This is a genomic window from Flavobacteriaceae bacterium GSB9 (genome assembly GCA_022749295.1).
In the GTDB taxonomy this organism is placed as follows: domain Bacteria; phylum Bacteroidota; class Bacteroidia; order Flavobacteriales; family Flavobacteriaceae; genus Flavisericum.
This window is the reverse complement of record CP062007.1, coordinates 2,018,503-2,133,845: the sequence shown is the minus strand read 5'-3', so window position 1 is coordinate 2,133,845 and position 115,343 is coordinate 2,018,503. Positions and strand designations below refer to the sequence as shown.

The window sequence follows — 115,343 nt, the reverse complement described above, 5'->3', positions numbered from 1 at the left end:
TAAATAGGAACTAAGTACTCTCCGTTGTTAAAATCGCCTTCAAATGTAAACCTAAATGTTTTTTCTGATTCTCCAAGGGCATTATCATAAGCAAATTTTGTAAGTGTCGTGGCATAGCCAATTCCAGGTTGCATTATAGTGTTTGCAGAAACCCATTGCCAATCATTATTATCATCGTCTACGTCGTCTTGTCCGTTTGCGGTTGAATTATTGTTATTGGTTTCAGCAGTAGCATCTAAAAAGTTTTGAGCATTAAAAAGGTATCTTCTTTTGGGTTCAGATTCACCTAAAACAACACCTATTTCAGCTCCAGAAACAGGAGCGCTCCAATACGTGTATTCATACCAGGCGTTCATTGGGGCTGTTTCTTTATCGACTTGTATTGTTCCATTATTGGTAATAGTGCCTAAATCATTATTTTGAATAAATGCACCTTGGGGTTGTACATTTATTGTTCCATCTGTATTAACAATTAAGTCGTTTTGAACCTCTACAAAAGTGTTATCTGCAATGGTTAATATAGCGTTGTTTAAGGTTAAAGTACAAGCGCTGAAACTTCCTCCATCTGTTGAAGTGTTGTAATCAGCATTAATAATTACTGAGGTATTAAGTGTTGGTGCGCCGTTAGACCATCCTGCTGCAGTCCATGTTGTTGAATATATACAGCAACTGGTAGTATGTGACCCTAAATCAGACCAATCATCTTGGTTGAGGACAATCCATTCACTATCATCAGAATTAGTCCCTGCCGAACTTATCCAATTGGTATTGGTGCTGCATACACTTGGTTTTCTGACTAGTGTGTGTTCTGAAGTAGCATCAATTATGCCAGAGATATCCCATCCCAATCCTGGGTCAGGGCCATCTGTTCCAATGGTATCTATTAAAAGATACGTGCCTGAGCCGTTATCTTTGGCTAAGCCTACGGCGTCATTGCCATTCCAGTTTACAGATCCGCTTATTAAGTCTGCAAAACTCAAAATGCTAGTGTTTGCAGCACCATTAGCCACTACATATGTGCTACCATTTGTTAATGTTCCTGTTAAGTTGATGGTAGCTTCAGTCCAAGTTCCTCCATTTGAAACTCGCCAAATTGCATAATCGGATAAGTTTATGTCAACACCTGTTCCATTAAAAATTTCTATATATTTATTGTTTGACGAGCCTTCGGCATATTCAGAAATAATTAAATCATTCATTTGCGCCCCTCCAAAATTAAAAGTAAACAAGGCAATAAGAGTAAATTTGATACTTTTCATAAAAAGTAAGTTTTAAAGTCTGCATTTTAAGGTCGGTTGATTGGGTTTTATATTTTTTCTTTATTGTTAATGGCAATTGTTATTTTTGGCATACTATGACATCCAAAAAAACATACACGCTACATGAGGCTACCAGAAAATTGGAGCGCTTTTGTGCGTACCAAGAAAGGTGCCACCAAGAAGTTAGGGGGAAATTGGAAGCGATGCACATGATACCCGAAGCTATCGATGCTATTATGCTCCATCTACTGGAACATAATTTTCTTAACGAGGCGCGTTACGCCAAGACGTTTGTAAGCGGTAAGTTTAAGATTAAGAAATGGGGGCGTCGCCGACTAATTTATGCATTAAAGCAAAAAGGCGTAAGCAAAGTTAATATAAATGAGGCGCTTACGGAAATTTCTGATACGCATTACATCGAGGTTTTTAACGGTTTAGCCGAAAAAAAGCTGAAGATGATAAAAGAAACAAACGTTTATAAAAAGCGAAAAAAATTAATTGATTATTTACTTTATAGAGGTTGGGAGTCGCATTTGGTATATGAAAAAGCAAATGAAATCATTAAATAATATGGTTCTAGAGCATAAAAAAAGCGGTTTTAACCGCTTTTTTTATTGAAAATTATTTTTGTCGACTTGAATGCCTTTAACCCTAAGAATGAATAGGACAAAAAGACAGCCTACAGGTTGAATGCTGCTCCTAAATTAATTGTAAATTGGTTGTGCAATTCTTCTGGTGCAGTAAGGTCTTCGGTTTTATACTTGGCAAATGGTACGTTAAGTTCTGTATAGATACCAAAGCCATCGGTAAAAAAGTAACGCGCGCCAAGATGTCCGCCAAAGTTTTTAAGGCCAAGGCTTAAGCCAGGGTACACATCAAAATTTTCATCAACCTTTATTACGTTCCCCAAATTCGCGTTAAAACGTGCGCGCACATCAAAACGGTTATCGAAATCGGCGTTTAAGGCCTCGTCGGGATTATCTTTTAAATCTTCATTTATACCTAAAAGGTATGTTGACGATATGCCTATGGAAATATTTTCGCCAATACCAAAATCGTAACTTAAGTTAAGGCCGGTACCATTTTTTTGAAAGTTGGCTCCCACTTGAAATTTGTTGTCGTTTTGACCAGTGTAAGCTTGCGAATTAACTAATGAAACACTTAATACTGCGATTAAAAAAAGAAATCTTTTCATTGATTTATGTTTTAAAAATGTCAGGCAAATATATTATAAGTTTTATAAAAGTAAGCATAAAACTATAAATGCTTATGTGTGTTTTTTATAGCTTGATCGTTTTTCCAGTCTATCCATTTTTGCTTTTTAATACGGCGCATCAAATTGTCGTAATTACGCATTATAAAGAGGTTGTAAACGGCTTTTCCAAAGTTTTTGGGGTTTCGGGCTATGGCACGTAAGCTCATTGAAAACCCTGGTGTGACATAGCGCATATAGTGCCAATAGCCTTCGGGCATGTATAGTATTTCGCCATGATTTAGTTCGGTTTTATAGCCTTTGGCTCTTTTTAGCATAGGCCATTTTTCAAAATCTGGGTTGCTAAAATCGATGTCTTCACGGGTAATGAGCGAGTGCGGGATTTTGTACAGGAATTTATTCTGCTTTTGGTCGAAAAGAATAATTTTCTTTTTACCTTCAAAGTGAAAATGGAAAATGTTGGCCAAATCAATATCGTAATGCATAAAGGTGTACGAGTCTTGCCCGCCGAAGAACAACATCGGGATGCCTTTCATGAGGCGTAACCCAAAATCAGGAAATTTAAAATCGCTTTGTAACTGTGGGATTTCCTTTAGGGCATTCCATAAAAAAATCCGGTATTTGGTAGGCTCGCGTTTTAGTAGGTCAATATAATCGGCCAATTTCATTTTGGCGTGCGGCTCGTTAAAACCATCTCGGTAATCAACAGGCCTATCGTCGTAAAGTGGAATGGTTATATCACCCCCAATCTGTTTAATGTAATCTAAATTCCATTTTGTATAAGCAGGCCAGTCGTCTATAAAACGCTCTATTACTACAGGCTTTTGTGGCTTGAAGTATTGCTCTAAAAAATCCGCTTTGGTAATGGTTTTTACACGCGGAATATCCTGTAAGTTTAACGCCAATGCTTAAGTTGTTTAGTGGATGCAAAGTTAAAAAACGTTATGTGACTTTTTATGTATAAAAAACTTAAATTTGAAAAGAATAAACAAACTAAACTAAATTTTATATGAATCTACTAAGCTTAAGGCCCTTTCTAATTTTTGTTTTGATTTGTACCATGGCAAAAGCGCAAACCCCTACTTTATTTTTAATTGGAGATTCTACATGTTCAGATTACAGTGCTGGTTATTACCCACTAACAGGATGGGGTACAACCATTAGCAATTATTTCGATAATAGCGTTGTGGCAGTTGATAATCGTGCTAAAAGTGGCCGTAGTTCAAAAAGTTTCTACGACGAAGGTTCTTGGGCGCCAGTACTAAACGACATGCAACCTGGAGATTTTTTAATCATCCAGTTTGGGCATAATGACGAAAAGGATAATGATCCTGCGAGGTACACTATGCCATACACGACTTACCAAGAGTATTTAAAAAAATATATTGATGAGGCCAGAGCAAAGGGTGCCTATCCTATTCTGGCAACTTCCATTTACCGAAACTATTGGAATAGCGATGGGGTAACTATGAAAGATTCTCATGGTGATTATCCGCCAGCCATGAGAGCATTGGCATCTGAAAAAAATGTACCGCTAGTCGATGCCCATCAATTATCTAAAACACTTTTTGAATCTTTAGGCAAAGATTATTGTACAAATCAAGTTTTCATGAATATAGCAATTGGAGAGTATCCTGAAAATTATCCTAATGGTAGATCTGATAATACCCATTTACGAGAAAATGGAGCCAATAAATTGAGTAAGGTAATTGCGGACGAGCTGAGCTTTCTCAGTAATTCTTATGATTATCTAGCTGTTTTTAGCAATGTTTTGGGAGTAAATGATTTGGCCATTGAAACTCCAGAAATTGATTTAAAAGTAATAGACAGAGACATTAAAATTACTAGTGATATGCTAATTGATTATTTTGAAATTTACGATTTGTCTGGACGAGTGTGTTATAAAAATAATCAATTACTTACTTCGATTATTAATACAGAAAGTTGGGCAACAGGAATTTATTTAGCAAAGTTTCATTCATCGGGTAGGGTTACTTCCAAGAAGTTTGCTTTGCCCAATTAAGAGCAACTTTAATTACAGCCAAAATACAAACAAAAGACCAGATATTGTTTCTGGTCTTTTGCAATTAAATAAGTGGTATTTAATAGTTATTTAAAATTATATCGTAACCCGAACAATACATTGCTTGGCGGCATAGGAACAAAACCAGCTTCAATATATTCTGTATTAAAAATATTGCTTGCCGTTAATGTGAATTCTAATTGGTTTAGGTTTACAGCTAGTGACGCATCCCAAACATTGTAACTGTCTCCTGTGGTACGCTCGGCATGTTTGTATACTATATTCTGACTTACATTTTTAAACCATTGGGTGCTTAGGCGAGTTGTGAAATGATGCTTAAGTGTGTTTAGGGAATAACGGGACAAATCTTTATTTTGGTTTAAAATATCGTCTTCCATAAAATTGTAACCTAAGGCTAAGGTTTGCTTGTAATTGACCAATTTAAAATGGTAAGCCGCATCAACCTCAAGGCCTTTAGTGTTTACTTCTGTAATATTTGTTGCCGTAAATATTGTTTCTGAAGTGTTTAAACGAACAAAATCAATTAAGTTTTGCGCATCGCGATTGAAAACGGCTAAAGAACCTGAAAACCTAGGAGTAAAATATTTTAAACCAATTTCTTGGGCAAAAGCTTCTTCTACCTCTAGGTTGGGATTTCCGGAAGTACTTGGGTCGTTATAATATAAATCGGTATATGTTGGTATGCGGTAGGTGTAGCCTATGTTTCCGTAGGCTTTAAGTTTGTCGGTAATTTTCAATCCAACATCTAGCCCAGGGAAGGCATAAAATTTAAAATCTGAAAAATATGTGACCGCAGCCCCCGGAGTAATATCTAAGGTTTCATTAAATAGTTTAAAGCGGTGTTCTAAAAACAGATTGGTCATAAAACGCTGCCTATTGCCTAAGTTGTTACTTCTAATGTAAACTTTAGATAAATCAACACCAAAGCCTGTAACACCCAGATTTGAAGTGAACGATGCATTGACCTCGGCTCCAATTTTGTCTGTAATATGAAGGTTTCTGTAAACGGTTGGGTCTTTTCTTAAATACACGTATTCATCTTGATTTCGTTTCCAATAAATACGTGGTTTGACTTTTAATTTTTCAGAATTAAAATGGGTTGAAAAGGCTAAAAGGCTATTTTGGGTTTCCTCATATTGATCGGTAGCGCTTGCTCTGGCATAAAATCCGTTAGCACCAAATTTACGTTCTTGAAATGTTGATATCATTTCTACAGCTCTTCCGTTTTTATTAAAAACACTTTTTAAAAAGTAATTGCTGTTGTCGTAATCTGAGTTGTATCGATAACCTTCTGAGCTCATTTTATCAATGTGAAGGATATGCGATGAGTTTTCTAAATCGGAACCAACCGTAACGCCTCCATTTAATTGTCCAAAAGACCCTGTTTCCAATTTTGCAGAAACCGTATTTTTTAGTTGGCTTTTAGTGACAATATTTATGGCACCGGTAAAAGCATTTTGTCCAAAAACTCTAGCCGCCGGTCCTTTTATAATTTCAATGCGCTCAATAACTTCAAGCGGTAATGCAGCATTCATGGTATGATGCCCCGTTTGCGCATCGTCCATTTTTATGCCATCAATTAGTAATAAGGTTTGGTCGAAACTACCGCCACGAATATATAAATCGGCTTGACTTCCAGCTGTTCCACGTCTTCTAATATCTACACCCGCAACTTGCTGAAGTAGGTCAGCTAAATTGTTGGCGGCGCTTTTTTTAATAGCTTCAGACGTTATAATGTTAATGGTTCTTGAGTTTTCCTTAAAAGGAAGGTCAATCCTGGTTGAGGTAATAACAACCTCTTGCAGTGAGTCCGTTTTTACGGTTTCTGTTTGTGCTTTTGTTTTTAAAACAGAAAGTCCTATTAATAGGAATAGAATAAGGTATTTTTTCATAATTAAGTTTACATTTTAAAACAGTGCAAAAGTCGTAACTTTGCGGACTATCTTAATAGGCCAGTTTTAAAACAATGAATAGTCCGGTTTTACATCTTTTTAAAAAGTTTATCGATTTTGATAAATCGAATACCAAACCGGTTTACTTACAGGTTTCGGAGCAAATAATAAATTTGATACAGCGCGGCTACTTGTTAAAAGGTATGGTGTTGCCTGGAACACGTGTATTAAGTCAGATATTAAAAATACATAGAAATACGGCCGTTGCAATTTATGATGAATTAGCAGCTCAGGGCTGGGTTGAGATTTTAGCAAACAGGGGAACCTTTGTTTTGGTACCAGAGCAACACACTGCTAAAATAACGGCACCATCGCAACATATTGCCCAAGCTTATTCTTATTCTAAAACAACAGGTTTTCCTTTCCAAAAGTCATTTCATCTCGCATCCACATTTGAGTTAACAAAGGCGGCTTACATCATTACCGATGGAAAGCCCGATTTACGATTACATCCAACACATCAATTTTCTAGATGGTACAGTGCTGCGATGAAGCGGAAAACCTTAATTTCTAAATGGAATAAAACCAGTAATACGGCGCATTCTGTTTTTGATAATCAACTTTGTAATTACTTAAATGCTACTCGAGGGTTTCGTATAAAACCAGATAACCTCATTAACACGCGTAGTACTGAAATGAGCCTCTACATTGTGTCGCAATTACTTATTAAGCAAAACGATGTGGTTCTGGTGGGCGGGTTGAGCAATTACGAATCGAATATGATTTTTCAGCAAGCTGGCGCTTCCATTAAAACCATTCCTGTTGATGAAAATGGATTGGATGTCACTTTTATAAAAAAACATTTTGTAAAAGGAAGTATTAGATGTGTTTATGTATGTGCTCACAGAGATTACCCAACAACTCGAACTTTAAGTGCAGAGCGGCGTTTGCAATTGTTGCAATTGGCCAAAGCATACGGTTTTGCTATTGTTGAAGATGATTACGATTACGATTTTCAGTACGATGGTTCTGCGATGTTGCCAATGGCGACTGCCGATGCCAATGGTATGGTTATTTATCTAGGGAAATTGGGGCAATCCTTGTTTCCTAGTTTTCAAACGGGGTTTGTAGTAGCGCCCGAAAATTTAATCTCAGAAGCAAAGAATTATTTGCAGCTATTGGATAAGCAAGGCGACCTGATTCAAGAACAAATGCTTTCCGAACTTATTTCGGAAGGTGAGGTATACCGCCTCATAAAAAAGAATATTATTGTTTATAAACAACGACGCGATTGCTTATGTGAACACCTTAAGACTTATTTTGGTAAAGCCATAACTTGGGTTGTGCCTTCTGGTGGTTTGGCCTTGTGGATAGAATTTCAGCCTAAAACACCTTTGGTGAAGCTTGCCGAAGAAGCTGAAAAGAACGATTTATTTTTACCAAAAACTATTTTGTACCAAAGTAAAACAACCTGTGCTATGCGGTTTGGTTTTGGCCATTTAAACAACGATGAAATACACATCGTGGTTAAAAAGTTAAAGCGGGCTTATGATGTGGTGTCGAATTCATGATGGCAACTTTCACACCTATATTTATCCTTGGCATAAAAAGGTAAGGTTCCCGATAAAAAGCCAATAATAAACGAAAAGAAGGATTTAAAATCTTTTATGGTAGAATATAATTGAACCTGCGTACTGTTGCAATTGGGGCAGTGAATGGGAATGCCGTCCTTGTCCAAAGAATATTTGGCAATACCATCTAAAATGTGCTGGGCTTTTAAGGCATCTTTAGATAATACCTTAAGCTTTACGCCGCCAATGGCGTTGCTTACCAAGGGGTCGGTATCAATGGTGAAGTTGTCGCTTAAAAAAACATCTATGCCTTCAGATTCCAATCGGCCTTTTATAATTTGGGCTTCACTGGAATACTGAAACTTCGCTATGGTTTTAAAAGTTGGTGCCATTTCATATCAAATATAGTTAAAACTTTTTGATTATTCTTACATAAAAATTATTGTTATTCAATAATTTTTGTATGTTTGTTGTTGTTAAACGATAATTTTTTAATAATGAAGAAGAATACACTTTTAAAAATTGCCATTTTACTATGTAAGATTTCAAAGGTCTTTTTTATACTTCTGTTTATTGGATTAACTACAGTATTCATCCATTTGCAACTTGATAGGAGTTTTTGTAGCTCTAAAGAATTGGATTTTCGAACGAAAACAGGCGATTACAACTACATGTACAAGTGGAAAGTAGATACTGATGAAGATTTTGACAACATCTTTAAGTTTGATGAAATAAAAACGAGTTCGTTATATATGGGGTATTTTCAGTTAAGCGTTATTTTGCTTGTTTTGTTCCTGTCAACACGAGAGTTTCAAAAGGTTATAACTTCCGTGAAGAAGTTCAAAACATTTGGTGTCACCAATGTAGCGTCTTTTAGACGCATAGGTAAGTATATTTTAATTTATGCTATTTTAACAAGTTATACATCCGTTAGTTTTCAGCATGGAGGTTTCAAAGGTGTTTCTATCTCTTTTACTACGCTGTTTTTAGCATTGGTTGCATTTATAATGGCCGAAATTTTTAAAGAGGGTATGTTGTTGAAGGAGGAAAACGACTTAACCATATAGCTATGGCCATTATCGTAACCTTAGATATAATGCTTGCCAAAAGTAATATGAAAAGCAAAGAATTGGCGGAAATAATCGGTATAACCGAAGCCAATTTGTCTATTTTAAAATCGGGAAAGGCCAAGGCGGTAAGGTTTTCAACGCTTGAAGCTATTTGCAAGGCCTTAGATTGCCAGCCCGCCGATATTTTAGAATATGTTGAAGATTAAAATTTGTACTTTTGATACATTCTAAATTTACCTGCTATGAAACTATATGTCCTGTTCTTATTATTAGTCATGTCGTTTATTGGGTTTTCCCAAAATAATTATATCGTAAAAACCGAAGATGGCCGCCGTGTTTTACTAAAGGCCGATTATACTTGGGAGTATATTGATGCCGAACCACAGAAAGTCTCAGGTAAAAATGTAGCTAAGGTTAAAAAGGAAGAAGATGCGTGTCATGTAGAAGAAGGATTTACAGAGCCCAAGCTAAATAGTAAAATTCAAAATCAATTAAAAAGAGGGCGTGCTACTATAGATGATATTAAGGAGAAAGTAGCGAAAGATTACGATTGTACGGTCGACGATGTGGTGTTACTATGGGCTTCCGAAAGAAAAACCACAGGCCGCTACACGTTTTGTGCCAACGGAAAGAAAGTAATGTACAAGCGTACGGGGCACGCTATAATGGAAAAAGGAAAATTATTTTAAATTAACAACCAGCCCAAACCGTAACTTATGGTACAACTGCATACAATTGATTATGTTTTAATCGCATTATTTTTTTCAATAACATTATTTATCGGGTTTTGGGTATCTAAAAAATCGGGCGAAAGTTCCTCAGAATATTTTCTTTCCGGCCGTTCTATGCCTTGGTGGCTTTTAGGACTTTCTATGGTGGCTACAACATTTTCAACCGATACGCCAAATTTGGTTACCGATATTGTAAGAACCAACGGTGTTTCTGGAAACTGGGTATGGTGGGCCTTTTTAATCACAGGGCTATTAACCGTTTTTGTTTACGCTAAACTATGGCGTAAATCTGAGGTTAATACCGATATTGAATTTTATGAATTACGCTATAGCGGAAAACCAGCCCGGTTTTTACGTGGTTTTAGAGCGGTGTACTTGGGTGTTGTCTTTAACATTTTAGCTATGGCGGCCGTAACTTTGGCGGCTATTAAAATAGGTGGTATTATGTTAGGTTTAGAACCTTGGCAAACGGTTATTATTGCAGGGTTGGTTACTGTAGTATTTAGTGCTATTGGTGGCTTTAAAGGTGTCGTTTACACCGATTTTTTATTGTTTTTTGTAGCCATGGTAGGGTCTATTGGAGCTGCGTATTATTTGGTAAACCTTCCAGAAGTTGGGGGAATTACCGCTTTAATTGAAAATCCGAAGGTGATAACTAAATTGTCGTTGCTGCCCGATTTTAATGATACAGAATCCTTGATTGTTTTATTGATTATCCCGTTGGCAGTGCAGTGGTGGAGCGCCTGGTACCCTGGTGCCGAACCTGGTGGCGGTGGATATATTGCCCAGCGGATGCTCGCTGCAAAAGACGAAAACCATGCCATTGGTGCCACATTCTTTTTTAATATTATGCACTATGCGTTACGCCCTTGGCCATGGATTATCGTTGCTTTGGCTTCATTGGTAATTTATCCCGATGTGGCCAGTATCCATCAAGCATTTCCCAATGTGGCCGAAAGCAAATTAGGTCATGATTTAGCATATTCAGCCATGTTAACCAAATTGCCCGCAGGCTTGTTAGGTTTAGTTTTGGCTTCTTTGTCGGCAGCCTACATGTCAACTATCTCAACACATTTAAACTGGGGCTCGTCTTATATTGTTAACGATTTTTATATTCAACAAATCAATAAAAATGCCTCCGAAAAACAAAAGGTTACTGTAGGTAAACTATCCACTGTGATTTTAATGGTTTGTAGTGCGCTATTGGCTTTGGTATTACAAAATGCCTTGCAATTGTTCGATATTATTTTAATGTTTGGAGCGGGAACAGGGCTTATTTTTATATTGCGTTGGTTTTGGTGGCGTATTAATGCTTGGAGTGAGATTGCAGCCATGTTCTCGTCGGGTGTCATTTCCATTGTATTAAACTTTACAGCTTTAGGTGCTTATTTTTTCGGTGAAGCAGACGGTATTTTTTCTAGTTGGGCTAAATTTCCTGTAATCGTTTTGGTAACAACTGTAATTTGGCTGGTGGTAACTTTTGCAACACAAGCCGAAAGTAAAGACATACTGCGGTCTTTTTACAAAAAAATACAACCTGGCGGTCCTGGATGGAAAAAAGTTGTTGAGGAGGCTAAAGCCGAAAATATTACTATCACAACCTCTAATGAAGGTTGGAGCGTACCCTCTGGAATTGTCGCTATGCTATTAGGTTGTGTGCTTATTTATAGTTGTCTGTTTGCAACAGGATATTGGGTTTATGGCGTTTATAGCTATGCTATATTATTAACTATTATTGCTGGAGTTTCAGGTTTTATGTTACTTAAAGTTTGGAAAAAAGTAAAGACCAACATTCTCTAAAACAAATTGTAAAGTAAAGTATACAATACTTCAAAATTTTACCTGAAGTGCTATTTCCTATTTCAGTTCGTTGAAAAATGATGTAAATTTACGCATGTTTGCTTTAGTTGATTGTAATAATTTTTATGCTTCATGCGAGCGGGTTTTTAATCCGAATTTGCAAGGTAAACCTATTGCTATTTTGAGTAATAACGATGGATGTGTTATTTCCAGAAGCGATGAAGCTAAAGCTATTGGACTTCCCATGGGTGCCCCTATTTTTAAGTGGGATGGTTTTTGTAAGGCTAACCATATACAAGTATTTTCCTCTAATTATCCGCTGTATGGTGATATGAGCAGCCGGGTAATGAAAATTTTAGAGCAATTTACACCCGATGTTGAGGTGTATAGTATCGACGAAGCTTTTCTTCTGTTTAAAGGTTTTGAAAATTATAATTTTAACGATTATGCGAGTCAGATAAGACAACGTATCTTGAGATGGACGGGTATTCCAACCTGTGTGGGCATAGCGCCTACAAAAGCCTTAAGTAAAGTGGCTAATAAAATTGCACGTAAATTTCCAGAGCAAACTAAAGGTGTCTATGTTATACAATCTGAAGAAAGTAGAGTTAAAGCTTTAAAATGGATTAAAATTGAGGATGTTTGGGGTATTGGGCGCAGGTTAAGCAAAAGGCTTCAGGCCAAAGGTTGTAAAACGGCGTACGATTTTACACAACTGCCAGATGAGTGGGTGCGTAAAACATTTTCAATTACCGAGTGGAAGCTTAAAAAAGACTTAGAAGGGAACTCAAAAATATTACTCGATGAGCCACAAAACAAACGGGCCATTGCGACTACGCGCAGTTTTGAGTACACGTATTCAGACATTGACAACATAAAAGAGCGTATTTCGACCTTTGCCACGGCTTGTGCCGAAAAGTTACGGAAACAAGGTTCTAGTTGCCACATGATTGTTGTAATGTTGAGTAGCGATAGGCATAAAAAAGAGTTACCACAACATCGAGCAAGTAAAAGTATTAGCTTATCTTATCCAACAAATTCCACTTTGATTATAAGTCGGTGTGCTGTACAAGCAGTAACTTCTATTTTTAAGGAAGGCATAAAGTATAAACGGGCGGGTGTTATCGTTACGGGTTTGGTGCCAACAAACAACCACCAGTTACAACTGTTCGATAAAGAAAACCCCAAGCATCAACCTTTAATGCAGTCTATAGACCGCTTAAACGCAAAGTATAAAAGCCATAAAATTAAATTGGGTAACCAAGATTTAAAACGTACTTGGAAAATGCGACAAGAACGATTGTCTCCAAGATATACCACAAACATTAACGATATTATTGTAGTAAGATGATAGCACACAAATCAGGAAGTTTAACATTTTTTACACCGCAAACTATAGATGGTGCTGCGGCACATTTTTTTGACACCGGTATTTCGGCAGGTTTTCCTTCTCCAGCAGAAGATTTTAAAGAACAGCGATTGTCTTTAGATGATGAGCTGGTTAAGAACAAAGAGGCTACCTTTTATGCTCGCGTAAGTGGTCAATCGATGATTGGAGCCGGTTTAGAAGATAATGATTTGTTGGTTATCGATAGAAGCTTAGAGCCTGCAAATAATAAAATAGCAGTTTGCTTTTTGGATGGGGAATTTACGGTAAAGCGCTTACGGGTCTCAAATGGTGAAGTGTGGTTACAACCCGAAAACCCAGATTACCCTATTATAAAAATAACGGAAGATAATAATTTTTTAATTTGGGGTATTGTTACTAATGTTATTAAGAAGGTTTAAAAAAACGATGAGTTTAATATAAACCAAAAACGCCAAACTTTTTAAGTTTGGCGTTTTTGGTTTATCAAGTAAATTGTTTTAATCAGCTAAAACAATTACTTTGTTATCTTTCATTTCAATCGTTCCAGAGTTTATTTTCAAAAGCGTGGTATTGTTGTCTCCTTTTGAAAAATTTTCTTCAACTTCTTTATCTATAGTAATGTCGCCTGAAATTTTAACAACGCCTTCTTTTAAAGTAGAAACTATAGGGGCGTGATTGTTCAACATTTGAAACTCACCATTTACACCTGGTACGGCAACGGACTCCACTTCGCCGCTAAATAAGGTTGCTTCTGGAGATACAATTTCTAAATACATATCTTTTTAATGCTTTAGGCTTTAAGCTTATTGCTTAAGGCTTGTTTTATGCTTCAGCTAACATTTTTTCACCAGCTTCAATAGCTTCTTCAATAGTACCTTTAAGGTTGAAAGCTGCTTCTGGTAGATGGTCTAATTCACCATCCATAATCATGTTAAAGCCTTTTATGGTTTCTTTAATATCAACCAATACTCCTGGAATACCTGTAAATTGCTCAGCTACGTGGAATGGTTGTGACAAGAAACGTTGTACACGTCTTGCACGACCTACGGCCAATTTATCTTCTTCAGATAGTTCTTCCATACCAAGGATGGCAATAATATCTTGTAATTCCTTATAACGTTGTAACAACTCTTTTACACGTTGTGCACAGTCGTAGTGTTCTTTTCCTAAAATTTCTTTAGTTAAGATACGAGAGGTAGAATCTAATGGGTCTACAGCTGGATAAATCCCAAGCTCGGCAATTTTACGAGATAATACAGTTGTTGCATCTAAGTGGGCAAACGTTGTTGCAGGAGCCGGATCAGTCAAGTCATCCGCAGGTACGTAAACCGCTTGTACTGATGTAATCGAACCTTTTTTAGTTGACGTAATACGCTCTTGCATCGCGCCCATCTCGGTTGCTAATGTTGGTTGGTAACCTACCGCAGAAGGCATACGACCTAAAAGTGCAGATACCTCAGAACCTGCTTGTGTAAAACGGAAGATGTTATCTACGAAGAAAAGTACGTCTTTTCCTTGTCCGTCGCCAGCACCATCACGGAAATACTCAGCAATAGTCAATCCAGAAAGGGCCACACGAGCACGTGCTCCAGGAGGTTCGTTCATTTGTCCGAATACGAATGTTGCTTTAGATTCTTTCATTTTAGATTTGTCAACTTTTGATAAATCCCATCCACCTTCTTCCATAGAGTGCATAAAGTCATCACCGTAACGGATAATTCCAGATTCTAACATCTCTCTTAAAAGGTCATTTCCTTCACGAGTTCTTTCGCCTACACCAGCAAACACTGACAAACCACCGTGACCTTTTGCAATATTGTTAATCAACTCTTGGATCAATACCGTTTTACCTACACCGGCACCACCAAACAATCCAATTTTACCACCTTTTGCGTAAGGCTCAATCAAATCGATGACTTTAATACCTGTAAATAAAACTTCAGTAGAAGTTGATAATTCATCAAACGCAGGTGCTTGACGGTGGATAGGCAAACCAGCCTCGCCAGCTTTTGGTAAATCACCTAATCCGTCAATAGCATCACCAATAACATTAAACAAACGTCCGTAAACATCATCGCCTATAGGCATTTGAATGGGAGCACCAGTAGCGATAACTTCTGTGCCTCTGCTTAGACCATCAGACGAATCCATTGCGATAGTACGTACGGTATCTTCTCCGATATGGGATTGTACTTCTAATACTAAAATAGAGCCATCAGGTCTTTTAATTTCTAATGAATCGTAAATTTTTGGAAGTTCAGAACCCGCACCGAATTCAACATCGATAACCGGACCAACTATTTGTGCAACTTTACCTGTAACTTTAGACATTACTTATGTGTTTAATATTATGCGATTTAATTGTGTGAAAACTGTTTTGGTTTTCGGCTGCAAAGATATACCTTTTAATTTAAAATGAAAGTTGTTTTTTTAGGTTTTTTGGAATAAAAAAACACCTCCAGAATGAAGGTGTTTTATAAAGGCTTTTAAATTTAAATTTATTGTAATGTAGGCGAATAGTTTGTTGGATAGTTTCCTATATCTAAAAAGTTGCCCGAAGCTTCAAAATTTGAACCATAAGTGGTATCAATAGCTTTTAAAAATTCGTTGGCTACTAAAGCATAGCCTCGTGCTGTAGGATGAACACCATCCAACGAAAAAGCCCCGCCAAATACCAAACTGGAATTTAAGTTAAAATTATTACTCGTAATACCGCCGTTAGCTAATTGGTTTAGTAGTGCATTGGCATCTACGAATGCTAAGCCTGCTTGGGTAGCTGCCGCTTTAATGGTTGCATTAAAGGTGTCAATAGCGGTTTTTATTTCAGCCTGTTCACTCGGTATTAGTACCCATTTGTCTGCCAAAGGAACTGCAACGCCGTTAACTGTTAAAGGGTTTCCTGAAACGGCTTCGGTACCAATAAACGATGCGGCCGGAAGTACAAATAAATCATTTGCTGTAGCTTGTCTTATACTAGGTAGGCCCAAACCAGACAGATTGGTTAAACTTTCATCTTCTATAACCACAGCATTATTTTGAGAAGCTGTAAAACTTATAGTTCTGGCAGTAGCCTCTTCAGCTGTAATCAAACTATTTGCCAACGCAAGTTGCAAACCGCCATTGTATTCGGCGTAAGCATGATTCACAGCACCTGCTGTAGCCGCATCCAGCGGAATTGGGTTATAAGGTACGGTGGTAAAATGCGGAATATCTGTTACATTTGGAATATTGACCACGGCACCTTGTGCTCCTTGGGAGGTTAGCGTAGCTATCAAGGCGCCATAAGTTTGGTTAAAACCAACACCAGGAGGGCCATCAACCGGCGTAATGGGGTTATAATCTTCAGATTCGGGGTTGCTTTCACCGCCTGAAGTGGCATAGCCTAGTACATCGTTATTTCCTATCCATAGAGTAAAAAATGTTGGGGCTTGTGCCATGGCATCCTCTATAACAGAGGCGTTTGGTGCTGATGCCATCCTAACAAAATAAGGATTAGCCAAACCTAAAGAAACGTTGTCAATATTTCCATAGCCGGGAGCTAATAAATGAAAACTTTTTGCGCCAGGCACACCCATATTATTAAAGGGACCGGACGGGTTGTTACTTACTAAATCGGTTGTAACGGTAACTGGGCCGATAACACTTTCTAAAGGCACGGGTCCGGCTCCTCCAAAAACAAGTCTAGGGTTAAAACCGGGCAGTCTGTTTCCTCCAATGGCAATACCACCAAAATTATCATTCATTAGTGGTTGCACAAAATCGCCACCACCAACCATGGTAAACTTTTGGGAAAGTAAATTAGGTATAGAATTTTCTTGAGAGGCCATAAACAGCGCCCCATCTGTAAACCCAGCCGTAAGCGAATTTCCTAGGGCTATGTAAGTTGAAAAGTTGGCGCTGCCGGCGGTAAGTTCTGGCAGTTGTTCTTCCGTTACCATACTGCTGTCGTCTTCTTCGCAAGAAGCCAACCCAATGAACAAAGTAGAAAGGAGTATATATTTGATGTATTTCATTTTTATTTTGATTAAATTTTTATAGGTTATTGATAGTCCAAGATACATAGTAAATAGATCCAATGTTTCCTGTTCCGAAGGCTGTTGCATATTCTTGTTGTAATAAGTTTGACGCCCCAATTTTGAAAGAAGATTTCATGCTGGGCACTCTGTAATTAAGTTGGGCATCAACAACGTGGAACGAATCAATTTGACCGTCGCCAAAAGAAGATTGCCATAAATAATTGTCGCTCCAACGCCACGCTACGTTAAAGCCAAAGTTTTTAAACAGTTCGGTATTTCCAAATGTTGCTTTTACTTTATGTTCGGGTGTGTTAAAACTAGGTCGGAAATTGGGGTTAGCCTTTTTATCAAAATCAAAATTGGCATAGGTGTAATTTGCGCCAAGGTCAAAATTGCCAAATACTTTGGTACTTATTGCAACTGCACCACCATACGAATTAACCTCGGTGTTTGAGTTTGTATAGGTTTGGTACCTAACAAAATCGTCGTTTTGGAGTGCCGCAAGAATGAATTGTGTATCTTGGTTTAAACCAGCCACCGATGCTGGATTATTTGGGTCATACCCCGTTAAGTCGAAATTTGCAACATTCCCGTAATAAGGTGCAGCAACCGTTTCGTTTGCTATAAAATCCTGATACGTATTGTAATAAGAACTTAAATCTATAGTAACGTTTTTAAGTTTCCCCCTGTAGCCTACCTCAAAAGAAGTAACTTGCTCCGGCTTTATATAATCGGAATTTCCAATGAATTGGCTTCCATTATCAGAAGGGTTGTGTGTGGCTAATCCGGTAGCCACGGTAGAGGACAAGGAGTTGTTGTAAGCTGCATAACCCGATTGCGTAATAGAAGACGGTTGCCCTAAGTTGTTTTGCGCGAACTGACTAACATTATAATCGCGTACAAAACGGTCGCCATTATCATTAGCCCCTCCAATAAGAACACCTAAGCCCGTTACTAAACCAATATATAAGTCTTGCGTGTTGGGGTTTCTAAAACCGGTTTGTACCGAAGCTCTTATGTTGTGGTTTTCTTCGGTGCCTAAAGTATATCCTGCTGAAATTCGAGGAGAAAAGAAACCGTCAAATAGCTCTGATTTATCATAACGGATAGAACCTGTTAATTTTAATCGCTCCATTAGCGTTTTTTGAATTTGGGTATAAACACCAACTTCAGAATAATTGATAGGGCCTTGCGCATCGGTGTAAATAGTTCCAAACGAATTCAATTTGTATCTTCTGTAAGAGCCTCCAACTTGTATTTCTGCAAAATCGGTTAAATGACTAAAATTATAGTTGGCATCGGCATGGTAAATTTTTGAATTGTCCTGAAATTTAGAGCCTGTTAAAAAATCAGTGTCATTTGTAACAGCATCAAATGCATTTTGGTATTGTTGCGTGCCAGGTTCAAACCTGCCCATTTCTGCAGTTTTTCTAGCTAGGACATGAGCCTGATCATTGGTTGCACCGCCAAGAGTTGATTGTACATATGCACCAACATATTCGCCAAACCAAGTTTCATGCGGTTTCCATTTCGCTAAAAGATTTGGACCAGCAACATCTAAAACATAAGAATCTCCTGCTTTGTCTGAGTTTATGTAGCCACGGAGGAAGAAGTTGTCATTTTTTACTTCTAATTTGTGCTGCTGCATAGAAAAATCATTAATCATATAGCGTTGGGCGCCTTGGAAAATAGTAGATCCTCGGCCTATTTTACCTATATATTGAATTTCGAAATCATTAGCCCAAGGACGGTAGTAAAGTCCCCAATCGGCTTTTATACTTTCCGCTTTATAATCGGTCATATCGCGTTCTTGATAACCTGTTCTACTAACGTTAACCGAAGGTACCAAGTTTTCGGCTCCTGAGGGTAGTATACCTAAGTTCACTAAGGCTAAAGCCACATCGTATATGTTGGTCGATACTTCATCACCATAAACATTCACTCCGTTATAATTAATATTGGAGGTTCTAGTGCCGCTAGTCATATTTTTGTCGCTCATATCGGTAGCCATCCAATCGGTACCTCTTAAGTATCCAAAATTTACTTTACCAGCAAACTTGTCGCTAAATTTGTAGGCAGCTCTGAGCGAAACGTCCGTATAAGCATTATCTCCCGCCGAATCTTGTGAAGTGATTCCGCGTTTAATAGTTGTACTTATTCCTGGAAAGTCAAAAGGATTTTTACTTTGCATGAATAAAATGCCATTAAAAGCATTTGCGCCGTACAAAGCAGATGCCGCTCCCGGGAGCAACTCAACATTTTGAATGTCTGGTTCAATCATACCAACTAAATTTCCGAGAGGAAAATTTAGGGCCGGAGCGGAATTATCCATGCCATCAATCAATTGCATAAATCGGTTGTTGCCAAAAGCCGCAAAGCCTCTTGTGTTAACCGATTTGAAGGTTAAACTATTTGTATTAATGTCAACCCCTTTAAGATTTTCCAATCCACCGTAAAAGTCGGCAGAAGCCGTATTTTTAATTTCTTTAAGTCCAAAGCGTTCAACAGTTACGGGCGATTCAAATATACGTTCTGGAGTTCTAGATGCTGAAATAACAACTTCATCCAGCGAAGTACCTTCTTTTAAGATGAAGTTTATCACTTGGTTGTTTGATGTTACTTCTTCTGTAACCGTTTCAAAACCAATGCTACTAGCCTGAACAGAAAAAGAGGGGGCTTGGTCGTAAGTTAAACTGAAATTACCATCAAAGTCAGTAACGGTACCAGTTGAGGTTCCAATAACTATAACGTTTGCACCGGGAATAGGTTGCCCGCTATCATCTACAACAGAACCTGAAAGGGTGGTTTGTCCATAAAGTGTACTACTAAGTAGGAGTAATAAATAATAGAGAATTGTTTTCATTAATTTGAGTTTAGTCAAGTTGTATAATGATATAACTTAATTATAAAAATATTTATTGCGGTTGAAAATATATAAAAAATTATGCACGCATAGTATTTTTTAGCAAAAAACATTACTTAAAAATAAGAAATATTTAAAAAATTTTGAATTAAAATAGGAAATATTGTGCTTTTAAAGCTGTAATTCTTGGAGGTTTATAAAAAATTGTTGAAAGCTTATTCTACAGTAACCGATTTTGCCAAGTTACGTGGTTGATCCACGTTTTTACCCAATAGTACAGCTATATGGTATGAGAGTAATTGTAATGGAATTGTGGTTAATAGAGGTGAAAGCGACTCTAGAGTTTCTGGCACTTCAATAACGTGGTCTGCCAATTCCCTAACTTGAACATCACCTTCGGTAACGATGGCTATAATTTTACCCTTTCTGGATTTTATTTCTTGAATATTGCTCACTACCTTTTCATAATGTCCTTTTTTAGTAGCAATAACCACAATGGGCATATTTTCGTCAATAAGAGCAATAGGGCCGTGTTTCATCTCTGCTGCCGGATAGCCTTCAGCATGGATGTATGATATTTCTTTTAGTTTTAATGCACCTTCAAGTGCTACAGGGAAATTATAACCCCTGCCCAAATACAAGCAATTGCGAGAATCTTTGTAAACATCGGCGATTTTTTTAATTATTACATCAGATTCCAGTGCTTTTTCTACTTTTTTAGGAATCATTTCTAATTCCAGTAAATGCTGACGGAAGTCTGAGCTGCTAATGGTTCCTTTAGCTCTTGACAGTCTTAAGGCCATTAAGGTTAATACAGTAATTTGTGTAGTGAATGCTTTGGTTGAAGCGACGCCAATTTCTGGTCCAGCATGTGTGTAAGCTCCAGCATGCGATTCACGTGCAATGGAAGACCCCACAACGTTGCATACGCCAAAAACAAAAGCCCCTCTAGACTTAGCCAATTTTATAGCGGCTAAGGTATCAGCAGTTTCACCAGATTGTGAAATGGCAATTAGTACATCGTCTTCTGTAATAACTGGGTTTCGATACCTGAATTCTGAGGCGTATTCTACTTCTACGGGTATTCTGGCCAAGTCTTCAAAAATATATTCGGCCACCAAGCCAGCATGCCAAGATGTACCACAAGCTACAATAATTATACGTTTGGCGTTGAGGAATTTTTTCATGTTATCCTCAACACCAGCCATTTTAATAATGGCTTCGTTTCTCAATAAACGTCCACGGTAAGTGTCTTGAATAGCCTTGGGCTGTTCGTGAATTTCTTTTAGCATGAAATGCTCGTAACCGCCTTTTTCAATTTGCTCTAAATTGATTTGAAGTTCTTGCACGTAAGTATCAACTAAAGAGTCGTCTTTTATTTTTCTGATTTTTATGCCTTTGTGAAAACGGATGACGGCCATTTCTTCATCTTCAAGATAAACTGCATTTTTTGTGAATTCTAGAAATGGAGAAGCATCGCTTGCTATGAAAAATTCATCTTCGTCTTTTCCAATACCTATAGCTAACGGGCTGCCCAATCGTGCTACCACAACTTCTTCGGGTTTGTTTTTGTCGAATACAGCAATGGCATACGCACCAATAACTTGGTTTAGGGCAACTTGAACGGCTTTACCCAATTTTACACCTTCTTGTTTTTTTACGTCTTCAATTAAATTGATTAAAACCTCGGTGTCTGTGTCTGATTTGAAGGTGTATCCTCGTGATTGTAATTCCTTTTTAAGGGCTTCGTAATTTTCAATAATTCCATTGTGGATAATTACCAAATCGCCCGAATTTGAAAGGTGTGGATGTGAATTTATATCGTTCGGCACACCGTGGGTGGCCCATCGTGTATGGCCAATGCCCACATTACCGTGAGTTGTTATTTCTGCTTTAGATTTATTTTCTAATTCGGCAACTTTTCCTTTGGTTTTACAAACCTTGAGGTCTGTACCATCAAATAGAGCTATTCCAGCACTATCGTAACCTCTGTATTCCAATCGTTTAAGACCTTCAATAACAATGGGGTAAGCTTCCCTTGGGCCTAAATATCCAACAATTCCACACATAGTTTTTTACTTTAGTTTGGGGTTAATGAATTCAAAGAAAATATGTTAAATAAAAACATACAAAAGCTATTTACTATAGGAATTTAACGTTTTACACGATAAAATTCACTCAGAGAAAATTTAAAGTTTACAACATTAATATTTCACTTTGGTTCTGTGTAAAATACTTTCAACTTCATTCTTTTTGGTTCGTTTTCAGCCAAGTTGCTTCCGTAAAGTACAGTGCCTCTAGGGCTTGTTAAAGTGGCTTTAGGTACATTGTTAACGTTATCGTTAGGGCTTAAAATCTTGGCATTAGATGTGTAATTTACGTTATTGGAAATCACTAAGCCTATTTTTGTGTTGGTTGAATCGCGTAACAGGATATTCTTTAAATGTTCTGTTATACGAATTCTATATTTTGCAGAGATTGTATCGCGCTGACTTAAACTTAAGAACTTAGAGTTGAAGGGCGTTTGTGTATTTTCGGTTTGGTCAAAATCGTAATCAATAAGAGGTCTGCTGTTTTTAATGTCGTACGCATAGATACGGTCATATTTATGGTAATCATCACCATAATTACCATTTACAGCTTTGCTCATATCTTCAAAAACTTCCAAATAGGCATCATTGATAAGCTTGATTGGGTTTCCGTTAGCATCGGTAAACTCATTTTTAAAATCTTCAAGGCTGCTATTGGGAAACAAATCTATAACGGCCATAGAGCCGGCAGTGCCTTTTAGATTTAATGTGGCATCCCCTTCAACGGCTTTGCCGTTTTCTAAGTTTGTGGTAAAATCGTTGATAAACGTGTTTAAAATGTTTCCCGAAAAATTTAATATGTAACTAGATTGCAAGCGCGAATCTGCGTCGCCGTATGTGTAATGAATAGTGATGTTGGCGTTGGCCGAAAGCAAGTTTAGTAACGCCATTTGGCCATTGTTGTTTATACTTTCTGCTTTAAGATATACACCCCTATAGTAGTTTTTGAAATTACTGGCATTACTTAAAACGGCATTATCTTCTTTGTTTATTATGGTGTTTTTCCAATAAAATTTTGCTTCGTCTGAAGTCAAACTAACCCTGTATGCGGGACCACTGATAGTTTCGGTGGTATCCGTTTCAGTACGTTTAACCAAAATGGTTGGTTTAGATGATGGCAATATAGTGTCGGTTAAAATTAATTCGCCAATATGTTCATCAAAATTAATGCTAGAACTTTCTGTAAGTGCTGAATTTATCTCACTGTTTGCATTAGAGTAATAATTTTGTGCGGAAGTTGCACTTCCGCCAGGATTAAAATCTCTTAGGAAATAATTATTCTCATAAATGGAGAGCTTGGTTTTTGCGCCAAGATTTCCGTAGATAGAGTCTAATCGATAAGTTGAGTTACCATTATCATCAACTCCAACAACCGTGCTAAAATATGGTATACTTATTACAACGGAATCTATTACAGGGTTTTCTCCAAAGCTAGGGTTGTATGCAGATGGTGTTACCTGTGCCACAATACTTGCTGTTGTGTTTCCAAAAGCCGGGTCGTAAAAATAACCTAATAGGTTTGACGCCATGCCATTAATTTGTACGCTGTCAATTTTTTTGTTGTAGGCTACAACAGGTAATACGGTGTCTTTTTTATTGAAATTGGCGTTACCATCTCCTAATACATCGCTTTCAATGTTTGTAAAATCTCTGTCACATGCTATAAACAAAGATAAAGTGAGTAGGATGAAAAAGGAGAATTTGAGGGCTTTAATAGGTTTTTCCATAGGTGCTGAAAGAATAAACGTTTAGCTTAAAACGGCGTCGTTAACAAAACTCGTGTAGGCTTCACCAAATTCATCTTTACTTTTATATTCTAAGATTGGTTTTTCAGAGGCTTCAATGTATGCAATTAAATCTTCCGGGATGTTTTCAGAGCCAACAATCAAGGCGTCCGAATAATCAACCGCCACTTTCATTAAATTATTATACGATGGTTCTTCTAAAGGCTTAATGGCTTCTTCGGCGATATCGTCAAATTTAATTTTGTTGGCCATATCTTTATTTAATGTATCGTCAAAGCTTTGATTGTAAACCGAGGTAACAATTTTACTTTCGCTGAACAACGGTTCGTCTTTATAATACTCTTTAAGGTAAAGCGGAAGCAATGATGCCAACCAACCATGAACGTGAATAATATCTGGAGCCCAGTTTAATTTTTTAACCGTTTCAATAACACCTTTGGCAAAGAAAATAGCACGCTCGTCGTTGTCTGGAAACAAATTGCCGTCTTCGTCGGTTAGTGTGGCTTTACGCTTAAAATATTCGTCGTTATCAATAAAATAAACTTGTATGCGCTCTTTGGGTATTGATGCTACTTTTATAATTAGCGGCATGTCTAAATCGTTAACCACTAAATTAATTCCTGATAGCCTAATTACTTCGTGAAGTTGATGTCTACGTTCGTTAATGTTGCCGTATCTTGGCATGAAGATTCTTATTTGTCCCCCTTGCTGATTTACCATACGTGGCGCTTCAAACGACATTGATGAGATTTCGGTTTCGGGTAAATAAGGAACTACTTCAGATGATACATACAATATCCTCTTATCTTTCATATGATTTGTTTTGTATACTTTATTTTAAATCAATAACAATCGCTATCAAGTTTTTTTTAAGGAGAAATTTTAAAGCGCCTCTAAAAAAAAGGAGGTTTACTTTTTAAATTTCAGAATAAAAAACACGCAAAAGTACAAAAATTTATGCAAATTGCCTGTAAAATCTTAAGTTTGCACGCGTTAATTTTATATTAAAAAGTGGAAATTTACACAGAAAGACAGCAAATTGAGTCTGCAATTGAAAAGTTGAAAGCCAAAAACTGCGGTATTGGTTTGGTCCCCACAATGGGTGCACTGCACGACGGCCATTTGCAGTTAGTAAAAAAAGCTCTGGAAGATAACGATACCGTTGTGGTAAGTATTTTTGTTAATCCAACTCAGTTCGATAACCCCAACGATTTAGAAAAATATCCCAGAACGCTTGATAATGACGTTGCGTTGCTGAAAAACCTGAGCGATACCCGTATTTTGGTTTATGCACCAACGGTTGATGATGTGTACGGTAAAAACCCTGTTTCGGAAACGTTTGATTACGATGGTTTGGAGCATGAAATGGAAGGTAAGTTTCGTGACGGGCATTTTAATGGCGTAGGAACAGTTGTTAAACGTTTTTTTGAAATTATAAAGCCGCACAGGGCCTACTTTGGTGAAAAGGACTTTCAGCAACTTCAAATTATAAGAAAACTGGTTGAAAAGCACAATATTCCTGTAAAAATAGTGGGTTGTAAAATCCAGCGTGAAAGTGATGGTTTGGCTATGAGTTCGCGGAATACCCGCTTAAAACCAGAGTACAGAGCGGCCGCTCCTTTTATCTACAAAACATTAAAAACCGCAAAAAAGCATTTTGGCACAAAAAGTGCAGGTAAAGTAACGCAATGGGTTGAAGAACAGTTCACTAAAAACGATTTGTTGGAGTTGGAGTATTTTATCATTTCTGAAACGGAAACCTTAAGACCCGTTAAACGGAAATCAAATAAAAAGAACTATAGGGCCTTTATTGCCGTATATGCCGACGATATTCGACTTATTGATAATATAGCATTAAATTAATTATCTTTGCAGCATGCAAATTCAAGTAGTAAAATCTAAAATTCACAGGGTTAAGTGCACAGGCGCTGAACTCAACTATATAGGTAGTATAACCATTGACGAAGATTTAATGGATGCTGCTAATATTATTCAGGGGGAAAAGGTTCAGATTGTAAATAACGACAATGGCGAACGTTTGGAAACTTATTGTATCCCTGGACCAAGAAACAGTGGCGAAATTACGCTTAATGGTGCTGCCGCCAGAAAAGTTTCGGTGGGCGATACCCTAATTCTAATCACCTATGCTTTTATGGATATTGAGGAAGCCAAGGTGTTTAAGCCCGCGTTGGTGTTTCCTGATGAAGCCACTAACCTGCTAAAATAAACCTTTGAAGGCCAACATAAAAAGAATACTGAAAATTTCACTCCCATTGCTTTTGGGAGTTTTTTTGGTCTGGTATTCGCTTTCAAAAGTATCGTTAGATGAATTGTTGGTGTATGCCAAAAATGCCGATTATACTTATATTCTAATAGGTGTGTTTTTGGGGCTTTTAAGTCATTTGTCACGAGCTTATCGTTGGCGGTTTCAATTAGAGCCTATGGGTTACAAAATAAAATTTGGCAATAGTGTAATGGCTGTTTTTGCAACCTATTTAATTAATTATACCATTCCCAGGGCGGGCGAAGTGGCCCGCGCATCCATTATAACAAATTACGAAGATGTGCCTTTCGAAAAAGGTTTTGGTACCATTGTGGCAGAGCGTATTGCAGATATGTTGGTTATGTTGGGCATTATTGTGGTTACCTTATTTCTTCAGTTCGATTTTATCTATAGTTTTTTGGTGGAGCGTTTCGATCCATTAAAAATAGGCTTGGTGCTTATGGTTGGTATTTTGCTCTTGCTCTGGTTTTTTAAAGTTCTTAAAAAAAGTAAATCTAAATTCGCTTTAAAAGTAAAGGGTTTTGTAAGTGGTTTGGTTGAAGGTGCTTTAAGTATTTTTAAAATGAAAAAGAAATGGGCATTTATTTTTCATACCCTTTTTATTTGGGTAATGTACATCCTCATGTTTTATGTAACCTCTTTTGCGTTCGATGAGCTGCACAACATAAGCTTTGCTGCTATTCTAATTGGTTTTATTTCGGCCAGTTTTAGTATTGCGGCCACCAATGGCGGCATTGGCTCGTATCCTTTGGCCGTTTATGCAGCGTTTTCAATTTTCTCAATTCCAGAACAGCCAAGTATTGCTTTTGGTTGGATTATGTGGGCATCACAAACCTTGATGATTGTGATCTTTGGTGGGCTTTCGCTTATTTATCTGCCTATTTTTAACAGAAAAAAGAAGCCACAAGCTTAAAATCTTCCTTTTAATCTCTGCCTTTATTTATTACCTTGCCCATGTTAACTCAAATCATTTTTTGAAAAATGAAGAAACTTGTCATTTTCTTATTGTTGCTCATGCTGGTTTCAGTACACATCGAAGCCCAAGTTAAATACGAAACGTTTCAATCTTCAAAATTAGGAGAGGAACGCCAAATAAAGATACAGCTGCCTCGTGGGTATAGTTCTAACGACGATAAATCCTATCCGCTATTTATTGTATTAGATGGCGATTACATGTTCGAGGCCGTTGCCGGAAATGTCGATTACTTTTCATATTGGGAAGATATGCCTGAAGCTATTGTAGTAGGGGTTAACCAATATGGTAAACGCTTTGATGACACTTTATATTCCGAACAGAACTCCCTACCTATTGAAACAGGTGCTACCTTTTTTGAATTTATAGGCATGGAATTGGTGCCTTATTTGGAAGAAAGCTTTAGGGTGGGCAACTTTAAAATTGCCGTAGGCCATGGCGAAAGTGCCAACTTTATTAATTATTTTTTGTTAAAATCGAAGCCCTTATTTCAAGCCTATGTTGTAATTAGCCCACAGTTGGCTCCTAATATGATAGAGTACGTTCCAGAGGTGTTGGGTAAAACAGAATCAAAAACATTCTACTATTTGGCTAATACAAAGAACAATTCAGAATCCATATTACAAATGACCAACGCTCTTAATACTGATATTGCTGCTTTGGAAAACGAAAACTTAGTTTACAATTTTGATAGTTTTGAAGGTACATCGCATTATGCGGTTCCAACACATGCCATACCAAGTGCTATTGAAGGTATTTTTCAGGTTTTTGGTCCTATTTCAAAAGAAGAGTATAACGATGTTATTCTAGAGTTGGAAATATCTCCCGTACTTTACCTTCAAGAAAAATATCAAGCTATTTCAGATTTATTTGGCATCGATAAAAAGATTTTGATTAACGATTTTAGGGCTGTTGCGGCAGCTATTGAAAAAAACGAATGGTATGAGTACTACGAAGAACTTGGCAAAATGGCTAGAAAAGCATATCCGGAAACTCTGTTGGGCGATTATTATCTAGGACGTTTTTACGAAGAAACCGGAGAGCCCAAAAAAGCTATGCGTACTTATCAGTCGGCCTACGCATTAGAGGAAATAGCTGGCATCACTAAAGATGAGGTGCTGGAGCGGGCCGATTTAATAAAATCAGACTTTGGGTATTAACCCTTAACATAGCAAACCGAATGGCAAAAGTTAAAACCACGTTTTTCTGCCAAAATTGTGGAACACAATTTTCAAAATGGCAAGGCCAGTGTAATGCTTGTAAAGAATGGAACACCATTGTAGAAGAGTTGGTGCAAAAACCCGAAAAATCGGACTGGAAATCGCCAACCACTACAGTAAAAAGAAAATCTGTTCCGTTACGAATCAATGAAATAGATACCTCAAAAGAGCCGCGTTTAAATACATTTGATGCCGAATTTAACCGTGTTTTAGGAGGCGGTATAGTGCCGGGCTCATTAACACTTTTGGGAGGTGAACCCGGCATAGGAAAAAGTACCTTGTTGCTTCAAATAGCGTTAAAGCTCCCATACAAAACACTTTACGTTTCGGGTGAAGAAAGCCAAAAGCAGATTAAAATGCGTGCCCAGCGCATTAATCCCGAAAACAGTAATTGCTATATCTTAACCGAAACCAAAACTCAAAATGTTTTTAAACAAATAGAGGTTTTAGAGCCAGAAATAGTGATTATCGATTCTATTCAAACTTTGCATAGCGATTATATCGAGTCGTCTTCGGGAAGTATATCGCAAATAAAAGAGTGTACTACAGAGCTCATAAAATTTGCTAAAGAAACAGCGACACCGGTTTTATTAATTGGCCACATAACCAAAGATGGGCATATTGCAGGACCAAAAATTTTGGAACATATGGTCGATACAGTTTTGCAATTTGAAGGCGACCGAAATTATGTGTTTAGAATTTTAAGGGCGCACAAAAACCGTTTTGGGTCAACCAACGAATTGGGCATTTACGAAATGCAAGGTTCTGGTTTGCGCGAAGTTTCTAATCCATCTGAAATATTAATCTCAAAAAAAGACGAAGAGCTCTCAGGTAACGCTATTGCGGCAACGTTAGAGGGAATGCGCCCGCTGATGATAGAAGTACAAGCTTTGGTAAGTACCGCTGTTTATGGTACGCCACAGCGTAGCGCCACAGGTTTTAATGCTAAACGTTTAAATATGCTTTTGGCCGTTTTAGAAAAGCGAGCCGGCTTTCGGTTGGGTGCAAAAGATGTGTTTTTAAATATAACCGGAGGTATAACCGTTGATGATCCTGCTATAGATTTAGCCGTTGTGGCCGCTATTTTATCTTCAAACGAGGATGCATCGTTACAAAAAGATTTTTGTTTTGCGGCCGAAGTTGGACTTTCCGGCGAAGTTCGCCCTGTTCAACGCGTAGAGCAACGTATTTTGGAAGCCGAAAAACTCGGGTTTTCAACCATTTTTGTGTCTAAATACAATAAAATAGCTCTTAAAAACCCAACAATAAAAATCCAGTTGATTTCTAAAATTGAAGATTTGGTTCGTTTAATTGTTTGATTTTAGACGTTATTTAAAATTCAAAGAACTTAGCCTTGAAATTTTTTAGGGCTTTTTTCGTTTCTTTGGAGAATATCCTAATTTCCCAAATTACAAGGTTAACCTTGTTCTTGAATTCAAAAAACACAATGAAAAACCCTATAGAATACTATAAAAATTGTTTGGATACCTATCAACAGGAAGTAAAAAAACTATACAAAAAAATAACGCTTTTAAGCACGCTTCGTTTATTGGTTTTTGTGCTCACGGGCTTAGGTGTTTATCTTTTTTTTAGTACTTGGAAATTAGTCCTGGTTATCGCGATTTCAGGTCTTGCTGTTTTCGTGTATTTGCTGTTAAAATATACCGACTTAAAAAGACAAAGGGCGCTGAACAAAGCGCTCGTAGCTATCAATCAAAACGAAATTAAAATAGCCTCAGGTAATTTTTATGATAACGATCAGGGACTTCAATACCAAGATGCCAATCATTTTTATAGTTTGGATATTGATTTATTTGGGCGTGGGTCGTTTTATCAATTTATAAATCGAACAACTACTGCTGAGGGTGCTCTAAAATTAGCTAATGCTCTAAAAGCAAACAATACATATCATATAGTTTTAAGACAAGAGGCCATAAAAGAATTGGGCAAAAAAACAGATTGGCGACAAAAATATGCGGCAACATCAAGTTTGGTTCATGTTGAAACACCTGCATATCAAATAGCAGACTGGTTGAAAAACCATAAACCATTTTTGCCGAAAATTATGGTGTGGCTGCCAATGGTTTTTAGCATTTTGTCAATAATTGTTTTCGCACTTACATTTTCTGGGATTATAACCAATCAGGCAATAATAGGATATTGGCTTATAATTGGTCTTGGTATTACAGGGGCTTACCTTAAAAAGATAAACGCACTCGCATTAAATACCGATAAAGTTAGAGATACATTTCGTAAATATGCGACGCTGTTGAATTTAATAGAGAACGCTTCGTTTAATTCAGAATTGTTAATAGAAAAACAGGAGCAAATTCAGCTTAAAAATGAAAAAGCATCGACTATTTTTAAACAATTTTCAAAATCGTTGGATGCTTTGGATAACCGAAATAACCTTATCGGGGCCATTTTTGGTAACGGATGGTTTTTAACCGATTTGCGCAACGCTTATCGAATTGAAAAATGGATTGAGCGATATGGTGAAAAAGTGTCTGATTGGTTTGAAGTTGTGGCTTTTTTCGATGCATATAATTCACTGGGCAATTTTGTGTTCAACCACCCAGAGTTTGTGTTTCCTCAAATTACCAATGCAGGAACGACCATTAATGCCGAAGGATTGGGGCACCCGCTATTGAGCAAAGAAAAACGTGTTGTAAGTGATGTAATTATCGAAAACGAACAATTCTTTATTGTAACCGGAGCCAATATGGCTGGGAAAAGTACCTTCCTACGAACTGTTTCTCTGCATATTGTTATGGCCAATGTTGGGCTTCCCGTTTGTGCGAAATCAAGTCAGTATGTACCAGTAAAACTTATTACTAGCATGCGAACCACCGATTCGCTAACCGACGACAGTTCGTATTTCTTTTCAGAGCTCACCCGATTAAAATACATTGTCGATGCCATAAAAAAAGAACCCTACTTTATTATTTTGGATGAAATTTTAAAAGGCACCAATAGCACCGATAAAGCCATTGGCTCTCGTAAGTTTGTTGAAAAGTTGGTCGCTTCAAATGCGACTGGAATTATCGCTACACACGATTTAAGCTTATGTAAAATTGAAGATGAATTGGAAGCGGTAAAAAACTATTATTTTGATGCCGAAATTATCAACGATGAGCTTCACTTTGATTATGTTCTAAAAAAGGGTGTCTGTAAAAACATGAATGCTTCCTTTCTTTTAAAAAAGATGAATATTGTTTGATGCCGTTTCTTCTTGAAATTATTGGTATTTTCAAGGTTGAAAAATCAATCAACCATTGAAACCAGAAAACATGTATGATGTAACGATTGTTGGCGGCGGTATTGTTGGTGCAGCTACGGCTTATAAAATTCAGTTGAAATATCCTAAATTGAAACTGCTGCTTATAGAAAAGGAACCGTGTTTGGCAAATCACCAAACTGGAAATAATTCTGGAGTCATTCATTCGGGCTTGTACTATAAACCAGGTTCTGAAAAAGCGAAAAATTGTGTTGATGGCCGAAAGCAATTGGTAAAATTTGCCAGGCAGTACAATATTAAGCATGATGTTTGCGGGAAAGTTGTAGCAGCTGTTGAGGAGAGTGAACTGCCGTTTATGTATAAAATTTTTAGAAACGGGCTGGCCAACCAAACCGAAGGGATTGAAAAAATTAATGCTCATCAGTTAAAAGATATTGAACCCCATGTACAAAGTATTGGCGGTATTTGGGTGCCGTGCACGGGTATCATTGATTTTAGGGCGACCACTGAAAAATTGGCAATGCTGGTTTTAACCAAACAATCTGAAAGTAAATTGGTTTTGGGTGAAAAGGTTGAAGCTTGCGTGCATCAGGCCGAATACTCGTTGGTGGTCACTTCAAAAAATAAATATAAATCAAAACATATTATTTTTTGTGGTGGTTTACAAGCCGACCGATTGGCGAAAAAAGATAATGTAAAACTCAACGAAAAAGTAGTGGGCTTTAGGGGCGATTATTACAATTTAACCGAGCAGGCGAAAGAAAAAGTAAAGAATCTCATTTATCCAATTCCCAATCCGGCGTTTCCATTTTTGGGCGTTCACTTTACACGTATGGTTAACGGCGATGTGGAATGTGGCCCCAATGCTGTACTGACTTTTAAAAGGGAAGGTTATCGTAAGACCGATTTTAACTTAAACGATACAATAGATGCACTTTCATATTCTGGAACTTGGAATTTGTTGTTTAAGCATACAAAATTTGCTATTAACGAATACCATAGGGCTTTTTCAAAACAATTGTTTTTGAAAACCTTACAGCGTTTGATTCCATCGTTGTGTATGGGTGATATCGAGCCTGGTCGTGCAGGTGTTCGGGCTATGTTACTCAAGGAAGATGGTACTATGCAAGACGATTTTAGGATTGAATTTAATGGTAAAAGCATTCACGTGCTTAATGCGCCGTCGCCTGCAGCAACGGCTTGCTTGGCCATTGGAGACCAGATTTGTGAAATGGCCGCAACGCATTTCAAATTAGATTGAATATCTTTATAAATATGCAACATTCATCAAAACTGCCCCATGTGGGTACAACTATATTTTCCGTAATGAGTGCCTTGGCCGAAAAGCACCATGCCATTAATTTGTCGCAAGGTTTTCCAGATTTTAAGAGTGACCAAAAGTTAATCGATTTGGTAAGTAAGGCCATGAATTCGGGACACAATCAGTATGCGCCTATGCGTGGGCACAAGGGCTTACGTAAGGCCATTGTCAAAAAAACAGAACGGGTTTATGGCGAAAGTTACCACCCTGAAACTGAAATCACGGTTACAGCTGGGGCTACTCAAGCTATTTTTACCATCATTTCAACCTTTGTTAAGCCAAAAGACGAGGTCATTATTTTCAAACCAGCATACGATAGTTATGAGCCTAATGTGGAACTGAATGGAGGTGTGCCTGTACTCATTCAATTGGAAGCTTCAAATGGTTTTAAGGTCGATTGGAATGCCGTAAAGCAAAAAATTAACCGAAAAACTAAAATGATTATTATTAATTCGCCACATAATCCTACAGGTACAGTTTTTTCTGAAGACGATATGTTGCAATTGCAAAAACTTACAGAAAACACCAATATTTTGGTATTGAGCGATGAGGTTTACGAACATATGATTTATGATGGAGAACAACACCAAAGTGCTTGCTTGTTTCCAGGGTTAAAGGCACGTAGTTTTGTGGTGTCGTCTTTTTGTAAAACCTTTTATAATACGGGCTGGCGCGTGGGGTATTGCTGTGCGCCAAAAGATTTGATGGACGAGTTTTTAAAAGTGCATCAGTTTGCCGTGTTTTGCATTCACCACCCTACACAAAAAGGAATAGCTGATTATATGCAAAACCCCAAGCATTATCTGAAGCTTTCTGAATTTTATCAAAAAAAGAGGGATTTGTTTTTAGATTTAATAAAAGATTCTAAATTTCAATTCACACCTTCAAAAGGCACCTATTTTCAAGTGCTGGGCTATTCAAAAATTTCAGACGAGTACGACGTAGATTTTGCAAAACACCTCACCATAGATAAGGGAATCGCCTCCATTCCGCTTTCAGTTTTTAATGTTAACAATCTGGACAATAAAGTACTTCGCTTATGTTTCGCAAAAACCAACGATACCCTTAAAAAAGCTGCCGATATTCTATGCAGTATCTAAATGTTAAAAGTCCGTTAACTGTGTGACTAGTTCGCGATTTTGTGTCTAAATTAACAGAGAACCTTCAAAATAAAATCATGAAATTTATAAAATTAATAGCCATATTTTCAATTGTAATTTTCGTGTCTTGCGGAAGTAGCGAACGCGTTATTATGGGCGATGGTACGGTTTACAAGGTTAAGAACAACAGCTTCTACCAAAACGGAAGCGATATTTCTGAAACACTATCTGAAGCTGAAAAACAAGCTATAAAAAGCACTTTAAACGAACGGCTTGAAGCGGAGCGTTTTGCTGAAAAACAACAAAAGGAATTAGAAAAAGACCAAGCTGATGTTGAGGAAGCTATCGAAGAAGCCAAAGAAAAGCAGGAGGAGCTTGAAGCACAACAAGAGCAGTTGGAGGAAAAAATGGGAGCGCGTGAAGAAGCGCGTGAAGAAGTCTTGAAAATACAAGAAAAACTGCAGGATAAAAAAGAACGATTCAACAAACTTAAAGAAAAGGGCAAGCTATCACCCCGTGATGAAGAAAAATGGCAAGCTAGATTTGCAGATTTGGAAGAAGAACTCAATAAAGCCAACGAAATTTATAAGAACCTAAAATGAAACCTAAATTAATATTAATTTCGCATTAATCATAACGACTGTTTTAGCGGCAAACGCCCAAGAAGTACGTGTAGATGGTGTAAATTATGAGGTTAAGGGTGAGCGTATTTTAAAAAATGGTGTTGATGCTACAGATAATATTTCGGAAACATTAGAAGAACGGATTAAACAGGCTACCATTGAAAAAAGCGCTGCTATTAAAGCAGCCAACAAAGTTGAAAAAGACTTAAAAAAAGCTAAAAGTAGAAGAAAAGAAGCGTAAAAAGTAAAAAGGCCAAAAAAGCATTAAAACAAAAGGAAAAGGCACAATCGAAATTTGAAAAATCGACCAAAAAGTACGATAAGTTAAAAAAGAAAGGTAAATTGTCTCCTCAAGACGAAGAAAAATGGCTTTCAAAAATTGATAAGCTAAAAATGAAAGCTGAAATAGCCCAACGGAAACTCAAATAAATCAACCTTGCAAAATGAATTAAAAATAGCGTTGCTGCAATCTGATTTGGCTTGGGAGGATGCTGCCCAAAACCGAAAAAACCTTGGTGTAGCGCTAAGAGGTATTGCGCAAACCATTGATGTTATTGTGCTGCCCGAAATGTTTGCAACAGGTTTTACCATGAATGCAGAAAAAGTGGCCGAACCTATGGACGGCGATACCGTGGCGTGGATGAAACAAATGGCTACTAAAACAAATGCTGCTATAGCCGGGAGTTTAGTGATTTCGGAAGAAAGGAAATTCTATAATCGGTTTTTGTTTGTAGAGCCCTCGGGAAAAATTTCGATATATAATAAACGGCACACCTTCACTTTAGCGGGTGAAAATAAAGTGTACACGGCAGGTTCTAAGCAAGTCATTATCGATTACAAAGGCTGGAAGATTTGCCCGCAGGTATGCTACGATTTGCGTTTTCCCGTTTGGTCCAGAAATGTTGAAGGTTACCATGTTTTAATCTATGTGGCCAACTGGCCTAAACCCCGAATTTCGGCATGGAACACTTTATTGCAAGCCCGTGCCATTGAAAATATGAGCTATTGTATTGGGGTAAACCGCGTAGGTGTTGATGGTACAAATATTGAGTATTCAGGCCACTCTGCAGCCTATGATGTTTTAGGAAATAAAATAACTACAATTGAGCCTAAGCAGGAACAAATAGAAACCATCACTTTAGAAAAAAGACATGTTGAGGCCTACAGAAATAAGTTTAAGTTTTTGGATGACCGAGATGCGTTTAAAATTATTTAAACTGAAGTGTTTCTTGAATGCCCCAATCGGCCCTGATTTCAACATCTTGAAAATAGCTTACTTTTTCAGGCTGAATCTTTTTTAAATAATTTCCAGTATCAAATTTTTGGTTTCCGTTGATGTCGTGAATGACTCTTATGGAATAAGTTCCTGGGGAGATATTCAAAAAGTCAATTGGCTCTTCTGTATTAGGATAAGCTTCATAAAGAACTTTGCCTTTGGCATCGGTTAACTGCACGATTAAAGGGAACTCGGCATTGACCATTGTAAACCTAACGTAGCCAAAGTCTGATGCTTTTTTGGTTTTCATCGACACATTTATGGTATCGTTTTTATGGTCGAAAAATCCTGTAAAGGCCTCCGGCAGGATTTGCATTTTATAACTGTTGTCTTCCGTTTTGTCAAATTGAAAGGCATAAGTGTTGGTTATACTATCAAAACGGGTAGAGAAATCCAAAAAGGTAGAGTCTTTATCCATTATTGATATTTTTGATTTGTCGAATTTGGTAAATGGTGTTGTACCCGAAACTTTAACTTCTTCATCAATAGCAATGGTGCCCGAGGGTATCACTTTTATGGTCAAAGAGTCGCGCTTTTGTTCACTAATACGCACCGTAAAATCTTTTTCAAACGAGGGGTGGGTAACTTTAAAATTCAATGAGTCAACGTCTAATCTTGGTTTGTACCAAAACATTAGCGAATCGGTTTTTTCATCTTTGGTTATGCGGTATTCAAATTCGGAAGGTGTTTCCGATAAAATATCAATATTCATGTTTTCGTAACTGCCTTCATAGCCAAAAGCAATTTTTTCACCTGTTAGTAATCTTGGTCTTGTGGCTCGAAAATCTAATTCTTCTTGAAAAATCTTGAGTGTGTACGACGTATCGGTAGGCACCTCAATAAAGCCTTCGTGAAATGCGATTTGATCCACTTTCTGTTGAAATTTATTGTCACCATTGTTATCCTTTAAGGCAATCAATTTATAGGTGCCTGGTTTAATGTTTTCAATGGTAAAAGTGGTTAAACTGTCGAGTGTGTTGGTGATGTATTTGGGTTTATCTTTATAGACAATAGAATCTGTGTAAGTTGAATCTACTTCGTAAAGCGCCACGTTAACAAAGGTTTCTGGTTGTTTTAAAAGGGCATCTACAATGTTGCCTTTTACTGTGAGCGAATCGATGTAATTGCCAGTTGAAAATACATAACGATAGTACGGGTATGGGTTGCCTTCGTTATTGTCGGTAATACTGTTTCCAAAGTTAAAAGCATACGTGGTATTGGGTTGCAGCGTATCGTAAATTTTAATAGTGATGTATTTGCTGGCACCGCCCAATGGGGTTACGTTGGGTGGGGTGTTCATGGGTGGTGAGATGATAAGCTGCTTTTGTAGGTCTTTAATCTTTATGAATTCATCAAAATAGATTTCAATTTCATCGCCTTTAAAATTGGTGGTATAATTTTCAGGAATAGATTTTACAATTTTTGGTGGTGTTACATCTTTAGGACCACCTTCTGGCCTGCCACGATTGGCACAATTGGCTAAGATAACACCAATAAAAATGGCCAAAAAAATGTTTAAAAGGGTCTTGTTCATCAACAATTTTAAATTTTTACAAACCTACGTAAAATTAAAGATATAACGAGCAAGTGATTAGGCTATTGCCATGGTAGCGATACTAATTTTAATATTTTCGGATTGGTTTAAAACGGAAATACAAGCTTCCATGGTGGCGCCCGTAGTAATAAGGTCATCTACCAATAAGATATGTTTGTTTTTTATGCTTTCTGGATTGTTTAGAGCAAACAGTTCGTTGCTGCTGCTCCAACGGGAAAAACGGCTTTTTATGGTTTGCGATTTGGTGTTGGTGATTTTTACCAAAACGTCGTCTTTATATGCAACGTTTAGGGCTTTAGCAATTTGTTGCCCAAATTTAGTTACTTGGTTGTAGCCTCTTTTTTTAAGCTTTTTGGGGTGCATGGGCACGGGGATAACAACATCAACCTGTTGGTAGGCTTCAATCGTTTTTAGCTCGCCGCCTAGCCAATTTCCAAGAAAAAGGCCAATGTTTTCGTGTCCGCGGTATTTTAAATTGTGAATAAGCTGCTGTACTTTGCCTTTCTTTTCAAACCTGAACAAAGCCGTGCCATTTTCAATTTTCGCTCTGCCGTACAGTACTTTTTTTACCACTTTGCTATCGTCAAAATGAAAATGGGTTACCGGTAAATCGTGCCGGCAATCCATACAAATGGTGTTTTCGTTATCGTCCAATAAATGTTGGCATGCTACACATACTTTAGGGAAAAATAGATTGACGATAGATTTTAGCATTAGTTTTAAGTTGCTGAACAGTAAACTTAAATAAAAAATTAACACCTACTTATTTTTTAATAAAAAGCCATTAGTTTAATGCGGTTTTTTATTTTTGCAGCATGGCAAATCAAGACGATCAATTTAAAAAGGTAATCTCTCACGCAAAGGAGTATGGTTACGTGTTCCAGAGTAGTGAAATCTACGATGGATTGAGTGCAGTTTACGACTACGCACAAAACGGTGCAGAATTAAAGAAAAACATCCGCGATTACTGGTGGCGTGCCATGGTGCAGATGAATGAAAATATAGTGGGTATCGATGCCGCTATTTTCATGCATCCTACCACATGGAAAGCCTCTGGCCACGTTGATGCGTTTAACGACCCGTTAATCGATAATAAAGATTCAAAAAAGCGTTATCGTGCCGATGTACTTATTGAAGATTATTGCGCCAAAATTGAAGCCAAAATCGATAAGGAAGTAACCAAGGCCGAAAAACGTTTTGGTGACACCTTTAACAAAGAAGAATTTGTTACTACAAACCCCCGTGTATTGCGTTATCAAGAAAAAATAGATACGACGCTTTCGCGGATGGCAAAATCGTTGGAAAATGAAGATTTGGCCGATGTAAAAGCCTTAATTGAAGAATTGGAAATTGCCGACCCGTTAACGGGAAGCAAAAATTGGACAGATGTAAAGCAGTTTAACTTGATGTTCGGAACGAAACTTGGTGCTTCGGCAGATAGTGCGATGGATTTGTATTTACGTCCGGAAACGGCTCAAGGTATTTTTGTTAACTTTTTAAATGTTCAAAAAACAAGCCGATTGAAAATTCCGTTCGGAATAGCACAAACTGGAAAAGCCTTTAGAAACGAGATTGTTGCCAGACAGTTTATCTTTAGAATGCGTGAGTTTGAACAAATGGAAATGCAATTCTTTATTAAACCAGGTACGCAACAGGAATGGTACGAACATTGGAAAGAGACCCGCTTAAAGTGGCACTTAAGTTTAGGTATGGGAGAAGATAACTACCGTTTCCACGACCATGAGAAGTTAGCGCACTATGCCGATGCCGCTGCCGATATCGAGTTTAAATTCCCATTCGGATTTAAAGAATTGGAAGGTATTCATTCCCGTACCGATTTCGATTTGAGTCAGCATGAGAAGTATTCGGGTAAAAAATTACAGTATTTCGATCCCGAAGAAAATAAAAGCTACGTGCCATACGTGTTGGAAACCTCTATTGGTTTAGACCGTATGTTCTTGGCCATATTTTCAAATTCGTTACAGGAAGAAGAATTAGATAACGGCACAACCAGAACCGTATTAAAATTACCAAGTGTATTGGCTCCTGTTAAAGCAGCTGTTTTACCATTGGTTAAAAAAGATGGTTTACCTGAAATTGCCCGACAAATTGTGGAAGACCTAAAATGGGATTTCAATATAATTTATGATGAAAAAGATGCCGTTGGAAGGCGCTACAGAAGGCAAGATGCCAACGGAACGCCATTTTGTATTACTGTTGACCATGATACTTTGGACGATAATACAGTTACCATCCGTCATAGGGACTCTATGGAGCAACAACGTGTAAAAATTGACGATTTACGCGACATCATCAAAAAAGAGGTGGATGTACGCAATTGGTTGATGAAAATGAAATAAAATTGCCATGCTGTCCCGATAGTTATCGGGATTGATTCAGCATCTCATAGATAAAAGTAACCCGAGTAGCAATATTCGGGTTTTCTATTTTAAATATGAATTTGCCTATCAATTTGTTGGTCCAGCGAAATAAGCGATTCGGTGCGTTGTACACCAGCAATGGTCAGTATGTTTTTATGGAGCAAATGCATCAAGTGGGCATTGTTTAAACTGATAAGTTTTATAAAAAGACTGTAATTGCCTGTAGTGTAGTGGCATTCTAAAACTTCGGGAATACGTTTTAAGGCACGGACTACATCGGTGGTAATGGCCGTTTTGTCGAGATAAATGCCAATAAACGCCATCGTGGAATACCCCAAAACTTTAGGATTGATAATAAATTTAGACCCCGAAATAAGTTTCGCCTTTTCCAATTTTCGTAAGCGTTGGTGAATGGCCGCTCCCGATATGCCCACATTTCGGGCAATTTCCAAAATAGGGGTTCGGGCGTCTTGCATCAAGGCGCGGAGTATTTTTTTGTCGATACCATCGATGGTTAAGGTTTTTTGTTTTTTGGCCATATTGTGTGTTTCAATCTAAAGCATAAAAGTATGGATTTGATTTTAAATTGAAGTTATAATTTGCGTTAGGGGTAACAGTAAAAAGCCCATAGCGAATTGTGAGCGCGGACTTGAAGTCTTTCGACTTAGTTCAAGACAGGTTGCTAGCCCGACTCTTGTGGTAACGCCATAAAACCTACTGGTGCAACGGATTGTACCCAAAATAAGGGACTTCTTTTTCATTAAAAGCAATCCCGTAGTTTTCCAGTTCTGCCAAAATAGGCTGGTAAACTTCTTTTATGATTGGGATTTGAACGCCAGGCGTCTTAATTTTTCCGTTTAATATCGCTAATGCCGCTATGGCAACGGGTAAACCGACAGTTTTAGCCATAGCAGTATAGGTTTGGTTTTCACCCAAAACCACCATATTGGCGTCTATTTGATGTTTTTTGCCATCCAATTGGAAACCAAATTTATGGTACATGACAATCATATCTTTGTCATTTGCTGAGAGCGTCCATTTGTCTTCGAGTATCTTTTGAAGTACTTGTGCTGGTGTAGCGTTTTTTAGTCCAACACGTTTTGTGTGGCTGAAAATATCGAGTTCAACAAGTTTGTCCCAAACCATATCATCTTGTTCAATTTTTAATTGGTGCCTTAATTTAAGTTCAACAGAATCGGAAGGGCTATAAGGCAAAAAGGCATTAACAAAATCACGATAGCTCATGTTTTCGCTGTCTTCAATAATATAGCTGTCATCAGTCATTCCTAAGGCAACAAAAATATTCCAAGCACGGCTAAAGCCTACACGTCTCATGGTGCCGCGGTAAAGGGTTTTTACATTTTCCAGCCCATAAGCGTCTTGATATTTCAACGAATCGCGATTGGCATAAGCCTCAAAGCGACCATAGCCTTCAACCTCTAAAAATTCGGTGCGCCTAAACAACCGGTTATACGGAATGTATTTGTATGCCCCTTCTTGTAAAAACTTAGCCACGCCACCTTGCCCAGCCACAACCACGTTTCTGGGGTTCCAGGTAAATTTATAGTTCCAAAGGTTATTGTCGCTTTCGGGTGCTACCAAGCCGCCCGTAAAGGATTCAAAAAGAATAATTTTTCCGCCTTTATCTCGAATGCGGTCTAAAACCTGCATGGCACTCATGTGATCAATACCGGGGTCTACGCCAATTTCGTTCATTAGTATGAGGCCTTTTTTTACGGCTTCTTTGTTTAAATCATGCATTTCAGGACTTACATAAGAGGCTGTTACCATGTTTTTGTTAAAAAGAATGCAATCTCTTGCAATCAAAATATGAAAGCGGGCTGGCAACATAGATATTACAATGTCAGCGCCCTGAATGGCATTTTTTCTGTCGGGTTTATTAAAGATGTCTAATGTAACAGTTTTAGCATTTTTATGGTTTCCAATTATATTTTTTGCCATATCGGTGTGCAAATCAGCTATAGTAATAAAGAGCTGCTCCTCGCTCGATTTATCCAATAAATACTTTAATAGATACGAGGTAGATTTTCCAGAACCAATAACCAAAATGTGTCGCATTTTAAAATCTTAAATTATTTTTATTTTAGTTTAACGCTAAAATAAGGATTAATTTTACGAAATTAGCAAACAAAAAAAGTATTTATTGAGAATAATATATTTATAATGGATAAAAAAATTTTATTAACAGGTGCGGTTGTAGGAGCCACAGGTGTGGTTTTTGGAGCATTTGGCGCCCACGCTTTAAAGGATTTGGTTTCGGTTGAGGCGCAACAATCCTTTGAAACAGGCGTAAGGTATCAGATATATCATGCCTTTTTTTTACTATTTGTTGGAAGTGTGGCGTTTATAGAGAAAAAGTTAAAGAACACTTTGTTTTATTTAACTTTAGCTGGCATTGTATTATTTTCTGGTTCTATTTACGGGTTGGCAACAAATAGCTTAACGGGCTTCGATTTTAAAACCATTGCTTGGGTTACACCAATTGGCGGTCTATTAATCATTATGTCTTGGTGCTTGCTCATTGTAAATTTTTTTAAAATGAAAACTGAGTGCTAAGTTGAGCACGTGTCGCTATTAAAATAACCTTCTTAAATTAAAGCTTATGGCAAAAAGTAATCCAACTTCAAAAACAATTTCATTAGATAATTACGGTATTAAAAATGCCAAAATAAGATATCAACTGTCTCCGGACGATTTACACAAAATCACTATTGAAAATGGGCAAGGTGTTGAAGCTGCTTCAGGAGCTTTGGCTGTTAATACGGGCGAGTTTACTGGCCGTTCGCCACAAGACCGCTTTATCGTTAAAGATGAGATTACTAAAGATAAAATCTGGTGGGGGAATATTAATATTCCGTTCGATTCTGATGCTTTTGATGCCTTGTACGACAAGGTAGCTAAGTATTTGTCTAATAAAGAAGTTTTTGTTAGGGATTGTTATGCCTGTGCCGACGAAAATTATAAAATGAACATTAGGGTAGTTAATGAGTACCCTTGGAGCAATCAGTTTGTCTATAACATGTTTTTGCGCCCCAATGAAGAAGATATTAAACGTTTTGAGCCCGAATGGGTTGTAATAAATGCACCGGGCTTTAGGGCAAACGCTGACGAAGATGGCACGCGACAGCACAATTTTGCCATCTTGAATTTTACCAAAAAGGTAGCGCTTATTGGTGGTACGGGCTACACTGGCGAAATTAAAAAAGGTATTTTTTCGGCATTAAATTTTATTTTGCCGGTTGAAAAGAACACCTTACCCATGCACTGTAGTTCCAATGTTGGTAAACAGGGCGATACAGCGATTTTCTTTGGGCTTTCCGGAACAGGAAAAACAACCTTGTCAACCGATGCTAATAGAAGTTTAATAGGTGATGATGAACATGGTTGGACCTCAGAAAACACAGTTTTTAATTTTGAAGGTGGCTGTTATGCCAAAGTTATTAATCTTTCAAAAGAGAACGAACCTGAAATTTATAATGCTATAAAAAAAGGTGCCATACTCGAAAATGTCATTTTAGGCAAAAAGGGCAATGTTGATTTTGCCGATACTTCCATAACGCAAAATACAAGGGTGAGTTATCCCATTCACCATATTGAAAATATTAAAATTCCTTCGATAGGAAAAAATCCTAAAAACATCTTTTTTTTAACAGCTGATGCCTTTGGAGTAATACCACCAATTTCTAAACTAACGCCCAGCCAAGCGGCTTATCATTTTATTTCGGGCTATACCGCAAAGGTGGCAGGAACCGAGGCGGGTGTTGTGGAGCCTATGCCATCGTTTTCGGCTTGCTTTGGAGCACCGTTTATGCCACTTCACCCTTCTAAATATGCCGAAATGTTGAGCAAAAAAATGATTGAAGCGGGCGTTAATGTTTGGTTGGTAAACACGGGGTGGACAGGCGGCCCTTACGGTGTTGGTACAAGAATGAAATTAAAATATACCCGAGCCATGATTAATGCGGTTTTAAACGGTGATTTGGGCTTGTATAATTACGACGATTACCACATACACTCCGTGTTTGGTGTCGCCCAGCCCAGAAGCTGCCCTGGTGTGCCAACAAGTGTTTTAAGTCCCAGAGCCACATGGAATGACGATGAGGCCTATTATACCACAGCCTTTAAACTAACCAATGCTTTTAGAAATAACTTTAAGAAATTTGAAGCCCATTGTAGTGAAGAAATTAGACGAGGAGGGCCACAGCGCTACGCGTTCTAAAACTGTTATGGTTTGGTTTTTAAATAATTAACGAAACCTTATAATATGTACTCATAGTTTTTGTGTAATTTAGGACATCTTTTTTTACGCTTGAAATTGCTGCTTGATTGTAAGCTATTAATCAATATCTAAAATTATGGTTATGAGTAGATTTTTTGTTGCCTTCCTATTGGCGATACCGTGTTTTATGGCCTCACAAAATGTGACAAAGCCAGAGTTGCTGCCCCAAAAAGTGGTTGTTGACAATTATCATGGTGTTAAGCTTGAAGACCCCTACCGGTACATAGAAAATTTAGACGACCCCCAGGTACTTTCGTGGATGCACGATAATGCCAACTATGCCAATTTTGTGCTCAACAGTATTTCAGGTAAGGAAGATATGTTCAATAAGATGAAGGAATTGGTTGAACGGCGTGCCGCTTCGGTATCTAATCTTCAAATTACAGATGACGACACATATTATTATTTAAAGCGTGTGCCTGGAGAAGAAATTGCTAAAATGTATAAGCGGAATGGTTTTAAAGGAACTGAAACCTTGTTTTTTGATCCAACAACATATCAAGTTGAAGGAGGGAAAACGTATACTGTCCAGTCTATTTCACCAAATATAGCAGGCGATAAAATAGCTGTTAGTGTGGCTCCAGATGGTTCTGAAAACCCAGAGTTACTTTTATTTCAAAGTACAGGGGAGCAGTTTGGAGAAGTATTAGAATTGACAAGGGGAGTTTCTTGGCGAGCTGATGGAGAATCGTTTTATTATACCAAGTTGAATTCGCCTAATGTTTCTGATATGAAGCGAAAAATTTATACATCGGTATTTGTTCATAAAATAGGAGATAAACAAACTGAAGACCAAGTTGTTTTTTCAAAAAACGATTATAAAGGTTTAGGTATCAAAGAACTGGAAATCCCTTATGTTTTTTATTCAAAGTATTCCGATGCTGATTACTTGTATGCCAATTCTGTCGATAAGGATGTGAAGTTATTTGTTAAAGCCTCTAATGATGAATCTAAAGAATGGAAATTGGTTTTAAGTAGGAATGATGATGTTATTGGCAGTTCTACTAGTCTAACACATGTCTATTACTTAACCTATAAAGATGCGCCTAATTACAAAATAGTTAAAGCGCCATTGGAATCACCAGAGTTTTCAAATGCAGAAACTGTAGTGGAAGAATCAGCTTCAGAAATTATCACAGGTCTTAGTGTTACCAAAGATGGCTTGTATTATACCACAGTTAAAAACGGTGTAGAGGCCAAAGTTTATTTTTTAGAGGAGGGACAAACCAAGGCAAAAGAGCTTGATCTACCTTTTGCTGCCGGACAAGCTTATGTGTCTAACAAAGGAAGTGAGTTTAGTCATGTTTGGATTTCTATTTCGGGATGGACTTCACCAAGCAAACGATTTTTGTACAACCCAAAGACAAACACGTTTACCCATCAACAATTATCATCGCCTGTAGAATATCCGGAGTTGGAAAACTTAATCGCTAAGGAAGTTGAAGTAAAATCCCATGATGGGGTTATGGTCCCCGTATCTTTAGTTTATAACAAGAATATAAAATTAGATGGAAATAATCCAGCAGTAATTTATAGTTACGGTTCATATGGAAATTCAACCTCTCCTTTTTTTAGCCCAATTACTTTAGCTTACACTTTGTATAATGGTATCTTGGTTGTGCCTCATGTAAGAGGTGGAGGTGAATTGGGTGATGCATGGCATAAAGCGGGACAAAAATTGAATAAACCCAATACATGGAAGGATGCCATAGTAACAGCAGAGTATTTGATTGAAGAAGGGTATTCCAACCCCAATAAAATATCAATTTTTGGAGGTAGTGCTGGAGGTATTTTAGTAGGGCGGTCTATTACAGAACGCCCCGACTTGTTCGTTGCAGCTGCGCCCCTAGTTGGAGCCATGAATACTGTTCGAATGGAAGAAACACCTAATGGCCCGATAAATATTCCCGAGTTTGGAACAGTTAAAGACATTGAAGAGTTTAAAGGGCTTCTGGCCATGGATTCTTATCACAGTTTAGTGCCTAATACAGATTATCCGGCAACATTAATTACGGCAGGAATAAATGACCCAAGAGTTAGCGCCTGGGAACCGGCCAAGTTTGCTGCCAAAATGCAACATGACAATAAAGGAGATTCCCCAGTTTTGTTTTTAACCAATTTTAAGGGGGGACATGGTGGCCGAACTACGTTAACACAAGCATTAAACAATTTTGCTAACGTTTTCGCATTTTTCTATTGGCAATCGGGACACCCAGATTTTAAGTTAAAAAAACCTGTAAAGGATTGAAAAACAAAAAAGAGCGATTTAAATCGCTCTTTTTTGTTTAAAGTATAATAATTAAAAGTAAAATAATAATAATGGCCCCACTAGAAATGTAAATGCCGTTTCCTGAACCTCGAACCGCTTTTTTTATGGTTCTCACTTCCTTGCGCAATTCTTTTCTTTCACTTCGGCTTAAATCAGATTTGTCCATGTCTTTTATTTCATGGATTCTGTCGATCATAATTTTTATTTCTTCAGGGATATCGTCTGTTTTTTCCCGAACATGGTTTACAGGAGGAGTTTCGTTTGCTGAAACCGTGCCAGGAACTAACACAAACAACATGGCCATAACCATCATGTAAAATGCTTTTTTTCTCATAATTTAAGTTTTTTATAACGTGTTATTTCTTTAAATATACGACTATTTTAGATTGGTTTTGCCAAATTCAGAATGGTTTAAACAAAAAAAGGGATGATTTAGCTTATAAATCATCCCTTTTCTATTTTTATAAAAAACCTATTTTCCTTTGTTAACTTTTTCGATATATTTTTCTAAAGCCATGGTCATCGAAGGCGTTTCTGGGGTAGGAGCAGAAATGTCTACACGCAACCCTTTTTCTTTTACCGCTTTAATAGTTGTGTTTCCAAACACAGCAATTCTCGTGTCGTTTTGTTTAAAATCCGGGAAGTTTTTAAATAACGATTCAATTCCAGAAGGGCTGAAAAATACCAAAACATCATAAGTTACGTGTTCTAGGTCCGATAAATCACTAACTACGGTTTTGTAAAACGTGGCTTGTTTCCAATCTACTCCTAAAGCATCCAGTGTATTTGGCACTTCTGGTTTAACCTTATCGGTATTTGGAAGCAAGAATTTTTCGTCTTTGTATTTTTTTATTAATGGAGAAAGTTCAGCAAATGTACGTTTACCTACATAAATCTTACGCTTTCTATAAACCACATATTTTTGTAGGTAGTAGGCCACAGCCTCAGACTGGCAAAAATATTTCATGGTATCTGGTACTTTAAAGCGCATTTCTTTAGCTACTCTAAAAAAGTGATCAACAGCATTTCTACTTGTAAGAATAATGGCTGTGTAATTGTTCAGATCAATTTTTTGGTGTCTGATTTCTTTTGCCGGCACACCTTCAACATGAATGAAGGGTCTGAAATCAATTTTTACGCGTTGCTTTTCTTGTAAGTCGAAATAGGGCGAGTTCTCAATTTTTGGTTCTGGTTGAGAAACTAAAATTGTTTTCACTTTCATAAGCGTAGGCTGTTTTTTCTTTTTATTTATCGATAAACACCTTGTATAAAATCACATAAGGTGCAAATTCGAGAGCGCAAAGATACAAAATAAAATAAAATATGTTGTGTTTTATTAAACTTTGATAAGATTTCAAGGAACTTAAAAGTCCGACGATATTCAAAATCAATAGTAATCCAATGATGCTAAAAATAATGGTTGTATTGGGTGTAAAACTGTAAAGCATCAGTGCGTTAATAGGTAACAAAATGAGCCCTAAATAATTTTTAAAGCTTATTTTGTGAAATATATATTGGTCAACCAGTTGATCTATTTCGAATAGGCTGCCTATTAAGCGTTCCACAAGTACTTTAATCAATATAAAAACGGCAATGGCCACAAACAATTTAAACATATCGTTTAAAGACAGGTTGTAGCTGTAGGAATTTGATACGTGCCGCAAGCTTATAAGGCAAAACACCAATATAGATAAAATTAGGTTTCCAAAAAGCAGGGCGTCAAACTTATCGAAAAACTTTTGGTCACGCGAATAAATTTTAAGGTACTTGTCGTTGCCCAAGACCAAAATAAAATCGTCAAAGCGTTTGGGTGACATTAATTTTGCGGCGGCAACCACTACCAAGCCCACCATGAGAAGGATGGTAAATAATTCGTTTGAAACTATATGGCGAAACATGGCATAAAATTATTATATTTTTCAATAATCGCTGGTATTATTAAGTAATATTTAAAAAAAATAAACGCTTATTGATGTACATTTGCCAAAACTTATTTACTGTATTTGTGAAAGTAAAATTATGGCCGAAATCATTGTAATTATTCCAACATATAATGAAATTGATAACATAGAAGCTATCATAAGGGCCGTGTTTTCACAATCGGAGAAAATAGATATTTTAATTGTTGATGACAATTCGCCAGATTTAACAGCTTTGAAGGTTGAAGCGCTTCAAAAAGAATTCGCAGGTCGCTTGTTTTTAGAAGTAAGAAAGAAAAAGGCTGGATTGGGAACGGCTTATATCCATGGTTTTAAATGGAGCCTAAAACAGGACTACAAGTATATCTTTGAGATGGATGCTGATTTTTCGCACAATCCAAGAGATGTTATGAAACTTTACCAAGCTTGTCATGACAATGAAGCCGATATGGCCATAGGCTCAAGGTATGTTACAGGCGTCAATGTGGTTAATTGGCCTATGGCAAGGGTGCTAATGTCGTACTTTGCATCAAAGTACGTACGTTTTGTTACGGGCATGAAAATTCATGATGCAACGGCAGGTTTTGTGTGCTATAAACGGCAGGTTTTAGAAACAATCGATCTCGAAGCCATAAAATTTATAGGCTATGCGTTTCAAATTGAAATGAAATTTAAAACCTACATTAAAAACTTTAAAATTGTTGAAGTGCCTGTTATCTTTACAGATAGAACCAAAGGTGAATCTAAGTTAAGTTCAGGAATTATATCAGAAGCTATTTTCGGCGTAATTTCAATGAAGCTGAAAAGTTTGTTTAAGAAATAGAATCTTTTTTTATGAAAAAAACTACTCTTATAAAAAATGCCAACATTGTAAACGAAGGGCGTGTTTTTAACGGTGATATTCTCATTGAAGGCGAATATATAAAAAAGATAGATGATTCTATCAGTGCAAAATCTTCAGAAGTTCATGTGCTTGATGCCGAAGGTAAATATGTTTTTCCTGGAGCTATAGACGACCAAGTGCATTTTAGGGAGCCAGGGCTTACGCACAAGGCGAATATTGAAACTGAAAGTAAGGCAGCCATTGCAGGGGGTATTACGTCATTTATTGAAATGCCCAACACTAATCCGCAGACCACCACTATAGAAAAGCTCGAAGAGAAATTTGAAATTGCCGCAAAAACATCTTTTGCCAATTATTCGTTCATGTTTGGAGGTACTAACGATAATTTGGATGAAGTTTTAAAGCTGGAGCCCAATCAAGTGGCCGGTTTAAAATTGTTTTTGGGCTCTTCAACAGGGAATATGCTGGTTGACGACCCAGAAGTGTTAGAAAAAATTTTCAAAAGTACTAACATGGTCATTTCCGTACATTGCGAAGATGAGACGACCATAAAGAAAAACTTTGCAGCGTACCATGAAAAATTTGGCGACGATATTCCTGTAAAGTATCATCCTAAAATTAGAAGTGAAGAAGCTTGCTACCTCTCATCCTCAAAAGCCATCGAATTAGCAAAAAAGACGGGGGCAAGATTACATATTTTTCATCTTTCAACTGGAAAGGAAACCCAGTTGTTTACCAATAAAATCCCTCTAAAGGATAAAAAAATTACGGCCGAGGTTTGTATACATCACCTTTGGTTTTCTGATGACGATTACGAGAAAAAGGGCACCTTGATAAAATGGAACCCTGCTGTAAAAACAGCGCAGGATAGAGAAAAGTTATGGGAAGCCTTGTTGGACGATAGAATTGATGTAATAGCAACAGACCACGCGCCACATACTATAGACGAGAAAAAAAACGTTTATACCAATGCGCCATCGGGAGGGCCACTGGTTCAGCATGCCCTGCCAGCTATGTTGGAAATGTTTCATAAAGGAAAAATATCATTGGAAAAAGTAGCTGAAAAAATGTGCCATAATCCAGCTATTTTATTTCAAGTTGATAGACGTGGCTATGTGCGTGAAGGCTATTTTGCAGATTTGGTTTTGGTAGATTTAAATAATCCGTGGACCGTAAAGAAAGAAAATATTTTATATAAATGCGGATGGTCTCCTTTTGAGGGAGCGACGTTTAGATCTAAAATAACACACACGTTTTTAAATGGTAATTTAGTATACCAAAATGCTACTTTTGGTAAGGTGAAATCTGCTAAACGACTAACATTTAACAGATGATTTTTAGAAAATTAATGTTATGCTTAGGGCTTGTTTTTGTAGTTGTAGGGTGCAATAACATAAAAAGTCCAGAAAAGCCCGAAAACCTGATTTCCAAAAAGGAAATGGTCAATATTTTAATTGATGCCAAGCTTATCACTGCAGCCAGTTCGGTTAACAAAAGAATGATGAGAGATAGCGGCGTGGTTGTGAGTAGTTATGTGTTTAAAAAGTACAATATAGACAGCTTACAGTTTGTTGAAAGTAACAATTACTATGCGTTTCACTTAAAGGATTATGAGGCTATTTATGCACAAGTATCTGATAGTTTGGAAAAACTCAAAGAAGCATTGAAAGAACAAGAGGCCGAAGAATGGAAAGTACAAACAAAACGTGAAGAAGATTCTTTAAAAGCTGTTAAAAAAGATTCTATTCGGCCATTAAAGGCAACAGATTCTTTAGTTAGGAGTGCAAAACGCGATTCGCTGACCGAACTTTTTCTTGAAAAGAAAGTTTCAAAAAAAGAAATGCTTCCTAGTCCTGTTTCAGATATTGTTTCCCCGTAGCAATAATGGTGTCTTCCATGTCTTGAAATTTATAATCCAAAGCATTCTTTATTTTACTGCAATCAAATTGGTTAACTGTATTTAAAGAATGTGCCAATTGTTTGGTTAGTTGTCTGCGTTTGCCTGTGAGTTTGTGGAATAGCCAATCCATACGCCAAGTAATGCCTAGAAGTAGTGGGCCAATCTTTTTTTGAGGAGGCTTCGCATTTACGGACTTGGCCATGGTCTGTAAAAATTTTTTATACGACCAATTTTCAGCAACTAAAACAAAACGTTCGTTGATTATGCTGCTCTCCATTAGTGATAACATCACCGATACTACGTCATCGACAGAAACTAGACCTATGCTGCCAGCAGGATAGTATTTGATGCCTTTGCTGGCTTTTTTAAAAATACTTCCAGAACCATAATCCCAAATTCCAGAACCTATAATTACACCGGGGTTAACTATAACAGTATCTAGGCCTTCCTGAGAACCACGCCAAACTTCCATTTCGGCACCATATTTTGTAATGGCATAAACACTATTGTCTTTTTCAGGGTTCCAAAACGTTTCCTCAGTAACGGGTTTCTGCCCAATGGTAGTTCCTAATGTGGCAACTGAACTAGCGTAACAAAGTTTTTTTATATTTTTTGAAATGGAAATGTTAACGATATTAGCGGTTCCCTCAATGTTAGTTTTTCTTAAAAGGTGGTATTTGTCAGGCTCAAACGAAACAAATGCCGCGCAATGATAAACCAAGCTAACACCATTGAAGGCTTCAGTTAAAGTGGGGATGTCTAAAATATCGGCTTCAACCCACTCAATGCGGTTAAAAACAGCGTCGTAATCGTCTGTGTAAGAAGAGAACACGCTTTTAGTTTTAGCTAGTTTTTGTTCGCTTCGGTAAATAGCTTTAACCTTTTTGTCTGTACTCGCTAGCCTAAAAAGCAAATGGGCACCTACTAAACCTGTTCCTCCTGTTACTAAAATCATAAAACGAAAGTAAAGAAATATTTAATAAGGCTAAGTAATTATACCCGTATTTTTATCTTTGCATAGTTTTTAAAAAAGTAACACTAAAATGAAGAATTTTGTTGAAGAATTAACGTGGCGTGGTATGATACAAGATAGTATGCCAGGAACTGAGGAGCATTTAATGGAAGCTATGCGTTTGGCGTATGTGGGTATTGATCCCACGGCTGATTCTTTACATATTGGTCATTTAGTAGGTGTTATGGGGCTTAAACATTTTCAATTGGCAGGGCATAAACCTGTTGCCTTGGTGGGAGGTGCTACCGGAATGATTGGCGATCCATCTGGAAAATCGGCTGAGCGAAATCTTTTAGATGAAAAAACGCTTAGACATAACCAAAACGCTATAAAAGAACAGTTGTCCAGATTTTTGGATTTCGATAGTGATGTCGAAAATGCGGCTATTATCGTGAACAATTACGATTGGATGAAGAATTTTTCATTTTTGGAGTTTATTCGTGATGTTGGCAAACACATAACCGTTAATTACATGATGGCTAAAGATTCGGTAAAAAAAAGATTGTCGTCTGATGCTACGACGGGGATGAGTTTTACAGAATTCACGTATCAGTTGGTTCAAGGTTACGATTTTTTACATCTGTACCGCGACAAGCATTGCACCTTGCAAATGGGCGGCAGCGATCAATGGGGTAACATTACGACTGGTACGGAGTTGATTAGAAGAATAGATTCTGGAAAAGGGTACGCTTTAACGTGGCCACTTATTACGAAAGCCGATGGGACAAAATTTGGAAAAACCGAAGGCGGTAATATTTGGTTGGATGCCGAGCGTACGTCGCCTTATAAATTCTACCAATATTGGCTAAATACCAGTGATGTTGATGCCGAAAAGTATGTTAAGATTTTTACCTTTTTAAGTAAATCTGAAATTGAAAAATTGGTAGAAACACATAAAGAAGCACCGCACATGCGGGCTTTGCAAAAGCGTTTGGCTGAAGAAATTACCGTAATGGTACACTCTAAAGAAGATTTAGATAATGCTATCAAGGCCAGTAATATTCTTTTTGGTAAATCTACTTCTGAAGATTTAAAGGAACTTAACGAACAAACCTTTTTAGATGTTTTTGATGGCGTGCCACAAACACAATTGTCAAGATCTGAGATTGATGGCGGTTTAGATATTATTGGAGCTTTGGCCGAAAAAGGTAGGTTTTTAAAATCGAACGGTGAGGCACGAAGAGCATTAAAGGAAAATTCTATTTCGGTAAATAAAGAAAAGGTAAAAGACAGTTACAGCATTACATCAAAAGATTTGATAAACAATAAGTTTGTATTGCTTCAAAGGGGTAAAAAGAATTATTTTGTTTTGCAATTCGATTAAATAAATAAGGCCCGAATTTAAATTCGGGCCTTATTGTTAACAAACCAAACTAATAGCTAAAATTTTCTTTTTCTTAGCTAAGTGTTTAGTCGAGCTTTTTAAAACTCCTTACACATGACCTCATTCTTTAAATTGTATTTTAACCCAGTTTTCATCAGCCTTCTTTTGTAGTTCTTTGGGGTTTTCTTTGTTCCATAATTTTAGGGTGTTGCTGCCCCAAGCCTTATAAAATAAATACAGTTTGCCTTCTTGAATTAAAAAGGCTTTCGGGTTGATTAATATTTTTTGGCCTTTTAGAGCTATTGCATAGGCGCAATATCCACCGTATTGCGGAATATATCTTTTGGGTTCTTTTAAAAAAAGGTTTAAATTTTCTTAGAATGAAACCTATACCAAACCCCATCAAATAAAGTTTTGTATTTGTCTGTGCCTTCAATGGCTTGATTGTTAAAATAGGCTACAACGTCATAACCCTTGGCCATATAACCACTTTTTAAATTGTGGTCTATTTGTTGGGCATATGCGACAGATGCAACCATTAAGGTTACGTACAGAAATAAACGTTTCATGAATTTGATTTACCGATTGAGTCTAAAAAAATAAAATTCCTTACAACAATTACAGCGCCATTAGGTTGCAACCCCGAATATCTGAGTTGTCAAAACGGCCAATAACCTCAAAAGTGTCATTTTCCAAAACCCTTCCTAAATCTTGAGTGGCTATAAAAGAACACGAATTGATGTTGGCTAAATCAATGATATTGATGCCGCCAGTTTTGTTCTTTGGGTTTAATGTCAAGGGGTCTTCGGTATCGCGGGTTAAAACTCTCATCCAAGGAGGGCATTCAAAAATACCGTTACCTTTAGAATAGGCCTGGCTCAAAAGCTCGGTCATGCCATATTCGCTATGTATTTTGTTTACACCAAAACCTTTTTTTAGTTTGTGGTGAAGTTCGGCGCGTATTATTTCTTTCCTTCGGCCTTTCATGCCTCCAGTTTCCATGACAATAGTGTTTTTCAGTTTGAATCGGTGGAGGTCTATTAAGTCCAATAATGCAAAAGAAACGCCAATGAGTAATATTTTTTTGGCGGACGCATCTAGTTTGGTCAAATGGTTTTGAAGGTCTCCCAGATTGTTGAGGTAAAATCCGCTTTCAGGTTGCTTTGAGGCTTTAATAAGCGCATCAACCATGTAGGTAAGAGAAGAGCCTTTGCGCTCTAAATAGGAGGGCAATAATGCCAGCACCACATAATCCTCAATATTACCATAAAAATGCTGAAAGCCTATTGAAAAGCTTTTCTCGTAAATTTTTAAATCTTTTACCAAGTGCTTGCTTGTGGTATTTCCCGTGGTTCCAGAGCTTGTAAAAGTGGTTTCGATGGGAAGATTTGAGCTTAAAACATTTCGGCTTTTAAAAAATTGAATAGGTAAAAACGGAATGTCTTTTATAGTTTTAACATCGCTGGGGTGTTTGTATAATAAGTCGCAAAACGACCGATAAACCTTATTGTTTTCAAACTGAAATTGAAAAACTTGTAATGCTGCATTTTCAAATTTCTGAGTGGTTTTAATATTGAAAATGTTGTTTTGGTCTATCATTAATAAACTGTAATTTTAATATAGTGTGCCTATCGATTTTACAAAAGTAGGTAAAATAAAAAAGCGTTACCAAGTAAGTAACGCTTTTAAAAACTTTAGGAGTTATAGATTTATTTGATTATTAATTTTTTCGTTGCCAAAGCATCATTTTGAAAAACTTCAACAATGTAAACACCGGGTTTTAACATCGAAATATCTAGTCTTTTGTTGGTAACCGATGCTTTAAATATGCTTTTGCCCAAAAGACCGTAAACGGTAACCTCCATAGTTTTTGTGTTATTGCTCAATAGGTTTACATGTCCTAAATGGCTTGGATTTGGAAACATTTTAAAATCGGCAATAGATCTTGGGGTGTTAGTGGTTAATGTGGCCTCAAAAGATTGTGAAATGATTATATTGTCAACTCGAACAGTTTCGTTCTCTGATGAATCAGATTGGCGAAGCGCAAAAGCTGTAATGGCATTTCCGGGGTCGTCTTGGTCGCTGCCTTGTATTGAGGTATCTTCTTCGCTCGAAGCGTTTATCCAGAGTTGGGTTTGGTTAGTGTCTTGGTCGTATTTTACTGTGGCACGATAGGTGGTTTCAAAAGACAGGTCCGTTGCCCATATCGCTTCGGCAGTACTACTAAGTGTGGCAATTCCAACTGAAAAGTCGCCATTAGAAGCCGGCGGTACAATATCAAGACGAGCAGTAAAGCTACTTGTGCCTACCATAAAATGGGCAAAATACTCGTTGTCCGACCCGCTGTAGGGGGCTCCCAAATCATCAACCGAAAAATCAAAGGCGTAATAAATACTTCCAGAAACCGCCGTAAATGATATGTTGGCATCTTCACTAGGTGAACCATGTTGCACAACAGCTTCACCTGATGAAATTAACAAATCGCCTTCGGTTCCGCTGTGGTTAGACCATGTACCGTTCCCTACGAGGCTGCCGTCAGTATAATCAAATGATTCGGTAAGGATAATTTGCCCGAACGAACAAAAAGAAATAAAAAAAGTAAGTGAAAAAAAGTAAAATTGTTTCATAGTAAAAAGATTTAATTAAAACACTAAAAGTAATGACTGTGATTTAATTAATTTTACTAAAAACCTAAATTTATTGATTTTTTTACTGTTAAATAACGATTTCTTTACTTTATCACTAATTTTCGGGTTTCGCTAATGTTGTTTTCGGTAACTTTTAAAATATAGATTCCTGGTTTGAGATTAGAAATATTCAATTGTTTGCCTCTTAAAAAAGTAGCAAAAATACGTTTCCCCAAAACATCATAAAACGCTATATTTTTGTTCGCGTTTAAGGAGGATTGTATTGTTAAAAAAGTATTGGTAGTGGTGTTTAAAGGGTTTGGGAAAACCGAAAGTCCTTTAATGCCTTTTTCTTGTGGCGGATTATTCCATATGCTTTGTGCTGTGACTTCCTGTGCAGAAAACAGTAAAAATGCAAAACACAACATGGTGAAGTAAAGCTTTTTCATAAAAGTCGATTTGGTCCTGTAAAGTTACTTTCATTAATCAAAATTGGTGCCAAAACAGTGTTAAAATTGCTGGTTTTCAGATGAAAAATCGACAAAAGGTTAATTTAGTGTAAGTTGTTTGTTATCTTAATGTTATTAATATGGTGTTTTAAAAGGAATTATGTTTTTAGTTTTATCTTTACCCTTGTATAACTAGTAGTTGACAAAATATGAAGAAGAAAGATATTAAAATTCTTTTAGTTGATGATGAGCCCGATATTTTAGAAATTGTAGGGTATAACCTAAGCAACGAAGGCTATCATGTCATTACAGCCGAAAACGGACAAGAAGGTGTGAAAAAGGCAAAAAAGGAAATTCCGCATTTAATTATTTTAGATGTGATGATGCCTGAAATGGACGGTATTGAAGCCTGTGAAATTATCCGTAAAAATCCAGATTTAAAAAACACTATCGTAACTTTTTTAACAGCGAGGGGTGAAGATTACTCGCAGGTTGCTGGGTTTGATGCAGGGGCTGATGATTACATCACCAAGCCCATTAAGCCAAAAGTATTGGTAAGTAAGGTTAAAGCGCTTCTAAGACGATTTAAGGAAGAAGATGTTGACGACACCGTTAAAGTGGGCAGCTTAGTGATTAATAGAGATGAATACAAAATCACATCAAAAGGAAAAGAGATAATATTGCCGCGAAAAGAATTTGAATTATTATCTTTATTGGCATCAAAGCCCGGTAAAGTTTTCAAGCGAGACGAAATACTCGATACCGTTTGGGGCAACGAGGTAGTTGTTGGCGGAAGAACCATTGATGTGCACATAAGAAAATTACGTGAAAAACTGGGTGATGATAGTTTTAAAACCATAAAAGGCGTCGGCTATAAGTTTGTAGATTAATGCAGACAAAATTTAAAAAATCATACCGGTTTGCGATAAAAACATCGCTATACATAACCATATACATAACACTCCTAATGAGTGTTTTTTTATATTACTTCTACGAGTTTAAATGGTATCAGGTTTTAGGTATATCAATTAGCCTTTTTGTGTTTTGCTTTTTAATTATTCAGTATAGTGTAGAGCGATTTATATACAAAAGGGTAAAAAAAATCTATGATGACTTAACGTTATTGGAGTCGGCTGATTTAAGCAAAGGCCCTATAACGACAGATATGCGCACCCTAACCCAAGAAATAGATAAGTTTGCCAAAGACAAAAAAATTGAAATTGAAACCTTAAAGGTGCGTGAAGAATACCGTAAGGAGTTTTTCGGTAATGTGTCGCACGAGTTAAAAACCCCCCTATTTACGGTTCAAGGTTATATATTAACCTTGTTAGACGGTGCTATTGAAGATAAGGCAATTCGGGAAAAATATTTAAAACGTGCTAGTAAAGGTATAGAAAGGCTGGGCTATATTGTTAAGGATTTGGATATGATAACCAAATTAGAGGTAGGCGACCTAAGGTTGAAAATAGAAACCTTTGATATTGTTGAGCTTACCAAAAGTGTATTCGATATGTTAGAGATGAAAGCCTCTAAAAAGAAGATTACACTAACATTCGACAGAGATTACCCAACCCCAATATTAGTAAACGCAGATAAAGACCGCATCCAACAAGTTTTGGTAAACTTGGTGGTAAACTCCTTAAAGTATGGGAACACAAAAGGAACCACAGAGATAAGCATAGAAAATCTTATAAAAAACAAAGTCATTGTTCGCGTAACCGATAATGGCGAGGGTATAGAAAAAGTACATGTGCCTAGGTTGTTCGAGCGTTTTTACCGTGTAGATAAAAGTGGATCCAGAAAAGAGGGCGGTTCGGGCTTAGGGCTTTCCATTGTAAAACATATTATTGAGGCCCACCAAGAAAAAATTTATGTTGAAAGCGAGTACGGCGTGGGTAGCGAATTTTCATTCACTTTAGAAAAGGCTGAATAGCTCTTTATAATCCAAATTAAAATTAAAAGCCTTAAGCCCAATAAAATTTGAGGTATTGTTCAGTTTTTCAATAGTAAACTCGTCTTGACTGCAACTGGGCACTAATTGCATTTCTGTTAATCGTTCCGCTAAATATTCCTGTTCAAATTGGCCGGGTGTTGGTATAAAAAAGGCCTTTTTGTTAAGTTTGGCTAAATCCATAACCGTTGTATATCCCGATCGCGAAAGTACCAAGGCGCTTTCATTTAATGTTTTTTCCAATAGGTCGGAGGTCATAAAATTGTAAATAGTCATGTTGCCAATAATTTGTATAGTTTGCTCCTGTTCCAGGATGCCTTTTACAAAAACCACTTTTCCTTTGTAGTTTTTAAGTTCTTCAAAAAGTTTTTGTTCAAGCATGGTGCGTTGTGGCTCCGGCCCAGAAAGTAATACCAGTAAGTCGTTTTTTATGTCGCATGGCTTGGTGTTAAACCTACTTAAAGGGCCAATATATTTTGTGGGGATGTCAAATGTTTTTGTATGTCCCAACTTTCCGCTTAAATTTAGTTCACCATCAGTATCAGGAACCCAGCAAGCATCAAACTTTTTAATAAACTTTTGGTGCATTTTGGTGCTCAGCCAAGTGGTAGTGCCACTTAAAACATTCAGCTGGTGCGTAATAAATACCGAGGGTGTGTTTTTGTTTCTAACGCCCAAGCGATTATCAGATATAATGCCCGCAATATCATTATGTTCTAAAATACCACTAATGGCTTTTTTTTCAGCTTTAATGGTCTTTAATAGTCTGGGCGAATCCTTTATCAATTTTAGCTTAAACATTTTGCCGTTTTTGGCATACGTAATATTGTACGAAGGCAGTTCAATAGACGATAAGTTTGGGAATTCCTTTCGCAACAGTGAAAGCGCATCCCCATCACTAGCAATAATGGGCACAAAGCCTTCCTGTACTAAAGCATTGATAATGGGGATGCACCGGGTGGCATGTCCGAGTCCCCAATTTAAAGGCGCAACTAAAATTCGTTTTTTCATTTTAATTATTGGGCGTTACCACAAGGGTCAGGCTTTCGGCAGTCGCTCTCTGCGAGGAGCTCCAACAAATGCCTCAATCCCTAACGCACTTTTTTAGAGAAAATCAAAAATAAGCGTATCGAGGCTGTTATATATTTCCTTAATTTTACCAAAATTATAATAATAATAAGAAATAGTTAACAAACCTTGGGAAGCAAAAACAAACTTAAACGATTTAAGGAAAACGAAACCTTTGCCAATGTATTCCAGCCAACACGCGATGAATTGGTGAATTCAAACTTTAGTTTAAAGGGCAATTGGCGAACCGATTTTTTTAAAAACGGTAATCCGTTGGTATTAGAACTGGGGTGCGGAAAAGGAGAATATTCGGTGGCTTTGGCGCAAAAGTACCCTGATAAAAATTTTATAGGAATTGATATTAAAGGCGCCCGTTTTTGGCGCGGTGCGAAAACGGCCGTTGAAGAAAACATATCCAATGTGGCTTTTCTTCGCATTCAAATCGAGCTTATCGAGTATGCCTTTGCTGAAAACGAAGTTGATGAAATCTGGATTACCTTTCCCGACCCGCAAATAAAATACAAGCGTACCAAACACCGCATGACCAACACTACGTTTTTGCAACGTTATAAAAAAGTGCTAAAACCAGAAGGCGTTGTAAACCTTAAAACAGATAGCGAGTTTATGCATGGCTATACTTTGGGCTTATTGCACGGAGAGGGGCACGAGGTGCTTTACGCCAACCACAATGTTTACAAACAGGAAGGAAGCCCTGAAGATGTAACAGCCATTCAAACGTTTTACGAATCGCAATATCTAGAACAGAACAAACCAATTACGTATATTCGGTTTAAAATTAAATAGAAGTGAACATCACGCTTGTCTTTTTTTTAGGAGTTGTTTTTGCGCTCTTGGGGGTAGTGCCTCCAGGACTTCTAAATATGACCGCAGCAAAAATCAGCCTAAAAGAAGGACATGTTAGGGGAATTGTGTTTTCAATTGGTGTTTGCGTTGTGGTTTTTGCACAAACCTATTTGGCATCAATTTTTGCGCGTTATTTAAGTAAGCATCCCGAAGTAATTAGTGTGCTTCGCGGTGTGGCCTTAGTTATTTTTATCTTAATAACCATTTATTTTTTATTTGTAGCCAAACCTGCTCCAAAGCAGCAAATTGAACCCAAAATGAAAAGTAAACACAGCCGATTTTTTCAGGGTATGTTGCTCTCCGCTATAAATGTCTTCCCAATACCTTATCAGGCTTATGTTACGATTACGCTCGCTTCAATTGGATGGTTAACGTTCGAGCAAATAAATATTATTTCGTATGTGGCCGGAGCTGGTACAGGTACGTTTGTTACGTTGTATATGTACATTTTCTTCTTCGATAAAATAAAGGGGAAAGCCTTTACGAGCCAAAAAAACATGAACCTTATTATTGGGGGCATTACTGGAATAATATCGGTGGTAACGCTTGTTAATATCATTCAGGAATTTTAGTGATGAAGGCAGAAACCTTAAGTTTTTTCGATAGAGTTTATGCCGTAGCCAAACAAATCCCGTTTGGGAGGACGACCAGTTACGGTGCCATTGCCAAATATTTGGGCGCTGCTAAAAGTGCAAGAATGGTGGGGTATGCCATGAATGGCTCAAAAGGAAAAGATGTGCCGGCACATAGAGTAGTGAACAGAAAAGGATTGCTTACCGGCAAACAACACTTTGAGGGAACATATTTAATGCAACAACTTTTGGAGAGTGAAGGTATTGTTGTGGTCGATAATCAAATAATGGATTTTGACAAGGTTTTTTGGGACCCTTCAAAGGAATTATGATACTTTAAAAAAATATGGAAAGGCCTAAGGTAGCATTCGAAAAATCTTGGTTTCCAATCTTAAGGTGTTCGTAGCCGCCAATAAATTTATATTGCTTATGGTGGTAATTCAAAAGGGCATTAAATTTATTAACGGTTTGGCTATTTATAAAGGTTTGATTAAAGTTTATTTCGACACTTAAAGGTCTGGAAAAAAACCATTCGGCACCTATACCGTATGTAAACCCGAATTCATCAACGGCGCCATCAACATACGAAGCGCCCAAGCCCCAAAAGGCATCAAATTTTTCAGAACGAACGCGGTAATATTTTCCAAGCATAGTATATAGCGCCAGGTTGTCGGTTCCGAAATTTGGATTGTTTTCCCAAAGCTGAAGGTAGCCGGTCTCAAGACTAACCCGTTTTAAAAACCGTGTTTCTAAATTAAGATGCATACCTTTTAGTCTTTTATTTTCAGAGAGATACCTGCCCGACAATTCAGTTCTTAAAAGTCTCGTGTCATCACTCAAAGTATAGCTGTAGTTTCCTTTGTTAGTTTTGTAATAAGGACGTTTTGTAATGGAAGCTTGGCTTGCTTTGCTTTCGGTTTCAAAAGGGCTTTCAATAGCCACGGCATAGGCGGTGTAACTAAAAAGCTGAACAAAAAAGCCACCAATTAATTCGGTTAAAAAACCAGTATTGCCATCGTTATTATCGCTGTAATGGTACCCTGAATTAGAACTTTCAGACTGCTCGTCGTCATCTTCAAGGCTCTGTTCTGCACGTCCAATTTTACTTTGCGAAAAACCAGAAGAACCAAACAAAATTATAACGGCAATAATAAAAGTTATTTGCTTCATAGCCTATGGCTTTAGTGTGGTTTAATTACATCATAAATTGTACCAATTTAACTTGTTCTAGGGTGTATTTTTGTAAAATCGATCATATAGCTAATAACAATGCTGTAATAGTTAAAACTTCTAACCGCAAGCTTCTGTCTTACAGGTTTATTGTATATATTTGCATTTAGATTGATTCTTAATAAAGAAAATGAAGTTAAAAAAACAAGATATATTAAAGGCGCTCGAAAACATTACGGTTCCCGGTGAAGGGCAAAATATGGTAGAAAGCGGAGCTGTAAAGAATGTGGTAACTTTTGGTGATGAGGTAATTGTGGATATTACCATTAAAAACCCAAGTTTACAAGCTAAAAAGCGTACTGAGGTTGATATTCTAAAAATCATCCATGAGAAAGTTTACGAAAAAGCCAAGATAAAAGTAAACGTAACGGTTGATGTGCCCGAAAAACCAAAAGCCAATGTTATAAAGGGAAAACCAATTCCTGGTATTCAAAATATTATTGCCGTGGCATCGGGTAAGGGTGGTGTTGGAAAATCTACTCTCACGGCCAACTTGGCGGTGTCTTTGTCTAAAATGGGTTTTAAGGTTGGTGTGTTGGATGCCGATATTTATGGTCCTTCAATTCCTATTATGTTTGATGTTGAGGCCGAAAAACCCTTAGCGGTAAACATTGAAGGTAAATCGAAAATGAAACCCATTGAGAATTATGGTGTAAAAGTGCTTTCCATAGGCTTTTTTACACAGCCCAATCAAGCAGTAGTTTGGCGTGGTCCTATGGCAGCAAAAGCTTTAAATCAAATGATTTTTGATGCCCATTGGGGCGAATTGGATTTCTTGCTCTTGGATTTGCCTCCTGGAACGGGCGATATTCATTTAAGTATCATGCAATCTTTGCCGATAACAGGTGCAGTGGTAGTGAGTACACCACAAAATGTGGCATTGGCCGATGCTAAGAAAGGTGTAGCCATGTTTCAGCAAGACAGCATTAGTGTTCCCGTTTTAGGAATTATTGAAAATATGGCTTACTTTACTCCTGCCGAATTACCAGATAATAAATACTATATTTTTGGTAAACAAGGCGCTAAAAACTTGGCAGAGGATTTAAATGTGCCATTTTTAGGAGAAATACCATTAGTGCAAAGTATTCGCGAGGCTGGTGATGTTGGGCGTCCAGCGGCTTTGCAAACCGCAACACCGTTAGAGCAGGCTTTTGAAAAGCTTACGCAAAACGTAGTTGAGGAAGTGGTTAGAAGAAATGATAATTTACCGCCAACCGAAGCCATAAAAATAACAACTATGGCAGGGTGCTCGGCTGTAAAAAAATAAATGTATTTTAGCCTTTTGTAATTAAGGTAAAATAATTACAACTAAACGAATATGACTTCAGAAGAATTAAGAGAAAAAGTAGAAATAGCCTTAGAAGAGATAAGGCCGTTTTTGCAAAGTGACGGTGGTGATATTTCACTATTGTCTATAGAGGATGATAAGCTTGTGAAAGTCCGGTTACAGGGTGCGTGCGTTGGTTGCAGTGTTAACCAAATGACACTTAAATCTGGTGTGGAAATGACCATAAAAAAGCATGCTCCACAAATAGAACAGGTTATAAATATAGATTAACACCTTTTTTTATTAAAAAAAGGTGTTGGCCTTATACATACAGTCTAAATAACTTTTTCTTCCCTTAAAAAATAGTGTAAGCTATCTGCTATTTTATGGCAGTTGCTAACTTTTGAAATGGCGTTACAGAATTTTGAGTCTGTGTTTTCTGTCTTGCAATTAAAGTCATTAAGGCTTATTTTAGAAAAGTTTTTGTTTATTTTTTTACATGCTTCGTAAAGGCTTTCAATAGTTTCAAATTGACTTGCCTCAACGTCATGTTTGAAAAGGTAGCCTCTTAAATAATTTTCAATAGCATGCTGTGCATTTTTGCAAACCAAATAAGACACTATGTCTTCCTCTGGCCTGTAAAGTTCTTTGCTAGCTTGATTCAGTCTTTTCTCAGCGCTTAAAAAAAAATAGGTGGGATCGGTTTCCATTATTAGAATATTAAAATTAGTTATTTATTGGATAATGAACTGCTCCATGCTACAATACTATAGTGTGGAGCAGTTCATACTTAATTTCAAACATTTAATTTTATACAAATGTTTTTTTAAAGGTGTTTATAGGTCTCTAAAAAGCTCTAATCGTTCCCATTTAGTATCCACTTCTTCTTGAGCTTGTTTAAGAAGTTGTTTGCCTAATTCGGCATTGTCCTTAACAACTCTTGAGAAGCGTGTTTCGGTATACATAAAGTCTTCTAGAGGTGCAGACGGAGCTTTTGAATCTAGTCTGAACTTCTTGCCTTTTGGTTTGGAAGGGTCAAATCTAAATAATGGCCAATAGCCCGTTTCTATTGCTTTTTCTTGATGAATAGCTGCATCCTTGAGGTCATAACCGTGATCTCCACAATGCGAGTACGCTATAATTATTGATGGACCTGGGTAAGCCTCCGCTTCTTCAATGGCTTTGAGGGTTTGTAGGTCTTTAGCTCCCATTGCCACTTGGGCAACATAAACATTGCCATAGGATATGGCTTGTAGAGCCAAACTTTTTTTGCCTGTTCGCTTACCAGACACCGAGAATTTTGCACTCGCTCCAAGGGGTGTAGATTTAGAGGTTTGCCCTCCGGTATTGGAGTATATTTCTGTATCTAATACCATGATATTGATGTCTTCTCCAGATGCCAGAACATGATCGACTCCACCATAACCAATATCGTAAGCCCAACCATCACCGCCAAGTATCCAAACAGATTTTCTGCGTAAGTATTCTGTTAATTCTGCTAATTTTTTGGCTTCGGGTTTATCAATTGAAGTCAGTTTTGCTTTCAGTTTGTCAAGATTTGAAAAATTTTCGGCTTTTTCGGCTTCAGTTCTCTCTTCATTTTTGAGAATCGCTTCTACTAAATCTGTACCTATTTCTCTCTCTAAAGATTTTAATAAACCAACAGCTATTTCTTGTTTTTTAGATAATGCTAATTTCATTCCAAATCCAAATTCGGCATTGTCTTCAAACAATGAGTTAGCCCAAGCTGGACCTCTACCAAATTTGTTGGCTTTATATGGTGTTGTTGGTAAATTACCACCGTAAATTGATGAACATCCTGTTGCATTGGCAATCATAATACTGTCACCATAAAGTTGGGTGAGCATTTTAATATAGGGTGTTTCACCACAACCGGAACAAGCACCAGAAAACTCGAATAAAGGTTCTAAGAATTGAGAGCCTTTAACATTGGTGATTTGCAATTCGGTTCGGTTATAATCAGGCAATTTTACAAAGTAGTCCCAGTTTTTGTCTTCAATGCTTTCAACATCCAATTTACTGTGCATGTTTATGGCTTTAAAGTCTGGGTCTTCTTTGCTTACAGCAGGACAAACGGCCACACACAAATCACACCCTGTACAATCTTGTGGAGATACTTGAAGCACGTAAGATTCTGTTTCTTTGTTAAAAGGTCTACCTTTTGCAGGTACTGCTTTTAAAGATGCCGGTTTGTTTGCCAATTCATCGTTAGAAACTACTTTAGCTCTAATGGCGGCGTGCGGACAAATGGCAACACATTTGTTACATTGTGTACAAAGATCTTCACCATCCCAAACAGGTACAAAATCTGCAATGCCCCGTTTTTCGAATTGTGTAGTTCCGGTTGGGAATGTACCATCAACAGGGAATGCGCTTACAGGTAATTCATCACCTTTACCAGCTAATATTTTACCTAAAACTTCTTTTACAAATGGGTCTTCAGCTCCAGTCATTGAAGCTTTCAGTTCAACATCACTTGTGATTTTATTGATATAGTCAACCTTTTGGAGATTTTCCAAAGATTTGTCCACGGCATTAAAGTTCATTTGAACCACCTTGTCTCCTTTTTTAGAGTAAGATTTTACAATGGCTTCCTTGATTTTTTGAATGGCTTCATCTTTTGGAAGTACACCAGAAATAGCAAAGAAACAAGTTTGAAGAACGGTATTGGTTCGCTTACCTAATTTTGCGTCGTGGGCTACTTTAGATGCATCTATGACGTAGAAATTCAATTCGTTTTTAATAATCTCGTCTTGCATGCGCATTGGAAGTTCGTCCCAAATGTCATCTTTGGAAAACGGTGCATTTAATAGGAACGTGCCTCCCTTTTTGATGTTTTTTAGGATATCATATTTTTCAACAAAGTTGAATTGGTGACATGCAATAAAATCAGCTTTGTGTATTAAGTAAGTTGAGTAAATAGGTTCTGGGCCAAAACGTAAGTGAGATACGGTTTGTGCACCCGCTTTTTTAGAGTCATAAACAAAATAGCCTTGTACATAATTATCGGTAGTTTCACCAATTATTTTAATGGAGTTCTTGTTGGCACCGACAGTACCATCAGAACCTAATCCATAGAACATGCAGTTAAAGGTATTCTTAACTGTTTTAAGCCTCTCACCTACCTCCAAGCTGGTGTGGGATACATCATCATGTATACCAATGGTAAAATGTTTTTTTGGTTTGTCCTTACTGAGCTCATCAAAAATAGCTTTTACCATTGCAGGGTCAAACTCTTTTGAAGAAAGACCATAACGGCCACCTATTATTTTTGGCATAATCCGTTCACTTTCTGTAAAAGCAGTAACCACGTCTTGATATAGCGGTTCGCCTAAACTTCCAGGTTCTTTTGTTCTATCTAAAACGGCTACTTTTTTAACAGTTTCTGGTAAAGCATCTACAAAATGACTAATAGAGAATGGTCTGAACAATCTCACAATAATAGCACCAACTTTTTCGCCATTTTTCACCATAGTGTCTACTGCTTCCATAACAGGGCCTTGACCAGAGCCCATAATAACGATTATTTTTTCTGCTTCAGGATGACCTACATAATCGAACAAACCATACTTTCTACCAGTATGGTTGTAGAACGCGTCCATCGTTTTTTCAACAATGCTCGGAACTTTTTCATAGTAAAGATTGGCCGCTTCTCGTGCTTGGAAAAAAACATCAGGATTTTGTGATGTACCTCTAACAACGGGATGATCTGGATCTAAAGAACGTTTTTTGTGATCCAAAATTTTGTCTTCGGGCATCATATCTTTAATGATGTCGTCCGTAATGCTGTCTATCTTAGAGATTTCATGAGATGTTCTAAATCCGTCAAAAATGTTCATGAAAGGCACTCTTGATTTTAATGTTGCTACTTGTGAGATAAGAGCAAAATCTTGCGCCTCCTGTACAGAACCACCAAATAGCATAGCAAAACCTGTTTGTCTAGCCGCCATAACATCAGAATGGTCACCAAATATAGATAAGGCATGTGTTGCAATTGTTCTGGCCGCTACATGGATAACAGAAGGAAGAAGTTCTCCTGCTATTTTGTACATGTTGGGTATCATGAGTAGCAGGCCCTGTGAGGCCGTAAATGTTGTGGTTAACGCACCTGCTTGTAACGAGCCATGTACTGCCCCTGAAGCACCGCCTTCGCTTTGCATTTCTACAATTCTTGGGATGTTTTCCCAAATATTTTTCTGTCCTTTTGAGCTATATACGTCTACGTGTTCACCCATGGGAGAAGCTGGTGTTATAGGGTATATGGCACAGACCTCATTGGTCTTGTGTGCAACCCTTGCTACCGCTTCGTTTGCATCGCAAATTAATTTTGGAAATTTTTTCATAATAATGTCTTATTTAAATAAATGGAAAACCGAATAAAAGTTTAAGCAAAAACTTTTGTACGAAATTTTAAAAATGTACAGACCTTCCAAGATTTTTATGATCCAAACTAAATCCCCTGAGGTCATAAAATAAATCTCTTAAAATTAAAAGTTGAATAGCGTACAGACTATGATATTTGTCATGTAATGGAAAAACAATAAAGCGGATTTAAAAAAAAATAAGGATATCTTATTCATAAGACATCCTCATTTTTAAAACGGATAATTTATTGAAATATTGAACGTAATAAATTTACCGCAATAGAAAAAAATCAAATATAGTTTAGTGTGGGTTACTCTGCGTGTAACCAAGCTTTTTTAGCTAATAAAACTTCCTCTGATTCAACATTGTTTTCATCTGGAACGCAACAATCTACTGGGCATACAGAAGCACATTGTGGTTCGTCGTGGAAACCTTTACATTCGGTGCATTTTTCGGGTACAATATAGTAAAACTCATCAGAAATGGGTTCATTCATTTCATCGGCATCTATCTCCTCACCACCAAGTGAAGTAACGCTGCCACTTAAAGCTGTTTCATCTGAATAAGCCCATTCTTGGTCGGGCTCATAAATTGCATTGTTTGGGCATTCTGCAATACAGGCATCACAGTTGATACATTCGTCTGTTATAATAATTGCCATAATTCATTGTGTTTAGAGAAGTAAAAGTAATTTCTATCTATAAATATTAATATGACATTTGTCACATTTAATTCGAAAAATGAAAATTATATTTGGTTAGAGTGCAAGTATTTAATTTTTTAAATTGAATTTGTTATGATAGCTAATAAAACGAGACAGAAGAAAAAGATACAGCACGAAGTTCTAGATGCCGTAGTAATAAGATTTGTTGGTGATTCTGGTGATGGGATGCAGCTTACCGGCACGCAATTTTCTGATACATCAGCTATGTTTGGAAATGATGTTGCAACATTTCCAAATTACCCTTCAGAAATACGCGCACCCCAAGGAAGTTTATATGGTGTTTCTGGGTTTCAGGTTCACATAGGTAGTGTTGAAATTAGTACACCGGGAGACGATGTAGATTTATTGGTAGCTATGAACCCAGCAGGTTTAAAAACCAATTTGTATGCGGTAAAACCTGGTTACACAATCATTGTGGATACAGATTCCTTTACAAAGAAGAATTTAGAAAAGGCTCAGTACTCAGGAAATCCGCTAAAGGATGGAAGCTTGACAAATTATAGAATTATAGAAGTACCAATGTCATCATTGACTAAAGAGGCTTTGAAGGACATTGAAGAGCTAGATAATAAAAGTATTGCCAGAAGTAAAAATATGTTTGCTTTAGGAGTTGTGTATTGGATGTATGATCGATCACCAGAACACACTATAGATTTTTTTAAGAAAAAATTTGCGTCTAAACCACATTTAATTGAAGCCAACACCAAAGTGCTGAATGCAGGTTTTTTCTATGCCGAAACCTTAGAGTTAATTCCTAATGCATATGCAATTTCGCCAGCTAAAATGGAGTCTGGTGTTTACCGGATTATAGCGGGTAATACGGCTACGGCGTGGGGCTTTCTTGCCGCTGCTGAAAAATCAGGGTTGGAATTATTTTTAGGTTCATACCCAATTACTCCGGCCACAGATATTTTACACGAACTTGTTAAGCACAAACACTTTGGTGTTAAAGCATTTCAGGCTGAAGATGAAATTGCAGGCGTAACATCTGCAATAGGGGCTTCGTTTGCTGGAGATTTAGCTATTACAACAACATCAGGTCCAGGTTTAGCACTAAAGAGTGAAGCTTTGGGTTTGGCCGTAATGTTAGAGCTGCCTTTGGTTGTGGTTAATGTACAACGTGGAGGCCCTTCCACTGGGTTGCCAACTAAAACTGAGCAGTCTGATTTATTGCAAGCCATGTATGGTAGAAATGGTGATAGTCCTGTAATAGTTTTGGCTGCCGATACACCTTCTGGCTGCTTTAATTATGCCTATCAAGCTGCTAAACTTGCTTTAGAGCATATGACGCCCGTTGTTCTGTTAACAGACGGATACATTGCCAATGGTTCAGAACCTTGGAGGATAAAACGTGTTGTAGAAATGCCTGAAATTAAAAACAATAAGGTAATCGAAGTCAATGAGAATTGGCACCCGTATGATAGAAATATTGAAACTCTAGCACGAAATTGGGCTGTTCCTGGGACATTTGGTTTAGAGCACAGAATAGGTGGTTTGGAAAAAGATCAAATTACAGGTAATGTGTCTCATGTTCCAGAAAACCATGAGGCTATGACTAAGATTAGAGCAGCTAAAATTAAGCGAGTACAAAATTACATTCCTGATTTAGTGCCTGAATTTGCTGAGTCTGGTGAATTGCTAGTTGTTGGCTGGGGCGGAACATATGGCAGCTTACATTCCGCTGTAAAACAATTAAATATGGAGGGGCATAAGAATATAGGTTTTGCCCATTTCAGCTATATAAACCCATTGCCGAAAAACACCGAAGAGGTGCTTAAAAGCTTTAGGAAGATTGTGGTTTGTGAATTAAACAATGGGCAATTTGTTAATATTCTGAGAATGAACTTTAACATCTTTGGGTTGTTGCAATATAACAAAGTACAAGGATTGCCTTTTGGCAACAGTGAGTTAATTGAAGAATTCAAAAAATTATTACGGTAATCATGGAAACAACTGCAGAAAGAAACTATACATTTAAGGATTTTGCTAGCGACCAGGAGGTAAGGTGGTGCCCTGGTTGTGATGATTATGTTGTTTTACGATCGGTGCAAAAAGCACTTCCAGAAATGGGGGTAAAAAAGGAAGATGTTGTTTTTATTTCTGGTATTGGGTGCTCATCACGTTTTCCATATTACATGGATACTTATGGTATGCATGGCATTCATGGTAGAGCCCCTGCCATTGCAACTGGTGTTAAACTGGCAAATCCGAGTTTATGTGTTTGGGTTATTACTGGAGATGGGGATTCTATGGCTATTGGAGGCAATCATTTTATCCATGTTTTACGTCGGAATATAGATTTAAATATCATTTTGTTTAATAATGAAATTTATGGGTTGACCAAAGGACAGTTTTCGCCAACATCACTTGTGGGGCAAAAAACAAAATCGTCACCCTATGGTAATACACAACCACCCTTTTACCCTGGCGAATTGGCCATAGGTGCACAAGCTCGTTTCTTTGCAAGAATAGGGGGTAATACACCAAAGGAAATGACCCAAATTTTTATTGAAGCTGAAAAGTTTAATGGAACCTCTCTAATTGAAGTGTTACAAAATTGTGTGATTTTTAATAATGGATGCTACACACAATTCACAGATAAAGATGTTAGGGGAGATAAGCAGTTGTTTGTTGAGCATGGAAAACCAATGATTTTTGGAAAAGATAGAAATAAAGGTTTGGTGCTAAACAATTTGAAATTGGAAGTGGTAACCATTGGAGAAAATGGCATATCAGAAGAGGATATTGTGGTGCACAATGCCTTAGAAGAAGACCCGACCATGCATCAAATGTTGGTGAGGTTAAAATATCCATTGGTAACTGGAATTATAAGAAGTTTTGACGATGTTACCCTGGAAGAACGAGAAGATATCTTAACAAAAGAGGTAAAATCACGCTCAAAATTTGTAAAAACCGACGACCTATTCTTCTCTGGAGAAATATATCAAGTAAATTAATTTAATAGTTGACTAACTCAAATTAAAAATGCCTTTTTCAAATTATTATAAAAGGAGGTGTTTTCTTATTAAGGTATTATAAATTGAAGGTTTATACCAATGCAGTAAATCCTAAAAAGGCCAATGATAAAAGACCAGCAACCAATAAATTAATGGGCACGCCTTTCATGTCTTCTGGAATATTGGCAAGCTCTAATTCTTCTCTGATGCTAGCAAAAACAATTAAAGCCAATCCAAAACCCAGAGAGTTTGATATGGCATAGAAAACCGCTTTTAACAAGTTGCTATCTTCTAATCCTAAAGCTAAAATGGCAACGCCCAAAACCGCACAGTTTGTTGTAATTAAAGGAAGAAAAACGCCAAGAGCTTGATACAATGCCGGACTTACTTTTTTCAAAATAATTTCAACCATTTGTACCAATGCAGCAATCACCAAAATAAAAGTTATGGTTCTTAAATAGTTTAAACCACTTGGAATTAAAACATATTCATGTAGTAAATATGTTACAGTAGTGGCTATGGTCATAACAAATAAAACAGCTCCAGACATGCCTATTGAGGTTGAAACCTTATTGGAAACTCCTAAAAATGGACAAATGCCCAAAAACTGAGACAAAACAATATTGTTTACGAAAACGGCTGCTATAAGTATAATTAAGTAATCCATGGTTAAGCAGTTTTAGATGTTAGTTTGTTAAAAACGGCAGTTAAATAAGCTAGGGCAATAAATGCACCCGGAGGTAAAATAAAAAGTATAAACGTGTTGGCATTTTCTGGAACAAAGGATAAACCAAATAAACTACCATTGCCAAGTATTTCGCGAACAGCACCTAAAACCGTAAGAGCCAAAACAAAACCAAGCCCCATACCCAAGGCATCAAGAATAGAAGATATCAAATTGTTTTTTGAAGCAAACGCTTCAGCTCTACCAAGTATCAAACAGTTTACCACAATTAAAGGAATAAATATCCCGAGTTGTTCATATAAAAATGGAATAAAGGCTTCCAAAACCATTTCAACTATCGTAACAAAAGAGGCGATAATAATGATAAAAGCAGGGATACGAACTTTACTTGGGATTTGGGCTTTTACTAATGATACCACAATGTTTGACATTAAAAGTACAAACAAAGTGGCAACGCCCATGCCCAATCCATTAAATGCCGATGAGGTTACACCCAAAGTAGGGCACATACCCAAAAGCATCACGAAAATAGGATTCTCTTTGATGATGCCTTTTAGGAAATTTTGTTTTTGATTTATATCGTTTGCCATGATTCTTGTTATTTAGACGGCTTGAAGGCATCTTTGTTTTCTAAAAATACGTTGTAAGCCATATGCGCAGCTTCTGTAAAGGCCCTTGAGCTTATGGTTGCACCTGTTAAGGCATCCACTTCTCCACCATCTTTTTTAACCATTATGTTGAAAGTGTTAGGGTTTTTGTTTCTGAATTGTTGCAGAAAACTTTCGTCTTTCATTTTTGTGCCTAAGCCAGGTGTTTCTTTCTGCTCCAAAACCGCAATGTTTCTAATGGAACCATCTGGTTTAAATCCAACCATAATTTTAACGAGTCCACTAAACCCTTTTTCAGAAAAACCAGTTACTGCGGCTCCAACAAATTCTTCATTATTATAAGCAGGATAAACTTCTATGCTATCGGTTGCAGTTTCCAATTTTACTTTTTTTAGATCTTTAACAGGGTTGTTATTGAACTCGGGCAGCACTTGTTTTATGGCGTTTATTTTTTTTTCTAGTTTGGCTTTGGCTTTTGGTTCAATGGTTAAATCATTTACAAAGCCTAATGCAAAACCAGATATGAGTGTGATCAATAAAAGAGACACGGTCATATTTAAGAATGTTGATTCTTTCTTGCTCATAATTACACGATTTTAGCTTTTATTTTAGAACCAAATCTTCGTGGTTTAAAATATTTGTTAATTAAAGGAACAAAAGCGTTCATGATTAAAATGGCAAACGAAATGCCTTCGGGATAAGCTCCAAAAAGTCTAATTAAAACCGTTATTACGCCAATGCCAATGGCGAAAACAGCCATGCCTTTTTTTGTCATGGGACTCGTAACCAAATCGGTTGCCATATAAAAGGCTCCTAAAATGGCGCCACCAGATAAAATATGGATAAGTGGATTGGCATATTGTTCTGGATTAACTGTCCAAAAAACACCTGTAAAAAAGGCCATAGTGGCCAGAAGGATTACCGGGATATGCCATGAAATAACTTTTCTAACAATTAAATATATACCACCAAGCAATAAGGCTAACGCCGACATTTCTCCTAAAGAACCACTTGTTACACCAAACAGCATATCCATAGCAGAAGGAATTTTTGCGCTAATTTCAGTCATGGTTTTGCCTGCCATTAGCCCTTCTTTTATGGTGCCCAAAGAGGTGGCTCCAGTTACAGCATCAACTAAAGAGGTGTTGTTTTCAACGGCTGTGGGCCACATAGTCATTTGTACCGGGAATGAAACGAGTAAAAACACGCGCCCCACCAATGCCGGATTAAAAATGTTAAAGCCCAGGCCGCCAAACGATAATTTGCCAATACCTATGGCCACCAAACCACCAACAATAACCATCCAAATAGGGAGGCTTGAAGGTAAGTTGAATGCCAACAAAACACCTGTAAGTAACGCAGAACCATCACCCACAGTTACTTCAGCTTTAAAAAGATATTTTTGAATTAAATATTCGAATAAAATACATGACGAAATGGCAACAGTTGTTACAATCAAGGCGCTGGGTCCAAACACATATATAGAAACCAAAAATGCAGGTATTAATGCGATGACAACGTCATACATAAGCTTTTTTGAAGTCCTATCGGAGTGGACATGCGGCGAGGCAGATACTATAATTGGTTGAGCGCTCATATCTAGTTTTTGGAAGTGTTTAGTTTTTTAACAATATTTTTTCCAAACCTTATGTAATCGAGTAATGGACGGTGAGAAGGGCAAACATAACTGCAAGAACCACACTCAATACAGGTCATTATATCTTCGTATGATGCTTTTTCATACATGCCTTTTTCAGAAAGATTCATGAGCAAATGAGGTTCTAGTCCCATTGGGCAAACATTAATGCACTCACTACAGCGGATACAGTTTTTGGGTTCGCCTCGGCTAGCTTCGTCTTCCGAAATAACTAAAATCCCAGAAGTTCCTTTGGTAACGGGTACATCCAAGTTTTTTATGGCTTTACCCATCATTGGGCCTCCGTTAACTATTTTTCTTGTGCCTTCGGGCAAACCGCCTACTTCTTCTACTAGGTCTTTAATAGGTGTTCCAATTTTCACCCAATAATTCGACGCATTTTCTAGTTTTTTCCCAGTAACTGTTACGACACGTTCAATTAAAGGTTTGTCGTGTTGAATGGCTTGGTAAATGGAAAAAACAGTCCCGACATTATGTACGATAACACCAACGTCAAGAGGTAATCCATTTTTTGGAACTTCTCTTTTTAAAATGGCATGGATTAATTGCTTTTCGCCACCTTGGGGATATTTTACTTGTAATGCCGCTACTTTAATGGTATGGTCGTTTTTGGTAAGGTTTTTAAAGAGCTTGATGGCATCCTTTTTGTTGTTTTCAATACCAATAACAGCTTTGTTAAGGTTTAAAGCTTTGAGCAATATTTTAATGCCAACGACTATTTCTTTGGCTTTTTCGAGCATTAATCGGTGGTCGGCTGTTAAATAAGGCTCACATTCTACACCATTAATAATAAGGTGGTCTAATTTGGCCCCTTCTTTAACATGCAATTTTACATGTGAAGGAAATGTGGCTCCACCAAGACCGACAATACCAAAATCGTTTATTTTTTGAAGAATATCTTTGGCATCCGCTTCAATTTCGGTTTTTAAAGGATATTCAACCTCCTCAAAATTAGATTCGTTTTTTTGGTCGGTTCTGATGACAATGCATTGTTTTTTATAGCCGCTGGTATCAATAATCATATCCAGTTTCGTGACGGTTCCCGCTACTGGGGAATGGATGTTTGATGATACAAACCCACCAGATTTTGCGATGACTTGGCCAATTTCAACTTTATCTTTTTGGTTTACTATTATTTCTGAAGGAATACCAATATGTTGAGCTATGGGTACATAAACCACTTTGGGCACTGGCATTTTTTTAATGCCTTTTGAAGAGGTTATCTTGTTTTCTGGGGGATGAATACCGCCTTTTGGAAATGTTTTAAGCATCTGTTTTTGAGTTTTTGGGTTGTACATTTGCTTCGGCAACAGCTACTTTATCTTTTTTTGGCACTTTTACTTTTTTCGGTGGAAAATTAGTTTCTATGATGGAATTTGTTGGACAGACTGCAACACATTTTCTACATAAGGTACACAATTCAGCATCTATATACGCTAAATTATTTTCCATAGTAATAGCGTCTTTGGGGCAAATATCATCACATTTAGAGCATCCAATGCATGCCACTTCACATGCTTTTTTAGCTATTCCTGCCTTATCTTCATTTAGGCAACCAACAAAAATTTTTAGGTCACGCTTATTACGGGGGCGCATTTCTATAATATCTCTGGGGCAAGCTTTAACACAGGCACCGCAGGAGGTACATTTATCTGTAATAATTACAGGTAAACCAGTGGAATCATCTATATACATGGCTTCAAAGTCGCAAACAGTAACACAATCGCCATCACCTAAACAACCGTATTGACAATCGGTTTCTCCACTGTAGACCATGGCAGATATTGCGCAAGATCTTGGGCCTTGGTATTCTGTGGTTTTAGGGCGTACATCACAACCTCCTTGGCATAGCATTACGGCTACAGTAGGGTCTTGTTCTGCTACTTCCTTGCCTAAAATTTCAGAAACCTGCTTCATAACATCGTTACCCCCAACAGGGCAGAATAGGTCTGAAATATCTTCCGATGCCACAAGTTTTTCAGCAAAGGCCTTACAACCAGGCGACCCACACCCACCACAATTGGCTGCAGGCAATATTTCGTCAACTTCAGTAATTAGGGGGTCTTCATAAACGTAAAACTTCTTGGAAACTACGTAAAGAACAACGGCTGCAATAACTCCTAAGGAAGCTAATAACAAAACACTATTTAATATTGAAACGGTCATGCTCAACTTTGTTTTAATATTGAAATTTTAAAAACACTTTTAAAATTGTTTTTAAGGTAATAGAGAGTTAAGTAATATGGCAATAACACCAAAATAGATAGTACTCCTGCTACCCATTCAGTTAAAAAAGTAGAAGCAATTATTAAGGTGAAAAGCATTAATAAGAAGGGGAAAACATAAGCCCAAAACACGGCTTTAAAGCCCAAAGTTTTTTTCAGTACAACCTGTACTTGTTCATTAACTTTAAAAGGGTCTTTTGCATTATATACAATGACCTCTTTTGTTACAGACTCTGAAATACCACATGATGCTTTTGCTTTGCACGATTCGCAGTGTATGTTTTGTTCTAAGGTAACAATAACAGATTCTCCAGAAATTTTAGAAATAACACCAGAATGAACAAAAGTGTCCTTATTTTTTATTTGAGTTTCCACAGCTACTAGATAGTTACATCAAATTACTTGGTTAAAGTACTATAATCAGCATTCGAATTTTATGATTTATGTCAGGAATTGTTATTGTTTTAAAAAATATACTTAAATTTATTAAAGGGAAATAGTGTGTAAAGGTTTGTTTTATAAAGAATTAAATTTTAAAACCTATTAATCCTATAAGATTTATAGGGAAATAATTTGATAATAGTAAATTATGTTTTATTTTTGCCCAGATTTTTAAAAAATCACTGAGCATATACACTTAAAGTTTTTAAACAATAGCGGTAGGATGGACATTAAAGTAAACATTACAGATAGGGACGGAGTGAAACATGAAATTTTGGCGCCAACTGATATGGCTATGAACCTTATGGAAGTTGTTCGTTCGTATGAGCTTGCTCCAGAAGGAACTATTGGAATTTGTGGTGGTATGGCTATGTGCGCGTCATGCCAATGTTACGTTTTAAGCAATCATGATTTGCCTGAAATGAGCGATGATGAGGATGCGATGTTGGCCGAAGCTTTCGATGTAAAGGATAACAGCCGATTGGGGTGTCAAATTCAAATGACACCTGAAATGGAGGGGCTTGAAGTAGAACTTGCTCCTGAAAGTTAAGCCGTTTTGTAGTCAATTAGTCGTCGAGGCCCCCTCAATAACACTCTAACTATTTGCAGTATGCCATTGTCTTTTGTGGCAATTTACCACTTAATTAATGAGATTTTACCATTTTCAATTTCAATACCGCTTATACTTCTGGGGTGAACACAGCTGCCGTCGTTAAAAAAAACAATATCCCCTGGTTCTGGAAATCGTGGCCGGTGGGTATGACCAACAATAGCTAGTAGATTGTTATTTTCTGTAATCCAGTGCTTTGTTCTACGTTCAACTTTAGTGAGCTCTTTGTAGTTTTTTGCAGGGCTTGTAGGGGCTGAAATTCCCATAACGTTTAATGGTTTCCAAAGTATTTGCACCATAAAACGGCTCCATTTCCAAAACAGAAAATTCCACCAATCGGCTTGATGGCCGTGAGTTAAAAACACTTCTTGGCCCGTTACACCGTGTTTTAAAATGACGACTTATTGTAGGTAATATCTTTAAAAAGTTCTTCGTCTTGTCCTGTTTTTGGATCGAAATAAGAAGATAAGTTTTCTTTACATAATTAGGATCGAGATAAGCCATATCGTGGTTGCCCCATATCATGTGTAGCTTTTTGTCCTTATGAAAGAGTTTCATGAGCATGTACACGTTTTATGGGCGCTAAGAATGGATTCAAACGATAAATTTTCTAAAGTTCATCGCCATCGTCAAGTTCGCAATACTGAAAGCCTTCAGCGTAATAATGTTTTAAGGCATGAAAATAAATATTGCGGTTATTGGCAAAATCGTTAGCAAAACTATTGTCTCCGCGGTGGCAGTCGCTAAATAAAATGAATTTGCTGTCGTCGTCAAAATCAATAACTTTTTCATTTTTATAAGCGTTATCCAGTATTTTTTTAGATGAAAACATACAAAGTAAATGTAAACAAAAAAGCGTTTCAAAACGAAACGCTTTTATTGATTTTAGCAGTGCTTATTTAGACTAATCCAGCATCATACTAAAATTTGAAATTAGTCACCATATTTATTTTCGGTACAAGGGGTCTGCACCTATTGTGCCCACTAAACCTTTGAGATATTCTTCAGATTTTACTCTGTTGTATAACTGTTGGACATTTTCCAAACGTTGTTTTATGTTCATTTCGGCAACTAAGTTGTCATTATTAGGGTCTGCTACAAAGGCTTCTAAATAATCAATTTGGTCGCCGTAGTATTTAATGTCTTTTTGTTGTTTTAATGCCAATCGTTCTTTGTACCAATCGGCATCTAAAACATAGTCTCTGTCAAAATACTTTCGTAATTCGGGGTCGCTAATGCTTTTGCCTTCATAATTTCCATAAGCCATAATGTGCAACAGTATTTTTAAAGGCGGTATGGCGGCATCAATACTGCCATCTTCAAAATAGTTAAGGGCAACTTTTTGTTGAGCTTCAACAATGTTGTTTATACCATCAACATAATCTTCAATACCTTGCAATTCTGGTTTTAGCATTCTTTCGTTAAATACCGCTGTTGGTTCATCGAACAACCTGTTTAAGCATAACAAAGCAAAAGTTTTGGTGATTCTGTAACCCAGTCTACTTGCTAGTATGGTTTTGCCCTCGTACTCGAAATCTTCTATTTTTTCTAACGAGCCATTGGAAATTAGGTTATTAGGGTCTCTGTCTTCGGGAGCCATTCTGGCCCAAATCTCAGGAATTAATAAACTAACATCGTGGTCTATCTTGTTTTCGGCACCAATGTATCCTGCGGCCGTGCTAAATCCATTAGATTCCGTTAAAATATGCGATAACAAAGCATTGTTTAGATCTGTTGTTGGTGTTAACATATTAAACGGTGCTTTAGTTAAGGCACCTTCTGTTCCTGCTCCCGTTGTTGATGGCGATTTACCTGTTAAGCTACAGATGAAATCCATAAACAATTCGGGCGTTTCTTGGTAATGTATAGGGTTATAAACAGCTAGAGGTCTAATGCCTGCTTCTTTGTCAACTGGGTTGTTTCTTCTTCCTGGTAAAACGGCATTGACAACGTGAATTACAGGGTCGTCCAACTTTATTTTTCGTTTTAAACGAACACCCATATCTGAGATATAAGACGCTTCAGTTTCGTTATAAAACCTATTAGGTTCTAAATAACGTGGGTTTTTGGTTGGTAAACCGTCTTCTACAATCCTTGGATGCGAAGGTAGCACGAACTGTACATCGTCGTCATCATTTTTTATAATATCTTCAATAAAGTCTTTTACAGGTTGTGTGTACTTGTCAAAGTTTATAGTGTCCTCATAGATTTCAATTGCATCTTTTTTAGTTAGCATTTCATAATTTGTTAAAAACCTGCCATCTGAAATAATATCTAATTCGGCGCCTTTATCATAACCTCTAACAATGGCTTCATCTGGCCTTTGGAACAAATGGGCCTCGCAATTTGTTAGCACTTTTACACTTTTGTTGGGGTATTCCGGGTTTAACGCTTTAAACTTATTTCTGGGAAGCGTAATTGACGCTGTGATGTCATCTTCGGTTTGAATTTTTTCACAAGCTGAAAAGTCCGAACGCAATTTATTCAGCATCCAGTTGCCTTGTTGGTTAAACCCTATTCTAACATAACTACCTACCACAGGTGTGTGGTTGTATAGTAGCGCTGTACCTTTATCACCATTGATAATATCAACAGTCATCATATCTTTCCAGTTAAGGTTGGCGCCATGGGCTTGCCTAAACAAGCGTTTAACAAATAGTACTAACGAGCGTACGTGTACTGGGATGTTTCTTAGCCATTCGTTGAATTCATCAGAGTTCTCTTCTGAAGGGGTTAGTAGTTTTACAACAGAGCCCAATGTTCTTTTTTCACTTAACAAAGACCTTGATTTCGGTCTGTTGGGGTCTTTGTCTTTCCATCTGGTAGAGTAGTTAAATTCTATGATTTCATCGGCTTTCTTGAAGTCTTCTTCTATATCATGAATGTTAAACACACTATAGGTAATGGCATTTTGCATGGATTTTGAAATTTCTGACTTCCCACCTCCAGAAACGGTACAGGGTTTATGGCAAAATACACCTTCTGGGTAGGTTTCAATCATGCGCCATAAATTGATGGATTTATGTTTTTCTAATCTTAGTTTGTTACCTGATGGATGGATGTAGGTTTTAAAAGGCGATAATTTTAATTTTTGTTCTTTGCCTTTATGGTTCCAAGTAATGCTGTTGGTATTTGTATTGAAATAAGACGACTCAGGGATGTAAACGATGTTCGGATATTTTTTGTCTATGGCATAGTTTTCTGGTTTTACTTCAATGCGGTCTCCTAATAGGTTTTTTACATCTTCAAAAGTGTGGTCTAGCCCGTAATATTGGTTGTAATCATTACAGTTTACGGTATCGCCCATAACACGTCTGGCATAAGCGATGGCGCCACCCGCATGCTCTTCTTCAGCTAAGCCGTAAAGGTTTGCAGAGTAACTTATCTGGGTTTTGATTTCTTTTTTGGAGTAACCATAATAGTTGTCTGCAATGAGTGTAACAACAACGCCTCTGTCATCTCGGCATGTAATTTTAAAAGCGCCTCCGTCGTTGTAGAGCTCGTTTTCATCTGTCCAGCACATACCATCTTTTTTCTGGCGGTCTGTAGCATCTTTGAAATGAGGAAGGCCAACATCTTTCTTTTTAAGTTTTAAGAGCTGTGGGGCAAGAATGATACAGCCGGTATGGCCGGTCCAATGTTCGGGGTCTAGTGCGGCATCATTATGAGCTAAATTAGGGTTGCCCGCATTACCAAAAATATTTTCAACAAAGTCTAAATTACTCACTAATGATCCGGGCGCGAAAAAACGTACCTCGAGTGATTTTTCTGCAATAACACCTTTTACTTCGGGGCACACTACGGGTCTTAGAAGCATTGAAACCATCGTTTTGGCTCGTTTCTCTTGGCTCGAAGTAAATGGAAGTGTATTAAGCTCTTCTGAAGGTTTAAAGGCAGCATTTAAAAAATGAGCCAAAACCACTTTAGGGACTTCTTTTTTGTCTAGAGGTACTGGAAGCGGCCCCTCAACAATGTGGAAGGTGCCTTTGGTGGTTCTTTTATCATGTAAAGGGTTGTTTAAAATACCTTGTTTTAACCGTTTAGAATTGACCAAATCACTTTCAAAAGAATCACCATCGGGCGGTAAGCTAGCTTCTCTGGCTTGCCCTTTTTTAGACAGTATTAAAGTGTCGTTAGGTAGTTTGTACGATTTGTTTACCTCAATATCTTTTAAATAATCGTCTATAAAATTTTGGATTCTAGAGTCGGCAGGCGATAAATGGTCGGCCAATAGTCTCGACTTTTCCCTTAAGCTCATTATAAGCGGTCGGGTGGTCTTTTCAAATTCAGGGTCGCAAAATTTTTCTTTGCTGTCATTTTTATCCCTGAAAATTGGTTGCCCAATGGCTGCTAATTGTAAATTAATAAATTGAATGATGTCTTTTCTTGTTTCTGGCGTTGTTGCGTTGTCCACTTTATGATTGTATTAAGTTCTTAATGTTTTCCTTGTTTAGATGCTTTTGAAAAGTCAAATTTAAGGACTGATAAAATAAAAAAAACTGTCGAATGTCATATTACTGGTATAATTTTTAAGAAAACGTTTGCGAGGAATAAATTAATTGAGACTATTTAAATGCATTTAAACCTGTGATATCCAATCCGGTTATCAGTAAGTGAATATCGTGCGTGCCTTCGTAGGTAATAACGCTTTCTAAATTCATCATATGCCTCATAATGCTGTATTCGCCTGTAATGCCCATACCTCCCAATATCTGTCTGGCCTCTCGAGCAATGGTAATGGCCATATCAACATTGTTGCGCTTTGCCATCGATATTTGTGCTGAGGTCGCTTTGTTTTCGTTACGTAGAAGACCTAATCGCCATGTTAATAATTGTGCCTTAGTGATTTCGGTAATCATTTCGGCCAATTTTTTTTGTTGCAATTGAAACTGCCCAATGGGTTTTCCAAATTGTTGGCGTTGTTGGCTATAGCGTAATGCGGTATCATAACAATCCATAGCAGCACCAATTGCGCCCCAAGCAATGCCATAACGCGCAGAATCTAAACAGCCCAAAGGTGCGCCTAGTCCAGATTTCTCTGGAAGAAGATTTTCTTTGGGGATTTTTACATTATCGAAAATAAGCTCACCGGTGGCCGATGCTCGCAACGACCATTTATTATGGGTTTCTGGAGTTGAGAAACCTTCCATCCCACGTTCAACCAAAAGCCCATGGATACGTTCGTTTTCATCTTTGGCCCATACAACGGAAACATCTGCAAAAGGGGCGTTGCTAATCCACATTTTGGCTCCATTTAATAAGTAATAATCGCCTTTGTCTTTAAAATTGGTGACCATACCGCCTGGGTTGCTCCCATGGTCAGGTTCTGTTAGTCCAAAACAACCCATCCATTCGCCCGCCGCCAATTTGGGTAAATATTTTTGGCGTTGTGCCTCGGTGCCATATTTCCAAATGGGATACATTACCAATGAGGATTGTACAGATGCTGTACTGCGAATGCCCGAGTCGCCCCGTTCAATTTCCTGCATAATTAAGCCATACGAAATCTGGTCCATCCCAGCGCCGCCGTATTCTGTTGGGATATAAGGGCCAAATGCTCCAATTTCAGCCAGTCCTTTTATTACTTGTGTTGGAAATTCTGCTCTCTGGGCATAATCTTCAATAATAGGAGATACTTCTTTTTTAACCCAATCGCGCGTTGCACTACGTACTAGTTTGTGCTCTTCGGTTAGTAGTTCGTCTAAATTATAATAGTCTGGAGCTTGAAATAAGTCTGGCTTCATTAAGATTAATTTAAGTTATTTTTAAGAAAATAATCAATAAACCGGAGTTATTTTTATAGATTTATCATTATTTGTTCTCAAATTTAAATAATCTTTATTGATTAAATTACATTTTTAAATAGAAATCTTTGGTTAAATTAATGTAATCTTCGGTGTATTGGTGCCTTGAAGTTTCGATAACTAATAGTTCAAATTTTACATCACTTTTCTGGAATGAAAATTCAATTAAACTTCGTTTTTTTTCTGAAGTAGGTGTGCCCATAACATGTAAAATTCGATTAGTAAATAGGTTGAGTTCTAAAGCTATTTTAATAAACCGTCCTTCTTCTTTATATGGAATGACAACCGAAAAAACACCGTTTTCCGAAAGTAATTTTGCAGCACTTTCAATTAAATGTTGAAAGGGCATGGCATCCTGGAACCTAGCCATTGTGCGCTGTTTGTTTTCTGCTTGATAGTTTTCAGAATAAAATGGCGGATTGCTTATAATCAAATCGTATTTATCTTCAATTTCATCGGCAAACTCTTCAAGCGATGCATGGTAACAAAAAAGGCGGTCGCTCCAAGGCGATTGCTCAAAATTATCTACACATTGTTCGTAGGCGTTACTATCAATTTCTAAAGCATCAATAATTTCAGCATGGCAACGTTGGGCTAGCATAAGCGATAAAACACCAGTGCCGGCCCCAATGTCTAACACGGAAAATGGATGTTGGTTTACAGAGGCCCAAGCTCCAAGTAAAACGCCGTCTGTTCCAACTTTCATGGCACATCTACTTTGGTTTATGCTAAATTCTTTAAAAGAAAAAATTGATTTCGACATGGGTTTATGCAATTTAAAATAAAAAGCTAATAAACGTTAAAATGTATTAAATTTTAAAAAACAGTGTTAAAATCTACGTTTTTTGTAGACTTTATTTTAGCTTAGTTACGTATATAAAATATAATTGAAGATAGAAATGGCTCAGGGAATAAAGATAATGAGAAATAAAGAGAAAATATTCAACAAGTTAAATGATTTGATGTTAACGAATCAAGCGCTTGAAAATATTTATGATGAAGCTGCTAAGGCTTCAGAAAATGAGGCACTCAGAATTTTTTTCAATGACCGCAAAGCGGAGCGCAGAAGCTATAATCAAGATTTGTTGGCAGAAGTAGAAAAGTTTAATGATAATACCGCGTTACCTCAAAAACTAGGAACCGAAGCTTATAAACTTTCTATGGGTTTTAGAAGCATTATTTTTTTAAAAGACCACAACCAAATTGTTAGAGAAGTTTGTAGGGTAAAACAGTTAACCATTAATAAATACAATGCTTTACTTAGCGAACTCAATTTGCCTCTTTCGCTTTGTAAGTCACTTTCCGAACAACGGGATAGTGTTATGTCGCATATGAATGCCGTAACACGATTAGAGCACCTCATTACGCAAGAAGCTTAGAAGTATTTTTTTGGTGAGTGTTTTTTTATAGTGCGTACTTCATTCCATGCTTTTGGGTGAAAGAAAAGATTTAAATTAAAAAAATAGATTAAGTTGTTGATTTTATGTTAATTATTGACTAATTTAATGAGCTCAACACTTTAGTATAGTCTGTTTTTTAAACCTATAATTCCCCAAAACGATGAAAAATTCAAATCCAACTATTGCTCAATTAAATGAACTTTTAGCCATTAATTATGAAGCTGAAAAAGTCTATTTACATGCTTTAAATCAAGTTGAAAGCGAAGATTTAAAACATTTTTTTAGGGCCATGGCCTTTGAAAGACATGAGTTTTGTAGGTTTCTCGGGGCCGAAATCATTCAAAAAGGAGGCCACCCAGAATATATAGATCAATCTAAAGGAGGGGTTAAAATCTGGGATAAGTTTAAACAAGTTATTTCCAAAAAAGATGAGTCTGCTCTTTTTAACGAAGTTTGTAAAATTAAAACATGGAGCGTCAAGAAGTATAACTCAGCTTTAAAAAAATTCAGGTTCCCCGAAAATATTTCGCAACTTATAAAAAATCAGAGAGATACAATTGAAAGCAGCCTGCGTTCGATGCAACTTGGTAATAGATTAATTGCCTAAAGCAAAAACATACTCAGTAGAGGTTGTCCAAAAAGATGTCATTCTTAGCATTTAGGCTTATGCCTGTATCGAGCGACGTCGAAATACTCAAGACAGGCGACGTAAATGAATCTATAAAAATCAAGTTGCTGGTTACGAGATTACTTCGAAATTAAAATTTCTCGTAATGATATTTCCTTAATGCTTTAAGGATATCTTGTTTTTATAAATACAGGTCAATCAAACCTTCTGGAGTTTTAACAAGAATGGTTTTGCTGGCTCTGTCTACTTTAACAATAAACTCATCGTTCATCGGGATTAAGATTTCCGTGCCATTTCTGTCTACCTCAAAAAGAGCCTGTGCTGTAGAATCGTTAATAGCAGTAATTTTACCTACTTCTCCGTAATTAACATCTTTAATGGTAAAATTGATGACCTCATGGTAATAAAATTTATTGCCTTCTAGCTTTGGTAATAATTCTAAAGGCAGGAACAGGTTGCTTTTCATAATGGCATCGGCATCGGCTTCGTTGTCAACGTCTTCAAATTTTAAGCGAAGCAAATCTGATTTGTGCAATTGTGATTTTTCTATGAAAAAGGGGACGAGGTTGTTTTTTAGTTCTAAAAAGATGGCATCCAGGTTTTCGTAAAGTTCGGGTTGGTCAGTGTCGAGTTTGGCTAAAATCTCACCTTTAAAACTGTATTTTTTTACGATTTTCCCTAGGTAAAAGCAATCTTCTTTTTTCATTGAATTAGATGTTTTCTATTTCCGAAAAGTCGGAAATCTCATAGTTTTAAAGCGTATGGATTTTGGGTTTCCCGTTTCCATGGAAATTGTTAGGCCCATTTCCGAAAAGAAAAGGATTAAACAAAAAACTCCGATAGTTGCCCATCGGAGTTTAAAAGTATAAAAAATAAATTTTTATTCTTCTTCGTTTGTTGCTTCAGCTTCTGCAGCAGGAGCTTCCTCTTCGGCAGCTTCTTCTTCAACAGCAGGGGTTTGAGCAGCAATTCTGGCTTCGTTAACGGCTTTTTCAGCAGCTAGGGCTTCAGCTTTAGCTTTAGCTTCTGCTTCTGATAAACCTTCGGCTTTAGCTTGAATTTTTGCTTCTTTTTCTTCTAACCAAGCTTTGAATTTTTCTTCAGCTTGCTCTTCGGTTAAAGCACCTTTTTTAACACCACCTGCAAGATGATTTTTCAATAGCGCACCTTTGAAAGACAAAATAGCTTTAGCAGTGTCTGTTGGTTGTGCTCCATTTTGTAACCATTTTACAGCACCATCAAGGTTTAAATCAATAGTTGCTGGGTTAGTGTTTGGGTTGTAAGCACCTAATTTTTCAAGGTATTTACCATCTCTTTTTGCGCGCGAATCTGCGGCTACGATCCAGTAGTAAGGTTTTCCTTTTTTACCGTGACGTTGTAATCTAATTTTTACTGGCATAATAATTAATTATTTGAGGTTCTCGACCTCGGTTATTAATGAGGGCGCAAAGATACTCTATTATTTTTAATAAACCATGCTTTTTTAAAATGAAATTTAAGGCTTTTGACCTTGAAAACTAAAACAATAAGCACACGGGCGTTGGTGATTTTATGTCATGTAAAAAAGATAGCGTCCCATGAGCTTTGTTTATTTTAAAGACCGAGATGTTATTGCTACGGCGGTTGGCAACCAAAAGAAAGTTTCCAGTAGGGTCTAAAGTGAAGTTGCGCGGCCAGTTACCCTCAACGTTAATGTTCTGTATTTTCTTGATTTTTCCGTTTCGAGTGTTTCTTTTAAAAACAGCGATGGAATTTTCGCCGCGGTTAGAACCGTATAAAAAACGCTCGTCTTTTGATAGGTGAATGTCTGCACAAGAGTTTTTTCCTTTGTAGTTATCACTTAGAGTAGAATCGTGGTCAATTTTTTTGAATCCTTTTTTGGTTTTTTTTACCGAGGTAATGGAGCTGCCGTATTCGTTGATGATATAAATAAATTTTCCGTTTTTGCTAATCGAAAAATGACGTGGACCAGGATTGCCTGCCATGTCAACAATTTTAGAGCTGACGAGTTGGTATGTATTATTTTCTAATGTGTATTGGTATAGAGCATTTCTGCCTAAATCGGCAACAAACATGTCATCGCTATAAAAATGTGCCGAATGTGCGTGTGATTTTTCAGTTTCTGCGTTATGATTAAAAATTTGTGAAGCTTCGCTTAAACTACCATCGTTAGTAATATTGTAAATAACAACCGTACCACCGTTATAGTTTGAAATAACAACTTTGGTGGCCGATGCATTAACCGCGATATGGCAGGGCGATTTACCGTGGCTGTTTTGTGTATTAAGCAGTATTAGTGAGCCATCGGTGTTAATTTTATAGGCGGCAACATAATCGGGCCTTTCCGAGTCTGAAGAACGATTTACCGAATACATAAATCTCCTGTTGGGCGAATAGGTTATAAAATTAGGGCTTTCGATAGCAACGGCTAAAACTTGATTATTTAATTCTCCTGTTTCGGTGTTGAACTGATATCGATAAATCCCCTGTGCATCTTCGTTGGTAAAAGTGCCTACGTATAGTGGAATGTTTTGAGCAGCAACAGTTGCTAAATTAATTAGTGTGAGAAGAACGACTAAATGCAGTTTCATAAAAGGATTGGGTGTTTTTTCAAAAATATAACTTTTAAATTGATTTAAAGAGTGCTTATATTGTTTAAAACTCATAACAACTTCACTCCAAAAAAGTACAAATTCTATGTATTTTTATAAACTCATTTCCGACAAACAAAACACAGAAAATAACATAGCACATGTACTTAATTTTTGATACCGAAACCACAGGATTGCCAAAACGTTGGGATGCCCCAATAACCGATGTAGATAACTGGCCTCGGTGTATTCAAATTGCATGGCAGTTGCACGATGCTATGGGGAATTGCATTGAAAGTCAAGATTTTTTGGTAAAGCCTGAAGGATTCAATATTCCTTTTGATGCTGAAAAAATACATGGTATTTCAACCGAATTGGCTGAAGAACAAGGGGTGCCATTAATTGACGTACTACAAAAATTCAATGCTGCTTTAGCGAAAACCAAATTTGTGGTGGGGCAAAATGTAAAGTTTGATTTGAATATTATGGGGGCCGAGTTTGTGCGGGAAAATGTTGAAAACCCTTTGCAGGAACTCCCTGTTTTAGATACCTGTACCGAGCATACTGCGCAATTATGCCAAATACCAGGTGGTCGTGGCGGAAAATTTAAATTGCCAACACTTACCGAGCTGCACGAATATTTGTTTAATGAGCCTTTTGCCGAAGCACATAATGCCACTGCGGATGTGGAAGCGACAACGCGTTGTTTTTTAGAGCTGGTTCGTTTAGGTGAGTACACTAAAGAAGAGTTGGATGTTGAACCTGATTATTTCAAAAATTTCAAGGAAGCCAACCCATCCGAAATACAACTTATAGGGCTAAAGCACATCAATCTAAAACGTGAAAGTGCCAAAATCCGTGAGCGATTAAAAAAGGCTGAAAGCAGGCAGATTTCTTCCGAAGAAATCAAACAAAACCGTTCCGATTTAGCGGAAGTTGAGTTTGCACATTTGCATAACCATTCGCAATTTTCGGTGTTGCAATCTACTATGAGTGTGGCCGATTTGGTTAGTGCCGCTGCCGAACACAATATGCCAGCTGTAGCCTTAACCGATCATGCCAACATGATGGGAGCGTTTCATTTTGTGAATGCCGTAAGCAACCACAATAAAGGCATTCAAGCAAAGATTGAAGCTGCCAAAGCATCAGGTGAAACCGTTACGGCCAAAGAAATAAAACCTATTGTGGGCTGTGAGTTTTTTGTTTGTGAAGACCATACCGATAAAACCCGAAAAGACAACGGCTACCAAATTGTGCTGTTGGCCAAAAATAAAAATGGTTATCATAATTTGGCGAAACTGTCGTCGCATGCCTTTGTCGATGGATTTTACTACGTACCTCGAATTGATAAAAAACTCATCCAACAATATAAAGAGGATATCATGGTGCTTACCGGAAATTTATACGGTGAAGTGCCTAGCAAAGTATTAAATGTCGGCGAAAACCAAGCCGAAGAAGCCCTGTTGTGGTGGAAGGAGGAATTTGGCGACGATTTGTACGTTGAATTGATGCGCCACAACCAAGAGGATGAAAACCGTGTTAACCCGACGTTGATTAGCTTGGCCCAGAAACATGATGTAAAAATTGTAGCCACCAACAATACCTATTACCAAAAGCAGGAAGACGCCAATGCACACGATATTTTGTTGTGTGTAAAAGATGGTGAAAAGCAATCCACCCCCATTGGTCGCGGACGTGGTTACCGTTACGGTTTACCCAATCAGGAGTATTATTTTAAATCTTCTGAAGACATGAAAAAATTGTTTCAAGATATTCCTGAGGCGATTTTTAATGTTCAGGAAATTATTGATAAAGTCGAACCTTTTGTATTGGCGCGCGACGTGTTGTTGCCTGCTTTCAACATCCCCGATGAATTTAAGCACGAAGAAGATTTGGTTGACGGCGGCAAGCGTGGTGAAAATGCCTATTTACGCCATTTAACTTACGAAGGCGCCAAAAAACGCTATGGCGAACCGCTTACGACAGAAGTTACCGAAAGGCTCGATTTCGAGCTCAGCGTTATTGAAAACACAGGATATCCCGGCTATTTTTTGATTGTTGAAGATTTTATCCGGGAAGCCCGAAATATGGATGTTTCGGTGGGGCCAGGACGTGGTTCGGCAGCAGGTTCGGTAGTAGCCTATTGCCTCTGGATTACCAACATTGATCCAATGATGTACGACCTGCTTTTTGAGCGGTTTTTGAATCCCGATCGAGTTAGTATGCCCGATATCGATATCGATTTTGATGACGAAGGCCGAAGCCGCGTGATGGATTATGTGATTGAAAAATATGGCGCGAATCAAGTGGCACAGATCATCACCTATGGTACCATGGCCGCGAAATCATCCATTCGTGATACTGCACGTGTGTTGGACTTACCCCTGTTTGATGCCGATAGGATAGCAAAGCTCATTCCTAATATGTCTAAACTGAATAAGATTTTTGGTTTGGACGAAAAAGAATTGGGCAAAAAATTTAGGTCTGAAGATGTAGAGAAAATCAACGAGCTTTTAAATATTGCCGATGGCAGCGATTTACAGGCCGAAACGGTGAACCTGGCTAAAGTATTAGAGGGTTCGGTGCGAAATACAGGTATTCACGCCTGTGGGGTTATTATAACGCCCGACGATATTACCAAATTCGTGCCCGTTTCCGTAGCCAAAGATTCCGATTTGTACGTTACCCAGTTTGATAACTCGGTCGTGGAATCGGCCGGGCTTCTAAAAATGGATTTCTTAGGACTCAAAACACTCACCCTAATTAAAGACACCGTTAAAATTGTAAAAGCCAAACATGGTATTCAATTAGATCCCGAAACCTTTCCGCTTGACGATGAAGAAACTTATGCGCTGTTCCAACGGGGTGAAACGGTTGGGGTGTTCCAGTACGAATCGCCTGGCATGCAAAAGCATCTTCGCGATTTAAAGCCTACGGTTTTTGAAGACCTCATTGCCATGAATGCCTTGTACCGTCCGGGGCCTATGGAATACATTCCGAGTTTCGTCCGCAGAAAGCACGGTGAAGAAGACATTGAGTACGATTTGCCTGCGATGGAAGAGTACCTCCAAGAAACTTATGGTATTACGGTGTATCAAGAGCAGGTGATGTTACTCTCGCAAAAATTGGCCGATTTTACAAAAGGTGAAGCCGACGTTCTGCGTAAAGCGATGGGTAAGAAGCAAATTGCCGTACTGGCAAAAATGAAACCCAAGTTTATCGAACAGGCCAGTGCGAATGGACATGATGCGAAAATTCTGGAAAAAGTTTGGAAAGATTGGGAAGCTTTTGCGAGCTATGCCTTCAATAAATCACACTCTACCTGTTATGCTTGGATTGCTTACCAAACGGCTTATTTAAAAGCTCACTATCCAGCGGAATATATGGCGGCTGTGCTTTCCAATAATATGAACGATATCAAGCAGGTCACGTTCTTTATGGAAGAGTGTAAGCGTATGAAACTAGACGTTCTCGGGCCTGATGTTAATGAAAGTTACTATAAATTCTCGGTAAATAAAGATGGTGCGGTTCGCTTTGGAATGGGGGCCATTAAGGGGGTTGGCCATGGCGCAGTGATGACCATTGTTGAAAATAGAAAGGAAGGCGGGCATTATAAATCCATTTTCGATTTAGCTAAACGTATCGATTTGCGTGCAGCCAATAAAAAAGCTTTTGAAAACTTAGCTTTAGCAGGTGGTTTCGATAGTTTTGGCGAAACCCATCGTGCACAATATTTTCATGATGAAGGCGATGGTATTACCTTTTTGGAAAAAGCCATTAAATACGCCCAAAAGCATAAAGAAAATGAAAACTCGGCACAAGTCAGTTTGTTTGGCGATGCCAGTGAAGTACAAATAGCCGAGCCCGAAGTGCCGCCGTGTGAAGAGTGGGGCACCATGGAAAAACTCAGTAAAGAGCGCGAAGTAGTTGGTGTTTATATTTCTGGACATCCCCTGGATGATTTTAAACTCGAAATGAAAACCTTCTGCAATGCCAAAGTAGGCATGTTTAATAATTTGGAGCCTTACGTGAATCGAGAACTTGTTTTTGGTGGAGTGGTTACCGATGTGCAGCACCGTGTTAGTAAACAGGGTAAAGGTTGGGCATTGTTCACTATTGAAGATTACACTGATAGTTACGAATTCCGAATTTTTGGTGAAGAATATTTAAAATTCCGACATTTTTTAATGAAGAATAATTTTGTGTTCGTAAAAACGTTTGTGCGCGAAGGTTGGATAAATAAAGACACCGGCAAGCGCAGCGACCCCAGACTGCAGTTCAATAACTTCCAGTTGTTACACGATGTTATGGAGCAGTATGCTAAAAAACTATCCATACAGGTTGATATTAATGATTTAAGCGAACAGAAAATAGTTGCACTTAAAGAGCTCATTAGTCTTCATCCGGGTAGCAAAGCACTAAATTTTGTGGTTTACGATACCAAGGAAAAAATGAAGTTGCATATGCCTAGCAGAAGGCAAAAAGTAAAAGTTAGTCAGGAATTAATTAACGAACTTCAGGCTCAAGACGTCATGTTTAAGTTGAAATAACTTCGTCATTCCGAGGAGTTACGTGGCAATGTTGAAATTTAGTTCTGATAAAAAGATGGCCACACTTAATTGTGCTTAATGCAGGCTGCTACTTCCTCGTAAGGAATTTTTTTATTGGTTAATTCTTAACCTCAAACTCCGGGCAATCAATTCTAATTTCGGTATTTAGCAATTCCTTTTCCATCAAATTGCAAAAATGGCCGTCTTTAAATTTTTTATAAAATTTACAAGCGTAGCATGTGAGTTGTACGGTTAAAATCCCAATTTGGTTGAGTTTATAAATAAGTTGGCTCAACGTTTCAAAAGTGCTTTCTAGTGCATTTTCATTAATGTTTTCCAATTGGGTTTTTAGTGGCTGAGCAAAGTTTTCGGTTTCGGAAACGATGTTTTTTCCTGTTTCGGTTAATTGGATGGCATAGCTTCTGCTATCGGAGGAAGCCGATACTTTTTCAATCAATTGCTTTTTTACCAAAACCCTTACAGCATCACTAATGGTGGGTTTAGTAACGTTGAATTCTTTTGCTAAATGGCTCACATTACAAAACTCTAAGTTATGATAATGGATAAAAATGAGAATTTGAATTTGGATAGGGCTTAAGCCCAATAACTTAGCTTTTTCCCAAAGTAAGACTTTAAAAACCTCTGAAATACGCTCTAAACCAGCCACAATTTTGCTGGGTACGTTTTGCTGCTGAAAATCTGGATTGAAAATGCTATTGTACATAATTAAAGAGGCTGTCTAAAAAGTAACTAACAAACGCATTACGAGAAATTTTTATTTCGAAGTAATCTGACAACCAACTTTTGATTTATAAAGATTCCTTCTCTTCGTTCGGAATGACGACTTTTTAGACAGCTTCAAAGTTAGTTATCCTAACTAATAAAAATTTACGGTTAATTATTTTGATAAATTTTCTGTTTTCAGTTTAAAATGGAGGTGTTACTTCTTGTTGACCAAATCCATTAAATTAACATCGTTGCCCAATAAAATGTCGTTGGAATTAATACGTCCGTTCATGCTGTCATTTTCCAATTTTAAAACACCACGTGGGCAAACGGCCGAACAAATACCACACCCCACACAACTGGAGCGCACAATGTTTTCACCTTTTTGAGCATAGGCGCGAACGTCAATGCCCATCTCGCAATATACCGAGCAGTTTCCACAAGAAATACATTGTCCGCCATTGGTAGTAATCCTAAATTTTGAAAACATCCTTTGCTGAAAACCGAGAATAGCAGCCATGGGGCATCCAAAGCGACACCACACCCTGTTTCCAAAAATGGGATAAAACCCCGTGCCAATCACCCCTGAGAAAATAGCACCAATTAAAAACGCATATGAAGACCGTAGTGTTTCAGCTTTAAATAAAAACAGTTTAGTTTCAGAACTGAACAGATGAATAGCGACGAGTGCCATAATAATTGCAAAATAGCCAATGGCACCATATTTGGCATCTTTACCCAATTCATGGCGTTTAAAAACCATGGTGAGCACAAAAATTAGGGTTAAAAAACTAGCAACCGAATACAAAAGGACATCTCGCGTTAGCCAATATTTTTTGGGGTTATAACCCAAATAGGTATAGATTACGGCTGTGGTCATTAACACCACAAAAACCAAAACACTGTGTATTACCCAGCGCTCCACGTTCCAGGCAAAAAGCCGTTTGTCACTTAAATGTCTGAAGGGGTCGCCAGCAGTTTCTGCCAATCCGCCACAGCCGCAAACCCAAGAGCAATACCAACGTTTTCCATATTTATAAGTGAGAATGGGTGTGATGACAAAAATAGATAGTATTCCAAAAATGAGCATGGCCAAACCAATAGTTCCCGAATTAATAAATGCATTTACCCGATACTGTTCAAAATTGTAATAATTGAGTGGCCAGATGTTTTTAAGGTCGTAATAGGGTAAATCGGAGTTCATAACATACATGAATTCCGGTATTAAAAAAGCAAACGCCAATTGAAAGAACATCACAGAAATGGTTCGGAGTTGCTCGTAACGATTATGTCGATATTTCAACAAAAATTTATATCCAAAAATTAAAATAGCCACTGTATAAAGCGTTCCGTAAACGAACCATTGGCTTGCCGGACGACCGCTAAGTAATTCGCTCAAGGGGTCGAATAGTGCAATGAGTCCTTTGTTGGGTTCATCGGTAGGGGTCTGTCCCAAATATTTAGGATAAAAATACAATACAATGTAAAAGCAGGTTAAGACGATGCCCAAAATCCAAGCCATAACACCTCGTGAGGAAATGGATTTAAACCAAGCAGCATCGTTTTTTATGCCTTCGGATTTTGATAAATAAAGATTGTTTGAAAAAATAATAGTACCAACAGAAATAAGCCCCAACGAAAGCATCAAAAATAAACTTTTGTTGGGAAAGTTTAAGCCAAATAGGGCCAAGGCCAAAATGAATAAACCAACACTACCTAGAAAAACAGCAATTTTTTGCTTGGTGGATAGATGATGTATTTCGGGTTTGGTTAATGCCATTTCTTAAGTGGGATTATTATTTGATTATACAGATAGTGTTGTTTGTACTTGTTTGTTGTAAGCGGATAAAATCTCTTGTTCGTAGGGGGTGTAAAATTCAGGGTCGAAATTGGCTACTGCTAAATTTTGCACAACGAAATCAATATCGCGTTTCTCATTAAGCCATGTATTGAAAGTTTCGTGCCTCATTCGGATACCAAATGTGTTTATGCCCAAAAAAACTTTGGTGTTTTTATTATAGGCTACGGTAATGCATTTAGTGTCGTCGTTATGTTTCCAATGAAAATGGGTTTCGTAATCGGGCTTTCCTTTTTTGCCGTGCACCCAGCCGTAGGTTTGGTATTCAATATCGAAAAATTTGGCTGAATTGAACCAATGCCCTGGATTATAAGGCAAGCGGTTGCCACAAATGATTTGTGCCACAACTTCGCCCATCATACGACCCGTGTACCAAACGGCTTCAATAGGACGTCTGTTCCCAATGGCTTCATGTTGTTCGGCACAATCACCAATGGCATAAACATTTTTAATATTGGTTTCTAAAAAACGATTTACTTTTACGCCTTTGCCTGTCTCTATTTTACTTGACTTTAAAAAATCAATGTTTGGTGATACCCCTGCAGTTAACCCTACCATATCGCATGCAATTTCTTCATCGGTTTCTTCGAAAATTACCGATTTTACTTTTCCGTTTTCATCAGATTTGATTTCCTTTAAGTTGGTGCTCAAGCGCAAGTCAATATGATGGTTTTTTATATGTCGATTAATCATTTCACTTTCACCGTCGGGCAAAACACTGTTCCAAAAACTGGATTCACGAACCAAAAACGTCACAGGAATGTTACGCGAACTAAGCATTTCGGCCAATTCGATACCAATAAGTCCACCACCAACAATGACGGCGCGTTTGCACACTTGGTTATTGGGCGCATATGTTTCTAAATTTTCCAAATCTTGTTTGTGGTAAAATCCTATAACGCCCTTTAAATCTTGGCCCGGCCAGCCAAATTTGTTGGGTTTGCTGCCTGAGGCAATAATGAGCTTATCATATTGCAGCGTATCACCTTCAGAAAAATATAAGGTTTTTGTTGAGGTATCAACAGTATTCACATAAGCTTTCTTCAGCTCGATTCTATTTTTTTTCCAAAACCAATTTTCGTAGGGTTGGGTGTGTTCAAATGTCATATGCCCCATGTAAACGTACATGAGCGCAGTGCGTGAAAAGAAATATTCGGTTTCGGTAGAAATAATCGTAATTTTTTTATTGGACAATTTCCTAATGTGTCGTGCTGCCGTTACACCCGAAATACCATTGCCAATAATTACAATATGTTCTTCCATATTTTGTTGATTATGTTCTTATAGGTCGATGTTAAAGGTAATAACTTATTTTTTAGTCTTAAATTTAGAATGACAATAAATAAACTCTTTTTTGAGAGAAACAAACAGCTTTTAAAGCTGAGGTTTATGTTTAATTTGTAAGGTTGTTAATGCTTGAGTCGACTGAAACGACATTCTAACTAATCTAAACAACTTCGCATGAGGCATTTAATTACCCTGTTTCTTTTTTTAGTGGGTTTCTGTATTGGGTTTTCGCAAGACAATAGGCAATCAAATCAACAAAGTAACATTCAGACTTACACGCCGTCCAAATTGTTAAAAAAAGGCCAGTGGGATATTAAATGGTTTAATAATTTATACACTGAAACTGAAGATTTATTCGGAGACAATGGTACAAAGCGAAGTATTCCAAGAAACACATTCTTTACTTCAACCATAGATGTTTTTTCAGGTATTTCGGATAATAATAATTTTAACATAGGTGTGTTGTTGGAATTTCGTTCTAATGTAGTTAGTGGGCGAAATACTTTCGACGTGTTTAAATTTGATGGTGCATCAAATTCTGCACGTTCTGGTTTTACATCTATTGCTCCAGCGATAAAGTTCAACCCAATAAAAACCATTTCAAACTTTACGGTTCAAACGGCATTTCATATTCCTTTGATAGATAATGAGGTTGAAAACGGGGTATATTTGGATCAAAAAGGGTTTATTCTTCAAAACCGATTTTTTTACGATTACAGTTTTGCCAATGGCGATTGGCAATTGTTTTCTGAATTGAATACCGAGCTAAACTTCGGAAAAAAAGAAAATAGCTTTGCCAATAATAGTTTAAGGCTAACGCCAGGGGTATTTTTGAGTTATTTTCCAAGTTCCAAGTTTACGGTATTGGCGTTGGTGCAGCACGCACAACTTTTGGATTTAGGGAATAATTTTTCACAAGATTTTACGGCCGTTGGTGGTGGTGCCAAATATCAACTGAATTCGGTTTTAAATATTGAGGCCTTGTATACTAATTTTATTCGTGGTACAAGCACAGGGCTAGGGCAAACTTTTAACTTAGGACTTAGAGCATTATTTTAACAATTTTATGCTAAATTAGAAGTGTGAATTTATTCCGTTTTTATGACTAAATTTTTGCCTCTACTGCTTATTCTGGCTTTTCAGTTTTGTGTTCCACAAATGGAAAAAATAAACGGCGTGAGTTTTGTGGCTTCAAAAGATTCAATTACCGACCATCACGTTAAGCCTTTAGTTGAACTGAATGCAAATTACGCCGCGGTAATACCTTATGGGTTTATTAAAAACCTAAAGCATCCAGAAATTGTGTTCAATACCGAAAAACAATGGTTTGGCGAGACCAAAACCGGTATTGAGCAATATATCAAAACGCTCAATAAACAAGGTATAAGCATTATGCTAAAACCGCAAATATGGGTGTGGCATGGTGAATTCACCGGGCAGATTAAAATGGATGATGAGGTTGGTTGGAAGCGTCTTGAAACCTCATATTCACAATTTATACTTGATTTTGCGCAGCTTGCCCAAACGATGGATGTCGATATCTTTTGTATTGGTACAGAACTCGAAAAATTTATTGAGCACAGGCCAGAATATTGGCACCAATTGATAAGTGAAATTAGAAGCATTTACAATGGAAAACTTACCTACGCCGCTAATTGGAATGAGTTTGAAAGTACGCCCTTTTGGAATAAAATGAATTTTATAGGAATTGATGCCTATTTTCCTGTAAGTAATAGCAAAACCCCATCGCTAAAGGAATGTTTGATTGGTTGGAAATCTTATAAAAATAAGATTTTTGAAGCATGGGAAGCATATAATAAACCTATTCTGTTTACAGAATACGGGTACAGAAGTGTAGATTTTGCTGGGCGAGCACCATGGAAAAGTGACCGGAGTATGAAGGAGGTAAACCTAAAAGCACAAACCCATACAACGGCAGCTTTATTCAAAACCTTTTGGAGTGAATCTTGGTTTGTAGGAGGCTTTATTTGGAAGTGGCATCATAACCACGAACAGGCAGGGGGGAAAGCAAATTCGAGGTTTACTCCTCAAAATAAGCCGGTTCAAAGCTTAATAAAAAAACAGTACAGATTAAATGAATAAAACAATGCGCTTTTTATTGCCCTTGCTGTTTTCAATCTTGACCTTGCAGAGTTTTGAATGCCAAGATAAAACGGTTAGCGACTTAAAAATTCAGGGGAACAAAAAACTAAAAGCGTCATTTATAAAAAGAATATCTTCAATAAAAAGTGGAGTGGTTTTAGATTCTGTTGTTATTGAACAGGATATGGTTCGTTTAAAACGATTGCCGTCAGTATCTCATGCTTCTTTCCAAGTTTTTCCTGTTGAGGGAAATCAGTATAACTTGTTTTATAATATTGTTGAAAATTTCACCCTTATTCCGTCGTTAAATGTATATACGACTGATGAGGACGAGTTTGCTTATCGCATCGGGTTGTACGAGTATAATGTTCTAGGAAGAAATATGATTTTTGGCGGATTTTACCAAAAGGATATTTACAGTTCTTATGCGTTAAATTTTAGAGCTCCCTATTTATTTACAAACCGATTGGGGCTAGCCTTAAACTTTCAAGATTTAACCACACAAGAGCCCGTTTTTTTTGATGATGAAACTGCTAATTACAAATATCGAAATAAATCGATGGAAATGATGGGTTTGTTTCAGTTTGATTTAAAGAACAGGCTGGGGTTAGGAGCCAATTATTTTATTGAAGATTATAAGTTTAAAGGTGAAAATATTAATAACAGGCCAGAATTAAGCGTACACAAATGGTTGGTTAAGGGTATTTATGATTATAATAAATTAGATTATTTCTACCACTATATTTCTGGGATTAGGAATCAATTTAATTTTCAATATGTTACCTCTACCAACGATATGTTGCCCGATTTTTTTATTGGCTGGAACGACTTTTTATACTTTAAAAGATTAGGTACAAGAGGAAATTGGGCAACCAGAGTTCGCGTGGGGTTTTCAACCAATGATAAAACCCCGTTTGCGCCTTTCTCAGTAGACAACAATTTAAATGTGAGAGGCGTTGGCAATACCATTGACAGAGGTACAGGTACAATAGTATTTAATACCGAACTCAGGCAAACACTTATTGAAAAAGGCTGGTTTGTATTGCAAGGAAATGCCTTTATTGACGCTGGGTCTTGGAGAAACCCTGGTGGCGATTTAACTGATTTTACCAAATCAGAGAACATGAAGTTGTATCCTGGGGTGGGGCTTCGATTTATTCATAAAGAAATTTACAACGCAATTTTTAGAATAGATTATGGCTATGGCATAAACCAAAATGCTAGCAGGGGTTTTGTTTTTGGTATTGGGCAGTATTTTTAGTTATGGAAAGAGTTATTTTTTTAATTATATTTTGTTCCATGTGTTTATTTTCTGGTAAAACCATGGCGCAAAACAACCCCTTAAAAGGGTTTAAAAAAGCCGAGCGTATTGCGGAAAGAATGCTACGTAAACGAAAAGTGCCTGGAATGGCCATAATGGTCTCTAAAAACCAAGAGGTAGTATGGTCTAAAGGTGTTGGGCTTGCAGATATTAAAAGAAATGTGCCCGTTAGTACAGAACATACTATTTTCAGAATTGCTAGTGTTTCTAAGCCTATATCGGCGATTGCGTTATTGAAAGCGGTAGAAAATGGCTTAATCGATTTGGATAGTTCGGTTAACGAGTATGTGCCCTATTTCCCCAAAAAGCAATATGATATAACCATAAGGCAATTAGGTGAGCACACCTCTGGGATTAGGAATTATAAAGGGAATGAGTTTAGAAACAACAACCTTTTAACTATAAAGGAAGGCATAGTTTTTTTTGAAAATGATTCTCTTAGGTTCAAACCAGGTACAAATTTTGCCTATTCCAGCTATAATTGGAATTTAATTTCGCTGGCCATACAAGAGCAAACTCATGTGGCTTTTGAAGATTTTGTAAAAACAAGGGTGTTAATCCCTTTTGGGATGGATAAAACCTTTGCTGATAAAAACCAATACTTAAAAGGTAAAGCTGTTTTTTATCAAAAAAAAGGAAGAAGAGAATTTAAACCAGTACAAGAGGTGAACAACTATTTTAAGTTGGCGTCAGGAGGGTATTTGTCAACATGTAAAGATATCAACACTTTTGGGAATGCCTTGTTAAATAAGTTGTTGGTTGACCCCAATACGCTAAAAACATTTATAACAGCCCAAAAAATAAAATCCAATAATACTTTTGCTTCAACCTATTATGGAATTGGTTTTCAAGTGAGTTATGATGCTTCGGGTCGGCCTTATTTTGGACATATAGGAAATGGTTTAGGAGGTTATAGTATTTTTTATGTATATCCAGAAACTAACGTGGTTATCACAATTATGGCAAATTGCTCAAACCCTAATTCTGAAAAAATGTTCGATAAACTTATAAACGAAATATTTGAAACACTACAAACAGGTAATTAGGTTTTCCTGGAATTAGAATTCGAGCGTTTTGTGTTGAAGATGTAAGAAGATATAACCCTATTGGATTAATCAATAGGGGTTTCTTATTGTTTAAAGCGTTCAACAACATTGCTAAGTTCAGTTGCTTTTTGGGTGCCAATTAAATATTTTTCCCGCTGTAAAGTTCAATGGCCAAGCCTTTGTTGCCTTTAGTGTTATAAACGGTTCCATATTTTGTCCAAATTCTAATGCCCCAACCACCTACAAATCCATAGTTTAAAACTTCAGCTTTTTTTATGGTATGCCATTTGAAAACCTTCTTGGTTAAAGGAAAGAAATTTATACGGATTTCTTTTTCGTCTATTTCGGTATTTAATCGCATGAACACAAACAAGCCGATTATTGAAAACATAACAACAGAAAATATTAAAAGGCCTAGGTTGGGCGTAGGGTTATCTCCAAATTTTCCGCCTAGAATAAATTGTTTTTGTAAACGGTCCAAAGGGTTAATCCGGCTATGAATGTTAAAATGAGCCAAAGCCACCATTGGCTAAACCTTTGTATTTCTTTAAATTCTACTTTAATTTTTAAAGTGTACGTTTTCTATAATTTATTTTAGGTCACTCTAATACCATAACCAGATCATCGGCATTAACCATAATTCCAGGCTTTAAAATCAACTTTTTAACTATGGCGTCGGCATTGGCTGTAATGGTGGTTTCCATTTTCATGGCTTCAATAACAAATAAGGGTTGGTTTTTCGTTACTTTTTCACCGCGTTTTACTAGAATTGTGGAAAGCATGCCTTGTAGTGGTGCGCCAATTTGACCGTCATCAGTTTTATCGATTTTAATATGTTCTACTTTATCGACTTTTATGGATTGGTCTTTAATGTCAACACTTCGGCCTTGTCCGTTAAGCTTAAAATAAACTGTTACCATACCGTCTTTATTGGGTTGTCCAATTGATTCTAAAGTAATTAGAATGCGTTTGCCTTTATCAATTTCCACAATAATCTCCTCGCCAATTTCCATACCGTAAAAGAAGTTTTTGGTAGGTAAGTTCATAAGGTTGTCGTATTTTAAATGCTTGTTGTAAGCATCGGTAAACACTTTGGGGTATAATTGATAGGATAGAAAATCGGTATATTCAATAGTTCTGCTTAAATCCTGTTCAAATATTTTTTTAAAATCTGTATACTCCTTTTCTAAATCTAGAGAGGGCATATGGGCATTGGGTCGGTCGGTGTATGGTTTTTGGTCTTTTAAAATGAGTTTTTGAAGGTCTTTTGGGAATCCACCAACAGGTTGCCCTAGATCACCTTTGAAAAAATCGACTACCGACTGCGGAAAAGATAAACTATCGCCCCGTTCAAGAACATCTTGAATACTGAGGTTGTTGCTGACTAAAAATTGCGCCATATCGCCCACCACTTTTGAGCTTGGTGTTACTTTTACAATGTCGCCAAAAAGTTGGTTAACATCGCTGTACATTTGCGTAATTTCATGAAACCTATCTTCCAAACCAAGAGCGCGTGCTTGAGGTTTTAAATTAGAATATTGTCCGCCCGGAATTTCATGTTTAAAAACTTCTCCCGAACCAGATTTTAAACCCGATTCAAAGGGGTAGTAATATGCTCTTACCGTTTCCCAATAATTGGAATATTTATTTAATGAATCAATATTTATATCGGAAGCCCGTTCCTGGAATTTTAGCATTTCTACTACCGAATTAAAATTGGGCTGTGAGGTGAGGCCCGATAACCCGCCCAAGGCAACATCAACCACATCAACACCAGCTTCAATAGCCTTTAAGTAAGTGGCTGCTTGAATAGACGACGTATCGTGGGTGTGTAAGTGAATAGGAATATTCAATTCAGTCTTTAAGGCTGAAATGAGCTCGTAAGCGGCATAGGGTTTTAGTAAGCCAGCCATGTCTTTTACACCTAAAATATGGGCACCGGCATTTTCGATATCTTTGGCAAGGGTAACGTAATATTTTAAATCATATTTTTTATTGTTGGGGTTTAAAATATCGTTGGTGTAGCAAATGGAGCCTTCCGCTAAGCCTTGGGTTCGGGTGCGTACATGCTCGATACAAGGGCCCAACGATTTCATCCAGTTTAGCGAGTCGAAAATCCGGAACACATCCACGCCGTTTTCCCAGGCATGTTCAACAAATTCACCAATTAAATTATCTGGATAGGCTTTGTAGCCCACACCATTTGACCCTCGAATAAGCATTTGGAGTAAAAGATTTGGTATCGCTTTTCGTAGCAGGCGAAGTCGTTCCCAAGGGTTTTCTTGCAGAAAGCGTAAACACACATCAAAAGTGGCACCGCCCCATACTTCCATGCTAAAAATATCAGGGTGGTTTTTGGCATAACCCTCGGCAACTTTTAGCATATCGAAGGTACGCATGCGGGTAGCCAATAAACTTTGATGGGCATCGCGCATGGTAGTATCTGTAAAATGAACTTTCTTTTCGTTTTTAAGCCATTCAGAAAATTGTTCAGGACCTAGTTTTGATAGAAGGTTTTTGGTGCCTTCGGGGTATTCTGCGTAAGCATCAAACTTGGGTACTATAGGTTTTACAAAGGTTTTCGAATGGTCAATATTTTTAACATCGGGGTTGCCATTAACAATAATGTCGCCCAAATAGGTGATGAGTTTTGTAGCCCTGTTTCGTGGGGCTTTAAATTCAAATAAGTCGGGATTTTCTTTTATAAAATTAACCGTAACCAATCCTTTTCTAAAGGTGTCGTGTTTTAGGATGTTGTCGAGAAAGGGCATGTTTGTTTTTACGCCACGAATTCTGAATTCTGCCAAGGCACGCCGAATTTTTCGACTCGCGCCATCAAGGGTACGGCTATGTGCGGTAACCTTAACCAGCATAGAATCGAAAAATGGTGAGATTTTAGCACCTTGATAAATACTGCCGGCATCCAAACGAATACCAAATCCAGAGGCGCTGCGGTAGGCCGAAACCGTGCCGTAATCTGGTTTAAAATCGCTTTGAGGATTCTCGGTAGTTATGCGGCATTGTAGGGCGTAGCCGTTTATTTTTATCGACTCTTGGTTGGTAATTTTTATTTGCTCGTCGTTTAGTTTATAACCACCAGCTATAAACAGTTGCGTTTTTACAAGGTCGATATTGGTTATCACCTCGGTTACCGTATGTTCGACTTGAATTCTGGGGTTGACTTCAATAAAATAAATGGAATCGTCGTCATCCACCAAAAATTCTACAGTGCCAATGTTATTGTAATCTACAGCCGTACAAATTGTAATGGCATAGTTGTACAATGCGTTTTTAGTTTCTTCATTTAAACCATAGGATGGAGCAAATTCAATAACCTTTTGGTAGCGGCGTTGTACCGAGCAATCACGCTCAAAAAGATGAACCGTATTGCCATGGCTGTCGGCTACAATTTGTATTTCAATGTGTTTGGGATTCTCAACAAATTTTTCCAAAAATACCGTATCGTCTCCAAATGCGTTTAGCGCTTCGCGTTTACTTTCGGTGTATGCTTTTTTAAGTTCCTCTTCGTTTCTGATGACGCGCATGCCTCTTCCGCCGCCGCCAGAGGCAGCTTTTAGCATGATGGGATAGCCTATTTTTTTGGCTTCGGAAATAGCAATATCAACATTGATTAAAGGGTTTTCGTTACTTTTTATTATGGGTATGTTGTTGGCAATGGCTACCTCTTTAGCGGTTATTTTATCGCCCAAAGCTTTTAAAACAGATACTTTTGGGCCGACAAAAATAATGTCGTTATTGGCACAGGCTTGGGCAAAATTTGCGTTTTCAGATAAAAAGCCATAACCGGGATGGATAGCATCGGCGCCACTTTCTAAGGCTATTTTTATAATGGCATCAATATTCAAATAAGGTTTTAATGGCTCATTGTCGTCACCAATTTGGTAGGATTCGTCTGACTTGTAACGATGCAACGAATAGCGGTCTTCGTAAGTATATATGCCAACGGTTTTAACGTTAATTTCTGTGCATGCCCTAAAAATCCGTATGGCAATTTCGCCACGGTTGGCCACTAAAACTTTTTTAATTTTCATGGAAGGTGTGTTTAGTTAGTTTGTTAATAGCGTGCTTAAAATACGAATTTATGTTAATGACCTAAATCATTTTTAACAATATTTCATATTCTTCTTGATTCGTATGTTTGTAAACTACTAGTTTTGTTGAAAACGAAAATTATGCGAGTTTTAGCAATAGGAGATATTCATGGTGGCTTAAAGGCCTTGGTGCAAGTTTTAAATGTAATGGAAGTTAAAGACGAAGATACCCTGATTTTTATGGGTGACTATGTGGATGGCTGGAGCGAATCGGCACAGGTTATTCAACTTTTAATTGAACTATCAGAAAAAATTAACTGCATTTTTATAAAAGGAAACCACGATGTGTGGTGCGAAAATTGGTTGCGCGATGGTGAGGTTAATCCAACATGGTATATGCATGGAGGAAAAGAAACCATGGATAGTTATTACGGATTTTCCGGTGAAGCCAAACAAAAACATCTCGAGTTTTTCGAAAACTTAAAAATGTATCATTTGGATGAAAAGAACCGCTTGTTTTTACATGCCGGATTTACATCGATGCACGGCGTTGAAAAAGAAGTGTTTCAAACCACTTTGTATTTTGACAGAACCCTTTGGGAAATGGCGCTGACCATGGATAAGCGCATTGAAAGAGATTCGGCTTTGTTTCCTAATCGACTAAAACACTACGATGAAATTTATATTGGTCATACCCCGACCACCAATTTTAATTCTGAAGAACCCATGAACGCTGCCAATGTTTGGAACATCGATACGGGTGCTGCTTTTAAAGGGAAATTAACGGGTATTGATGTCGATTCTAAAGTATTTTGGCAAAGTGATAATTTACCAGGTTTATACCCCAATGAAACAGGGAGAAATAAAGGTTAGCTAATATGCTTTTTATAATACCTAAAAAGGGCGTTGGCATCTGCACCCAACCATTTTTTTAAATAAATGGCCCAATAATGAAACTGGAGTTTCCAAATACCGTGTTTTTGGTACATTCTTGCTGAGGTTTGGAGTTTTTTGTTGATAACCACAAATTGATTTCGGTCATAAAGTTGGTTGATTAAAATATTGTCTTCGTAGATTTTGTAATCTTCGTTAAAACCACCAACTGCATCAAAAAGTGTTTTGGTTATAAACAAGCTTTGATCCCCACCACGACAGGTACGCCAGTTATATTGGGTGAACCAACTTGCCAACTTAAGCCACCAATGGTTGCTGTTAAATTGCATTCTAAAGCATCCAGCTTCATTTCCTCTTTGTATTTCGTTGAGAATGAGCTGGTCGAAATGTTTTGGCGGAACCGAATCGGCATGTAAAAAATAAAGAACGTTTCCTGTAACTTGCTTTACTCCAAAGTTCATTTGTTTGGCGCGGCCTTTCTCAGAATTTAAAAGGATGATATTACCGAAGTTTGAAACTAACTTTTGCGAACCATCGGTGCTGCCACCATCTACAACAATAATTTCTGAAATATTTCTTGGGTTAGTATTATCTATGAGGTGTCGAAGCAATTTTGTAATAAATTCAGCTTCGTTTAAAATTGGAATTACAATAGAAATTTTATTCATTCAAATCCCAGCTATAATCTTTAAAATTTGTTTTTGCTTTAGGTGAAATCTCAATATCGGAATACTGATTTAAAAAATCAATCAAACTCCCATTTTTCTCAAAATCTTTGGAAAACCATTGAAATATTTTTGAAAGTTTTAATTTGTTTTTTGATATTTCATTTCGGCTCGAGTCACTCAAAAAATCCTTTGTAGCATTAGTTAATTGATGGTCTAACTGCTTGGGGGTAAACGCTTCGTTTTGGAGTTTAGGACACGAATAGGAGGCGCAAACTATAGCGAAATGAATTCGAGGCTCGTCCATTTTTCGTAATATATCGTGCTCAATTTTATCTAAACTATATGCTTTTCCGCCCAATTCCCACAAACGTTGTTTCCACGGGTTTTTTATATCCTTGATACTTTTTACTGGGTAGTGTTTCAAGATTAAATCGACGGTAAGCGCATTGTACGCATTAATCCAATAAGCCAATGTTTCATTTTTGAGCCAAGTGCTTTTTGGAATGTTTTCAGTCAAGTATTTTATATATTTTCCAAGGTCTTTTTCTTGTTTTTTTAAGCCCTTGTAATTCACTTTTCCCGAGGTGGAGACATAGTTATGAAGCAAGTCATTCCAAACATGATGGCTTACATGCTGGCCGTAATTGATGTTTACAACAAAAAGGAATATAACAGAAAGCAATGTGTTGTTCATGATTTTCTTTTAGATAATGGATAAAGCTCTTGGTTAACAAAGTCTTCAGGGAAATTCTCATCACTTTCAAATCCCAATTCAATATCGCGTCCACTGAATGGTACGTAATTGGTTTTAAAAAGGTAGTCCCACAAGCTTAATGTTAGTCCGTAATTAACGCCAAACCTAACATGCTCCGGGAGTTTTTTAGCATGGTGCCAAATATGCATTTTAGGGTTGTTGAGAATGTACTTTAAAATGCCGTAATCCCAGCCTAAGTTAGCGTGGTTTAAATGGCCAATGGCAATACTAAAAAAGTAAACAATAGCCACGTCTTGCGCGCTATAATTAGCAATAAGGGCCAAGGGGATATAAAGTAACGACTTGTAAACTACAGGTTCCATCCAATGGTAGCGCAAATGGGCGGCAAACCCCATTTCTTTAACCGAATGGTGTACTTTATGGAAGTTCCACAGCCACGGCGAACTATGCAATAACCTATGCGTGTTCCATTGTACAAAGTCTGATACCAGAAAAAAAATAAGTAGCCCTAGCCATTTGGGTAAATCGTTTGCATCGAAAAGCTGGAAATCGGCCAGTTGTAATTCGACGGCACCCAAAATATCATTGAGTATTTCGGCGGCCGTGTTGGATAAAGCGATAAGCACAATTAAATTAAGAAGAAAGAAGTTGAAGAACATGTAAAAGGTGTCCAACCAAAAATCTTTTCTGAAAATAGATTGGTTTTTTCGCCATGGAAAAGCGATTTCTAAAATCCAAACAATTAGTGAAATGGCTATTAAGCCATAAAAATAATTGTGCCAGTTATTTGGAAAGAAAATCTCGTTATTCAGATAATTCCAATACCCCAAATAAGAGTTTTTTATGATGTCTAAATATTTTTCCATCAGAAAAAAATGGTTTAACAGCAACCGCCACCGTCGTAATGAAAAGTCGATTCACTTATAAAAATATCATCTCTACCTAATGAAGCCAGAGCGCTGGCTGTTTTATCGCAAATGGCCAAGGGTTGATTTTTAAGTAAAACGTGGCCTTTGTTGTCATCAAAATAATCGTTTTCACCATAATAAATAGCTGTTTTCCCCGTGAAAATGCATGGCCCATCTTCGGGTATAGGGTCTTTTATGGCAGCTACTTCAATGGATTCAATATAAACCAACTCATTGGTAGGGTAATGCTTAGGGTCTAAAATACGATATGGTTTTCTGGCTCTTATTTCAATCGTGCCAAAACCGGCGTCGGTTAGCATTTTTACATAATCGGCTATAGGTAAGCTTCCACTTAAGCATAGGGCGCGTAACCTATCGTTGTTTCGCAACTGGTCGTTCATGGGCTGTTCGCAAGTGGGGTCACTCATTACCAATTTGCCATGGGGTTTCAGTACGCGGTACATTTCGGCAATAGCCCTTTTTAAATCTTCGGCCTTAAAAATGTTAAATAAGCAGTTCTGGGCGGCCACATCAATACTGTTATCATCCACAGGTAAATGGAGCGCATCCCCTTTTTTTAAATCGACAAACTCACTTTTAAACCACGGGTTTTGCTTTTCGGCCTCAATAAAATTATTGCGTGATGCTTCCAGCATTTCATCAACCACATCAATACCAACAACGCCGCCTTTTGTTCTGTTGAAATAAGCAAACTGTAAAAGTTCCATGCCGCCTCCAACACCTACGTAAAGCATTTTTGGGTTGTTTGATAAATCGCGGGCATGCACCGTTGATCCACAGCCATAATTCATTTCCTGCATGATTTTGGGTATTTTTAACCCGGGCAATTCCCAAATGGGGTTTGTGGTGCAGCAAAGACCAACATCGGGTGTTAGCGCTGCTTCTTTATATATGTCGTGAGTGGTTTCTAGGTAGCTCATTTTTTCAGTATTTAATGTTCGGTGAACAAATCTCAGTAAATAGTGTTCAGTTGGCGGCCTGCAGTATTCCGTTTTCTGACTGTCAATTATTAAAATGTTTCTATTAATGCTTTGAATAATGTTATCATGTTGGGCTCTGCTTTTTCGGCGCTGGCAATGATATCTTTAATATCTACTGGCGCTAGGTTGTCTGGGTCACATTCATCAGTTAAAACCGACACCGCTACTGCTTTTAAATTTAAATGGTTGGCTACAATTATTTCGGGTACGGTACTCATGCCCACGGCATCAGCACCAATAAGTTTTAACATGCGGTATTCGGCACGGGTTTCCAGTTGTGGGCCAACAACACTGGCGTAAACGCCTTCGTGAAGTTTAATGTCGTTGTTTTTGGCTATTTGCTTAAGTGTTGTGTTGATTTCTGAATCGTAAGGCGCACTCATATCGGTAAAGCGTTCACCTAAAAGTTCAACACCTTTAAAAGCCAATGGTGAACTACCTTGAAGATTAATGTGGTCTTCAATAAGCATCAGCTCGCCCTTTTTAAAATTAAGGTTTATGGCACCTGCAGCATTGGAAACCAATAAGGTATGGATGCCCAGTTTTTCCATAATGCGTACGGGGTAAGTGACATCTTGAGGTGAATAACCTTCATAAATATGAAAGCGGCCTTGCATGACTACCGCTGTTTTTCCTGCGATTTTGCCATAAATAAGTTTTCCTTGGTGAAACTCTACGGTTGCCGTTGGGAAGTTAGGAATATGGTTGTAGCTGGCTTCAGCAATAATTTCTACATTATTTATAAGTTGCCCCAACCCGGTGCCTAGTATGATTCCTATTTCTGGGTTTTCAAAACCTTTTCCTTTAAGGTATTCAACGGTCTCTTCAATAAATTTAATCATGTAACTGCTTGGTTTTCTCTTGTAATTTAAAATTGTCTTGATACAACTTTGAAGCTATTAAATCTTCATAGGTATCAATATCGTTTAAGGTTTCTAAGGTAATAAAACTTGTATTGTTTTTGTGAAGTTCTTTTAGGGTTTCCGATAACAGATTGGGCTGGCTCCAAGGTTTGTTTTGAAAGATTGAAGTATGCATTTTGCTGAGTCCAATAAGGTAGTAACCCCCATCTTTGGCAGGTCCAAAAACGACTTCGTTCTGCGTTAAAACATGTAATGCCTGTTTAATATGATTCTCGGAAATATCGGGTAAATCAGAACCGATTAAAGCAATCCGCTCGTAACCGTCTTCAAAACCTTGCTGGAATGCATTCCGCATGCGTTCGCCTAAATCTTTTCCATGCTGTATGTTTTTGTTGAAATTATGCCATGCCTCTTCTTCGATATGTTCTGAAAAATAAATAAGGACATCGGTATCGAGTTTTTTTACCGCATTTTCGGTGACTTTTAGCAATTTAGAATACACGGCTAAAGCAGCCTCATTTCCAATACTTTTTGCCAAACGGGTCTTTACTTTCCCTAGTTTAGGGTTTTTTACAAAAACAATAACCAGTGTTTTATTCATAAACTTTTATGCCTTTTTTTAACCATTTTTGCCATGCCTTGGAATACACATGAACGCTATCGGTTTGTTTTTCATTTAAATTGTAAACGGGGAGGTTGTTGTTTTTCCATTCAAAAATACCGCCATATATATTTTTAACATTGGTATACCCCGCCTTTTTTAATTTCAATGCAATAGCTTCTGAGCGTATGCCAAGTGAGCAATATACTACTACTTCCGAATGCTTATTAGGTACGTTTTCCTTTAATGTTTTAAAATCAAAAGCATCATAGCCTATATGGATGGCGTTTTTTAAATGACTGGTTTTAAACTCGTTCGTTTCTCTGGCGTCTAATAAAATAACCTGGTTTAGTATGGTGTCTAGTGTGCTTACGCTTATATATGGAATACTATCGGTGTTGTGTTTTTTTAATAGTTTTTCAAGTGTCTTTTGTGAAAAACACGAGGAGGATACTATTAAAATAAGGTATGTGATAATCTGTTTCATGGCTTATGCTACACTACCTTGACAGCTACTTCCGGCACCAGCGGTACAACCGTAGCAGTGCTGCGAGATAACAATGTCGCGTCCTTCCAAAAGGTTTTCGTTATATTCTGAAATATGTTTAGCCTTACTGTTAACGGGCAATTCAAGCATTTGGTTAAAATCGCAATCGTACAAATACCCATTCCAACTCACAGAAAGTGTGTTGGTACACATTACGTTTGAAACGGCAGTAGGGTTGTAGGCCTCGACCAATGTGTACATATAATCTTCGTAATTTTCAGAGGCTATCAAATAATCCAAAAATCTTGAAATTGGCAAATTGGTTATGGCGAATAAATTGTGGAAATGAATATCGAAATCTTCTTTTAAAGCTTTTTTAAACTCTTTTTCCATTGAAGATTGATTTCCGGGCAAAAATGCTCCGGATGGGTTATAAACCAAATCTAAACGCAACGGGTTTTCGGGCATACCGTAACCTGCGTCGTTCAGCATTTTTAATGCTTCAATGGATGCATTAAACACGCCATCGCCACGTTGTTTGTCTGTTTTTCCTCGCGTCCAGTGGGGCATCGAACTCACCACATGCACATTATGTTTTTTGAAAAATTCAGGTAAATCGTAATATTTTTTATTGGCCCTGATAATGGTAAGGTTGGAGCGTACAATAAAATCTTTTATGCCCACTTTTGAAGCTTCTTCTACAAACCATCGAAAATTAGGGTTCATTTCTGGTGCGCCACCGGTTAAATCTAAAGTGTGAGCGCCTGTGGTTTTTATAACGTCCAAACACTGCTTCATGGTTTCGCGAGTCATGATTTCCTTGCGGTCTGGCCCAGCATCAACATGACAATGCGCACAGGTTTGATTACACATGTAGCCCACATTAATTTGTAGGATTTCTAGTTTTTTAGCTTTTAGCGGAAACTGGTTGCTCTCTGCAATTTTATTTTTAAAAGTGGGCAATTCCCCGTTTTGAAAGATACCGTTGGATAGGATTTCCAATTGTTTGTTGCTTTTTGCCAAATCGCTGTTCCGCTTATGTAAGGATTTTGTAACCATTAATTGAATTGTTCTTTTTTAGTTGGGGTTTGCGTTAGGGATTGAGGCGTTTGTTGGAGCTCGCCGACGCAGGAGGAAGCGACTGCCGAAAACCCGGCCCTTGTGGTAACGCCCAAATTTTAACCGTCTAATTTATTTACCTTGTTCATCATTTGCACGCCATGTACCAAAGCGGCACCGCTTTTAATGGCTGCGCCAACATGTAGGGCTTCCATCATTTCTTCTTTGGTAATGCCACGTTGCAGGCCATCTTGCGTGTAAGCATCGATGCAATAAGGGCATTGCTCGGTGTGAGCTACGGCTAAAGCGATCAACGACTTTTCGCGGGCAGATAATGCGCCGTCTTCAAAGACTTTGGTGTAGTATTCAAAAAATTTGTCGCCTAGTTCTTGGTTCCACTCGCTAATTTTTCCAAATTTTTTCAAATCTGCAGGGTCGTAGTATGTTTTTTGCATGTAATAGTTTTTTTGACTAAAGATATAAATCCGTAGTCAATAGGTCGGCAGTTTTAGAAAGACTTAACAGAAAAAAAATGAAAAATATTCAGTTTGTTTTGATGAGTTAAAATGAAAATTATCAAAAGGGTTTATGCTTCGTATTAAAAAAACTCTGATGTTACTCCCTAATTAAACTGCGTGAAATTACAATTTTTTGAATCTCGGACGTGCCTTCGTAAATCTGTGTAATCTTAGCATCGCGCATCAGGCGTTCCACATGGTATTCCTTTACAAAACCATTGCCGCCGTGTATTTGTACGGCTTCAACCGTATGGTCCATGGCTACTTGCGAGGCGTACAGTTTGGCTACGGCACTGCTCTTGTCATAATTGCTGCACTGGTCTTTGTCCCATGCAGCTTTCATGACCAGCATGCGTGCTGCTTCAATATCGGTGTACATATCAGCCAATTTAAAAGCAATGGCTTGGTGGTTACAAATTTCGGTACCAAATGCCTTACGTTCCTTCGAGTATTTAAGGGCCAATTCATAAGCGCCAGATGCAATACCTAAAGCTTGTGCAGCAATGCCAATACGGCCACCGGAAAGTGTTTTCATTGCAAACCGAAAACCCGAACCATTAGTGCCAATGCGTTGCGATTTGGGCACTTTTACATCGTTAAACTGAAGCGTGTGCGTGTCGCTACCACGGATGCCCAATTTGTCTTCTTTAGGGCCAACATGAAACCCTTCGGTACCTTTTTCAACGATAAACGCGTTGATGCCGTGAGAGCCTTTGTCTCTATCGGTTTGGGCGATAACAATATAAACATCGGCACGACCGCCATTGGTTATCCAGTTTTTGGTGCCGTTAATAAGGTAATGGTCGCCTTTATCGATAGCCGTGGTGCGTTGCGAGGTGGCATCACTGCCGGCTTCGGGCTCGCTCAAGCAAAAGGCACCAACGTATTCGCCTGTGGCTAATTTGGTTAAGTATTTTTCTTTTTGTTCATCGCTCCCATAAGCTTCAATGCCGTAGCAGACCAATGAATTATTTACGGATACAATAACGGAAGCCGAAGCATCGACTTTTGATAACTCTTCCATGATGAGCACATATGATAAGGTGTCCATCCCGCTACCGCCATATTTGGGGTCGACCATAACACCCAAAAAACCTAAATCGCCCATTTTTTTGACTAATTCTTGTGGGAAGTGTTGTTTTTCATCACGTTCAATAACACCCGGTAGTAATTCGTTTTGGGCAAAATCGCGGGCAGCATCTCGAATCATTTTGTGTTCTTCAGAAAGCGTAAAATTCATAATTGATAAAAATTTTGTGATTTCACTAAAATATATTTACAAATATATCTTTTTGTTGTTAATTATTCAATGGCTTTGTTATTTTTGTCTGGTATGGAAAAACAAAACTATCATGTTGTTGGGGTTATGTCGGGCACCTCTTTGGATGGTATCGATTTGGTCGAGGCTAAGTTTTATTTTGAAAATTCTTGGCGTTTTGAGTTGTTACATTGCGAGACAGTACCTTATTCTAAGCATTGGAAAAAAACATTATTAAGCTTGGTGTCGATGTCTTCAAAAGATTTAGCTACGATTAATGACGAATACACCACGCATCTTGGTACTGTTATAAAAACATTTATCGATAAAAATAAAATCAAAAATATTGATGCGGTTTGTTCGCATGGTCATACGGCGTTGCACCAGCCTCAAAACAAGCTTACGCTTCAAATAGGCAATAAACCTAAGTTGGCCCAAATATTGGATGAAATGGTAGTTTGCGATTTTAGGGTTCAGGATGTTGAACTTGGCGGACAAGGGGCGCCATTGGTACCCATTGGTGACAAGCTCTTGTTTTCGGAATATGATTATTGTTTGAATTTGGGAGGTTTTGCCAATATTTCAACAGAAATAAATAACGAAAGGGTGGCTTACGATATTTGTCCCGTAAACATTGTGCTGAATCATTATGTTGAAAAATTAGGTTTTGAATATGATGATGGCGGGCAAATTGCTTCGAGAGGCCAATTGAACACTTCGCTTTTAAATAAACTCAATGCAATTGGCTTTTACGCTCAAAAACCACCAAAATCTTTAGGCTTGGAATGGGTTAAAACCACAATTTTGACTTTGGTTGATGATTTTCAATTAAGCACTGAAGATGTTTTGAAAACCTTTGTAGAGCACATTGCTGTTCAGATTACTTCAGAAATTAATTCAAAAAGGAGCGCGTCTGTTTTAATGACGGGCGGTGGTGCTTATCATGTGTACTTAATCGAGAGAATAAAACAACTTTCCAACCAAAAGATTATTATTCCACAAGCGGACATTGTTGAATTTAAAGAAGCCCTGATTTTTGGTTTTTTGGGCGTTTTAAAACTTCGTAACGAAGTTAACTGTTTACAAAGTGTTACCGGAGCGTCAAAAAATCATAGTTCTGGGGTTGTTTTCCTTCCTTAAAATTTAAACAAATTTAATCTTTGAGGGGGTTTAGTTTTTTATATTTGTTGCAATAAGATTTTAATTTTCTATAAATATGGATCAGTTATAGCTACGTTTTTTATCAAAAAAAGGTGTTAAGAAATTCAAACTATAATTTAAAGATTCAACAAATAGAAATGAAAGCGTTATTAAAAAAGTACGAAAACAAATCCCCCGAAATAGTCTTCCATTGGAGAGATTCTGAAACAGAAGCCGAAGGCTGGGTGGTTATAAATTCGTTGCGTGGCGGTGCTGCTGGTGGTGGCACCAGAATGCGAAAGGGACTGGATTTGGATGAGGTATTATCTTTGGCAAAAACCA

Annotated in this window: 104 protein-coding genes and 1 pseudogene (2 of these 105 only partly in view); 47 read left to right on the top strand and 58 right to left on the bottom strand. The window is 37.5% G+C overall.

All coding sequences use genetic code 11. The features are described 5' to 3' along the window. Positions 1-1,259: the 5' portion of a lamin tail domain-containing protein gene (locus tag GSB9_01866; protein UKM65303.1), read on the bottom strand. It extends 1,162 nt beyond the left edge of the window; the window shows 1,259 of its 2,421 coding nt (coding positions 1-1,259); the start codon lies at positions 1,257-1,259; its stop codon lies off the left edge, out of view. A 95-nt stretch (positions 1,260-1,354) separates the two neighbouring features. On the opposite strand from GSB9_01866, the gene GSB9_01865 reads away from it, so the two are divergent. Next, a complete protein-coding gene (locus tag GSB9_01865) occupies positions 1,355-1,828 on the top strand; it encodes a RecX family transcriptional regulator (GenBank protein UKM65302.1) in 474 nt (157 codons plus the stop codon). A gap of 110 nt (positions 1,829-1,938) precedes the next feature. Here the strand turns inward: GSB9_01865 and GSB9_01864 are convergent, their stop codons facing one another. Together GSB9_01864 and GSB9_01863 are read right to left on the bottom strand one after the other, a co-directional pair. Next, positions 1,939-2,454 carry a porin family protein gene (locus GSB9_01864; GenBank protein UKM65301.1) on the bottom strand — a complete coding sequence of 172 codons (516 nt, stop codon included), beginning with the start codon at positions 2,452-2,454 and terminating at the stop codon, positions 1,939-1,941. A 62-nt stretch (positions 2,455-2,516) separates the two neighbouring features. Continuing rightward, a complete protein-coding gene (locus GSB9_01863; protein ID UKM65300.1) occupies positions 2,517-3,377 on the bottom strand; it encodes a cupin-like domain-containing protein in 861 nt (286 codons plus the stop codon). A 155-nt stretch (positions 3,378-3,532) separates the two neighbouring features. On the opposite strand from GSB9_01863, the gene GSB9_01862 reads away from it, so the two are divergent. Continuing rightward, positions 3,533-4,495 (top strand): GDSL-type esterase/lipase family protein, encoded by a 963-nt coding sequence (locus GSB9_01862; GenBank protein ID UKM65299.2) that lies wholly within the window; start codon positions 3,533-3,535, stop codon positions 4,493-4,495. 86 nt (positions 4,496-4,581) lie between these two features. Here the strand turns inward: GSB9_01862 and GSB9_01861 are convergent, their stop codons facing one another. Continuing rightward, the gene (locus tag GSB9_01861) at positions 4,582-6,408 is read right to left on the bottom strand and encodes a TonB-dependent receptor (GenBank protein UKM65298.1); all 1,827 of its coding nucleotides are present in this window, start codon (positions 6,406-6,408) and stop codon (positions 4,582-4,584) included. Between the two features lie 74 nt (positions 6,409-6,482). Between GSB9_01861 and GSB9_01860 the strand changes: the two genes are divergently transcribed. Next, the gene (locus GSB9_01860) at positions 6,483-7,979 is read left to right on the top strand and encodes a PLP-dependent aminotransferase family protein (protein UKM65297.1); all 1,497 of its coding nucleotides are present in this window, start codon (positions 6,483-6,485) and stop codon (positions 7,977-7,979) included. On the opposite strand, the gene GSB9_01859 is transcribed toward GSB9_01860, so the two are convergent. Continuing rightward, positions 7,955-8,371 carry a DUF2007 domain-containing protein gene (locus GSB9_01859; protein UKM65296.1) on the bottom strand — a complete coding sequence of 139 codons (417 nt, stop codon included), beginning with the start codon at positions 8,369-8,371 and terminating at the stop codon, positions 7,955-7,957. The two genes, GSB9_01860 and GSB9_01859, sit on opposite strands and share 25 nt — an antisense overlap. A gap of 105 nt (positions 8,372-8,476) precedes the next feature. Here GSB9_01859 and GSB9_01858 point away from each other — a divergent pair, with 105 nt between their 5' ends. From GSB9_01858 to umuD, 6 genes are all read left to right on the top strand, one after another. Next, entirely contained in the window at positions 8,477-9,046 is a 570-nt protein-coding gene (locus tag GSB9_01858) for a DUF2975 domain-containing protein (GenBank protein ID UKM65295.2), read from the top strand. Positions 9,047-9,048: 2 nt separating this feature from the next. Further along, positions 9,049-9,255, top strand: a complete 207-nt coding sequence (locus tag GSB9_01857) for a helix-turn-helix transcriptional regulator (GenBank protein ID UKM65294.1) — start codon at positions 9,049-9,051, stop codon at positions 9,253-9,255. A 36-nt stretch (positions 9,256-9,291) separates the two neighbouring features. Next, the gene (locus GSB9_01856; GenBank protein UKM65293.1) at positions 9,292-9,738 is read left to right on the top strand and encodes a DUF3157 family protein; all 447 of its coding nucleotides are present in this window, start codon (positions 9,292-9,294) and stop codon (positions 9,736-9,738) included. A gap of 27 nt (positions 9,739-9,765) precedes the next feature. After that, positions 9,766-11,580 (top strand): Na+:solute symporter, encoded by a 1,815-nt coding sequence (locus GSB9_01855; GenBank protein ID UKM65292.1) that lies wholly within the window; start codon positions 9,766-9,768, stop codon positions 11,578-11,580. A gap of 94 nt (positions 11,581-11,674) precedes the next feature. Next, positions 11,675-12,931, top strand: a complete 1,257-nt coding sequence (locus GSB9_01854; GenBank protein UKM65291.1) for a Y-family DNA polymerase — start codon at positions 11,675-11,677, stop codon at positions 12,929-12,931. Next, positions 12,928-13,368: a translesion error-prone DNA polymerase V autoproteolytic subunit gene (gene umuD / locus GSB9_01853; GenBank protein ID UKM65290.1), complete on the top strand. Its 441-nt coding sequence runs from the start codon at positions 12,928-12,930 to the stop codon at positions 13,366-13,368. The genes GSB9_01854 and umuD overlap by 4 nt, the downstream gene beginning before the upstream one ends. A 78-nt stretch (positions 13,369-13,446) precedes the next feature. On the opposite strand, the gene GSB9_01852 is transcribed toward umuD, so the two are convergent. The 7 genes from GSB9_01852 to GSB9_01846 all read right to left on the bottom strand — a co-directional run bounded on the left by GSB9_01852 (position 13,447) and on the right by GSB9_01846 (position 24,476). Further along, a complete protein-coding gene (locus tag GSB9_01852; protein UKM65289.1) occupies positions 13,447-13,725 on the bottom strand; it encodes a F0F1 ATP synthase subunit epsilon in 279 nt (92 codons plus the stop codon). 46 nt (positions 13,726-13,771) lie between these two features. Next, the gene (atpD, locus tag GSB9_01851; GenBank protein UKM65288.1) at positions 13,772-15,280 is read right to left on the bottom strand and encodes a F0F1 ATP synthase subunit beta; all 1,509 of its coding nucleotides are present in this window, start codon (positions 15,278-15,280) and stop codon (positions 13,772-13,774) included. Between the two features lie 167 nt (positions 15,281-15,447). Next, complete coding sequence (locus tag GSB9_01850) at positions 15,448-16,962, bottom strand: G-D-S-L family lipolytic protein (protein ID UKM65287.1); 1,515 nt, start codon at positions 16,960-16,962, stop codon at positions 15,448-15,450. Between the two features lie 19 nt (positions 16,963-16,981). Next, on the bottom strand, positions 16,982-19,828 hold the full coding sequence (locus GSB9_01849) for a TonB-dependent receptor (GenBank protein ID UKM65286.1): 2,847 nt from the start codon (positions 19,826-19,828) through the stop codon (positions 16,982-16,984). 215 nt (positions 19,829-20,043) lie between these two features. Further along, positions 20,044-21,897: a glutamine--fructose-6-phosphate transaminase (isomerizing) gene (gene glmS / locus GSB9_01848; protein UKM65285.1), complete on the bottom strand. Its 1,854-nt coding sequence runs from the start codon at positions 21,895-21,897 to the stop codon at positions 20,044-20,046. 143 nt (positions 21,898-22,040) lie between these two features. Beyond that, positions 22,041-23,645: a DUF4270 domain-containing protein gene (locus tag GSB9_01847; protein ID UKM65284.1), complete on the bottom strand. Its 1,605-nt coding sequence runs from the start codon at positions 23,643-23,645 to the stop codon at positions 22,041-22,043. Positions 23,646-23,666: 21 nt separating this feature from the next. After that, positions 23,667-24,476 carry a glycogen/starch synthase gene (locus GSB9_01846; protein ID UKM65283.1) on the bottom strand — a complete coding sequence of 270 codons (810 nt, stop codon included), beginning with the start codon at positions 24,474-24,476 and terminating at the stop codon, positions 23,667-23,669. 198 nt (positions 24,477-24,674) lie between these two features. Between GSB9_01846 and panC the strand changes: the two genes are divergently transcribed. From panC to GSB9_01836, 10 genes are all read left to right on the top strand, one after another. After that, positions 24,675-25,526, top strand: coding sequence for a pantoate--beta-alanine ligase (gene panC / locus GSB9_01845; GenBank protein UKM65282.1), 852 nt, complete (start codon positions 24,675-24,677; stop codon positions 25,524-25,526). A 13-nt stretch (positions 25,527-25,539) separates the two neighbouring features. Next, complete coding sequence (locus GSB9_01844) at positions 25,540-25,890, top strand: aspartate 1-decarboxylase (protein ID UKM65281.1); 351 nt, start codon at positions 25,540-25,542, stop codon at positions 25,888-25,890. 4 nt (positions 25,891-25,894) lie between these two features. Further along, positions 25,895-26,860 carry a flippase-like domain-containing protein gene (locus GSB9_01843; protein UKM65280.2) on the top strand — a complete coding sequence of 322 codons (966 nt, stop codon included), beginning with the start codon at positions 25,895-25,897 and terminating at the stop codon, positions 26,858-26,860. Between the two features lie 68 nt (positions 26,861-26,928). Further along, positions 26,929-28,080, top strand: a complete 1,152-nt coding sequence (locus GSB9_01842) for an alpha/beta hydrolase-fold protein (GenBank protein UKM65279.1) — start codon at positions 26,929-26,931, stop codon at positions 28,078-28,080. A gap of 20 nt (positions 28,081-28,100) precedes the next feature. Next, complete coding sequence (gene radA, locus GSB9_01841) at positions 28,101-29,459, top strand: DNA repair protein RadA (protein ID UKM65278.1); 1,359 nt, start codon at positions 28,101-28,103, stop codon at positions 29,457-29,459. 128 nt (positions 29,460-29,587) lie between these two features. Further along, positions 29,588-31,360: a DNA mismatch repair protein MutS gene (locus GSB9_01840; protein ID UKM65277.1), complete on the top strand. Its 1,773-nt coding sequence runs from the start codon at positions 29,588-29,590 to the stop codon at positions 31,358-31,360. Between the two features lie 55 nt (positions 31,361-31,415). After that, positions 31,416-32,639, top strand: coding sequence for an L-2-hydroxyglutarate oxidase (gene lhgO / locus GSB9_01839; GenBank protein UKM65276.2), 1,224 nt, complete (start codon positions 31,416-31,418; stop codon positions 32,637-32,639). Between the two features lie 14 nt (positions 32,640-32,653). Next, complete coding sequence (locus GSB9_01838) at positions 32,654-33,799, top strand: methionine aminotransferase (protein UKM65275.2); 1,146 nt, start codon at positions 32,654-32,656, stop codon at positions 33,797-33,799. Positions 33,800-33,876: 77 nt separating this feature from the next. Beyond that, entirely contained in the window at positions 33,877-34,401 is a 525-nt protein-coding gene (locus GSB9_01837) for a hypothetical protein (GenBank protein UKM65274.1), read from the top strand. 457 nt (positions 34,402-34,858) lie between these two features. After that, entirely contained in the window at positions 34,859-35,638 is a 780-nt protein-coding gene (locus GSB9_01836) for an amidohydrolase (protein ID UKM65273.1), read from the top strand. On the opposite strand, the gene GSB9_01835 is transcribed toward GSB9_01836, so the two are convergent. Together GSB9_01835 and GSB9_01834 are read right to left on the bottom strand one after the other, a co-directional pair. After that, entirely contained in the window at positions 35,631-37,232 is a 1,602-nt protein-coding gene (locus GSB9_01835; protein UKM65272.1) for an Ig-like domain-containing protein, read from the bottom strand. The two genes, GSB9_01836 and GSB9_01835, sit on opposite strands and share 8 nt — an antisense overlap. 57 nt (positions 37,233-37,289) lie before the next feature. After that, positions 37,290-37,967: a ComF family protein gene (locus GSB9_01834; protein ID UKM65271.1), complete on the bottom strand. Its 678-nt coding sequence runs from the start codon at positions 37,965-37,967 to the stop codon at positions 37,290-37,292. Between the two features lie 101 nt (positions 37,968-38,068). On the opposite strand from GSB9_01834, the gene GSB9_01833 reads away from it, so the two are divergent. After that, the gene (locus GSB9_01833; protein UKM65270.1) at positions 38,069-39,613 is read left to right on the top strand and encodes a glycine--tRNA ligase; all 1,545 of its coding nucleotides are present in this window, start codon (positions 38,069-38,071) and stop codon (positions 39,611-39,613) included. Positions 39,614-39,702: 89 nt separating this feature from the next. On the opposite strand, the gene GSB9_01832 is transcribed toward GSB9_01833, so the two are convergent. Together GSB9_01832 and GSB9_01831 are read right to left on the bottom strand one after the other, a co-directional pair. Further along, positions 39,703-40,173 carry an Lrp/AsnC ligand binding domain-containing protein gene (locus GSB9_01832; GenBank protein UKM65269.1) on the bottom strand — a complete coding sequence of 157 codons (471 nt, stop codon included), beginning with the start codon at positions 40,171-40,173 and terminating at the stop codon, positions 39,703-39,705. Positions 40,174-40,348: 175 nt separating this feature from the next. Then, positions 40,349-41,713 (bottom strand): saccharopine dehydrogenase NADP-binding domain-containing protein, encoded by a 1,365-nt coding sequence (locus tag GSB9_01831; protein ID UKM65268.1) that lies wholly within the window; start codon positions 41,711-41,713, stop codon positions 40,349-40,351. A 105-nt stretch (positions 41,714-41,818) separates the two neighbouring features. Between GSB9_01831 and GSB9_01830 the strand changes: the two genes are divergently transcribed. From GSB9_01830 to GSB9_01828, 3 genes are all read left to right on the top strand, one after another. Further along, on the top strand, positions 41,819-42,211 hold the full coding sequence (locus tag GSB9_01830) for a DUF423 domain-containing protein (GenBank protein ID UKM65267.1): 393 nt from the start codon (positions 41,819-41,821) through the stop codon (positions 42,209-42,211). A gap of 46 nt (positions 42,212-42,257) precedes the next feature. Next, positions 42,258-43,874, top strand: coding sequence for a phosphoenolpyruvate carboxykinase (ATP) (gene pckA / locus GSB9_01829; protein UKM65266.1), 1,617 nt, complete (start codon positions 42,258-42,260; stop codon positions 43,872-43,874). A 142-nt stretch (positions 43,875-44,016) separates the two neighbouring features. Then, positions 44,017-46,182: a prolyl oligopeptidase family serine peptidase gene (locus GSB9_01828; GenBank protein ID UKM65265.1), complete on the top strand. Its 2,166-nt coding sequence runs from the start codon at positions 44,017-44,019 to the stop codon at positions 46,180-46,182. Positions 46,183-46,219: 37 nt separating this feature from the next. Here GSB9_01828 and GSB9_01827 read toward each other — a convergent pair whose 3' ends face one another. The 3 genes from GSB9_01827 to GSB9_01825 all read right to left on the bottom strand — a co-directional run bounded on the left by GSB9_01827 (position 46,220) and on the right by GSB9_01825 (position 48,101). After that, positions 46,220-46,537, bottom strand: a complete 318-nt coding sequence (locus tag GSB9_01827; protein ID UKM65264.1) for a hypothetical protein — start codon at positions 46,535-46,537, stop codon at positions 46,220-46,222. A 138-nt stretch (positions 46,538-46,675) separates the two neighbouring features. Beyond that, complete coding sequence (locus GSB9_01826; GenBank protein ID UKM65263.1) at positions 46,676-47,425, bottom strand: uroporphyrinogen-III synthase; 750 nt, start codon at positions 47,423-47,425, stop codon at positions 46,676-46,678. A 22-nt stretch (positions 47,426-47,447) separates the two neighbouring features. Beyond that, positions 47,448-48,101 carry a DUF4271 domain-containing protein gene (locus tag GSB9_01825; protein UKM65262.1) on the bottom strand — a complete coding sequence of 218 codons (654 nt, stop codon included), beginning with the start codon at positions 48,099-48,101 and terminating at the stop codon, positions 47,448-47,450. A gap of 121 nt (positions 48,102-48,222) precedes the next feature. Here GSB9_01825 and GSB9_01824 point away from each other — a divergent pair, with 121 nt between their 5' ends. From GSB9_01824 to GSB9_01822, 3 genes are read left to right on the top strand one after another with little or no spacing between them, the layout of a single operon-like run. Continuing rightward, on the top strand, positions 48,223-48,945 hold the full coding sequence (locus GSB9_01824) for a polyprenol monophosphomannose synthase (GenBank protein ID UKM65261.1): 723 nt from the start codon (positions 48,223-48,225) through the stop codon (positions 48,943-48,945). Between the two features lie 11 nt (positions 48,946-48,956). After that, positions 48,957-50,300, top strand: coding sequence for a dihydroorotase (locus tag GSB9_01823; GenBank protein ID UKM65260.1), 1,344 nt, complete (start codon positions 48,957-48,959; stop codon positions 50,298-50,300). Next, positions 50,297-50,845: a DUF4296 domain-containing protein gene (locus GSB9_01822; GenBank protein ID UKM65259.1), complete on the top strand. Its 549-nt coding sequence runs from the start codon at positions 50,297-50,299 to the stop codon at positions 50,843-50,845. The genes GSB9_01823 and GSB9_01822 overlap by 4 nt, the downstream gene beginning before the upstream one ends. On the opposite strand, the gene GSB9_01821 is transcribed toward GSB9_01822, so the two are convergent. Then, on the bottom strand, positions 50,814-51,821 hold the full coding sequence (locus GSB9_01821; GenBank protein UKM65258.1) for an NAD-dependent epimerase/dehydratase family protein: 1,008 nt from the start codon (positions 51,819-51,821) through the stop codon (positions 50,814-50,816). The genes GSB9_01822 and GSB9_01821 overlap by 32 nt on opposite strands. An 88-nt stretch (positions 51,822-51,909) precedes the next feature. Between GSB9_01821 and tyrS the strand changes: the two genes are divergently transcribed. Further along, complete coding sequence (gene tyrS, locus GSB9_01820) at positions 51,910-53,202, top strand: tyrosine--tRNA ligase (GenBank protein ID UKM65257.1); 1,293 nt, start codon at positions 51,910-51,912, stop codon at positions 53,200-53,202. Positions 53,203-53,567: 365 nt separating this feature from the next. On the opposite strand, the gene GSB9_01819 is transcribed toward tyrS, so the two are convergent. From GSB9_01819 to GSB9_01816, 4 genes are all read right to left on the bottom strand, one after another. After that, positions 53,568-53,771, bottom strand: a complete 204-nt coding sequence (locus GSB9_01819) for a hypothetical protein (protein ID UKM65256.1) — start codon at positions 53,769-53,771, stop codon at positions 53,568-53,570. A 49-nt stretch (positions 53,772-53,820) separates the two neighbouring features. Next, a complete protein-coding gene (locus GSB9_01818) occupies positions 53,821-54,801 on the bottom strand; it encodes an acyl transferase (GenBank protein UKM65255.1) in 981 nt (326 codons plus the stop codon). Positions 54,802-54,911: 110 nt separating this feature from the next. Continuing rightward, positions 54,912-55,829, bottom strand: a complete 918-nt coding sequence (locus tag GSB9_01817; GenBank protein UKM65254.1) for a T9SS type A sorting domain-containing protein — start codon at positions 55,827-55,829, stop codon at positions 54,912-54,914. A 104-nt stretch (positions 55,830-55,933) separates the two neighbouring features. Beyond that, positions 55,934-56,278: a T9SS type A sorting domain-containing protein gene (locus tag GSB9_01816; GenBank protein ID UKM65253.2), complete on the bottom strand. Its 345-nt coding sequence runs from the start codon at positions 56,276-56,278 to the stop codon at positions 55,934-55,936. A gap of 209 nt (positions 56,279-56,487) precedes the next feature. Between GSB9_01816 and GSB9_01815 the strand changes: the two genes are divergently transcribed. Next, a complete protein-coding gene (locus GSB9_01815) occupies positions 56,488-57,168 on the top strand; it encodes a response regulator transcription factor (protein ID UKM65252.1) in 681 nt (226 codons plus the stop codon). Beyond that, a complete protein-coding gene (locus tag GSB9_01814; protein UKM65251.1) occupies positions 57,168-58,211 on the top strand; it encodes an ATP-binding protein in 1,044 nt (347 codons plus the stop codon). Before GSB9_01815 ends, GSB9_01814 begins: the two co-directional genes overlap by 1 nt. Here the strand turns inward: GSB9_01814 and GSB9_01813 are convergent. Further along, positions 58,194-59,240 (bottom strand): glycosyltransferase, encoded by a 1,047-nt coding sequence (locus GSB9_01813; GenBank protein UKM65250.1) that lies wholly within the window; start codon positions 59,238-59,240, stop codon positions 58,194-58,196. The two genes, GSB9_01814 and GSB9_01813, sit on opposite strands and share 18 nt — an antisense overlap. A gap of 186 nt (positions 59,241-59,426) precedes the next feature. Here GSB9_01813 and trmB point away from each other — a divergent pair, with 186 nt between their 5' ends. The 3 genes from trmB to GSB9_01810 are packed head-to-tail and all read left to right on the top strand — an operon-like array spanning position 59,427 to position 61,065. Next, a complete protein-coding gene (gene trmB, locus GSB9_01812) occupies positions 59,427-60,101 on the top strand; it encodes a tRNA (guanosine(46)-N7)-methyltransferase TrmB (GenBank protein ID UKM65249.1) in 675 nt (224 codons plus the stop codon). Between the two features lie 2 nt (positions 60,102-60,103). Beyond that, positions 60,104-60,733 carry a lysine transporter LysE gene (locus tag GSB9_01811; protein ID UKM65248.1) on the top strand — a complete coding sequence of 210 codons (630 nt, stop codon included), beginning with the start codon at positions 60,104-60,106 and terminating at the stop codon, positions 60,731-60,733. Positions 60,734-60,735: 2 nt separating this feature from the next. Continuing rightward, entirely contained in the window at positions 60,736-61,065 is a 330-nt protein-coding gene (locus tag GSB9_01810; protein ID UKM65247.1) for an MGMT family protein, read from the top strand. 4 nt (positions 61,066-61,069) lie between these two features. Here the strand turns inward: GSB9_01810 and GSB9_01809 are convergent, their stop codons facing one another. Next, positions 61,070-61,903, bottom strand: coding sequence for a porin family protein (locus tag GSB9_01809; GenBank protein UKM65246.1), 834 nt, complete (start codon positions 61,901-61,903; stop codon positions 61,070-61,072). A 190-nt stretch (positions 61,904-62,093) separates the two neighbouring features. On the opposite strand from GSB9_01809, the gene GSB9_01808 reads away from it, so the two are divergent. Together GSB9_01808 and GSB9_01807 are read left to right on the top strand one after the other, a co-directional pair. After that, on the top strand, positions 62,094-63,230 hold the full coding sequence (locus GSB9_01808) for an Mrp/NBP35 family ATP-binding protein (protein UKM65245.1): 1,137 nt from the start codon (positions 62,094-62,096) through the stop codon (positions 63,228-63,230). Positions 63,231-63,281: 51 nt separating this feature from the next. Beyond that, positions 63,282-63,521: a NifU family protein gene (locus tag GSB9_01807; protein ID UKM65244.1), complete on the top strand. Its 240-nt coding sequence runs from the start codon at positions 63,282-63,284 to the stop codon at positions 63,519-63,521. Positions 63,522-63,565: 44 nt separating this feature from the next. On the opposite strand, the gene GSB9_01806 is transcribed toward GSB9_01807, so the two are convergent. The 3 genes from GSB9_01806 to GSB9_01804 form a co-directional block, all read right to left on the bottom strand. Beyond that, positions 63,566-63,940, bottom strand: coding sequence for a hypothetical protein (locus tag GSB9_01806; GenBank protein ID UKM65243.1), 375 nt, complete (start codon positions 63,938-63,940; stop codon positions 63,566-63,568). 126 nt (positions 63,941-64,066) lie between these two features. Then, on the bottom strand, positions 64,067-67,594 hold the full coding sequence (gene nifJ, locus GSB9_01805; protein ID UKM65242.1) for a pyruvate:ferredoxin (flavodoxin) oxidoreductase: 3,528 nt from the start codon (positions 67,592-67,594) through the stop codon (positions 64,067-64,069). Positions 67,595-67,926: 332 nt separating this feature from the next. Next, a complete protein-coding gene (locus GSB9_01804; protein UKM65241.1) occupies positions 67,927-68,277 on the bottom strand; it encodes a 4Fe-4S dicluster domain-containing protein in 351 nt (116 codons plus the stop codon). 135 nt (positions 68,278-68,412) lie between these two features. Here GSB9_01804 and GSB9_01803 point away from each other — a divergent pair, with 135 nt between their 5' ends. Beyond that, positions 68,413-70,281 (top strand): 2-oxoacid:acceptor oxidoreductase subunit alpha, encoded by a 1,869-nt coding sequence (locus tag GSB9_01803; GenBank protein ID UKM65240.1) that lies wholly within the window; start codon positions 68,413-68,415, stop codon positions 70,279-70,281. Between the two features lie 2 nt (positions 70,282-70,283). Further along, on the top strand, positions 70,284-71,297 hold the full coding sequence (locus tag GSB9_01802) for a 2-oxoacid:ferredoxin oxidoreductase subunit beta (GenBank protein ID UKM65239.1): 1,014 nt from the start codon (positions 70,284-70,286) through the stop codon (positions 71,295-71,297). Between the two features lie 91 nt (positions 71,298-71,388). Here the strand turns inward: GSB9_01802 and GSB9_01801 are convergent, their stop codons facing one another. Genes GSB9_01801 through GSB9_01795 form a run of 7 tightly spaced genes read right to left on the bottom strand, consistent with a single transcriptional unit; the run spans position 71,389 to position 76,847 of the window. Beyond that, on the bottom strand, positions 71,389-71,964 hold the full coding sequence (locus tag GSB9_01801; GenBank protein ID UKM65238.1) for an RnfABCDGE type electron transport complex subunit A: 576 nt from the start codon (positions 71,962-71,964) through the stop codon (positions 71,389-71,391). A 2-nt stretch (positions 71,965-71,966) separates the two neighbouring features. After that, positions 71,967-72,572 (bottom strand): electron transport complex subunit E, encoded by a 606-nt coding sequence (locus GSB9_01800; GenBank protein ID UKM65237.1) that lies wholly within the window; start codon positions 72,570-72,572, stop codon positions 71,967-71,969. Positions 72,573-72,580: 8 nt separating this feature from the next. Continuing rightward, complete coding sequence (locus GSB9_01799) at positions 72,581-73,174, bottom strand: RnfABCDGE type electron transport complex subunit G (protein ID UKM65236.1); 594 nt, start codon at positions 73,172-73,174, stop codon at positions 72,581-72,583. Between the two features lie 2 nt (positions 73,175-73,176). Continuing rightward, complete coding sequence (locus GSB9_01798) at positions 73,177-74,187, bottom strand: RnfABCDGE type electron transport complex subunit D (protein UKM65235.1); 1,011 nt, start codon at positions 74,185-74,187, stop codon at positions 73,177-73,179. Between the two features lie 2 nt (positions 74,188-74,189). After that, complete coding sequence (gene rsxC / locus GSB9_01797; GenBank protein UKM65234.1) at positions 74,190-75,518, bottom strand: electron transport complex subunit RsxC; 1,329 nt, start codon at positions 75,516-75,518, stop codon at positions 74,190-74,192. Then, a complete protein-coding gene (locus GSB9_01796) occupies positions 75,511-76,413 on the bottom strand; it encodes a Fe-S cluster domain-containing protein (protein UKM65233.1) in 903 nt (300 codons plus the stop codon). The genes rsxC and GSB9_01796 overlap by 8 nt, the downstream gene beginning before the upstream one ends. 2 nt (positions 76,414-76,415) lie before the next feature. Beyond that, complete coding sequence (locus tag GSB9_01795; protein UKM65232.1) at positions 76,416-76,847, bottom strand: SoxR reducing system RseC family protein; 432 nt, start codon at positions 76,845-76,847, stop codon at positions 76,416-76,418. Positions 76,848-77,136: 289 nt separating this feature from the next. Here GSB9_01795 and GSB9_01794 point away from each other — a divergent pair, with 289 nt between their 5' ends. After that, positions 77,137-77,463, top strand: a complete 327-nt coding sequence (locus GSB9_01794) for a 2Fe-2S iron-sulfur cluster-binding protein (protein UKM65231.1) — start codon at positions 77,137-77,139, stop codon at positions 77,461-77,463. Here the strand turns inward: GSB9_01794 and GSB9_03315 are convergent. From GSB9_03315 to GSB9_01789, 4 genes and pseudogenes are all read right to left on the bottom strand, one after another. Further along, positions 77,460-78,355, bottom strand: a pseudogene (locus GSB9_03315) (metallophosphoesterase family protein). The gene GSB9_01794 and the pseudogene GSB9_03315 overlap by 4 nt on opposite strands. A gap of 114 nt (positions 78,356-78,469) precedes the next feature. Then, positions 78,470-81,937, bottom strand: a complete 3,468-nt coding sequence (locus GSB9_01791) for a hypothetical protein (protein UKM65228.1) — start codon at positions 81,935-81,937, stop codon at positions 78,470-78,472. 151 nt (positions 81,938-82,088) lie between these two features. Beyond that, positions 82,089-83,267 carry an acyl-CoA dehydrogenase family protein gene (locus GSB9_01790; protein ID UKM65227.1) on the bottom strand — a complete coding sequence of 393 codons (1,179 nt, stop codon included), beginning with the start codon at positions 83,265-83,267 and terminating at the stop codon, positions 82,089-82,091. A gap of 106 nt (positions 83,268-83,373) precedes the next feature. Then, the gene (locus GSB9_01789; protein ID UKM65226.1) at positions 83,374-84,090 is read right to left on the bottom strand and encodes a methyltransferase; all 717 of its coding nucleotides are present in this window, start codon (positions 84,088-84,090) and stop codon (positions 83,374-83,376) included. Positions 84,091-84,289: 199 nt separating this feature from the next. Between GSB9_01789 and GSB9_01788 the strand changes: the two genes are divergently transcribed. Next, positions 84,290-84,706: a PA2169 family four-helix-bundle protein gene (locus GSB9_01788; protein UKM65225.2), complete on the top strand. Its 417-nt coding sequence runs from the start codon at positions 84,290-84,292 to the stop codon at positions 84,704-84,706. A 181-nt stretch (positions 84,707-84,887) separates the two neighbouring features. After that, on the top strand, positions 84,888-85,334 hold the full coding sequence (locus GSB9_01787; GenBank protein ID UKM65224.1) for a PA2169 family four-helix-bundle protein: 447 nt from the start codon (positions 84,888-84,890) through the stop codon (positions 85,332-85,334). Positions 85,335-85,536: 202 nt separating this feature from the next. Here GSB9_01787 and rimM read toward each other — a convergent pair whose 3' ends face one another. The 3 genes from rimM to GSB9_01784 form a co-directional block, all read right to left on the bottom strand. After that, the gene (gene rimM / locus GSB9_01786; protein UKM65223.1) at positions 85,537-86,061 is read right to left on the bottom strand and encodes a ribosome maturation factor RimM; all 525 of its coding nucleotides are present in this window, start codon (positions 86,059-86,061) and stop codon (positions 85,537-85,539) included. Between the two features lie 174 nt (positions 86,062-86,235). Then, a complete protein-coding gene (locus GSB9_01785) occupies positions 86,236-86,754 on the bottom strand; it encodes a 30S ribosomal protein S16 (protein UKM65222.1) in 519 nt (172 codons plus the stop codon). A gap of 118 nt (positions 86,755-86,872) precedes the next feature. Next, entirely contained in the window at positions 86,873-87,946 is a 1,074-nt protein-coding gene (locus GSB9_01784; GenBank protein UKM65221.2) for a lactonase family protein, read from the bottom strand. Between the two features lie 161 nt (positions 87,947-88,107). On the opposite strand from GSB9_01784, the gene dnaE reads away from it, so the two are divergent. Beyond that, on the top strand, positions 88,108-92,496 hold the full coding sequence (gene dnaE / locus GSB9_01783; protein ID UKM65220.1) for a DNA polymerase III subunit alpha: 4,389 nt from the start codon (positions 88,108-88,110) through the stop codon (positions 92,494-92,496). A 118-nt stretch (positions 92,497-92,614) separates the two neighbouring features. On the opposite strand, the gene GSB9_01782 is transcribed toward dnaE, so the two are convergent. The 3 genes from GSB9_01782 to GSB9_01780 all read right to left on the bottom strand — a co-directional run bounded on the left by GSB9_01782 (position 92,615) and on the right by GSB9_01780 (position 96,343). Continuing rightward, positions 92,615-93,220, bottom strand: coding sequence for a MarR family transcriptional regulator (locus GSB9_01782; GenBank protein ID UKM65219.1), 606 nt, complete (start codon positions 93,218-93,220; stop codon positions 92,615-92,617). A 216-nt stretch (positions 93,221-93,436) separates the two neighbouring features. Further along, a complete protein-coding gene (locus GSB9_01781; GenBank protein ID UKM65218.1) occupies positions 93,437-95,002 on the bottom strand; it encodes a 4Fe-4S binding protein in 1,566 nt (521 codons plus the stop codon). A 24-nt stretch (positions 95,003-95,026) separates the two neighbouring features. Beyond that, positions 95,027-96,343, bottom strand: coding sequence for an NAD(P)/FAD-dependent oxidoreductase (locus GSB9_01780; GenBank protein ID UKM65217.1), 1,317 nt, complete (start codon positions 96,341-96,343; stop codon positions 95,027-95,029). A 198-nt stretch (positions 96,344-96,541) separates the two neighbouring features. Here GSB9_01780 and GSB9_01779 point away from each other — a divergent pair, with 198 nt between their 5' ends. From GSB9_01779 to GSB9_01776, 4 genes are all read left to right on the top strand, one after another. Continuing rightward, the gene (locus tag GSB9_01779) at positions 96,542-97,426 is read left to right on the top strand and encodes a hypothetical protein (protein UKM65216.1); all 885 of its coding nucleotides are present in this window, start codon (positions 96,542-96,544) and stop codon (positions 97,424-97,426) included. 99 nt (positions 97,427-97,525) lie between these two features. Further along, the gene (locus GSB9_01778; protein UKM65215.2) at positions 97,526-98,470 is read left to right on the top strand and encodes a glycoside hydrolase; all 945 of its coding nucleotides are present in this window, start codon (positions 97,526-97,528) and stop codon (positions 98,468-98,470) included. Next, positions 98,463-99,731 carry an outer membrane protein assembly factor gene (locus GSB9_01777; GenBank protein ID UKM65214.2) on the top strand — a complete coding sequence of 423 codons (1,269 nt, stop codon included), beginning with the start codon at positions 98,463-98,465 and terminating at the stop codon, positions 99,729-99,731. The genes GSB9_01778 and GSB9_01777 overlap by 8 nt, the downstream gene beginning before the upstream one ends. Positions 99,732-99,793: 62 nt before the next feature. Further along, positions 99,794-100,837 (top strand): beta-lactamase family protein, encoded by a 1,044-nt coding sequence (locus GSB9_01776; protein UKM65213.2) that lies wholly within the window; start codon positions 99,794-99,796, stop codon positions 100,835-100,837. A 139-nt stretch (positions 100,838-100,976) separates the two neighbouring features. Here GSB9_01776 and GSB9_01775 read toward each other — a convergent pair whose 3' ends face one another. Both GSB9_01775 and GSB9_01774 read right to left on the bottom strand, forming a co-directional pair. Continuing rightward, positions 100,977-101,363 (bottom strand): hypothetical protein, encoded by a 387-nt coding sequence (locus tag GSB9_01775; GenBank protein UKM65212.1) that lies wholly within the window; start codon positions 101,361-101,363, stop codon positions 100,977-100,979. Between the two features lie 73 nt (positions 101,364-101,436). Beyond that, on the bottom strand, positions 101,437-104,889 hold the full coding sequence (locus tag GSB9_01774) for a pyruvate carboxylase (GenBank protein ID UKM65211.1): 3,453 nt from the start codon (positions 104,887-104,889) through the stop codon (positions 101,437-101,439). Between the two features lie 141 nt (positions 104,890-105,030). Here GSB9_01774 and GSB9_01773 point away from each other — a divergent pair, with 141 nt between their 5' ends. After that, the gene (locus GSB9_01773; GenBank protein UKM65210.1) at positions 105,031-105,762 is read left to right on the top strand and encodes a serine/threonine protein phosphatase; all 732 of its coding nucleotides are present in this window, start codon (positions 105,031-105,033) and stop codon (positions 105,760-105,762) included. On the opposite strand, the gene GSB9_01772 is transcribed toward GSB9_01773, so the two are convergent. The 10 genes from GSB9_01772 to GSB9_01763 all read right to left on the bottom strand — a co-directional run bounded on the left by GSB9_01772 (position 105,759) and on the right by GSB9_01763 (position 113,843). Further along, the gene (locus GSB9_01772; GenBank protein UKM65209.1) at positions 105,759-106,451 is read right to left on the bottom strand and encodes a TIGR04283 family arsenosugar biosynthesis glycosyltransferase; all 693 of its coding nucleotides are present in this window, start codon (positions 106,449-106,451) and stop codon (positions 105,759-105,761) included. The genes GSB9_01773 and GSB9_01772 overlap by 4 nt on opposite strands. Then, positions 106,444-107,145, bottom strand: coding sequence for a DUF547 domain-containing protein (locus GSB9_01771; protein UKM65208.1), 702 nt, complete (start codon positions 107,143-107,145; stop codon positions 106,444-106,446). The genes GSB9_01772 and GSB9_01771 overlap by 8 nt, the downstream gene beginning before the upstream one ends. Continuing rightward, positions 107,142-108,032 (bottom strand): sterol desaturase family protein, encoded by an 891-nt coding sequence (locus GSB9_01770; protein ID UKM65207.1) that lies wholly within the window; start codon positions 108,030-108,032, stop codon positions 107,142-107,144. Before GSB9_01770 ends, GSB9_01771 begins: the two co-directional genes overlap by 4 nt. A gap of 14 nt (positions 108,033-108,046) precedes the next feature. After that, positions 108,047-109,015, bottom strand: a complete 969-nt coding sequence (arsM, locus tag GSB9_01769; protein ID UKM65206.1) for an arsenosugar biosynthesis arsenite methyltransferase ArsM — start codon at positions 109,013-109,015, stop codon at positions 108,047-108,049. Positions 109,016-109,104: 89 nt separating this feature from the next. Then, a complete protein-coding gene (locus tag GSB9_01768) occupies positions 109,105-109,917 on the bottom strand; it encodes a purine-nucleoside phosphorylase (GenBank protein UKM65205.1) in 813 nt (270 codons plus the stop codon). Further along, positions 109,910-110,539: a TIGR04282 family arsenosugar biosynthesis glycosyltransferase gene (locus tag GSB9_01767; GenBank protein UKM65204.1), complete on the bottom strand. Its 630-nt coding sequence runs from the start codon at positions 110,537-110,539 to the stop codon at positions 109,910-109,912. The genes GSB9_01768 and GSB9_01767 overlap by 8 nt, the downstream gene beginning before the upstream one ends. Further along, entirely contained in the window at positions 110,532-111,026 is a 495-nt protein-coding gene (locus tag GSB9_01766) for a rhodanese-like domain-containing protein (GenBank protein UKM65203.1), read from the bottom strand. The genes GSB9_01767 and GSB9_01766 overlap by 8 nt, the downstream gene beginning before the upstream one ends. Before the next feature lie 3 nt (positions 111,027-111,029). Then, positions 111,030-112,085, bottom strand: a complete 1,056-nt coding sequence (gene arsS, locus GSB9_01765) for an arsenosugar biosynthesis radical SAM protein ArsS (GenBank protein ID UKM65202.1) — start codon at positions 112,083-112,085, stop codon at positions 111,030-111,032. Between the two features lie 119 nt (positions 112,086-112,204). Further along, on the bottom strand, positions 112,205-112,540 hold the full coding sequence (locus GSB9_01764; GenBank protein ID UKM65201.1) for an arsenosugar biosynthesis-associated peroxidase-like protein: 336 nt from the start codon (positions 112,538-112,540) through the stop codon (positions 112,205-112,207). A gap of 160 nt (positions 112,541-112,700) precedes the next feature. Further along, positions 112,701-113,843 carry an acyl-CoA dehydrogenase gene (locus GSB9_01763; protein UKM65200.1) on the bottom strand — a complete coding sequence of 381 codons (1,143 nt, stop codon included), beginning with the start codon at positions 113,841-113,843 and terminating at the stop codon, positions 112,701-112,703. A 69-nt stretch (positions 113,844-113,912) separates the two neighbouring features. On the opposite strand from GSB9_01763, the gene GSB9_01762 reads away from it, so the two are divergent. Next, the gene (locus GSB9_01762; GenBank protein UKM65199.1) at positions 113,913-115,001 is read left to right on the top strand and encodes an anhydro-N-acetylmuramic acid kinase; all 1,089 of its coding nucleotides are present in this window, start codon (positions 113,913-113,915) and stop codon (positions 114,999-115,001) included. A gap of 158 nt (positions 115,002-115,159) precedes the next feature. Further along, positions 115,160-115,343: the 5' portion of an amino acid dehydrogenase gene (locus GSB9_01761; protein UKM65198.1), read on the top strand. The gene runs 1,043 nt beyond the window's last position; only the first 184 of its 1,227 coding nucleotides appear in the window; it begins with the start codon at positions 115,160-115,162; its stop codon lies off the right edge, out of view.

What these genes read in the sequence shown, in the direction of transcription:
- GSB9_01828 (UKM65265.1), top strand. Translation starts at nt 44,017, where the DNA reads ATGAGTAGATTTTTTGTTGCCTTCCTATTGGCGATACCGTGTTTTATG.
- arsS (UKM65202.1), bottom strand. Translation starts at nt 112,085, where the DNA reads ATGGTTACAAAATCCTTACATAAGCGGAACAGCGATTTGGCAAAAAGC.
- GSB9_01822 (UKM65259.1), top strand. Translation starts at nt 50,297, where the DNA reads ATGATTTTTAGAAAATTAATGTTATGCTTAGGGCTTGTTTTTGTAGTT.
- GSB9_01813 (UKM65250.1), bottom strand. Translation starts at nt 59,240, where the DNA reads ATGAAAAAACGAATTTTAGTTGCGCCTTTAAATTGGGGACTCGGACAT.
- GSB9_01821 (UKM65258.1), bottom strand. Translation starts at nt 51,821, where the DNA reads ATGATTTTAGTAACAGGAGGAACAGGTTTAGTAGGTGCCCATTTGCTT.
- GSB9_01774 (UKM65211.1), bottom strand. Translation starts at nt 104,889, where the DNA reads ATGAAAATTAAAAAAGTTTTAGTGGCCAACCGTGGCGAAATTGCCATA.
- GSB9_01838 (UKM65275.2), top strand. Translation starts at nt 32,654, where the DNA reads ATGCAACATTCATCAAAACTGCCCCATGTGGGTACAACTATATTTTCC.
- GSB9_01847 (UKM65284.1), bottom strand. Translation starts at nt 23,645, where the DNA reads ATGGAAAAACCTATTAAAGCCCTCAAATTCTCCTTTTTCATCCTACTC.
- radA (UKM65278.1), top strand. Translation starts at nt 28,101, where the DNA reads ATGGCAAAAGTTAAAACCACGTTTTTCTGCCAAAATTGTGGAACACAA.
- GSB9_01827 (UKM65264.1), bottom strand. Translation starts at nt 46,537, where the DNA reads ATGAGAAAAAAAGCATTTTACATGATGGTTATGGCCATGTTGTTTGTG.
- GSB9_01842 (UKM65279.1), top strand. Translation starts at nt 26,929, where the DNA reads ATGAAGAAACTTGTCATTTTCTTATTGTTGCTCATGCTGGTTTCAGTA.
- GSB9_01763 (UKM65200.1), bottom strand. Translation starts at nt 113,843, where the DNA reads ATGAATTTTACGCTTTCTGAAGAACACAAAATGATTCGAGATGCTGCC.
- GSB9_01785 (UKM65222.1), bottom strand. Translation starts at nt 86,754, where the DNA reads ATGCCAGTAAAAATTAGATTACAACGTCACGGTAAAAAAGGAAAACCT.
- GSB9_01787 (UKM65224.1), top strand. Translation starts at nt 84,888, where the DNA reads ATGAAAAATTCAAATCCAACTATTGCTCAATTAAATGAACTTTTAGCC.
- GSB9_01834 (UKM65271.1), bottom strand. Translation starts at nt 37,967, where the DNA reads ATGCTAAAATCTATCGTCAATCTATTTTTCCCTAAAGTATGTGTAGCA.
- GSB9_01764 (UKM65201.1), bottom strand. Translation starts at nt 112,540, where the DNA reads ATGCAAAAAACATACTACGACCCTGCAGATTTGAAAAAATTTGGAAAA.
- GSB9_01825 (UKM65262.1), bottom strand. Translation starts at nt 48,101, where the DNA reads ATGTTTCGCCATATAGTTTCAAACGAATTATTTACCATCCTTCTCATG.
- GSB9_01775 (UKM65212.1), bottom strand. Translation starts at nt 101,363, where the DNA reads ATGGTGGCTTTGGCTCATTTTAACATTCATAGCCGGATTAACCCTTTG.
- GSB9_01781 (UKM65218.1), bottom strand. Translation starts at nt 95,002, where the DNA reads ATGGCATTAACCAAACCCGAAATACATCATCTATCCACCAAGCAAAAA.
- GSB9_01788 (UKM65225.2), top strand. Translation starts at nt 84,290, where the DNA reads ATGTTAACGAATCAAGCGCTTGAAAATATTTATGATGAAGCTGCTAAG.
- GSB9_01779 (UKM65216.1), top strand. Translation starts at nt 96,542, where the DNA reads ATGAGGCATTTAATTACCCTGTTTCTTTTTTTAGTGGGTTTCTGTATT.
- GSB9_01819 (UKM65256.1), bottom strand. Translation starts at nt 53,771, where the DNA reads ATGAAACGTTTATTTCTGTACGTAACCTTAATGGTTGCATCTGTCGCA.
- GSB9_01837 (UKM65274.1), top strand. Translation starts at nt 33,877, where the DNA reads ATGAAATTTATAAAATTAATAGCCATATTTTCAATTGTAATTTTCGTG.
- GSB9_01824 (UKM65261.1), top strand. Translation starts at nt 48,223, where the DNA reads ATGGCCGAAATCATTGTAATTATTCCAACATATAATGAAATTGATAAC.
- GSB9_01804 (UKM65241.1), bottom strand. Translation starts at nt 68,277, where the DNA reads ATGGCAATTATTATAACAGACGAATGTATCAACTGTGATGCCTGTATT.
- GSB9_01802 (UKM65239.1), top strand. Translation starts at nt 70,284, where the DNA reads ATGGAAACAACTGCAGAAAGAAACTATACATTTAAGGATTTTGCTAGC.
- GSB9_01865 (UKM65302.1), top strand. Translation starts at nt 1,355, where the DNA reads ATGACATCCAAAAAAACATACACGCTACATGAGGCTACCAGAAAATTG.
- GSB9_01771 (UKM65208.1), bottom strand. Translation starts at nt 107,145, where the DNA reads ATGAACAACACATTGCTTTCTGTTATATTCCTTTTTGTTGTAAACATC.
- GSB9_01806 (UKM65243.1), bottom strand. Translation starts at nt 63,940, where the DNA reads ATGGAAACCGATCCCACCTATTTTTTTTTAAGCGCTGAGAAAAGACTG.
- dnaE (UKM65220.1), top strand. Translation starts at nt 88,108, where the DNA reads ATGTACTTAATTTTTGATACCGAAACCACAGGATTGCCAAAACGTTGG.
- GSB9_01800 (UKM65237.1), bottom strand. Translation starts at nt 72,572, where the DNA reads ATGGCAAACGATATAAATCAAAAACAAAATTTCCTAAAAGGCATCATC.
- GSB9_01772 (UKM65209.1), bottom strand. Translation starts at nt 106,451, where the DNA reads ATGAATAAAATTTCTATTGTAATTCCAATTTTAAACGAAGCTGAATTT.
- GSB9_01844 (UKM65281.1), top strand. Translation starts at nt 25,540, where the DNA reads ATGCAAATTCAAGTAGTAAAATCTAAAATTCACAGGGTTAAGTGCACA.
- GSB9_01861 (UKM65298.1), bottom strand. Translation starts at nt 6,408, where the DNA reads ATGAAAAAATACCTTATTCTATTCCTATTAATAGGACTTTCTGTTTTA.
- GSB9_01857 (UKM65294.1), top strand. Translation starts at nt 9,049, where the DNA reads ATGGCCATTATCGTAACCTTAGATATAATGCTTGCCAAAAGTAATATG.
- GSB9_01855 (UKM65292.1), top strand. Translation starts at nt 9,766, where the DNA reads ATGGTACAACTGCATACAATTGATTATGTTTTAATCGCATTATTTTTT.
- GSB9_01767 (UKM65204.1), bottom strand. Translation starts at nt 110,539, where the DNA reads ATGAATAAAACACTGGTTATTGTTTTTGTAAAAAACCCTAAACTAGGG.
- GSB9_01852 (UKM65289.1), bottom strand. Translation starts at nt 13,725, where the DNA reads ATGTATTTAGAAATTGTATCTCCAGAAGCAACCTTATTTAGCGGCGAA.
- GSB9_01859 (UKM65296.1), bottom strand. Translation starts at nt 8,371, where the DNA reads ATGGCACCAACTTTTAAAACCATAGCGAAGTTTCAGTATTCCAGTGAA.
- GSB9_01831 (UKM65268.1), bottom strand. Translation starts at nt 41,713, where the DNA reads ATGCGACACATTTTGGTTATTGGTTCTGGAAAATCTACCTCGTATCTA.
- GSB9_01846 (UKM65283.1), bottom strand. Translation starts at nt 24,476, where the DNA reads ATGAAAGATAAGAGGATATTGTATGTATCATCTGAAGTAGTTCCTTAT.
- rsxC (UKM65234.1), bottom strand. Translation starts at nt 75,518, where the DNA reads ATGCTTAAAACATTTCCAAAAGGCGGTATTCATCCCCCAGAAAACAAG.
- GSB9_01794 (UKM65231.1), top strand. Translation starts at nt 77,137, where the DNA reads ATGGACATTAAAGTAAACATTACAGATAGGGACGGAGTGAAACATGAA.
- GSB9_01796 (UKM65233.1), bottom strand. Translation starts at nt 76,413, where the DNA reads ATGACCGTTTCAATATTAAATAGTGTTTTGTTATTAGCTTCCTTAGGA.
- GSB9_01780 (UKM65217.1), bottom strand. Translation starts at nt 96,343, where the DNA reads ATGGAAGAACATATTGTAATTATTGGCAATGGTATTTCGGGTGTAACG.
- glmS (UKM65285.1), bottom strand. Translation starts at nt 21,897, where the DNA reads ATGTGTGGAATTGTTGGATATTTAGGCCCAAGGGAAGCTTACCCCATT.
- GSB9_01840 (UKM65277.1), top strand. Translation starts at nt 29,588, where the DNA reads ATGAAAAACCCTATAGAATACTATAAAAATTGTTTGGATACCTATCAA.
- GSB9_01790 (UKM65227.1), bottom strand. Translation starts at nt 83,267, where the DNA reads ATGAAGCCAGACTTATTTCAAGCTCCAGACTATTATAATTTAGACGAA.
- GSB9_01808 (UKM65245.1), top strand. Translation starts at nt 62,094, where the DNA reads ATGAAGTTAAAAAAACAAGATATATTAAAGGCGCTCGAAAACATTACG.
- GSB9_01762 (UKM65199.1), top strand. Translation starts at nt 113,913, where the DNA reads ATGGCTTTGTTATTTTTGTCTGGTATGGAAAAACAAAACTATCATGTT.
- umuD (UKM65290.1), top strand. Translation starts at nt 12,928, where the DNA reads ATGATAGCACACAAATCAGGAAGTTTAACATTTTTTACACCGCAAACT.
- GSB9_01768 (UKM65205.1), bottom strand. Translation starts at nt 109,917, where the DNA reads ATGATTAAATTTATTGAAGAGACCGTTGAATACCTTAAAGGAAAAGGT.
- GSB9_01817 (UKM65254.1), bottom strand. Translation starts at nt 55,829, where the DNA reads ATGAAACAATTTTACTTTTTTTCACTTACTTTTTTTATTTCTTTTTGT.
- GSB9_01860 (UKM65297.1), top strand. Translation starts at nt 6,483, where the DNA reads ATGAATAGTCCGGTTTTACATCTTTTTAAAAAGTTTATCGATTTTGAT.
- GSB9_01850 (UKM65287.1), bottom strand. Translation starts at nt 16,962, where the DNA reads ATGAAATACATCAAATATATACTCCTTTCTACTTTGTTCATTGGGTTG.
- GSB9_01782 (UKM65219.1), bottom strand. Translation starts at nt 93,220, where the DNA reads ATGTACAATAGCATTTTCAATCCAGATTTTCAGCAGCAAAACGTACCC.
- GSB9_01814 (UKM65251.1), top strand. Translation starts at nt 57,168, where the DNA reads ATGCAGACAAAATTTAAAAAATCATACCGGTTTGCGATAAAAACATCG.
- GSB9_01832 (UKM65269.1), bottom strand. Translation starts at nt 40,173, where the DNA reads ATGGCCAAAAAACAAAAAACCTTAACCATCGATGGTATCGACAAAAAA.
- GSB9_01818 (UKM65255.1), bottom strand. Translation starts at nt 54,801, where the DNA reads ATGATAGACCAAAACAACATTTTCAATATTAAAACCACTCAGAAATTT.
- GSB9_01777 (UKM65214.2), top strand. Translation starts at nt 98,463, where the DNA reads ATGAATAAAACAATGCGCTTTTTATTGCCCTTGCTGTTTTCAATCTTG.
- arsM (UKM65206.1), bottom strand. Translation starts at nt 109,015, where the DNA reads ATGAGCTACCTAGAAACCACTCACGACATATATAAAGAAGCAGCGCTA.
- GSB9_01823 (UKM65260.1), top strand. Translation starts at nt 48,957, where the DNA reads ATGAAAAAAACTACTCTTATAAAAAATGCCAACATTGTAAACGAAGGG.
- GSB9_01858 (UKM65295.2), top strand. Translation starts at nt 8,477, where the DNA reads ATGAAGAAGAATACACTTTTAAAAATTGCCATTTTACTATGTAAGATT.
- GSB9_01810 (UKM65247.1), top strand. Translation starts at nt 60,736, where the DNA reads ATGAAGGCAGAAACCTTAAGTTTTTTCGATAGAGTTTATGCCGTAGCC.
- GSB9_01854 (UKM65291.1), top strand. Translation starts at nt 11,675, where the DNA reads ATGTTTGCTTTAGTTGATTGTAATAATTTTTATGCTTCATGCGAGCGG.
- GSB9_01766 (UKM65203.1), bottom strand. Translation starts at nt 111,026, where the DNA reads ATGAAACAGATTATCACATACCTTATTTTAATAGTATCCTCCTCGTGT.
- GSB9_01849 (UKM65286.1), bottom strand. Translation starts at nt 19,828, where the DNA reads ATGAAAACAATTCTCTATTATTTATTACTCCTACTTAGTAGTACACTT.
- GSB9_01862 (UKM65299.2), top strand. Translation starts at nt 3,533, where the DNA reads ATGGCAAAAGCGCAAACCCCTACTTTATTTTTAATTGGAGATTCTACA.
- nifJ (UKM65242.1), bottom strand. Translation starts at nt 67,594, where the DNA reads ATGAAAAAATTTCCAAAATTAATTTGCGATGCAAACGAAGCGGTAGCA.
- tyrS (UKM65257.1), top strand. Translation starts at nt 51,910, where the DNA reads ATGAAGAATTTTGTTGAAGAATTAACGTGGCGTGGTATGATACAAGAT.
- GSB9_01776 (UKM65213.2), top strand. Translation starts at nt 99,794, where the DNA reads ATGGCGCAAAACAACCCCTTAAAAGGGTTTAAAAAAGCCGAGCGTATT.
- GSB9_01815 (UKM65252.1), top strand. Translation starts at nt 56,488, where the DNA reads ATGAAGAAGAAAGATATTAAAATTCTTTTAGTTGATGATGAGCCCGAT.
- GSB9_01773 (UKM65210.1), top strand. Translation starts at nt 105,031, where the DNA reads ATGCGAGTTTTAGCAATAGGAGATATTCATGGTGGCTTAAAGGCCTTG.
- GSB9_01835 (UKM65272.1), bottom strand. Translation starts at nt 37,232, where the DNA reads ATGAACAAGACCCTTTTAAACATTTTTTTGGCCATTTTTATTGGTGTT.
- GSB9_01807 (UKM65244.1), top strand. Translation starts at nt 63,282, where the DNA reads ATGACTTCAGAAGAATTAAGAGAAAAAGTAGAAATAGCCTTAGAAGAG.
- GSB9_01816 (UKM65253.2), bottom strand. Translation starts at nt 56,278, where the DNA reads ATGAAAAAGCTTTACTTCACCATGTTGTGTTTTGCATTTTTACTGTTT.
- GSB9_01799 (UKM65236.1), bottom strand. Translation starts at nt 73,174, where the DNA reads ATGAGCAAGAAAGAATCAACATTCTTAAATATGACCGTGTCTCTTTTA.
- GSB9_01778 (UKM65215.2), top strand. Translation starts at nt 97,526, where the DNA reads ATGGAAAAAATAAACGGCGTGAGTTTTGTGGCTTCAAAAGATTCAATT.
- GSB9_01789 (UKM65226.1), bottom strand. Translation starts at nt 84,090, where the DNA reads ATGTCGAAATCAATTTTTTCTTTTAAAGAATTTAGCATAAACCAAAGT.
- GSB9_01856 (UKM65293.1), top strand. Translation starts at nt 9,292, where the DNA reads ATGAAACTATATGTCCTGTTCTTATTATTAGTCATGTCGTTTATTGGG.
- GSB9_01801 (UKM65238.1), bottom strand. Translation starts at nt 71,964, where the DNA reads ATGGATTACTTAATTATACTTATAGCAGCCGTTTTCGTAAACAATATT.
- GSB9_01770 (UKM65207.1), bottom strand. Translation starts at nt 108,032, where the DNA reads ATGGAAAAATATTTAGACATCATAAAAAACTCTTATTTGGGGTATTGG.
- GSB9_01826 (UKM65263.1), bottom strand. Translation starts at nt 47,425, where the DNA reads ATGAAAGTGAAAACAATTTTAGTTTCTCAACCAGAACCAAAAATTGAG.
- GSB9_01803 (UKM65240.1), top strand. Translation starts at nt 68,413, where the DNA reads ATGATAGCTAATAAAACGAGACAGAAGAAAAAGATACAGCACGAAGTT.
- GSB9_01864 (UKM65301.1), bottom strand. Translation starts at nt 2,454, where the DNA reads ATGAAAAGATTTCTTTTTTTAATCGCAGTATTAAGTGTTTCATTAGTT.
- GSB9_01833 (UKM65270.1), top strand. Translation starts at nt 38,069, where the DNA reads ATGGCAAATCAAGACGATCAATTTAAAAAGGTAATCTCTCACGCAAAG.
- GSB9_01798 (UKM65235.1), bottom strand. Translation starts at nt 74,187, where the DNA reads ATGAGCGCTCAACCAATTATAGTATCTGCCTCGCCGCATGTCCACTCC.
- GSB9_01784 (UKM65221.2), bottom strand. Translation starts at nt 87,946, where the DNA reads ATGAAACTGCATTTAGTCGTTCTTCTCACACTAATTAATTTAGCAACT.
- GSB9_01809 (UKM65246.1), bottom strand. Translation starts at nt 61,903, where the DNA reads ATGAAGCAAATAACTTTTATTATTGCCGTTATAATTTTGTTTGGTTCT.
- rimM (UKM65223.1), bottom strand. Translation starts at nt 86,061, where the DNA reads ATGAAAAAAGAAGATTGCTTTTACCTAGGGAAAATCGTAAAAAAATAC.
- GSB9_01830 (UKM65267.1), top strand. Translation starts at nt 41,819, where the DNA reads ATGGATAAAAAAATTTTATTAACAGGTGCGGTTGTAGGAGCCACAGGT.
- pckA (UKM65266.1), top strand. Translation starts at nt 42,258, where the DNA reads ATGGCAAAAAGTAATCCAACTTCAAAAACAATTTCATTAGATAATTAC.
- atpD (UKM65288.1), bottom strand. Translation starts at nt 15,280, where the DNA reads ATGTCTAAAGTTACAGGTAAAGTTGCACAAATAGTTGGTCCGGTTATC.